This window comes from Leifsonia sp. NCR5, from assembly GCF_002105485.1.
In the GTDB taxonomy this organism is placed as follows: Bacteria; Actinomycetota; Actinomycetes; order Actinomycetales; family Microbacteriaceae; genus Leifsonia.
The window spans coordinates 111,069-225,298 of the sequence record NZ_NCSR01000003.1 but is presented as its reverse complement, the minus strand read 5'-3'; the positions used below and the strand labels follow the sequence as shown (position 1 = coordinate 225,298).

Here is a 114,230-nt window from a genome sequence, read left to right as displayed (position 1 = left end):
ACGAGCTCGTCGGCGTTCGCGTGCGAGAGCGTGCGCGGGGCGCCGGGAGGCAGCGGCCAGCGGACGATGTCATCGAGACCGGAGTGCTCGTAGCCGATGGCGCGCGTGTGCTCCTGCACGGTGGGGAGGCCGATCACCCGGCAGAGCGTGTTCGTCGCCGCGTTGTCGCTGACGGCCCCGATCAGCGCGGCCACGTCGTAGAGGGACAGCGTGTCGGCCTGCAGCAGATACCAGAGCCCGGAGTTGTCCATCCACTCGGATGGACGCCGGGTGACGCGCTCGTCGAGCGAGCGGGTGCCCGCATCCACTTCGGTGAGCAGTCGGTGCAGCAGGAACACCTTCCCGACGCTGGCGGTGTCGAGCACGACGTCCGGCCGGTGACGGAACAGCGTCTCGCCCGAGTCGATGTCGACGGCGAGCGCGGAGAACCGGAGGCCGGGCAGCTCCTGCTCCAGCTCGGCGAACGGCACGCTCACGAGGCAGGGATCCCGGTGACGTGTGCGCGCAGCTGCTCGCCGATGGCGTGCATGGCCGCGAGGACGGGCGCGCGTAGATCGTCTGCCGCGTCCTTCCAGTTCGCCGCGACCGCGTAGGCGACGGTGGCGGCCGGGCCGGAGAGGTGTCCGATGTCGATGCGGGCGAACGACGTGCTCCCCGTCTTGTGGCGCAGGATCATGCCCTGATACTCGTCATCGACGTGTGCGAGAGGGTCGAGGAGGAGCGCATCGGCGACCATGGATGTGTCGACGTCGGCGGCCAGCCAGTCCAGCACGCGCGCACTCACGGCGGGCGAGACGACGTCGCCGGAGCCGAGGCGGCGCATGAGCTCCGCGAGCTCTGCCCCCGTGCCGTACGACGGTGTCCACGGCAGGTCGGGCGTTCGCTCGTTGCGGATGAAGTCGTGCAGCGACGTGTCGGTGAAGCCGAGCGACGGCGCGACCGCGCGCACGGTGTCCAGGCCGCACAGCCACAGGAGCGCGTTGGTGGCGAGGTTGTCGCTGACCGCGCCGACGAGCAGCGCGGCGTCCTCCACGGTCACACGCTGGTCGCGCATCCGGTACAGCAGTCCGGAGTCGGCGACGCGATGCTCCTCGGGGATCTGGACGCGCTGACCGGGGTCGACCTCCCCGGCTTCCAGCCTGCGCGCCACCTCGATCAGCAGGAACACCTTGCCGACGCTCGCCGTCTCGCAGACGATGTGCGGCTCGTGCGCCGCGAGGACGCTGCCGCTGCCGCTGTCGCCCCCGGCATCGACGACGCAGATCGACCACCGCACCCGCGGGTCGAGCTCGGGCAGCGCAACCGCCGTCACAGCGACGCCCCCACCGTCAGCCGGATCGCGTCCGGCTGTGCGATCAGCGCACCGTCCACGTTGAGCGGGATGCTGAGCGCGTTGGGGTCGTGCCCGAAGCCCTGCTCCCACAGCACGGGCACGCCGAGGCCGGGCAGCAGCTCGTCCACGAGCTCCCGGATGGCGTCCAGGTCGCCGCAGTTGTCCCACGATCCGAGCACGATCCCGGATGCGTCCGCCAGTCGTCCCGCGCGACCGAGCTGCACGAGGAATCCGTCGATCCGGTACTTCTGCTCGTCCACATCTTCGAGGAACAGGATGCCGCCCGGCCGGTCGAGCGACTCCCGCGCTCCCATCGCACCGGCCAGCAGACTCAGGTTGCCTCCCGTGAACCGCCCTTCGGCGACACCGGGCACGAGCACCGACGTCTTCGGCCCGACGATCTCGCGTCCCCGCCACGACTCGAACAACCAGCTGCGCACGTCGTCGCGCACGAACTCGGAGTCGCGGAACACGTCGTTCCCGACCATCGGGCAGAACAGCGTCGGCACATCCAGGTTCACCCGGAACGCTTCGTGCAGGGCGGTGATGTCGGAGGAGCCCGTGAGGAGCTTCGGCCGTCCGTCGCGCCGCAGCGCCGCATCCCGCAGCTGCTCCCAGTCGAGCCCGTCGAGCAGCCTCATCGCCCCGTAGCCGCCCCGGATGCACACCACGGCGTCCGCGTCGGGGTCCATCCACGCTTCCACCAGGTCTTGGCGGCGCCCGTCGTCCGGCCCGGCGAGGTAGCTCGCGTGGGGATGCGGGTCGAGCACGTGCTCGCCGACCACCACGTCGAGCCCCCAGTCGCGGTAGTAACCGACCGCGCGCTCGAGGCTCTCTGCACTTCCCAGTCCGGACGGCGACACGAACCGCACGCGGTCGCCCGGCTTCAGCGGCGCCGTGTCGAGGTACGCGGACCTGTCCACCGCGAGGGCCGACGTGCTCATGCGAGCCTCCGCTCGATGCTCGGCGCGGCAGCGAGCAGCCTGCGCGTGTACGGGTGTTGCGGATCGAGGAGCACCTGCTCCGTCGGTCCGTACTCCACGAGGGCGCCCTCGTACATGACGGCGACAGTGTCGGCGATGTTCCACGCCAGCCCGAGGTCGTGCGTGATGACCAGTGCGCTCAGGTCCAGCCTGTCGCGCAGCGAAAGCAGCAGCGCCAGGATCTCGCCACGCACCGAGGCGTCCAGCGACGCGACCGGTTCGTCGGCGACCAGCAGCTGCGGACCGACCGCCAGCGCACCGGCGATCACCGCGCGCTGGCGCTGACCACCGGACAGCTCCTGCGGAATGGCGCGGAAGAAACGCTCCGGCGGGAGCAGTTCGGCATCGGCGAGGCTCTGCGCGACGCGCTCCTGCTCGTCGCCCTGGAAGCGCTGCACGCGCAGGCCCTCGGCGACGGACTCGTAGACGCTGATCTTGGGGTTCAGTGCTGCCGACGGGTCTTGCAGGACCATCTGCACCTCGCTGCGGAACTCGCGCAGCGCGCGTCCCCGGTGCGGGATGTCTTTGCCACGGAACCGGATGGTCGAGCCGTCGTCCGCCCGCTGCAACCCGACGATCGTGCGGGCCAGGGTGGTCTTGCCCGACCCCGACTGCCCGACCAGCGCGAGGATCTCGCCGCGCCGGAGGCTCAGGCTCACGTCTTTGACGGCCGCGAGTGGCTTGCCGCGCCCGTGATACGTGACGGTGACCCCGCGCGCTTCCAGCACCACCTCGTCCGAGAGGACGCGCGATCTGTCGGTGACCGTGACCGCGTCCGCGCGGCGGGTCACCGGGTTGAGCCTGGACGCGGGGTCGCCGATGGTCGGGAACGCCTCGGCCAGCTGACGCGTGTACGGGTGCTGCGGATTCGTGCACACCTCGTATCCGTCGCCCACTTCGACGAGCTCGCCGTCGCGCATGATCGCGATCCGCTCGCAGGCGGTGGCGAGCACGGAGAGGTCGTGGCTGATCATCAGCATCGAGATGCCGCGCTCGGAGACCAGGGTGCTGATCATGTCCAGGATCTGCTTCTGCACGATCACATCGAGGGCCGTCGTCGGTTCGTCGGCGATGATGATGTCCGGCTCGCAGGCGAGCGCCATCGCGATCATGACGCGCTGCTTCTGGCCGCCGGACAATTCGTGCGGGTAGGCCTCCGCCTTCGCGGGTGCCAGGTCGACCGCGTACAGCAGTTCGAGCGCGCGCGCCTTGCGGGCCTTGTCGGTGCGCCAGGCCTCGGAGACGTGCAGTTCGAGCGCCTCGACGATCTGCTGCCCGACCGTGCGCACGGGGTTGAGGGAGTGCATCGCGCCCTGGAAGACGATGGATGCTTCCGCCCAGCGCAGGGCCCTCAGCTCGCCGAACCGCAGGTCGGCGATGTCGGTGTCGCCGATCAGCACGCGGCCGTCCAGCCTGGCGTTTGCGGGCAGGAGCCGCAGCACACTCATGGCGAGGGTCGACTTGCCCGATCCAGACTCGCCGGCGATCCCGAGGGTGCCGCCGGTGGGCAGCTGCAGGGACACGCTCTTGACCGCGGCGATCTCGCCCTCGTCGTTGCGTCCCGCCGTGCGGTAGGTGATGCTGACGTCGTCGAAGGTCAGGTCGGGCATCAGCGGCTCCTCAGCGTCGGGTTCACGATGGTCTCGACGGCGCGGCCGATGAGGGTGAAGGCGAGGACGACCAGGACGATCGCGATGCCGGGCACGAGGATGTACCACCAGTAGCCCGCCGTCGCGGCCGACACATCCATCGAGTTCTTCAGGACCGAGCCCCACGACTGGAGAGTGGTGTCGCCGAGCCCGAGGAACGACAGGGTGGACTCCGCGATGATCGCCGACCCGACGGTGAGGGTCGTGTTCGCCAGCACGAGCGGCAGCACGGCGGGGAGCAGATGCTTCACGATGATGTGCCAGTGCCCGGCGCCGAGCACCCTGGCCCGCTCGATGTAGTCGCGCGACTCCACGGAGAGGGTCTGCGCCCTCACCACGCGCGCGGTCCCCGCCCAGGAGGTGAGCCCGATGGCGATCACGATCGTCCAGACGCCGCGCGAGAGCACGGACGAGAGGACGATCGCGAGGATGAGCGACGGCAGCACGAGGAAGAAGTCGATGATGCGCATCAGCAGGCCGCCGGTCCAGCCGGTGAAGTGGCCGGCCGCGATGCCGACGATGGTGCCGATGATCATCGACACGGCGGTGGCGGCGAAGCCGACGAGCAGCGAGACCCGCGCGCCCCAGATCATCCGCACCCACAGTTCGCGCCCCTGGTCGTCGGTGCCCAGTGGATGCGCGATCGACGGCGGCGCGAACCGCGGTTGGTCGAGGAGCTTGGTGACGTCGAGCATCCACGACGGCGCGAGCACCGGGGCGAGGAGCGCGAGCAGGATCACGACGACGAGGAAGATCAGCCCGGCCATTCCGGCGCGGCTGTGCGAGAACTCCCGGCAGAAGCTGCCGAACGCATCCCTTCGCCTGGCCCACGCCATGCTGCGGGGCGAACGCCGTGCGGTTGCGGTGGTGGTGCCGCTCATCCGCGCCTCACTCTCGGGTCGAGCCGACGGTACACGAAGTCCGCGACGAGGTTCATGACGATGATGATGGCCGAGAAGACCACGAACGTTCCCTGCAGCAGCGGAAGATCCGGTCCCTGGATCGCCTGGTAGGTGAGCTTGCCGAGTCCGGGCCAGGAGAAGACGGTCTCGACGGTGACGGCGCCGGCGATCAGCCCGCCGATGTGCATGAAGACCAGCGTCACGGTGGGCAGCAGCGCGTTCGGGACGGCGTGGCGACGGCGGAGGTCGTCGTCCTTCAGCCCTTTGGCACGAGCGGTGACGAGGTAGTCCGCGCTCTTCTCTTCCATCACGGATGCGCGCATCACCATCACGTACTGGGCGTAGACGACGGCGACCATCGTGATCACCGGCAGCACCATGTGCGAGGCCACGTCGAGAACCATGCCGAGCGGATCGTCCGGAGGGTTCGGCGACGTCATGCCGCCGGTCGGGAACCAGTGCAGGGTTCCGCCGAACACCATGAGCAGGATCAGTGCGAGCCAGAAGGTCGGCACCGACCACAGCACCAGCGAGGTGCCGGTGGTGACCTTGTCGAACATCGAACCAGGTCGCCAGCCCGCCTTCTGGCCGAGCCAGAGACCGAGGGCGATGGCCAGGATGGCCGAGGTTCCGGTGAGCAGGATGGTGTTCCAGAAGTATTCGCCGATGAGCGATGCGACGCTCTGCTTGTAGACGTAGCTCTGGCCGAAGTTGAGAGTGACGACGTTGCCGATGTACTCGCCGAACTGCTGCCAGAGCGGCTTGTCGAGGCCGAGCTGCTCGCGCAGCTGCGCCATCTGCTCGGACGTCATCGGGTGCTCGCGCGCCATCGCGGCGACCGGGTCGCCCGGCAGGATCTTGAAGGCGAAGAACCCGAGGATGATCACCATCACGAGGCTGATCGCCGCTCCGCCGATCTTGTTCAGCGCGTATTTCAGCGCTGGGGCGCTGCGGACGGTCGCCTCGCCTTTTTCCTCGAGGATCACCGCCTCTGTGACGGGGGTTGCGTTGCTCATATGCCTTCTCTTCTGACGCGACGGGAGAGCGGTGGCCGCGACGGGAGTCCGCCGCGGCCACCCGGTCGACTATTCGACGTCGGCGCTCGAGCGTCGGCGCACCACGAAGAAGATGATCGCACCGATCACGATGAGGACGATCACCCCACCCGTGACGAGGAGGCCGACGTTGGGGCCGGAGTCGCTGCTCGCGCCGTCTCCGACGGGTGCGACGTCCATGAAGCCCCAGTAGCCGGACTGATTGGCGATGATCCCGCCCTTCGCCGGCATCATCCGGAAGTCGGTGAACCGGTCGGAGCGGTAGGCCTCGAGCCCGTTGGCATACCAGTACACGATCTGCGCGGTGTCCGTGAAGTTGAGCTGCAGCATCTTCTGGACGATGGCCTCACGCTTCTTGGCGTCCGTCTCGGTCTGCTGCTCCTTGTAGAGCTTGTCGTACTCCGGGTTGCACCAGCCGTCCTGCGAGGTCGCGCCGGTGCCGTCCGTCTTGGTCGGCAGGCTCGAGCAGGTGTTGATGCTGAGCTGGTAGTCCGGGTCGGGTCCGACGCTCCAGCCGCTGAAGTAGATGTCGTAGTTGCCCTTCAGCGTGTCGGCGTTGATCGTGTCGGAGTCCGTCGAGATCGGCTGGATGTCGATGCCGATCGTCTTCATCCACGGCTGGAAGTACTGCGCGACCGTCTGCTCCTGCGGGTCCGTCGAGTCCACGAAGAGGCGGAGCGAGAGGCGCTGGCCGTCCTTGACTCGGATGCCGTCCGCTCCGACCTTCCAGCCGGCGGCGTCGAGCTTGGCCTTGGCCTTGTCCGGGCTGTATGCGAGTGCCTTCACGGCCGAGTCGTCCGTGGGCAGCGTCCACTGCGGGTACGACGACGGGATGAAGCTCGTGCCGGGGTTGCCGAGGCCGTTGAGCACCTTCGACAGCAGGGTCTTGGTGTCGGTGCCCATCCGGATGGCCTGACGCACGTTCACGTCCTGCAGGGCCGGGTTCCCGTTTCCGAACGGCTGGCCGTCGACGGTCTTGACGCCGGAGTTGAAGCTGAACGACGAGAACCGGCGGCCGATCCCCGAGTGCTCGGTGATCCCCTCCGCGCCCTTCAGCGCCTGGTACTGGGTGGGGGTGAGGCCGGTCACGAAGTCGACGTCGCCGGAGCGGAGGGCCTGAACCTGCGCGTCCGAGTTCGTGTAGTACACGTACTGGATGGTGTCGATCTTCGGGGCGCCCTTCCAGAACTTCGGGTTGGCCTTCATGGTGATGAACTGGTTGGCCTTGTAGCTCTCCAGCAGGAACGGTCCGGAGCCGACGACGTCCTTGTCGTTCGCGTACGTGGCGGGGTCGGAGATCTTCTCCCAGACGTGCTTGGGGAGGATCGGGACCTCGATGCCGGGGTTCGGAGCCTGTGGTGCCTTGAGGTCGATGACGACGGTCTTGGCGTCCGGCGCCTTCACATCGGAGAAGTTGGCGAGGAAGTTGCCGTTGGCGACGGCGAGGTCGGGGTTGGTCATCATCTGGTCGAAGGTGTACTTCACGTCGGCCGAGGTGATGGCCTTCCCGTCGGACCAGGTGAGACCGTCCTGCAGGGTGTACACCCACTTCTTGCCGCCCTCTTCGACCTTCCAGTGGTCGGCGAGGCCCTTCGTCGGCGAGCCGTCGACGTCGCTGTTCTGCACCAGGTTCTCGTACATGTAGCGGAAGAGGTTGGTCGGGAGCAGATAGATCGAGGTCCAGGGGTTGAAGCTGTCGACGAACCCGGAGGTCGCGATCCTCATCGTCTTGGCATCTTTGCCGGACGTCGGGGACGAGGTGGGGTCGGCGGCCTGGACGCTGTGCGGCTCCGCCGCGTTCGCTGCGCCGGCGGGCGCGGCGATGATCGCTGCTGCTGCAACGAATGACAGCGCTCGGATCAGATGTTTGCGGTGCCTGGTGCGCATGGGAGTCCTTCCATCGGCCGAGGTCCAGAGCAGGACCACGAGGGTTGCAGCAATGGAACAGCATGGAGCACGTCCTGGTCAACGTATTCGTGACAGATGTTAATGAATTCGTAACGCCATGCGGGTGGCGCGGTGAAGGGTGGGTTTGCCGATAATGTGCACAATCGCATTCCCGAGCACCGCAAAGTGCCCATCAAGGTGCCTATCAGCGCGCAAATCGTGTGCAAATTGCCCATTCACGCTGAAACCGATATTCGTCCATATCGGTTGCTGGTGGAGGATGATGCGTACCGGATAATCCATTCGGGCGAGGAGGAGCGATGCTAGGAACACCGGAGGCCGACGCATCGGAGTGGCGCACCAGCCTGGTGCGCGCCGAAACGGACGAGGGATGGACGGGCCGTCAATGGACGTCGAACGTGCTCGCACCGGCTTGGGCGGGCGACGCGGGCGCCGACCAGGCCGTCGCCTCGTGGAACCTCGACCCGGACGCGACCGCTGTCGTCGAGCTCCGTGCGCGCACGGCCGGCGAACGCTGGCATCCCTGGCAGACCGTCGCACTGTGGGGCGACATCGGCCGGCGCAGTAGTGCGGCGCCGGGAGGCGCAGCCGGCGCTGCGTCCGGGGCGCCGACGATGGAGACCGACGTTCTGACGGCACGGAGCGCAGGCTCGTTCGACGCGGTGCAGCTGCGCATCACGCTCGGCCACGAAGGCCAGGGTGAAGGCCGGGAGGGCGAGCGCGCCGCATCCAGGGATGCGTTGCGCCTGGCCGCGGTGAGCTTCAGCGCACCGGATGATGAGGGGTCAGCGTCGGCTCCGGATGCGGTCGTCGGCCCGACCGAGGAAGGGACGTTCGGTGCCGCTTCGGCCGTGCGGCCTCTGTCCCAGCGGGCGTACCCCGCCCGCGCCGACCTCGGCGGCGGCGGTCCGGCGTGGTGTTCGCCGACCTCGCTCACCATGGTCGCAGCCGCCTGGGGCGCTCGGATTCCGGCCGCTGGATCGGCCGACGTCCCGGTCGGAGCCGACCCGCGCGTCCCGTGGGTGGCGCGGGCCGTGTACGACACGGCATACGACGGGACGGGCAACTGGTCGTTCAACGTCGCTGCCGCCGGAGCGCTCGGCTTCGATGCCCTGGTGACGAGGCTGTCGTCCCTGCGCTCGGCTCGCACGCTGACGGATGCGGGGATTCCGCTCGTGGCGTCGATTTCGTTCGCGCCCGGCGAGCTGCCCGGAGCCGACTACGACACCCCGGGTCACCTGCTCGTGATCCGCGGCTTCGACGCTGGCGGGGATGTGCTGGTGGCCGACCCGTCGAACCCCGGCGGTGATGCCGGGCTGCGCACCTATCCCCGCCGTGCGTTCGACGATGCCTGGTCGCACAGTCGCCGCACCGTCTACCTGATCGTGCCGCGTGGCCACGCCCTCCCTCCGAGCGCGGAGGGAGAGTGGTGACGGGGCGCGGTGGTCAGTCCGCGGCGCGGGGCGCGCGAGGCGCGATGGCCGCGAGCTCCGGGCCGCCGAGCACCGCCGTGAGGAGGTCGATCCGTTCTCCGAGCGAACGGAGCGACACTCGCTCTGTGACCGCGTGAGCGCCGCCGCCCCGGGGGCCGAAGCCGTCGACCGTCGGGATGCCCAGGCTCCCGAGCAGATTCGTGTCACCTGCTCCGCTCGCAGGCCTGCCGGTGACCGTCTGGCCGACCCGCGCTCCCGCGGCAGCGATCGCCGACAGCAGGTCGCCGTCCGCGGCAGACGGACTCCACGCAGGGCGGTGGCTGCGCACCGCCGTCTCGACCACCGCACCGCTCCGCACCGGGGAGAGATCGCGCAGTGCGTCGAGGACGGCGTGTTCCGTCTGTCCGTCCAGGAACCGCAGGCCGATCTCCGCCTCGGCTTCCGCGGGGACGACGTTCGCCCGCCCGCCGCCCGCGATCGTCCCGACGTTGCAGAGCACCTCCGAGTGCTGAGACGCGTCGGCGACGATGCCCCTGACCGCCACCAGCTGGTCGACGAGTTCGTCGATGGCCGAGATGCCCCCGTCCGGGTCTAGCGCGGCATGGGAAGCGCGTCCGTGAACCGTCAGGCCCACCCGGGTGCTGCCGCGCCGCCCGACCTTCAGCGCCCCATCCGGATGCGGGGACTCGAAGCCGATGGCGCCGGACACGCCTTCGGCGCACGACAGGAGCAGCGCCCGCGTGGTGGGGGAGCCGACCTCCTCGTCGCACACGATCACGACGCGCACGCTCCGGTGGGGGCGTCCGCGCAGGCGCTCGGCGGCCGCGAGCATCACGAGCAGCCCGCTCTTCATGTCGTAGACGCCTGGGCCGCGCACGGTGTCGCCGTCCACGGACCACGGCACCTGATCCTCGATCGCGCCGTGCGGCCAGACCGTGTCCGAGTGGCCGACGAGCAGAAGGGGCTCGCCGACGCCCTCGAGGTCGGCGACGAAGTTGGCGCCGGCCCCCGTCGTCTCGATGCGCACGACGGCGCCCGCTGCACCCCACCATTCGGCGAGGAGGCTCGCCATGCGCTCGCTCGCGCCCGCGTCGAAGGAGGGCGATTCGATCCGCGCGAGGCGCTCCAACCGGGCGAGGGTTTCAGCCGCTTCGTCGTTCACCTCGTGCGTCACGCCGACTCCTGTCGCTTGTTTTACGAATCATATCGTTTGCTTGATCGGGCGCTATGAGAGCGATAACCTGGCGGTCCACGCCTCGTGCGACCAAACATAGGAAACGTATCGTGCCCCAGGCTTCCCTTTCCTCGCTTCGCGCGGAGACACTGAGATCCGGCGAGGAGTTCCGCGCGGCCGCGGCTCTGTACACTCGCGTTTTCGGCTACGAGCGTCCCGAGTTCTCGCTCAACCCCAATCTTCTCAGCGCCCTCGCGCGCAACGGAGGGTCCGCGGTCGGCGTGCGCACGGCCGACGACGAGCTGATCGGATTCGCATACGGTTTCGCCGGGCGCGACGCTCTGGGCCGTGACTTCCACTATTCGCAGGCGGCCGTGGTGGATGCGTCACACCAGGGCGAAGGCGTCGGCCGGATGCTCAAAGAGCGTCAGCGCGATGTAGCGCTCGGGTGGGGGCACCGCACGATGCGCTGGACGTTCGATCCCGTGCTCTCGAGGAACGCCCACTTCAACTTCACCTCGCTCGGTGCGGAGGGTGTCGGGTTCGTGCCCGACTACTACGGCAGGGCGGGCACGGATCGCGTGGTGGTCGAGTGGCAGCTGACGCGTGACGACGACCCGTTCGACGACCTGCGCCGTGTCGAGCCGCCCGCTCTCGGCCGCGCCGACTGGGGCCGCGTCGTCCACGGGCCGCTCTCCCGCCGGGACGGCTCCGTCCAGGAGGCCGCCTGGCTCGCCGTGCCTGCGCAGGCGCCCGCCGTCTCCGACGACGGAGAGGAGCGTGCGTCGCACGACCTGCTGCGCGCGAACGTGCGTCAGTCGCTCGCTACTCTGATCGGCAGCGGAGCCGTCCTCGTCTCCTGCGTGCGCGTCGATCCGTCCACAGCCGTCTATCTCGCCGTCGAACGTCTGTCCCACCCCGATTCCGGCAAGGAGCCCTCCGTATGAGAATCGACCGATTGCGCCTGTTCGATGTGACCCTTCCCCTCGTCCACAGCTTCGAGACGAGCTCGCACCGCAAGACCGGGCTCAACCACCTTCTCGTCGAGGCGACGGACGCGGATGGCCGGGTCGGCTGGGGCGAGATCGCCACCCCCTCCGACCCGTACTACGGGTCGGAGACCACGCACACCGCGTGGAGCATCGCGGAGCGCTACCTCGTGCCCGCCGTGCTCGGGGCCATCTGGGAGACGCCCGAGGAACTGGAGGCGTCGTGGGGGCGCATCCGGGGTCACGAGTTCGCCAAGGCCGGCTTCTCCATCGCGGGCTGGGACCTGTACGCGCGCTCGACCGGCCGCTCGCTCTCGTCGCAACTCGGCGGGACGCGCACTGCGGTGGAGGCCGGCGTCTCGCTCGGCATCGAGCCGACGGTCGACGAACTCCTCGCGCAGGTCGCTCGCCAGGTGGATGCGGGGTACAAGCGGGTGAAGCTCAAGATCGCGCCAGGCTGGGACGTCGAGCCGGTCCGCGCGGTCCGCGCCGCGCATCCCGGGCTGGATCTGCACGTCGACGCCAACGGCGCGTACCGGGAGCCGGAGGAGTCCACTGCGGTGATGCTGGCCCTCGACGGCTACGGCCTGACGATGATCGAGCAGCCTTTCGCCCCGCGGGACTTCGTGGCGCACGCGCGCCTGCAGGCCGTTATCGACACCCCGGTCTGCCTCGACGAGTCGGTCGTCGCCATCGACGATCTGCACACCATGCTCGCGCTCGACGCGGGACGGGTGCTCAACATCAAGGTGTCCAGGATGGGCGGGCTCGCGGCGGCCAGGACCGCCCACGACGTTGCCCGGGATGCGGGCATCCCCGTCTGGTGCGGCGGGATGCACGAGTTCGGGGTGGGGCGGGCGGCGAACGTCGCCGTCTCCTCGCTGCCGAACTTCACGCTGCCCTCGGACGTGTCGGGATCCGACAAGTACTACGCGCGCGACGTGATCGTGCCGCCCGTCGTCGCCACGGCCGGAATCGTGCAGGTGCCGACCGCGTCGGGCATCGGCCACGAGGTGGACGTGGACTGGGTGATGCAGAACGCGTCTCGCACGCTCGACGTCTCGGCCGCGGCCGGCTGATCAGGAGGACACCATGATGACGCTCACTCTGCACCGCCTGGACCTCGGTTCCGACGCCCAGGCGGCGGACTGCCTGACCAGCATCGACCCGCGCTCCGCCCTCCTGACGGCCACAGACCTCTCGGCGACGCGCGGCGACGGCGTCTTCGAGACGGTGGTCGTGGTCGACGGTGTCCCGCAGGCGCTCGACGCGCACCTCGACCGCTTCGAGCGGTCGGCCGCCATGCTCGACCTTCCTGCGCCGCGCCGCGACCTGTGGAGACTCGCCGTACTGGCGGCAGCCGACGAGCTCCGCGAGCACACCGCGCGCGGAGCCGTGAAGTTCGTGATGTCGCGAGGCGACGAGGCGGGGGAGGCCGTCGTGCCGGTGCCGACCGGCTGGGCCATCGGTTTCGCCCCGGACAGCCGCCCGGGAGGAACGACTCCGGAGGTGGATGTTGTGCTGCTCGACCGCGGCTACCGACACGACGTCGCGCAGACGTCCCCGTGGCTGCTGCAGGGCGCGAAGACCCTCTCGTATGCGGTCAACATGGCTGCCCTGCGCGAGGCCAGACGCCGCGGAGCCCAGGATGTGATCTTCGTCAGCAGCGACGGCTACGTTCTCGAAGGCCCGAACTCCACGGTCATCGCCAGGATCGGAGGTGTCTACGTGACGCCGCCCGCCGAGCTGGGGGTGCTGCCGGGCACCACGCAGGCCGACGTCTTCACTGCGCTGTCGTCCGGGGGCGATCCGGTCGAGACCCGCGTCATCGACGTCGCAGAGCTCCGCGCGGCCGACGCCGTCTGGCTGTGCTCCAGCACGCGCGGCGCCGCCCCCGTGCGCTCCCTCGACGGCACTCCGGTGCCCGTCGACGCGCACGCCACCGACCGGATGAACGACGCACTGAACGAGCGGATGGCATGACAGCGAAGATCCCCGTCGTCGACGGCCACAACGACCTCGCCTGGGCTCGTCGCGAGCACCACGGATACACGGTCGCCGGGCTGGATGCGTCTTGCCCCGACCTCCACACCGACCTCCCACGCCTCGCGGCCGGCGGGGTCGGCGGCCAGTTCTGGTCGGTCTGGGTCGACCCTGTGCTGCAGGGGGCGGAGCAGGTGACCGCGACGCTGGAGCAGATCGACTTCGTCCACCGGCTGGTGCAGGCCTATCCGGAGCAGCTGCGGTTCGCGCGCACGGCGGACGACGTGCGCGCGGCGATGGCAGACGGCCGCATCGCGTCGCTGATCGGCGTGGAGGGCGGCGACCAGTTCAACGGTTCGCTGGCGGTTCTCCGGCAGTTCGCCCGCCTCGGGGCACGGTACGTCACGCTGACGTGGTCGCGCACGACGGATTGGGCGGACTCCGCCACCGACGAGGCGCGCCACGGCGGCCTGACCGATTTCGGCCGCGAGGTGGTGCGCGAGATGAACCGCATCGGTGTGGTGGTCGACCTCGCGCACGTCGCGCCATCCACCATGCGCGACGCCCTGGCGGTCTCCACGCGCCCGGTCATGGTGAGCCATTCCTGTGCGCTCGCGCTGTGCGACCATCCGCGCAACGTTCCGGACGACGTGCTGGCTGCGATCGGCGCGGGCGGCGGTGTGGTGATGGTGGCGTTCGTCCCGTCGTTCCTGTCCCCGGCACGCGCCGAGTGGGTGCGCGGCGGCGAGCGGGGGGAGGCGCCGCCGGTGGGCATCGCGGAGGTTGCCGACCACATCGAGCATGTGCGCGACATCGCGGGCGGCCACGCGGTCGGCCTCGGCGCGGACTACGACGGCACCGATTCCATGCCGGCCGGACTCGGGGACGTCTCGCACTACCAGGACCTCCTCGACGAGTTGCGCACGCGCGGCTGGTCGGAGCAGGAGCTCACGGCGCTCGCGCACGAGAACGTGCTGCGCGTGCTCGAAGCGTCCGATCCGGACCACCTCGCCTTCCTGGACGGTTCGGCGCCGCCCCCGCGGGCCGCTGCGCTGACCCCGGCAGTGGATGCGGCAGCGCGGGCTTCGCAGCAACCGGGCGAGCCGGATGTTGCCCCGCGGGTGCTCGTGGTCGTCAACGCGAAGGAGTCGGCTCCTCGCCGCCTCGGCCAGTGGCTCGAGGAGCAGGGCATCGTCGTCGAGCCGGTGCTCGGAACCGACGGTCTGCCGGAGAGCCTCGACGGGTACGCCGGGCTCGTGATGCTCGGCGGCGGACTGATGCCCGACGACGATGCGCGCGCTCCGTGGCTTGCGCAGGAGCGCGCTCTCGCGCTCGAGGCCATCGACGCCGACCTGCCGACACTGGGCATCTGTCTCGGCGGTCAGATCCTCGCCCACGTCGCCGGCGGGGAGGTGCGCGCGGCATTCGGGCCGAAGGAGCGAGGGGCGACGGTCATCTCGACCTCGGACGCCGGTCGCGCGGATCGCGTCATCGGCGGACTCGGCTCGTCGGCGCCGATGATCGAGAATCACCAGGACATGATCACGGAGCTGCCGCCCGCCGCTGTGCTGCTCGGGTCGAGCGACGCCGTGGACATTCAGGCGTTCCGGCTGGGCGAGCGCGTCTACGGGCTGCAGTTCCACCCGGAGGTCGGCGCGCACGACCTGCTGCGCTGGAAGGAGCCGACCACCCCGGCGCCGGGCGACCGCCCCGTGGCGGAGCTGATCGAGGAGGCGCGTGGCGTGGACGAGGAGAACACGCAGGCCAGTCACGCACTCGTCAGCGGCTTCGCCGACCACGTGCACAGCTTCGCGCGGGAGCGGACGGCCCGATGACCGGCGATGCCGAGGGCTCAGCGCTCGCCGACCTCGTCTCTCACGCCCGGGACGCGCTCGCCGCGCGACTCGACACGCCCACGCTGCGGCGGGCACCCGCATCCATTGCCGCTGTCGTGCACAGGGGCCGCGTCGTCGCCGTGAGCACGCACGGCCAGCCGCGCCGCGACGGGGCCGCGACGGCGGAGAGCACCGTCTTCCGGATCGCGTCGATGTCGAAGAGCTTCCTCGGGGCCACCGCCCTCGCGCTGCGCGACGACGGCCTGCTCGACCTGCACGCGCCGGCGACCGAGTACATCCCCGAACTCGCCGCTGCGCACGCAGGGGATGCGCCGGTCACGCTCGACGCTCTCCTCTCGAACCGGGCCGGCCTCGCCGAGGACAACGCGTGGGGGGACCGCCGGCTCGGCGCATCCCGAGCGGAACTGGCGGCCGTCGTCGCCGCCGGGCTGACGCCGTCCACCCAGCCGGGCACCGAGTACCAGTACTCCAACATCGGGATCTCGCTCATCGGCCGGGCGATCGAGGCCGTCACCGGGCGCGAAGTCGAGGCGGTGGTGCGCGACCGGATGCTCGACCCGCTCGGACTCACCGACACCCGCGCGGCGGCCGACCTCTATCCCGTCGGGGTCGACCTGGCCGCCGGGTTCCGCACCTTCGACGACGGAGCGACGTTCGCGCCGGAACCATACGTCGGCTCCGGCGCGCTGGCCTGCATCGGCAGCCTGTTCAGCACCGTGCGGGACGTCGCGGTGTGGGCAGACTTCCTCGGCTCGGCATTCGACGCCGATGCCGCCGACGCGGACGGCGCCACCGTGCTGAGTGCGTCCTCGCGGCGGGAGCTGCAGACGGCGCGCACCCTGATCCCCATCGGAGCGCCGTCGGGTGGTCGCGAGCTCGACGGCCTCGGGTACGGCTACGGCTTGGTGGTCGAGCACGACAGGCGCTTCGGCCGCATCGTGCAGCACGCCGGGGGACTCCCCGGGTTCTCGTCGCACATGCGCTGGCAGCCGGCCACCGGCGTCGGCGTGGTCGTCTTCGGCAACTCGGACGCCTTCGGTGCCGGCCGCATCGCCACCGACCTCCTCGCCGACGTGCTCACCCGCGTGGATGCGCCTGCCGCCGTCGTGCGCCCCTGGCCGGAGACACTGGATGCGGCCCGCCGGATCGACGAGCTCGTCGCCGCCGACCGTCCCCTCTCCGACGCGGCAGGCATCCTCGCCTCCAACGTGTTGCGGGATGTGCCGGAGAGCGTGCGCGCAGAACGGCTCGCTGCCGCGCTCGCCGAGGTCGGGCCCATCCGGGCGGACGCGGCGCCGTTCGCCGACCGCATCGTCGCCGCCGCCGATCGTTCGGCGCTTCGCTGGGTCGTCCCGTGCGAGCGCGGCGCCCTCGTGTGCGACGTACACCTCGTCGGCCTGCGTGAGCCCGTCGTGCAGGAGTTCACGATCCAGGTGGCCGGGGAGGGCGGACGCAAGCCGCGCGATGAGGCGCCGCGCGTGACCGACCACCACCGGGTCGAACGGGAGGGTGCGCGATGACGACGCAGCCCCGCCCCCGACTCGCCGATCTCGGCGTCACCCTCGGCCCCCATCCCCGCGGGCGGCACAACGCGATCACCGATGTGCCCGGCGTCCTCGTCGGCCACTCCACCGTCCACACCGACCGGCTGAACACCGGCGTGACCGCGATCGTCCCCGAGGTCATCGGCGCTGACCGGCGGTGGATCCCCGCCGGTCTGGCCGTCGGGAACGGCTACGGCAAACTCGTCGGCGCGACACAGCTCCAGGAGCTCGGCGCCATCGAGACGCCCATCCTGCTCACCAGCACGCTCTCCGCGTACCGCGTCGCCGACGCCCTCCTCGGGCACATGCTGTCGAAGCCCGGCTACGAGACGACCACGACCCTCAACCCCGTCGTCGGCGAGACGAACGACGGCTTCCTCTCCGACATCCGCTCCCGTCCCCTCGGAACGCAGCACGTCGAGGAGGCGCTCGCGTCGGCCACCTCCGGTCCCGTTGCCGAGGGCAGCGTCGGCGCCGGGTCGGGCACCGTCGCCCTCGGTTTCAAGGGCGGCATCGGCACCTCGTCCAGGACGGTGACTGTGGGAGACACCCGGCACACCGTCGGCGCGCTCGTGCAATCGAACTTCAGCGGAACACTGTCGATCGCGGGTGTCCCGATGCCGTCCGCCGAACTCGTCCCCGGCCCGACCGCGGAGACCGTCGGCAACTCGTGCATGATCGTCGTCGCGACCGACGCGCCGCTCGACGCACGGCAGCTCGCCCGCTGCGCCCGGCGCGCCGTCTTCGCGATGCGCGGTGTGGGGGCCGATTTCGCCCAGGGCAGCGGCGACTACGCCATCGCGTTCTCCGTCGGCCAGGCCACGCCACCCGACGACGCCCTGCTCTCTCCGCTGTTCCAGGCGACGATGGATGCGGTCGAGGAGGCCCTCGTGAACTCCCTCCTCACCGCGACCACGCAGTCCCACGCCGACGGCCACATCGCCCACGCCATCCCGCTGCCGGCGGTGCGCGAGCGGCTCGCCGCGGCCGGCGTCGTCCGCGTCATGGATTCGAACGTATAGAGTCTTGATAATCGGCGGGCTGCGACTGGCGACAACGGCCGGCAGCCCGCCGCTCTTCTTTCTGCCTCTGCGGCTCCCCTCCCTCTTCGGCGCTCCGCGCATCCCGTTCTTGACGTCTTCACAACTATCTTTTATGGTTTATTTAGTTCTGAAGAAAAGGATGCAATGGCGCTCACATCTCCCTCACGCACCGACGTGAACCGCACGGCGATCCTGGCCCACCTCGGCGGCCAGGGGCCGGCCTCTCGCGCCGATCTGGCGCGGATGCTCGGCGTCTCGCCCGCTCTCGTCACCCAGCTCACCCGCGACCTGCTCGCGGAGGGACTCATCGAGGAGCTCGACACCTCCACCTCGCAGGGCGGGGGACGCCCGGCCAGGATGCTCGGCGTCGTCGCCCGCACCGCCTGCGCCATCGGGGTCAAGGTGGTCGCCGATCACGTCGCGTTCGTGGAGGTGGGCATCGACGGTTCGGTGCTCCGCTCGGCCACCGAGCCGTTCGACGCGATGTCGCCGCTCGCGACCTCCGCACTGATCGAACTCGCCCGCACCTTCATCGAGGCGGGAGGGGACAACCGGCTGCTCGGCATCGGCGTCGGCATCCCCGGCACTGTGGATGAGCAGGGGATCGGCGTCGTGGACTCCACCCAGCTGCGCTGGAACCAGGTGCCGCTCGGCGCCTCCCTTCGCCGGGCGCTCGACCTGCCCGTCGTCGTCGAGAACAACGTCAACGCGCTCAGCGTCGCCGAGCGGCTGTTCGGGCAGGGGCGCGACTGCGCCGACTTCCTGGTGGTCACGATCGGCACCGGCGTCGGGGCCGGCATCGTGTCCGGCGGCTCGATCTTGCGCGGCAGGGCGGGCGGAGCAGGCGACATCGGCCACATCCCCGTCGCGGAGGGCGGCCCGCTCTGCCAGTGCGGCAACCACGGCTGCCTCGAAGCGTTCGTGGGGGAGAGTGCGCTGGTCGCCACCGCCGTGCGGGACGGCGTCGTGAACGACGGCGCGGACATCCGGGATGTGCGCGAAGCAGCAGACGCCGGGAACGCCGCGGCCGTGCGCGTGTTCGACGACGCCGGCCGGCTGCTCGGGCGCACGCTCGCCGGTGTGGTGAACATGCTCGACCCCGAGCTCGTCGTGATCCTCGGCGAGGGCGTAGAGGCGTGGGACCACTGGTCGCCGTCGTTCGAGCCCGCACTGCGCGCATCCCTCGTCCCCGGCAAGCGCGGGGTCGAGGTGGCCGTCGAGACCTGGCAGGACGACCGCTGGGCGCAGGGCGCAGCGGCGCTCGTGCTCGCGACCCCGTTCGATACCCACGGGGTGGCGGGAGAGCAGGGACGCCTGATGCGCGAGCGTCTGGTGTCGAGCGCGGGGGTGCGGCCATGACCGTCTCGGGGATCAGCCCGGTCGGGGCGCCGCCGAGCGCATCCGGTGCTGCGAGCGGAGCAGACGGCCGGCGGGCCGCGCGCACCCCGTCCGGCGGGCGCGGTAGCAGCAGCCGCCCCGGTCGCCGGCCAGGCAGGAAGCGCCTCTCCTACTTCCTCATCGTCGCGATCTTCCTGCTGCCGAGCCTCATCCCGCTGCTGGCCTTCACCATCGGCCCGATGATCGCCGCCGCGTGGACGAGCTTCCACGAGTGGAACCTGATCGGCCCGATGAAGTGGGTCGGTTTCGACAACTACGCCACCCTGGTCAGCGACCCTGGCACGCAGCAGGCCTTCCTGCACACGCTCTACTACATCGTCGGCTACCTGCCGCTGGTCTACGTCGGCGGTCTGGGCCTGGCCCTCGCGCTCAACAGCAGGATCAAGGGGCGCGCGTTCCTCCGCGGCGTCTACTTCCTGCCGGTGGTCACCAGCTGGGTGGTCGTCGCGCTGGTCTGGCGCTGGCTGCTCAACCCCAGCGTCGGCATCGTCAACTGGGCGCTGTCGCTGATCGGGATCGACGGGCCCGGCTGGTGGGCGGACCCCGCCTGGTCGATGCCGTCGATCATCCTGGCCTCGGCGTGGAAGGACCTCGGCTTCGTCATGGTCATCCTGCTGGCCGGGCTGCAGACCATCAACCCCGACCTCTACGAAGCAGCGGAGATCGACGGCGCCGGATGGTGGCGGCGGCTGTTCAGCATCACCCTTCCGATGCTCTCCCCCTCCACCTTCTTCGTCATCGTGCTCTCCCTCATCAACGGCTTCCAGGTCTTCGACCAGGTGTTCGTGATGACGGGCGGTGGCCCGAACAACTCGAGCCGCGTCGTGGTGCAGGAGGTCTACGACCTCACGTTCCGCTACGGGCAGGCCGGCATGGCGTCCGCGCTCTCCTGGCTGCTGTTCATCGTGATCCTGATCGTCACGCTCATCCAGTTCCTCGGCCAGAAGAAGTGGGTGAACTATGCGTAGTCCTGTCGCGAAAGTGTCGCTGTACACGGCCGTCATCCTGGGCGCGCTGATCATGGTGTTCCCGTTCGTCTGGACGATCGTCACGTCGATCAGCCCGGGTGCGAGCCTCACCAGCACGCCCAAGCTCATCCCGGACAACCCGTCGTTCGCGCCGTACGCTGAGCTGTTCCAGCGGGTGCCGTTCGGGCAGGTCATCGTCAACAGCCTGGTGATCGCGGTGGTGAGCACGGTGTTCCAGCTGGTCACCAGCTCGATGGCGGCGTACGTGTTCGCCCGGATGCCGTTCCGTGGCCGCGGTGCGATCTTCGTGCTCTACCTGGCGACCATGATGATCCCGTTCCAGGTGCTCATCGTGCCGCTGTTCGTGGAGATGAAGTCGCTCGGCCTGATCAACACGTATGCGGGCGCCATCCTGCCCACCGTCGCGTCGGCCTTCGGGGTGTTCCTGCTGCGGCAGGCGATCAGCACGGTCCCGTACGAGCTCGACCAGGCGGCGACACTGGATGGGGCCGGCCACTTCCGGGTGTTCTTCCAGATCGTGCTCCCCCTGGTGCGCCCGGCGCTCGCCACGCTCGCGGTGTTCGGCTTCCTGAACACCTGGAACAGCTTCCTCTGGCCGCTCATCATCCTGCGCGACCCGCTGATGCAGACGCTGCCCGTGGCGCTGTCGAGCCTGCAGGGGCAGTACTCCACCCAGTGGGACGTGCTCATGGCCGGCTCGGTCGTCAGCATCATCCCGATGTTCGCGCTCTACCTCTTCGCCCAGAAGTACATCGTCCAGGGCGTCGCCGGCACCGGCCTGAAATAGCCGCGCCATCACCTCCATCACCACAGCAGCAGCATCCGCACCATCCGTATCAAAGGAGATAGCAAACACATGAACAAGAAACTCGCCGCGACCGCAGCACTCGCGGTCGCCGCCCTCGCCACCGTCGGGATGAGTGGATGCAGCGCATCCGGCTCAGACGGAGGGAAGACGACCATCACATACTCGAACTTCATCTCGAACGGCGGCAACGAGAAGAACCTCGCCACCATCGTGAGCGCGTTCGAGAAGGCCAACCCGGACATCACCGTCAAGGTGTCGACCACCGACTACGCCAACTACTTCACCAAGCTGCAGACCGACCTCTCGGCCGGCACGCAGTCCGACGTGTTCGACGTGGACCTCGGCAGCTACGGAAACCTGCAGGCGGACGGCGTGCTCGCCCCGCTCGACGGTGTGGATGCGAAGGCGTACCGGACCTCCGTGCTCGACACCTACAAGACGGACGGCAAGCAGTACGGCCTGCCCACCTCGTTCTCCAACGTGGTGCTCTTCTACAACAAGGACCTCTTCGATAAGGCGGGCGTCTCGTACCCGACGGACTCGTGGACCTGGGCGGACGAGGAGGCTGCGGCCAAGAAGCTGACCGACAAGGCGGCCGGCGTCTGGGGCGACTACCAGCCGATCACGTACAACGAGTACTACAAGACCGTGCAGCAGGCCGGCGGCTCCTTCCTCACCAAGGACGGCAAGAAGTCGGCGTTCGACTCCGACGCCGGCACGAAGGCCGCGGACTGGCTGGCCGGCAAGAGCGGCGTGACCATGCCGTCCGCCGCCGACGGAGCAGGCACCCCGGACTTCGACTCCAACCTGTTCAAGGACGGCAAGCTCGCGATGTGGCACACCGGCATCTGGATGTTCAGCACCCTCGGGAAGCTGCCGTTCGGCTGGGACGTCGCGGTCGAGCCGGGTGACACCCAGAAGGCCAGCGCCACGTTCTCCAACGCGGTCGCCGTCTCCAACGACTCCAAGCACAAGGACGCAGCGCAGAAGTTCGCGACGTACCTGTCCAGCTCGAAGACGATGGTGGATGTGCGACTCAAGGCGGGCTGGGAACTCCCGGCCATCTCGGACGAGTCGCTGCTGAAGCCGTACCTCACCGCCGGCACCCCGGAGAACCGCAAGGCCGTGTTCGACTCGCTGGAGCACATCGCCACCGCGCCGAACCTGGGCTCCAACTCGCAGAAGATCCAGGACGACGTGACCAACGCGCTCGGCGAGATCGCGGCGGGCAGGTCCAAGACCGCCGACACCATCCCGGCGACGGCGAAGCAGGTCGACGCGCTGCTCAAGTAGCAGCGCACCGCCAGAGCGGCCCGGCCGGGCACCCCCATCCCGGCCGGGCCGCCCATCGCGGAGCCACCGACCACGAACACCGAGTCACGGACACACCAGAAAGGCCGTCGTGCCCACCACCTTCACCCCGCAGACCGCGCTCGCAGGGATCGCGGACCTCGCCGCCTCCGGCCACCGCCTGATCGCGGCGCTGCAGACGCCGGAAGGCGCATACCCGGCGAGTCCCACGTTCTCCGCATACGCCGGATACTGCTGGTTCCGCGACGGATCGTTCATCGCGGATGGCGTCTCCTCCTACGGCGACGAGGCATCGGCGACGGCCTTCTTCGACTGGTGCGCGCGGGTGCTCACGGCGCGGGCGGACCACATCCACTGGATCGTCAACGAGACCAGGGCAGGACGACCGCCGGCCGGGGAGCACATGCTTCCCGCGCGGTTCACGTACGACGGCCAGGACGGCACCGACGAGTGGTGGGACTTCCAGCTCGACGGTTACGGCACCTGGCTGTGGGCGCTCGTCGCCCACGCCGAGCGGCACGGCGTCGACCTCTCCGGCTGGCGCGAAGCGGCCGAGCTGACGGTCGACTACCTCACCAGCTCCTGGGACCGCCCGTGCTACGACTGGTGGGAGGAGCACAGCGAGTCCGTGCACGTCTCCACGCTGGCCTGCGTCTCGGCCGGGTTGGACGCCGCGGTGCGCGCCGGCCTGGTGAGCGGCACGCGCGCCGAGGAGGCGACGGCCGCATCCCGGGCCATCCGCGAGGTCGTCGCTGAGCGAGGCGTGCGCGACGGCCACCTGACCAAATGGCTCGGCGTCGCCACCATCGACGGCAGCCTTGCAGCAGCCATCGCCCCGCTCGGGATGCTGGATGCGCGCTCGGCGCTCGCCGCGGGAACCATCGACGCCCTGGAGCGGCAGCTCACGGTCGACGGCGGCGTGCACCGCTACCTCGGGGACACCTTCTACGGCGGGGGCCGCTGGCCCATTCTCAGCTGCTTCCTCGGCCTGGCGCACGCCGCGGCGGGCGAGCGGGAGCGCGCGGTGGAACTGCTCGCCTGGGCGGCATCCACGGCCACCGCCGACCTCGACCTCCCCGAGCAGGTCGACGGCCACCTGATCGCCCCCGGCATGCGCCAGGAGTGGCTCGACCGCTGGGGCGCCGTCGCCACCCCGCTGCTGTGGAGCCACGCCATGCTCATCCGTCTCGCCGTCGAACTCGACCCGACTCTCACCTCGCTCACCTCGCTCACGTCGCTCCCGGAAGGACCCACCCGATGATCCGCCACCGCCCGTCCGGCTCCGGCCACCCGTACTCGATCGACACCGAGCAGCGCTCGCCGGTCATCCCCGAGGCCGGCTCGACCGCCGTGCTCGGCGTGCGCGCCAGCGGGACGGTGGATGCGGTCGCCGTCGAGTTCGCCTGGCGGCCGGATGCTGGCGCGGATGCGGATGCTGGCACGCCCGAGTCGCTCGTGCTCCCGCTCGCCCGCGTCGCCAGCTCCTCCCGCGGACGCACCGAGGACGGCGGCCACCTCGCCTCCGCGCAGGCCAGGCTCGCCCGAGCGGTCGGTGGCTGGCAGGTCGAGACCCCGCAGCTCCGCTTCGGCGGCGCATACCGCTATCGCTTCACGGCAACGCACACCGACGGCCGCACCGAGCGCACGCGCTGGTTCTCGTTCCGCGCGGCGCAGTGGCAGCCGGTGGATGCGGGGGCGGTGGCCGGTGCATCCGGCGCATCCCGCATCGTCCCCGGCTCGGTCTCCGTGCTGCACGACGGCGAGCGGGCGACGCGCATCCGGTTCGCGCTCCCGCTGGCCGACGGCGAGCACGTCACCGGTTTCGGCGAGCGCTACGACGCGCTCGACCACCGCGGCGCCGAACTCGACTCCGTGGTGTTCGAGCAGTACAAGAACCAGGGCGCGGAGCGGAAGACCTACCTGCCCATGCCGTTCGCGCACGTCGTGGGCGGCGATGGATGGGGTTTCCATGTCCGCACGTCCCGTCGCGTCTGGTTCGACGTCGGCGCATCCACCCCCTCCGAGCTGCGGGTGGAGGCCGAGCTCGACGCCCCGGTCGACGCATCCGGTCCCTCCAGCGACCTGCTCACGGTCGCCTTCTTCAACGGATCCCCGACGGACGTGCTGCGCGGCTTCCTCGCCGAGGCAGGCTCCCCGGTCGAGCTGCCCGATTGGGTGTTCCGCCTGTGGGCGAGCGGCAACGAGTGGAACACGCAGGCCGAGGTCATGCGCCAGGTCGACCTGCACCGCGAGCACGACATCCCCGTCGGCTCCGTGGTGATCGAGGCGTGGAGCGACGAGAGCACGTTCACCGCGTTCCGGGATGCGCGCGCCGCCGTCACCGAGGACGGCGCGCCGCACCGCCTCGCCGACTTCGAGTTCCCCGAGGACGGCGCGTGGCCGGACCCGAAGGGCATGACGGACGAACTACACGCCAGGGACATCCGGCTGCACCTGTGGCAGATCCCGCTCATCAAGATGCGCCCGCACCCCCGCGACCAGGTCGCCGCGGACGCCGCAGCGGCGATCAGGGAGAACGTGCTCATCCGGGAGGAGGCGCCGGGAGGCAGCCTGCGTCCGTACCGCAACCGCGGCTGGTGGTTCCCGCTCGGCCTGATGCCCGACCTCACCGACGAGCGCGCAGCGCGCTGGTGGACGGAGAAGCGCCGCTACCTCGTCGAGGAGGTCGGCATCGACGGCTTCAAGACGGACGGTGGAGAGCATGCCTGGGGCAGCGACCTCGTCTACCTCGACGGCAGGCGCGGCGACGAGAAGAACAACACCTTCCCCGTCGCGTACGCCGCGGCGTACGGCGACCTGCTCCGCTCGGCGGGCAAGGCGCCCGTGACGTTCAGCCGCGCGGGCTTCACCGGCTCGCAGGCGCACGGCGCGTTCTGGGCGGGCGACGAGAACTCGACGTGGGAGGCGTTCCGCTGGTCGATGCTCGCCGGACTCTCCGCCGCCGCGAGCGGCATCGTCTACTGGGGCTGGGACCTGGCCGGCTTCTCCGGCGACGTGCCCTCCTCCGAGCTGTTCCTCCGCTCGGTCGCCGCGGCGACGTTCGTGCCGATCATGCAGTACCACTCCGAGTTCAACCACCACCGCACGCCGTCGCGCGACCGCACGCCGTGGAACATCCAGGAGCGTTCGGGCGACGACCGGGTCATCCCGGTGTTCCGCCGGTACGCGAAGCTGCGCGAACGTCTCGTGCCATACCTGGCGGAGCAGGCGGCGATCACGGTCGCGACCGCCCGCCCGCTGATGCGCCCGCTCTACTTCGACCACCCGGCCGACCCGGCCGTCTGGTCGACGGAGCCGCAGTGGATGCTCGGAGACGACCTCCTCGTCGCCCCCGTGCTGTCCGAGGGCGCGACCAGCTGGCCGGTCTACCTCCCTGCCGGTTCGTGGGTGGACGCCTGGACGGGCGAGCAATTCGCGGGAGGTGCGACCGTCACGGTGGACACCCCGCTCGACGCGATCCCGGTGTTCGTGCGCGCCGAGGCCGCAGGGCGGATGCTGCCGGTGTTCGCCGACGACGATGACGCCGCCGAGGACTGACCTCATGAATTCTGGCGTCGTCTCGGCGTTCGAGGACTTCATCGACCGCCTGCGCGCGTGGGCGGAGGCGGAGCCCGACGTGATCGGCTTCGTCGGCATGGGTTCAACGGCCGACCGCCGGCGGGTCGACGAGTGGTCGGATCACGACTTCGCGATCGTGACCGAGCCCGGCGCGCAGGAGCGCTTTCGCACCGACCTCACCTGGCTGCCGGATCATGGGCGCCTGGTCGCGGTCGGGCGGGAACACCACGACGGCTTCAAGGCGCTCTACGACGACGGCCACGTGCTCGAGTTCGCCGTGGTCGACGAGAGCGAGCTGCGCACGTTCTCCGCGAACGCGTCCGAGGTTTTCTGGGATGGCGGCCAGGTGAGACAGTGGATGCGTGAGGTCACCACCGCGACCGTGCCGCGCATCCACACCTCCGGTGCCGCCGCCGCTGCGGTCTTCCTGGTGCAGCTGCTGGTCGGCGTCGGCCGCACCCGCCGCGGCGAACTGCTCAGCGGGGCCCACGTCATCCGGGAGGAGGCGGTGGGGACGCTCATCGACCTGATCACCGAGCGCGTGCCCGCGAGCGCCGCCACGCGCGACAACCTGGATGCACGCCGCCGCATCGAGCAGTCGTACCCGCGCGAGGCGCACCGCATCGCCGCGGCGCTCGCCGCCGACCCGGAGACGGCGGCGCGCACCATGCTCGACCTCGCCGACGACCTGCTCGCCCCGGGCTGGCCCGACTACCCGGCCGCCGGCTCCGCCGCGGTCCGCAGGCGCCTCGGCTGGCCCGATCGCCCCTGAGCCGCGAGATGCCGGTAACTGTGGCGCATCCCGGGCGTTTCGCGACAGTTACTGGTGTTTCGCGGCCTCGACGATGCTCGCGCAGGAGTCGCTCGGGCGGCGGGAGGGGTCGATCGCGGTCACCAGGGTGGTCGAGATCGCGGCCAGCTGCTCGACCTGGTCCGCCGTCAGTGCGCCGAGCAGCGTCGAGCGGACGGTGTCGAGGTGGCCGGGGGATGCATCCCGCACGAAGTCCTCGCCGGCGGGCGTGAGGACCGCGTTCGTCGCGCGACCGTCCTCCTCGCACGGCTGGCGGCGGATCAGCCCGCGCGCTTCGAGGCGGCTGGCGACGTGGCTCAACCGCGACATGGATGCGTTGGTCGCCGTCGCGAGCGCGCTCAACCGCATCCGGTGGTTGGGTGCCTCGGCCAGGCGGGAGAGCACGAAGAACTCGTAGTGCGTCGCGGCGGAGTCTCGGCTGAGCTGCGTGTCGAGCACGCCGGGGAGGAGCTGGACGAGCGCGAGAAGGCCGAGCCACGCGTCTTTCTCGCGTCCCTCGAGTGCCTCGGCGTCTGTCATGACCACCACTCTAGCAAATTAGTTGACACTTCAACTAAATCCGAGTAATAGTTGAAGCATCAACTAAATCGGCTTCGGCCGGAAGGAGCATCATGACCTCGGTGAGCATCATCGGAAACGGCAACATGGCCAAGGCGATCGGCGGCGTTGTCGCCGACGACGGAAGCACGGTCGAGTACCTCGGCCGCACCGGCAGTGCAGTGAACGGCGACATCGTCGTCCTCGCCGTGCCGTATCCGGAGGTCGACAACGTGATCGCCCAGTACGGCGACGCCCTCGCAGGCAAGACGGTCGTCGACATCACCAACCCCCTCGACTTCGCCACCTTCGATGGCCTCGTGGTCCCCGCCGACGGCTCGGCCGCCGCGGTCATCGCCGCCAAGCTGCCCGGCTCGAAGGTCGTCAAGGCGTTCAACACGACGTTCGCGGCCACCCTCGCGAGCAAGAAGGTCGGCGACGTGCAGACCACCGTCCTCATCGCGGGAGACGACGACGCGGCCAAGGCCGAGCTCGCCGCCGCCATCACCGCCGGAGGCGTGAAGGCCGTCGACGCCGGCTCGCTCAAGCGCGCTCGCGAGCTCGAAGCCCTCGGCTTCCTGCAGCTGACGCTCGCCGTCGGCGAGCAGATCGCCTGGACGGGCGGCTTCGCCCTGCAGGCGTAACCGCCGCCGCGCCGCGCCGCGAGACACCAGTAACTGCGTCGCATCCCGGGCGTTTCGCGACAGTTACTGGTGTCTCGCCGCCGTGGCCCCGACCGCCGCGTCGACCACGCGGCCGTCGACCACGGTGACCAGCTCGTCCAGTGCGCCGCTGTGCCCCAGGTCGTGCGTCACCAGCAGGGTCGCCGTGTCTCGTTCGCGGCTGAGGCGCCCGATGAGGTCCATGATCGCCGCGCCGCGCTCCTGGTCGAGCGCGCTGGTCGGCTCGTCCACGAGCAGCACCCGCGGCTCCCGCACGAGCGCCCGCGCGATCGCGACCCGCTGTCGCTGCCCGCCGGACAGCTGCGCGGGTCGCCGGTCGGCCTGGCCGGACAGCCCCACTGCGTCGAGCAGGTCGTCCACCCGCGCCCGCACCGCACGCCGCAGCCCGCGCGACGGCCGGTCGCCGAGCTCGCCCATCACCTGCAGCTGTTCGCGGGCGGTGAGCGACGGCAGCAGGTTCGACTGCTGGAACACGATGCCGATGCTCGACCGCCGCAGCGCCGTCGCCTCCGTGCGCGACAGCCCGGCCGCATCCACCCCGTCGATCAGCACGCGACCGGAGTCCGGCCGGATGAGCGTGCCGGCGATGGCCAGGATGCTCGACTTGCCGGAGCCCGACGGGCCGGTGATCCCGGTGACGCGGCCGGCGCGGCCGTGCAGGGTGACCGCATCCACTGCCGTCACGCGGGATGCGCCGTCGGGGAAGGTGAGGGTGACGTTGTCGAGGGTGATCATCTGTTGCTCCCGAGTGCGGTGAGGGGATCCGCCGAGGTGACGGTCCGGAGGGCGACGGCCGCGCCGGCGAGACCGAGAACGGCCATCGCCCCGGCGGGCACGAGGGTGGTGAGCGGGCTGATCAGGAACGGCAGCGCCCCGCCGGCGATGGCGCCGAGCCCGACGACGGCGGCGAGTCCGATGCCGATCCCTGCCACGAGCACGACCAGCGCCTGCCCGAGCGCGTCGCGCACTAGGGAGCCGGTCGTCGCGCCGAGGGCCTTGAGCACGGCGATGTCGCCGGAGCGCTGCATCGTCCACACGGTGAAGAACGCGCCGACCACCAGGGCCGAGATGCCGAACAGCATCACCACCATGAGCGCCAGCGAGCCGATCTCGGACTTGAACGTCTCCAGCGCGGTCAGACTCGCGAGCGGCGCGAGCGCGACGGTCCCCGTCGAGCGGGCCACCGCATCCCAGTCGGGGTCGCCGGTCACCGCCAGGACCGTGGATGCGCCGCTCCCGCCCATCCGCTTCTCCGCCTCGGCCGCCGCGCTGCTCGTCAGAGCGACCACCGGGGTGTGGCTGTACCAGAGGTCGCCGCCGATCGACGCGACCCGGTATGCGGTGCCTGCGATGCTCACCCGATCGCCCACGCGGGCGGACAGGTCGGCGGCGGCTCCGGTCGACAGGCCGACCTCGTCGTCGCTCGCGGGGACCAGGCTGCGCAGTGAGGAACCGCCCGGTGAATCGCCGGCGGGCATCCCGAACAGGGCCACGCCGGTGGTTGTCCCGCCGGTCCCGCCGGCCCCGCCCGCCGTAGCCCGGCCCTGCACGATGCTCACCGGCAGCGCCTCGCGCACCCCCGGCGCGCTCCGCCATGCCTCCACTGCCCGCTCGGACAGCTCGGACTCGGAGAAGCCCGCCGTCTTCCCGTCCGTCTGCTGCAGCACCAGCCTGTTTCCCGGCAGGTCGAGCACCGCGGACACGTTCTGGAACGCGAGCCCGCCGGTCAGCCCGGCGAGGAACCCGACGAGGACGGTGATGAGCGCGACGACGGCGCCGATCAGGATGAAGCGGCCTCTGGCGAACCGCAGGTCGCGCCATGCGACGAACACGGGGTCTCCTTTCCGGCCGGGAGCGTCGTCCCGGCACGTCTTCCAGCCTCGTTTCCGCGTGCATCCCGGTCATCGTCGAGCCTGTGGATGCTGTGCTCGAACTTTCGATGGATGCCCCCGCGGCGCCGAGTCCTTACGCTGGAAGCGTCATGCCGCACAACACCCTCACCCCTGTCTTCGTCGGGCTGCGCACGGGCCTCCACCTGCTCGTCGTCGGCCTGCTCGTGCTGGTGCTGGTGCGGGTGTTCCTGGTGGGCGGCCCGTCGCTCGGTCCGTCGCTGGCGCTCACGGCGGCGTTCGCCGTCGTCTACGCACTCGTCGCGTTCATGCGATTCGTGCCTGAGCGACGCAGGAAGGCGGCTGCCGCTCTCTGGATCGTGGGGCTGTCTGTCATCTGGATCGGCCTGATCGTGCTGGTGCCGGAGGCGGCGTACCTCGTCTTCCCGATGTTCTTCCTCTACCTGCATGTGCTCCCCGGCCTGCTCGGGCCGGCAGCCGTGGTCGCCGCCACCGGCGTCGCCATCGTCGCGCTCGGGATGCACGGCGGCTTCACCGTCGGAGGCGTGATCGGCCCGGTGGTCGGTGCTGCCGTCGCCCTGCTGATCGGCCTGGGCTACCGCGCCCTCGCACGCGAGGCTGCGGAACGCGAGGCGCTGCTCGCCGAACTCGTCGCGACCAGGGACCGCCTGGCCGAGAGCGAACGGGAGCAGGGGATGCTCGCCGAGCGTTCCCGCCTCGCCCGCGAGATCCACGACACGGTCGCGCAGGGCTTGTCGAGCATCCAGTTGCTGCTGCACGCCGCCGAGCGCGCGGACGGCGACCGGCCCGGCGCCGAGCACGTCCGGCTCGCGCGGGAGACGGCGGCGGAAGGGCTCGCGGACACGCGCAGGTTCATCCGGGAGCTGGCGTCGCCGCTGCTCGACGACGGGCTCGCGCAAGCACTCGCCCGCCTCGGCGAACAGCAGCCGGGCACCGACGGCGACCTCCGCATCGAGGTCGAGACGTCGCAGACGGGACACCTCCCGATGACCGTGCAGATCGCCCTGCTGCGCATCGCCCAGGGCGCGCTCGCGAACGTGCGCCAGCACGCGCACGCCACGGTCGCCAGAGTCGTGCTCGACGCGACGGACACCGAGGTGACCCTCACGGTCTCGGACGACGGCGACGGCTTCAGTTTCGCCCCGGAACTGGTGGGCGCCCGCGCGGCCGGTTCCGACTCGTTCGGCCTGCGCGCCATCGCCGAACGGGTCGAGCAGCTGGGTGGCGACCTCAGCGTCGACAGTGCGCCCGGCCGCGGCACCACGCTGACCGTGACATTCCCGGTGGATGCGCGATGATCCGCATCGTGATCGCCGACGACCATCCCGTTGTGCGCGCCGGGATCCGGGCGCTGCTGGAAGGCGAAGACGACCTGCAGGTGATCGGCGAGGCCGCCACCCCCGACGAGGCCGTCGCCCTCGCAGAGTCGGCGGCCCCCGAGCTGGTGCTCATGGACCTGCAGTTCGCCGACGGCCAGAGCGGAGCGGACGCGACCAGGCGCATCCGGGCACTGGAAGCGCCGCCGTACGTGCTGGTGCTCACGAACTACGACACCGACGGCGACATCCTGGGCGCCGTAGAGGCCGGCGCGAGCGGCTACCTGCTGAAAGACGCGCCCCCCGGCGACCTGATCGCGGCCATCCGCAGCGCGGCGGCCGGCGAGAGCGCGCTCGCCCCCGCCATCGCCGGCCGCCTGATGGAACGACTCCGCTCACCCAGCGTGAGCCTCTCCGCCCGCGAGATCGAGGTGCTGCAACTCGTCGCCGACGGTGCATCCAACGCCGAGATCGCCCGCCGCCTCTTCGTCACCGACGCCACGGTGAAATCGCACCTGGTGCACGTGTTCTCGAAACTCGGCGTCGCGTCGCGCACGGCCGCGGTGTCGACGGCGCGCTCGCTCGGGGTGCTGCGGTAGAGGGTTGGTGGAAGACTGGCGATGCGTTTCGAGCCCGCCGTCCGGTGGTCCGAGAACAATAAGCTGATCATCACCGCCATACCGAAGACCAAGGGAAGCTGCTAACAAGCCATCGGTTCACCATGACAGGCACGCGCACGATCAGGTTCTTCTTCGACTGGGGCCACCACTGGCCGCTCTGGGAGTCCGGCACAGACAAGTACACGACGGAGCCGAGCGACTTCGGTCTCTCCGAGGAGCTCACCAGGCGTCTCCGCCGGCTCTACGACCTCTGGAGCGAGCACTTGGATCCCTTTGAAGGCTGGGACTCGGAGGAGAACTTCCAGCGTTTCGACCGCGACCGAACCGAGGTCATCCAGCTCCTCCGATCAGAGCTGCCAGACGGGATAAGCCTGAGCGTGGAGTGACGTTTCGCGGTTCGGCGCGGCCGGGGACCACTGCAAGCCGCTCCGCGTCGCGTCTACCCATCCGCGCGTGGATGCCTGACGTGCAGGATCTATGTCGTACGGCCAGTCCTCCGCCGTCGGTAACGTGGGGACTATGAACGCGGCTGACGGCGAATGGATCGTCCACCCCACCACGCAGATCGAGGTGTGGGTGGCCGCCGGAATGTCTCGAGAGCGCGCGCTCCGTCGCGCAGCGCTGCAGCACAATGGTGAGCTCAGGATAATCCGGTTCTTTCCCGATCACGGCAACCCGTGGCCGCTATGGGAGTCCGACACCGAAGACCCGACACCGACGCCAGATGTCTACGGGCTCAGCGAGCGCCTCGTCGATGACATGCGCGAATGGTACGAGACCTGGGAGTCCGGCTTCCGCTTCGATTCTGGCTGGCTGGACGCATCCACCGGACGCGAGTGGAATACTCGCGGCGACGACATCGCTGACAGACTCCAGGCCGAAGTGTGGGACTTTGCAGAAGTGTCAAGGGAGCATCGACGTGGGCACGAATGACGGGAGCCGGCCACGGCCTGGTTGACATGCGTGGTCGGCTCCCTTGGGTCGACTCGGGTCAACAGACCTGTCGGCTCGATGGGAACGTGCTGATGAGCCTGTCGCTGTCCGATGCCCAAGCGGCCTCCGCGCGGAACGAATAGACGGGCTTGCCGGTCTTCACATCCTGGAGGAAGAGCTCAGTGTTGCTGCACCACTTGTTACCGACGCTGTTGTGGGCCATGTAGTCCGGGAACCGCACTATTGCGGCGGTGGTAGCCGACATCAGATCGTCCCAACTCTGGATTCCGTAGTGCCCCGAATTCCATCCGTAGGCGCGCGCAGTGTCGAGTTTGTCTTGCCAATTCGACTCTTTGTTCCGGATGTGCTTGTACCCGTACGTCGCGTTGCCGCATTTGAGGCGAACCGGGCGCAGATCCCCATCCCAGGGGAAGGCGTACTCGCCGAAGATATCGGCCTCGTTGTTGAGAGTGAAGCAGCCGAACCACTGGTCCCAGGAAATAAGTCGTGCGTTCGCGCGGGATTGGTCATGGTCGGGGAGCGCGTTGGCGCTGACGAACTCGGGCGTGAGTTCGACGGTCTCGCTGCTCCCGCGCACGTACAGGCGAACGTCTGGGGCACCCAGATCACGCTCCGCGGCCCCCACTTGTGAACCTGGCTGCTCCGCATTTGCGGGAGCGACCGGCCCAATGGCGAGTGCTCCCGCGCCGAGAATGGCGGTGAGGATTGTTGTCAGACGTCGTTGTGCCATGTGTCCCTGCTTCGAAAGTGGGGCCCCCGCCTGCAGTCCTCGACGCGCCCCGTCACTCCAGCATTACGGGCCGCGCCTACGGGTGCCAGTCCGCAAAATTACGGACTACACATTTGCCGCTCAATACGCTAAATATGAAACTTTAAGGAGTCTCCGCCAACACCCGCTCCAGCAGCGCCGTCATGTCGATCGGTTCGGTCGGTGGCAGCTCGATGGCGGCCGGGTCGATGTAGTGAGTGGACATGTGATCTCCTCTATCTGTCTCCGGCGCCGCGCTGTGGGCATCCGGTCCGTTCCGTGTTCACGTCTGGTCGGATGGTGCCCGCCGCTGCCCACCCCCAGGCATGTGATGCGGCGGGCACCGTCCCTTTCCGCACGAACTGGTTCCCCGTGTTCATTCGTGCGGGCTTGCGAGGCCGAGTTGCGGGCAGAGCTCGCTCGCGGCCAGGTCGGAGGGGAAGACCGCCAGTCGCCCGTCGGGCAGCTGGCAGGTTTCCAGGTCGGGGACGGGGAACTCTTTCGTGCTCGTGGAGCCGCCGGGGGAGAAGGTGCCGATCCGCCAGGTCGCTGCGCACATCTCCTCGGCAAGCGAGATGCGCTCGCTGAGCGGTGTCGGCGTTTTCGCATCCTGGTCGCCCGGCGCGTAGAGGGAGGTTCCGTGGCGCGCGCCCAGGTCGGCCGCGGCGTAGCAGTCTGCGGTGTAGTTGATCTGGCCTTGGGATGCCTCCGCGATGGCGATCGCTCCTGCCGTGGTGCCGAGGGCGATCGTTCCTGCGATGCCGAGGGCGACGATCCGGTGCTTGCGGGTGCGACGCCGTTCGGCGCGGGTGATCTCGGCGAACATCGACTGCTTGAGCTCGTCGAAGCGATCGTCGGTTGGCAGGAAGGTGGGGTTGGTCATGGCATCCCCCTGAGGGTTTCGAGTTCGCTTCTGAGGCGTCCGCGCAGTCGGGACAGCCTGTTGCGGACCGCGCCGGGGGTGATGCCGACCTGCGCGGCGGCCTCGTCGTAGCTGTGGCTGCCGCGGATGCACAGCTCGAACACCGTGCGGTCCGGCTCGGGGAGCGCGGCGACGACGCTCTCGACGTATGCGAGCAGTTGCTGCTGCTCGGCGAGCACATCCGGCCCAGGGCGCGGGTCCGGCACCGACCCGTCGACAGGGTCGTCTGTGCGTCTCTTCTGGTGGACGTGGAGGGAGCGTCGACGGTTGGCGATCAGATTGCGGCTCGTCACGAGGAGCCAGGGCAGTGCAGACTCCCCGGCGAGTTCGATGGTGGCGCGCTTGCGCCAGAGCGTCACGAAGACGTCCTGGCTCACCTCTTCGACGTCTTCGCGGGCATCCAGTCGCGCGGCGGTGTACGCGTAGACCACACGGCTGTGCCGGTCGTAGAGAGCGCTGAGCGCGGTCGTGCTACCGCCGGAGAGCGCGCGCAGGAGGGCCCGGTCCGTGGACTCGGACCGTCCCGTCGCGTCCCCCGCCGGCCTCACCTCGGCCAAATCGCTCATACCTAAGAAATGTGCCTCCACGCCGAATCCTCTCAACCGGACTCGGAACTGATTTCTTGTGCCACCGGCGAGCCAGAGACAGAATGAGGCTGCCCGGTATCGGTCGGGCGTGTTTTCACTTCGGGGGAGAAGTCGCAATGGCAATCACAACCACGGCTCGATCGCGCCGTTTTCTCGCTTCGGCGCTCAGCGTCGCCGCCCTGTCGGCCGGGTTCCTGTCCGTCGGCGGCGCGGCGAACGCGGCCACCGCGGAGGCGCCCGGGGCTCCCTCGGCTCCGGCGCAGTCCTGCTCATACGACCTCGGCACCGGATCCCTGGTGTGCGTGGACGACGGAGACGACCTGAACGAGGCGGTCCTGGAGCAGCAGCACCTCCTGGTCGTCGCCCCGAGCGGAGCGCGCGGGGCCGCCGTGGATGCGCTCGCCGCCCCGGTCGGCGCGCCCAGCCCGGCAGCCCTGGCCGGCGCGAAGGCCACCTTCGTCCAAGCGCAGCTGTTCGACGACGCGGGATACGGCGGATCGTTCTTCCAGATCACCAACTCGAGCGCCTGCAACGGCAGCACCGTCTGGTACTTCGGGCCGCTCGGCAACGTCGGCTGGTCCGGCAGGGTCAGCTCGTTCAAGAGCTTCTCGAACTGCACCACGAAGCTGTGGCAGGGCACGAACTACACCGGCGCCTCGTACGGATACAGCGCCAACGCGACGAACCTCGGCTCGATGAACGACAAGGCCAACTCCGTCACCGTGAGGTAGCCGGGCGGCGGCGTCACTTCTTGCCCAGCGCCTCCCGCACGATGAGTTCGCGCACGGTGGGGGCGCCCGCCGAGGTCGACACGGCGACGATCGTGCGCACGTATTCGGGTTCCGTCACCTGGCGGAGGAGCGCATCGGCGAGGTCGGCGCGGGAGGTGAATGCGCCCGGGGTGTACCGCTCCGCGTAGTCGTATTCGCTCACCCCGGATGCGTCGAACAGGCCGGATGGCCGCACGATGGTCCAGTCGAGGTCGCTCGCGGTGACGATCGCCTCCATCCGGCGCATGTCGGCGTAGAGCTGCTTGCCGAACAGGTTGACGATCACGGGTTGCAGCACGCGCTCGAAGAAGAAGCCGCCGTGCGGTCCTGCGGCTGGGTCGATGGCGCTGGAGCTCACGCAGGCGAAGCGGCGCACGCCGGCCGCGCGCATCCCGTTCAGGATGTTGGTCGCGCCGTCGGAGTAGACCGTGATCGGCTGCCGTCCGTATGGAACGCCGAGGGCGGAGAGCACCGCGTCCGCCCCGCGGACCACGGAGGCGACCGCAGCCGGGTCGTGCACGTCGGCTTCGGCCACCCGGAGGGATGCGTCGTGCAGAGGGAAGCCGTCCGGATCGCGGGTGACGGCGGTCACGGCGTGGCCCGCCGCCAGCGCCTGACCAACCAGGAGCCGGCCGGTCGGGCCGTTGGCCCCGAATACGACGATGTCCATGCTGTCTCCGCTACTCTTGGGTTAGGAAACCATATAATACGGAAACGATACCATATGACTTCAGGATTATCTGAGCGCCCGAATCAGCGCCCGAATCAGCGCCCGAACCAGAGCCGGAACCAGCGGATGCAGCGCCGCGCCGCCGCGTCCGTCAAGCAGTCCCTCCGCGACCTCCGGGTGCAACTGTCCGTGCTCAACCACCAGGTCGGGATGGCCGCCGAACTCCGCGACATCGACCTCGACTGCCTCGACATCGTCTCCGCCAACGGCCCCATCAGTCCGAGCACCCTCGCGCGGCTGACCGGCCTCCACCCTGCCACGCTCACGGGCATCCTGGACCGGCTCGAGAAGGGCGGCTGGATCGCCCGCGACCGCGACCCCGCCGACCGTCGCTCGGTCCTCCTCCGGGCACTGCCCGAACGCAGCAGGGACATGTTCCGCCTCTACGCCGACATGAACACCCGGATGGACGACCTCTGCGCCGGGTACGACACGGAGCAGCTGGAGACCATCGCCGGGTTCCTGCAGCGGGCGACGTCCGCCGGGCGCGAAGCGACGGAGAAGTTCGGCGAGAGCGACTGACGCGCGGCGCCCGGCGCCGCTACTCGGCGTCCAGAATGCTGGTTGCGAGAGTTCTGTTGCCTTGCTAGCGCTTCGGGCCGCCGAGTCCGGGCCGGGAGGTGACCTGTCTCATCCAATCGGCAAGCTGATGATCGTCGATGTCGTCGACGGACTCGATCTCCACGCCTCGTGTTGCCTTGCCCATCCCGAGTGGTGTGACGGGCGGAACCGGGTCGAGCGTCGCGCCGTTGATGAACATGAGTTTTACGTGGCCGGCGAAGGCTCCGCAGCTGAAGCACCATCCGTCCCCGACTCCGTAGTAGGACATGCCCCACTTCACTGAACGGCGTAGCCCGGGAAGGGTTTCGGCTGCCAGCTCATCCACTCGTTCGGCGATGCGGCGTTGCGGTTGCGGAAGGCTGGCGATGTACGCGAAGACGGGCCGGTCGCCAACGGCCGCCTTCGCAGGGCTCGCCGTGCCCGTGGTCATGTCGTCCGGCGGAGTCCACGCGCTCTGGTCGCCCCGCTCGTCGCTCGTGCCGGTTGTCATGAGCGTGATTCTAGAGTCACCACGCAGCAGCGCGTCGATCGCCACATTGCTGCTCGGGGTTGGGGTTAGCATCACCGCATGGACTTTGCCGATCTGGTCTCCGTGCCGGAGCGGTTGACGACGCCGGAGTTCGTGCTCCGTCCGCTCGTCGCCGCCGATGTCGAGTTGGACTACGAGGCCGTGATGGCGAGCCGGGAACAGTTGAGGCCGTGGGAGCAGACGGGCTGGCCGGCCGACGACTTCACGCTCGAGGATGACCTCGCCGACGTCGAAGGGCTAGAGCGCGGGCACCGCGACGGGCGGCGTTTCACCTACACGGTGCTGACGCCGGACGAGTCCGAGTGTCTCGGGTGTGTCTATTTCATGCCTGGTGACGCGCGCTCGTACACGACTGCGGAGATCACGCCACTGGCCGGCAACCAATGGGACCGGGTCCGGGGCACGGTGAGCTTCTGGGTGCGCAGCTCGCGGCTGGACGACGGGCTCGACCGGCGCCTAGTCGCCGCTGTGCTCCGCTGGATCGCGGACGACTGGGGTCTCCACGACCTGGTCACCATGACGAACGAGGAGGTTCCCCAGCAGGTCGCCCTGCTCGAGCTGGTCGGCCTCCGCCCCGTGTTCCGGGTGCAGCTACCCGGGCAGTCCGGCGCCTACCTTGCCTACGCCTAGGGCGGTTCCGATGGTGGGCAGGTTTCCGTGGAACGAGAGACCGCGCGAAGCTACTGTTCGCTCCCGCCGCCACCGTCACTCACACCGCAGCTGCGCCTGAGCGCCATCCAGAGTGGGGTCATCTGGCCCTGGACTTCGCCCCGCGGCTCACGCTGATGCTTCGGGCGACCGCGTCGCGAGCAAAGGCCGATGCCGCGCACGCGCCGCCCGCGTTCCTGCCCGCCCGCCACCGCTGTGTACAGTGTCCGCATGTCTCTTGATCCGGTCGCCGTCACGCCCATCCGCGTCGCTCGTCTCCTCGTCGGGGAGGACGAGCGGCTGCCGGTCTACGTGCACCTCATCGACCATCCGGATGGACGGATCCTGGTCGACACCGGGCTGACGCAGCTGCACCCCGCGGTGGCTGACATGGACCCGCGCCTGGATGCTCTCGACCGGCACGACGAGCTGGACCTCGGAAGTATCACCGCGGTGGTCAACACCCACCTGCATTTCGACCACTGCGGAGGCAACCACCTGTTCGCCGGTCGGCCGATCTACGTGCAGCGGCAGGAGCTCGAGGATGCCCGCACGCTGGACGATTACACGATCCCGGACTGGGTGGACGCCCCCGGCGTGCAGTACACGGCCGTGGACGGCGAGTACGAGCTGGTGGCGGGAGTCCGGCTGCTGCCCGCTCCCGGCCACACCCGCGGATCCCAGATCGTCGTGATCGAGACGGGCGAGGGGCCGATCGTGATCGCCGGCGACACCGCCGTGTGGTTCGGGGAGCTCGACGAACCCAGCACCGAGGGGCAGCGGCTCATCCTGTCGCTGCACCCGCGGGAGGTGTGGTTCGCTCACGCGGACGAGCCGTGGCGACCGGCCGACTAGCCGCCCCTTAACAAACGAAAACGGGGGGAAAACTCCCTCCGCCATTTCTAATATATAGCACACCAGGGGGCTTGCCGCAAGGCCCCCTGTCGGGCGGAGAATCGTCCATCGTGACTCTCTCCCCCTCTGCCTTCGCCCTGCCCGAGCGACTCGCTGCCAAGCGGGACGCCCAGCTGATCGCGCGCGACGAGGAACAGTTCGCCGCCATCGCCACGAGCCTCGACGAGCAGATCGCCGAGCTGGAACGGCGGCTCGCCGAGGAGCGGCTGGCGCCCGTCGGCGAAGGGCAGGCCGCCCTCGACCGCGATATCGAGGTGCACCGGCTGACCGCCCGGCTGCGTGCGCTGCGCCGCTTCACCCTGGACCTGTGCCTCGGCAGGATCGTGGCCGACGACGGCTCGGAACCCGTCTACATCGGGCGCCTCAGCCTGTCCGATCGCGACGGCAAGCGGCTGCTCATCGATTGGAGGGCGCCGGCGGCCGAGCCGTTCTTCGCGGCGACGCACGCGCATCCCCAGGGGCTCGTCAGTCGTCGGCGCTACCGGTGGACGCGCGGCAGGGTGAGCGACTACTGGGACGAGGTCTTCACCGAGGACGGCCTGCAGGACGCGGCGGCGCTCGACGACCAGTCCGCCTTCATCGCCAGCCTCGGCAGCAGCCGCTCGCCCAGGATGCGCGACGTGCTGAGCACCATCCAGTCCGACCAGGATGCGATCATCCGGGCGGGCTCGCGGGGCCCGCTGGTGGTCGACGGCGGGCCGGGAACGGGCAAGACCGTCGTCGCGCTGCACCGTGCCGCCTACCTGCTCTACTCCGACCCGCGCATCTCGCGCGGCGACGACGGCGTGCTGTTCGTCGGGCCGAGCCAGGGCTATCTCGCGTACGTCGACGACGTGCTGCCCGGTCTCGGCGAGGAGAGCGTGCAGATCTGCACCCTCCGCGACCTCGTCGCCGAAGGCGCAGACGCGCAGGAGGAGGCCGACCGGCGGGTGGCTGCGCTGAAGTCGTCCGGCGCGCTGCTGGATGCGGTGGAGGCGGCCGTGCGGTACTACGAGGTCCCCCCATCTACAGCCCTCACGGTCGAGACGCCCTGGACGGACCTCCGGCTGAGCCCCGCGGAGTGGGCGGAGGCGTTCGACGCGCCCGACCCCGGCACGCCGCACAACGAGGCGCGCGACCAGGTCTGGGAGGCACTGCTCGACATCCTCACCGACGGGTTCGACGACGAGGAGGTCCCCCCGCATCAGGTGCGCAGGGCGCTGCTGCAGAACGAAGAACTGACCCGCACGTTCGCGCGCGCGTGGCCCGTGCTCGACCCGGTCGGCGTCGTCGGCGACCTCTGGTCGGTGCCCGCATACCTGCGGGTGTGCGCGCCATGGCTGACGCCGGAGCAGACGGAGCTGCTGCACCGGAGGGATGCGCGGGCCTGGACCGTCTCCGACCTCCCCTACTTGGATGCGGCCCGGAGGCGCATCGGCGACCCGGAGGCGTCCAAGCGCGACCGCCGCCGCGCCGCCACCCTCGCGGCGGAGCGGGAGCAGATGGCGAAAGTCATCGACGACCTGATCGCCGCAGACGACTCCGAGATGCTGGTGATGTCGATGCTTCGCAGACCGGATGCGCAGAACAGTCTCATCGACGAGGCGGCGCTGCCGAGCGTCGACCCCGACCTGCTGGCGGGGCCGTTCGCGCACATCATCGTCGACGAGGCGCAGGAGCTGTCCGACGCCGAATGGGGAATGCTGCTCCTCCGCTGCCCGTCCCGCAGCTTCACGATCGTCGGCGACCGCGCCCAGGCCAGGCACGGCTTCACGGAGACCTGGCAGGAACGCCTCGGCCGGATCGGCCTGCCGCACGCCGAGCTGGCCTCGCTGACCATCAACTACCGCACCCCGGAGGAGGTCATGGCGGAGGCCGAGCCGGTCATCCGGGCGGTGCTGCCTGACGCGAACGTGCCCACCTCCATCCGGAGCAGCGGCCTGCCGGTCACGCACGCGCCGGCGACAGAGCTGCAGCCGATCCTGGATGCGTGGCTCGCCGACCACGAGGAGGGCGAGGGCATCGCCTGCGTGATCGGGGCGGGCCGCGACGGCGCCGGCCTGTTCGCGGCGTCCCCGCGCATCCGGTATCTGACGCCCGAACTGTCGAAGGGCCTCGAGTTCGACCTCGTCGTGCTGCTCGATCCGGAGACGTTCGGGACGGGGATCGAGGGCGCGGTCGACCACTATGTGGCGATGACGCGCGCGACGCAGCAGTTGGTCGTGCTCACCACGCCCGAGGGGAGCGGCGCGGGGAGATGATTGACTCGTCGGGGGTCGACCTCGGGGTCAACGTGTCGGAGGAAGCAAGAGCATGGGCAATCAGCTGGAGGGCCGTCGCGTCCTGGTGACGGGTGCGGCGCGCGGACTGGGCAGGGCGATCGCCGTGGCGAGCGCTGCCGCGGGAGCGGATGTGGCGCTCGGTGTGCGCGACGAGACGGCGGTCTCCGGACTGGTCGCCGAGATCGAGGCGCTGGGCAGGCGGGCGCTTCCCGTCCGGATGGATGTGACCGACCTGCCGCAGAGTTACGCGGCGATCGACCGCGCGATCGAGGAGTTCGGCGGGCTGGATGTGCTCGTCAACAACGCGGGAGGCGGCGTGCCGGACCGTCCGATCGAGGAGTACACGGTCGACGTCTTCGACTCCCTCATCGACCTCAACGTGAAGTCGACCTTCTTCCTCAGCCAGTACGTCGGCGCCCATTTCATCGCCAACGGCGGCGGCTCGATCGTGAACATCGGCTCGCAGGCCGGCTCGGTCGCCCTGCCGGGCGAGGCGGTCTACTGCCTCAGCAAGTCGGCCGTCGCGCACCTGACGAAGAGCTTCGCCGTGGAGTGGGGCGTGCACGGGGTGCGGGTGAACTGCGTCGCGCCCACCTTCGTGCGCACGGACGGCACGGAGGAGATGCTGGCCGATCCCGCGTTCGAGGCCGACGTGATCGACCGGATCGCGGCACTGCACCGCATCGGAGAGCCGCGCGAGGTCGCGGACGCCGTGGTGTTCCTGGCCTCGGACGGCGCATCGCTGATCAGCGGGGAGACCCTGCACGTGGACGGCGGCTGGACCGCGCGCTGAGGATCGCGGAGACGGAGGATCATGGGCACGGAACGATCGAGGAAGGGACGCCGATGAGCACAGACAGGCGCAGCGCCGAACTCACCACGCTGCTCGGGATCGACACCCCGATCCTGCTCGGGCCGTTCGGCGGACTCTCCTCGGTGGAGCTGACCGCCACCGTCAGCGACCTCGGCGGGCTCGGCGGCTACGGCCTCTACGGCTATGACGCGGCGCGCATCGAGCAGACCGCCGCCGAACTCCGCGCCGGCACCGAGCGCCCGTTCGCGTTCAACCTGTGGCTTCCGCACGTTGAGCAGGGCGAGGCTGACGTGACCGACGCCGAGTTCGCCGCGGCAGTGGATGCGCTCCGCCCGATCTTCGACGAGCTCGGCCTCGAACTCCCCACCCGCCCCGACCGCTACCTTCCGACGTTCGAAGAGCAGTACGAGGCGACGCTCGCCGCATCCCCTGCCGCCATCAGTTTCGTGTTCGGCGTGCCCTCGCCCGAGGCGGTCGAGGCCGCTCACGCCCGCGGGATCGCGGTTGTCGGCACCGCCACGACCGTCGCGGAGGCCGTCGCGCTGCGGGACGGCGGCGTCGACGCCATCGTCGCCACCGGGATGGAGGCGGCCGGGCACCGCGTCTCGTTCCTGCGGCCGGCCGAGGAGTCGCTGATCGGCACGTTCGCGCTCATCCCGCAGGTGGTGGATGCGGTGGACGTGCCCGTCATCGCGGCTGGCGGCATCGCGGACCGGCGGGGCGTGCGTGCTGCGCTCGCGCTCGGCGCATCCGGGGTCCAGGTGGGCACGGCGTTCCTGGCCACGAACCAGTCGGCGGCGACGGATGCGCACCGCAGGGCCATCAGGGAGACACCGGCCGACCGCACGGTGCTGACCCGCTCGATGAGCGGACGGCTGGCACGCGGCGCGGCGAACAGGGCGGTGCGCACCATCGAAGCGGCGGGAGCGGTGGCCCCGTTCCCCGTGCAGAACTGGCTCACCGGACGCTTCCGCGCCGAGGCATCGCGCCGCGGCATCGGCGACCTGCAGTCGCTGTGGCTCGGGCAGGCGGCACCGCTGGTGCGGTCCGCCGACGCCGCTGACGTGTTCGCCGAGCTGGCCGCGGGGCTGGCCGCGTCGGCGTAGTGGTCGCGCGCCGCTAGACGAGGCGCTCGCGGGACTGCGTCGCCCAGAGCGTGCGGAGCGCTTCGGCGAGGCTGGGGAAGGTGCCGAGCTGGCGGTCCGCCCAGTCCCAGAGCAGGAAACCGGCGGCCGTGCGCCACACCTGCCCTGCGACGAGCAGGGTCTCGCGGAGTTGGATGTCCCAGCGCCCTTCGCCGGCATCCACCACGTCGAAAGCTTCGGTATATGTCATGTCCACCTCCTGGTCGGTGGACCGCACGCTACGCGCGGAGTGTGACCAACAGGCAAAGAACCGGCGACATTTCGTCGACGGCGCGACCGGATGGTGCAAAACTGGCCCTGCCGCGCAGGAAATCCGCCGAGGAGGCCCGCAATGCCGAAACAGTCCAAGCTCCAGAAGTCCGCCGCAGACGCGCTCGCGAAGGCGGAAGAGGCGCTCGCCGACGCGAAGCGCGCGGCGAAGAAGGTCGACAAAAAGGCCAGGAAGAAGGTCGAGGAGCTCGCAAGCGAGTTCGACCGACTGCGGAAGAAGTCGGCGGGGAAGCCCGCCGCGAAGAAGCCCGCGGAGAAGACGAGCGGGAAGAAGGACGCGGGGAAGGCGGCGAAGCCAGCCGCGACCAAGGCGGCAACCAAAGCCACCGCGCCAAAAGCCACCGGGCGGACGGTCGCCGCCCCGAAGGTCACAGCGCCGAAAGCCAGCGCTCCCAAAGCCACTCCCGCGAAAGCCACTGCCCCGAAGTCTCCCGCCAAGCGCCCCACCCCCGCGAAGCGCACCACCTCTTCCTCTTCCTCCTCCACCGCCGTCACCCCAGTCCCCGCCAGCGAGGTGCTGGCCGAACTCACCGTCGTCGAACTCCGACGCAGAGCGCGCAGCCGCAGTGTCGTCGGCTATTCGTCGATGACCAAGGCGCGTCTCGTGGAGGCTCTGTCCGCCACAAGTTGAGCGCAGCGCGCCACCGCACCCACGCGTCGGGCGGGTCGCAGTAGCCGGTCGTTCACCTGCTGGCTACTGTGGCCCCATAGGTTCGTTTCCTCGCCGTTCGGATGGAGTGACACGTGACCGAAGCTCGCACGGGCATCCTGGACCGCGGCGCGTTCGCCGCTGAGCCACGCACGCTGCTGGATGTGCTGCGCGCCACAGCGGCCGCACATCCGGATGCGTCCGCCCTGGAGGACGGGCGTGGCGCGCTCAGCTACCGCGAGTTGATGGCGGCGGTCGTGCGGGTGGCCGCTCGGCTGACGCTGGCGGGGGTGCGGCGCGGTGACAGGGTGGGCATCCGTCTCGCCTCCGGAACGCGCGAGCTGTACATCTCGATCCTCGCCGTGATCGCCGCGGGGGCCGCGTACGTTCCCGTGGATGCGGACGACCCGGAGGAGCGGGCGGACCTGGTCTTCGGCGAGGCGGCCGTGCGCGGCATCATCACCGGTGACGCCGAGTACCTGCCCACCGACCCGGCCGACGCGCTCGACGCCGCGCCGGTGGATGCGTCGTCGCAGCTCTTCGAGGGCGCCCCGGCGCATCCCAGCACCGCCACCACCCCGATCATCTCCGCGCCGACGCCGGACGACGACGCCTGGATCATCTTCACGTCCGGCTCCACCGGCACGCCGAAGGGCGTCGCCGTCAGTCACCGGTCCGCCGCGGCGTTCGTGGATGCGGAGGCCAGGCTGTTCCTGCAGGACGAGCCGATCGGTCAGAGCGACCGGGTGCTCGCCGGGCTGTCCGTCGCGTTCGACGCGTCGTGCGAGGAGATGTGGCTGGCCTGGCGGCACGGTGCGTGCCTCGTGCCCGCTCCGCGGTCGCTGGTGCGCAGCGGGATGGATCTCGGTCCGTGGCTGACCACGCGCGGCATCACCATCGTGTCGACGGTCCCGACGCTCGCCGCGCTGTGGCCCGCCGAGTCGCTGGAGAACGTGCGACTGCTGATCTTCGGCGGGGAGGCGTGCCCGCCGGAGCTGGTGGACAGGCTCGCCGTCGACGGGCGGGAGGTCTGGAACACCTACGGCCCGACCGAGGCGACCGTGGTGGCCTGCGGTTCCCTCCTGCGGCCGGGTGAGCCGGTGCGGATCGGTCTGCCGCTCGACGGCTGGGACCTGGCGGTGGTCGACGCCGACGGGCAGCCGGTGGGCGACGGCGAGGTGGGCGAGCTGATCATCGGCGGCGTCGGGCTGGCCCGCTATCTCGACCCGGCGAAGGATGCGGAGAAGTACGCTCCGCTGCCGACGCTCGGCTGGGAGCGGGCGTACCGCAGCGGCGACCTCGTGCGCTTCGACCCGGCCGGCCTGCTGTTCCAGGGCAGGGCGGACGACCAGGTGAAGGTCGGCGGCCGGCGCATCGAGCTGGGGGAGATCGAGTCCGCACTGCAGCAGTTGCCCGGCGTCTCCGCCGCCGCGGTCGCCGTGCGGACGACGGAGTCGGGCAACCAGGTGCTCGTCGGCTACCTGTCCGCCGTGGATCCCGGCGCGTTCGACAGGGCGGCCGCCCTTGCCCGGCTGCGCGAGGAGCTTCCCGCCGCGCTCGTCCCCCTGCTCGCGGTGCTCGGCGAGCTGCCGACCCGCACCTCCGGCAAGGTGGACAAGGCCGCGTTGCCGTGGCCGCTTCCGGCCGGTCAGGCACGCAGCGCTTCCGGCAGCGGCGCAGGGGGTAGCACTGGCGACGGCCTCGACGCCGACACCGGCCTCGACGCCGACCCGGTGCTCAGCGCCCTCGCCGCTGACTGGCAGGCGGTGCTCGGCCTCCCCGTCTCCGGCGACGGAGACAACTTCTTCGACCTCGGCGGCGGCTCGCTCTCCGCCGCGCAGCTGGTCACGCGCATCCGGCAGCGCGATCCGGAATTCACGGTGGCCGACATCTACGCGCATCCCCGGCTCGGGGCGATGGCGGCCGAGCTCGCCTCCCGCGCATCCGGTGCACGCGAGGCGACGGCATCCACCCACGCCGTGCCGCCCACCCCGGCCAGGATGCAGTGGTTGCAGACCGTGCTCGGGGTGCCGCTGTTCGTCCTCAGCGGTGTGCGCTGGCTGCTCTACGCCCTCACGGCGTCCGCGATCCTGCGGCTCTTCGACGGCTTCGGCTTCCTGCCGGCGACGCCGGCCTGGCTGCTGATCGTCGGTCTGCTCGTGTTCGCGACGCCGTTCGGCCGGATGGCCATCTCGGTCGTCTGCGCCAGGCTGCTGCTCTCCGGGGTGCGCGCCGGCGACTACCCGCGCGGCGGCGGCGTCCACCTGCGGCTGTGGCTCGCCGAACAGGTGGCCCACCAGGTCGGCGCGGTCAGCCTCGCCGGAGCGCCCTGGATCTCCTACTACGCCAGAGCGCTCGGCGCGCGCATCGGCCCGAACGTCGACCTGCACGCACTGCCGCCGGTCACCGGGATGCTCCGGATCGGCGACGGCGCGGCCATCGAACCGGAGGTGGACCTCTCCGGATACTGGATCGACGGCGACCTGCTGCGCATCGGCGCGGTGCGGATCGGCGCGAACAGCACGGTCGGCGCGCGGAGCACCCTGCTGCCGGGAACGCGCATCGGCAAGAACGCGCAGATCGATCCGGGCTCGTCGGTCTTCGGGCGCGTCCGGTCAGGCGAGCGCTGGGCCGGATCGCCCGCCGTGCGGGTGGGCCCGAGCGAACCGTGGTGGGATGAGGAGCGGCCCCCGCTGCGCAAACGCTGGCTGGCCGCATACGCCGTCGGTGGCGTGGTGGTGGCGTTGCTGCCGATCGTCGCGTTCGCGGCCGGCGGCGTGATCGTCGCGTTCGGGATGGCGGGGTCGGCGTCTATCGGCGAGGCTGCGCTGCGCGCCGCAGCGGCCCTGATTCCCGCCACTCTGGTCTCCGGATTCGTGCTCGCCGGGCTCGTGGTCGTGATCGTGCGGCTGCTCGGCCTCGGGCTCCGCGAGGGCATCTACCCGGTGCGCAGCTCGGTCGGCTGGGGGGTCTGGGCGACCGAGCGCGTGCTCGACCTCGCCCGCACCCTGCTGTTCCCGCTCTACGCCTCGCTGTTCACCCCCGTCTGGCTCCGGATGCTCGGGGCGGACATCGGCAGGGACGTCGAGGCGTCCACGGTGCTCCTCATCCCGGCGATGACACGGGTGAGGGACGGCGCCTTCCTCGCGGACGACACCCTGGTCGCGTCGTACGAACTGGGCGGCGGTCGGGTCAGGGTGGCGCGCTCCGACATCGGAGCGCGTGCCTTCCTCGGCAACTCCGGCATGGCGGCGCCCGGGCACCGCGTGCCGAAGGACGGGCTCGTCGCCGTGCTGTCCGCCGCACCACGCAAGTCCAAGCCGGGATCGTCGTGGCTCGGCTCGCCCCCTGTGCGACTCCGGCGCACCGCGGCGAGCGGCGACCTCAGCCGCACGTACAGCCCATCGGCGGGGCTCCGCTTGGCCCGCGCGCTCTGGGAGCTGTGCCGGATCGTGCCCGTGTTCGTCACCTGCGCCATCGGGCTCGGGGTGCTGTTCACGCTGACGGCGCTCGCCGAAGCCTGGGGGCCGTGGGCGGCCGTGCTGCTCAGCGGCGTGGTGATGCTCGCGTTCGGGGCGGTCGCCGCGGCCGTGAGCACGGTGGCGAAATGGGCGCTGGTGCAGCGCATCCGGGTGGCGGAGCATCCACTGTGGTCGTCGTTCGTGTGGCGCAGCGAGGTGTCCGACGCGTTCGTCGAGATGGTGGCGGCGCCGTGGTTCGCCCAGGCCGCCTCCGGCACGCCTGCCCTGGTGTGGTGGCTGCGCAGCCTCGGCGCGCGGATCGGGCGCGGGGTGTGGTGCGAGAGCTACTGGCTGCCGGAGGCCGACCTGGTGAGGCTGGGCGACGCATCCACTGTGAATCGCGGCTGCGTCGTGCAAACGCACCTGTTCCATGATCGAATCATGAGCATGGACACGGTGACTTTGGAGACCGGCGGCACCCTCGGGCCGCACAGCGTCATCCTCCCCGCCGCCAGGATCGGGGCGCACGCGACGGTCGGACCGGCGTCGCTCGTGATGCGCGGGGAGCTCGTCCCCGACCGCAGCAGGTGGAGCGGCAACCCGATCGGGCCGTGGCGCGAGGTCAAGGTCGCCGACTACCACGCGACGGTCTCATGACCTCGGCGTCCGCGGGTTCCCGCGGCGTCGGCGACGACTACCTCCCGCACTCCGGCAACGGTGGATACGGCGTCGACGCGTACGATCTCGACCTGCGCTACCGCGTGGCCACCAACCGGCTGGATGCGCGGGCCGTCATCACCGCGACGGCCACCCAGGAGCTCTCGTCGTTCAGTCTCGACCTGGTGCGGCTGAAGGTGGGAAAGGTGTCCGTGGACGGCGGCCGCCGCACCCGTTTCCGGCAGGCGGCCTCGAAGCTCGTGGTCACGCCGGAGCAGCCGATCCCGGCCGGCGCGACGTTCACGGTCGCCGTGGACTATGCGGGCTCGCCCGCTCCGCGGCGCAGTGCCTGGGGGCTGGTCGGCTGGGAGGAGCTGACCGACGGCGTGATCGTGGCGGCGCAGCCGTCCGGGGCGCCCACCTGGTTCCCCTGCAACGATCACCCGTCCGACCGGGCGAGGTACCGCATCCGGGTCTCGGCCGAGCAGCCGTACACGGTGGTGGCGACGGGTGAGCTGGTCGACCGGACCGTGTCGGCCGGGCGCGCAACGTGGACGTACGAGTGCGACGTGCCCACCGCCAGCTACCTCGCGACCGTGCAGATCGGCCGGTATGCGCTGGCCGAGCAGCAGGCCGCCGATGCCGCGATCGGGTTCGCGTACCCGGCCGAGCTGGAGCAGCGGCTCTCCGCCGACTTCGCGCGGCTGCCCGACATGGTCGGATACTTCTCCGAGGCGTTCGGGCCGTACCCGTTCGACCGGTACACGGTGGTCGTCACCGCCGACGACCTCGAGATCCCGCTCGAAGCGCAGGCGTCGGCGATCTTCGGCGCGAACCACGTCGACGGGGAGGGCGGCTCCGAGCGCCTGATCGCGCACGAGCTCGCCCACCAGTGGTTCGGCAACAGTGTCGGCCTGGCGGCGTGGAAGCACATCTGGCTCAACGAGGGCTTCGCCTGTTACGCGGAGTGGCTGTGGTCGGAGGCGGCGGGCAAGGAGCACGCGGACACCCTCGCCAGGAGGTATCACGCCGCGCTGGCGAGATTGCCCCAGGACATCCTGCTCAGCGATCCGGGCGCGGCGAGCATGTTCGATGACCGCGTGTACAAGCGGGGAGCGCTCGCCCTGCACGCGCTGCGCCTCACGGTCGGCGACGAGCGCTTCTTCGCGCTGCTGCGCGCCTGGACGGCGTCGTACCGCTTCGCGACCGTCACCACCGACGACTTCCGCTCGTTCGCCGCCGAGACGACGGGCGCCGACCTGGATGCGCTCTTCGACGCCTGGCTGGACGACCTGCCGCTCCCCGCGTTGCCCGCGACGGGCGTCACCCTTCGATCGCGACGGTGACGTACAGGTCGTCGCCGAGGTGCGCATCCCGCACCTCGTAGCGGCGCGGATCGCCGGGGACCGACGCGATGAGCAGGTCTCCGGTGTGCTCGAAGGCCACGGCGGCCGGGTCGACCCGCAGCCCGCGGCCGTCGGCCTTGAGGACGGCCTCGATCCTCGTCCACTGGCGCAGGTCGGTGGCTCCGGCCGCGGCCGTGGTCGCGGTCTCGGGCGCGGTGCTGGGCTCCGCATCCACTCCGACCGAGCCGCCCGCCAGCGCCGCCGCCACCGTGACATCGCCCGCGTGCGCGAGGGACACGCGAACCCCTGTGGCCGCATCCGGTGCCATCACCACGGGACGCCCGTGCTCGCCGCCGCAGTCGGGGCAGCGCGCCGCGATGCGCACGTCGTCGGCCGGCACGGCGGCCAGCTCGGCCACGAGCTCGCGCAGCATGGCACGGCCGTCGACCGCTGTGCCGCGTCGGAGGAGGAGGTCGCCGGTGCGCACGCGCTCAGTGTGCCACGGGATTCACAGGTTTTCGTCACCTGGCCACGGCACGCTTCGAGCATGGCGGAGAAGAAGAGCGAGCGGGCAGCGATCGACGACGTGATCACGCGTCTGAAGAAGAAGTATCCGGAAGCCTCCGGCAAGCACATCGAGAAGCTCGTCGAGGAGAACTACGACTCCTTCAAGAACGCCAGGCTGCGCGACTACATCGCCGTGCTCGTGGAGCACGGGGCGAAGTCGGCGCTCCAGAACGAGAAGCGCAAGAAGAAGTAGTTCCGGCCCTATCCGGCGGCGTCCCCGGCTCGCTACGCTCAGACCAGTCCGCGCCGTCGGGCGCTGACCCGAGAGCAGGGGTGTGGCGATGGGCACTTTGACGCAATGGGAACAGGACGAAGTCGCGAAAGCGAATGAGAGCGGCAGGCGACCGGTGGTGTTCGTCCACGGGCTGTGGCTGCTGTCGAGCAGCTGGGACAAATGGCGGGCGCTCTTCGAAGACCAGGGCTATGCCACTATCGCGCCGGGCTGGCCGGACGACCCGGGCAGCGTCGAGGAGGCGCGGCGTGATCCGGAGGTCTTCGCCAAGAAGATGGTCAAGCAGGTCACAGAGCACTACCTCGAAGCGATCGACGCTCTCGAGCACGAGCCGGTGGTGATCGGCCACTCGTTCGGCGGGCTGATCGCGCAGAAGATCGCGGGTGAGGGCGTCGCGGCGGCCACGGTGTCGATCGACAACGCGCCGTTCCAGGGCGTGCTCCAGCTCCCCGCCTCGTCGCTGAAGTCGGCGGCGCCGGTGCTCACCAACCCGACCAACATCGGCAAGGCAGTGTCGCTCACGTTCGAGCAGTTCCGCTACGGCTGGGCCAACCACGTCGACGAGGCGGAAGCGCGTGAGCTGTACGAGACGTACCACGTGCCCACGTCCGGAGTGCCGCTGTTCCAGGCAGCGACGGCCAACTTCAACCCGTTCGCCGAGACCAAGGTCGACACGAAGAACCCGGAGCGCGGGCCGCTGCTGCTCATCTCGGGCGAGGGTGACAACACGGTGCCAGCGTCGATCGTCGAGGCCAGCTACAAGATCCAGTCCCGCAACGAGGGAGTGACCAGGCTGGCCACGGTGCCGAACCGCGGCCACTCGCTCACGATCGACAGCGGCTGGCGCGAGGTCGCGGACATCGCGCTCGAGTTCGTCCAGGAGTTCGCGCCGGTCGAGTCATGACCGGCGCCGACGTGGCCGGGCCGCGCATCCGGAGCAGGAAGGGCTGACATGGACCTCGGACTCGACGGAAAGCGGGTGCTCGTCACCGGCGCAGGGCGGGGGATCGGGCTGGCGATCGTGCGTGCGTTCCTCGCGGAGGGCGCGACGGTGGTCGGCGCCTCCCGCCGCGCGACAGACGAGACGACGGCGCTGGTGGACGCCGACGACCGGTTCTCGTTCTTCGGCGTCGACCTCTCCGACCCGGCAGGGCCGGCGGCGATGGTGGATGCGTTCCCGGGCCAGATCGACGTGCTCGTGAACAACGTCGGGTCGGCTCCCGTGCGGCCGGGCGGCTTCGCGTCGATCGACGACGAGACGTGGGCGCAGACCATCGGGCTCAATCTGCTCGCGGCGGTGCGCGCCTGCCGGTCGGCACTCCCGCGGCTGGCCGAGCGGGGGAGCATCCTGAACATCGTGTCGGAGAACGCGATCCTCGCCGACCCGCAGGTGCTCGACTACAGCGCGGCGAAGGCCGCCCTGCTGAGCGTGACGAAGTCGCTGTCGAAGGAGCTCGGGCCGCGAGGGTTCCGGGTGAACTCGATCAGTCCGGGACCGGTCGAGACGGCGCTCTGGCTCGGTGACAGCGGGGTGGCGGCGACGGTCTCGAAGGCGCAGAACATCGACCCGGCCGCGGTGCGGGCGGGGGCGGAGAGCCAGATGGCGACCGGGAGGTTCACCCGGCCGGAGGAGGTCGCGGACTTGGCCGTCATGCTGTCCAGCCCCCGGCTCGGCAACCTGACCGGGGCCGACGTGGTCATCGACGGCGGGATGCGTCCGACGATGTAGCGGCGGTGTCTGCGGTGGCGGTGAGGGCTTTGAGGTCGGCGAGGGCGGCGCGCACGTAGTCGTCGATGGTGGTGCCGGGCTCTGCCGCGATCCAGCGCGCGAACGCGGCGCGGAACACCGTCACCGCAGACTCGGCGGCCAGGTTCGCCTCCGCGGCCGGCACCCCGCGGGCGCGGAGCGCGTCCGCCGCGGCGGCCCCGAGCGCCCACATCTTGAGCAGCTCGCGCTCCAGCAGGCTCGTGTTAGCGGCGATGACCTGCGCGCGCAACAGCGCGAACGGCCGGCGATCCTCCAGGATGCGCGAGGCCAGTGCGAGCGCTTCGCCCGCGATCTCGAGCGGGGCGGCGTCGGCGGGTGCGTCCGCGATTCCAGCGACCGTGGCGTTCTGGAGCGCGTTGGAGCCGTCGAACAGCACCTCGCGCTTGTCGGCGAAGTGGCGGAAGAAGGTGCGCTCCGTCACGCCGGCGCGCTCGGCGATGTCGGCGACTGTCGTTCGGTCGTAGCCGCGCTCCGCGTACAGCTCGAGCGCGGCGACGGCGAGGCGGCCGCGCGCATCCGGTTCCCATCGTGCCACAGGATGATTCTACTGATGACAGTCACTGTCATGTGGTGCTAGCCTGATGACAGTTACTGACATCAAAGGAAGTAGGCGTCACATGCGCGTATTCGTCACGGGAGCATCCGGCTGGATCGGCTCCGCCGTCGTCCCAGAACTCCTCTCCGCCGGCCACACGGTCGTCGGCCTCGCCCGGTCCGACGCATCGGCCGCCGCGCTCGAAGCGGTCGGCGCCCGGGGCCACCGCGGCAGCCTCGACGACCTGGATTCGCTGAAGGCGGGCGCAGCGGAGTCGGAGGGGGTCATCCACCTGGCGTTCAAGCACGACTTCTCCGACTACCAGGGCGCTGGGCGCACGGAGCGCGCCGCCATCGAGACCCTCGCCGGCGAGCTCGAAGGCTCTGGCCGCCCGTTCCTGTTCGCCTCCGGCGTCGCCCTGCTCGCACCCGGCCGCTTGGCGACCGAGCGCGACGTGTCGCCGTACAGCGGGCCGGACGCCCCGCGCGGCGGAGCAGAGCCGCTCGCCTTCGGCTACGCGGAGCGGGGCGTGCGCCCGGTCAGCCTGCGCTTCGCGCCGACCGTCCACGGCGACGGCGACCACGGCTTCACGGCCGCGCTCGTCGACATCGCCCGCCGCACCGGCGTGGCCGCCTACATCGGCGACGGCGCCAACCGCTGGCCCGCCGTCCACCGGCTCGACGCCGCCCATCTGGTGCGCCTCGCGCTCGACGGCGCCCCGGCGGGCAGCGTCGTGCACGCGGTCGCCGAGGAGGGCGTGCCGACCCGTGACATCGCGACGGCCATCGGGCAGGGACTCGGCCTGCCCGTCGTCTCCATCCCGGCGGAGGACGCGCCGGAGCACTTCGGCTGGCTCGGACAGTTCTTCGGCGCCGACGTCCCCGCGTCGAGCGCGCTGACGCGGGAACTCCTCGGCTGGACGCCGACGCATCCTGGACTGCTGGACGATCTCGCCGCCGGGTACTACTTCCGTGCGGCCGCCTGAGCTGATCGAGGGCGTCGGCGTGCCACTGTAGGGGGATGCCGTACACCGTCGTCGTCGCGCCGGACTCGTTCAAGGGCTCGGCGACCGCCACCGCGGTCGCCGAGGCCCTCGCATCCGGCTGGTCGTCGGTGCGCTCCGACGACAGGCTCGTCCTCGCCCCGATGGCCGACGGCGGCGAGGGCACCCTCGACGCGTTCGAGGTCGCCGTCCCCGGCTCGGTCAGGCACGCCATCACGGTGCTCGGTCCGGCGGGCGCCGACCTGGATGCGTCCTGGCTGTCCCTCCCGGACGGCACGGCGGTCGTCGAACTCGCCGAGACGAGCGGCCTCGCCCACCTGCCGACGCTCGCCCCGCTCGACGCGCACACCTACGGTTTCGGACAGGCGATCGCGGCAGCCCTCGCCTCCGGCGCGACCGGACTCCTCCTGGCGATCGGCGGCAGCTCCTCCACGGACGGCGGCGTCGGAGCCCTCGCCGCCCTCGGCGCACACTTCACCGACCCGACGGGCCGCCCCATCCGCCTGGGCAACCGCGGCCTCGGCACGCTCGCCAAGGCCGACCTCAGCGGACTTCCGCCGCTACCGCCCGGCGGGGTGCGCATCCTGAGCGACGTCACCAACCCGCTGCTCGGCCCGACGGGCGCAGCGGCCGTGTTCGGCCCGCAGAAAGGCGCGACCCCGGAGCAGGCGGCCGGGATGGAGTCGGGGCTCGCGCGGCTGGCGCGCGTGCTCGGCGGCGGCCGGGTGCGGGCGGCGGCGCCCGATGCGGGTGCTGAGCGTGGCGGCAGGCAACTCCGGGCCACCACCCCGGGCGCGGGCGCGGCGGGCGGCACCGGCTACGGCCTACTGGCCTGGGGCGCCTCACTCGCTCCCGGATCCGCGGCGGTGGGCGACGCCCTCGGGCTCCCCGCCCTGGTGGCGACCGCCGACGTCGTGATCACCGGCGAGGGCCGCTTCGACAGCCAGTCGGCGGCGGGCAAGGTTCCCGCCTACGTGTCGCACCTGGCACGGGATGCGGGTGTCCCGGCCCTGCTCGCCGCGGGCGCGATCCAGGCGCCCACCGACGCCTTCGCGGCCGCCGTGTCGCTCACCGAACTCGCGGGAAGCGCAGACGCCGCCATCGCCGACCCGCAGCGCTGGGCGCGAGAAGCGGGTGCTGTGCTGGCCCGTCAGATCGGGTAGCGCGGCTCACCTCACCTCACCCCGCCTCACCCCAGCGACGCCGCGCACCGCCGAGGCCCACCACCGCTACCGCCGCGCGGCCCTCCGCCGCCACCGCACCGCCAGCAGCACCGCACCGGCCGCCACCAGCAGCGCCCCGATCACGATCCCCGCGATCGGCAGGACGGACCCTGTCCCCGCCAGCGGGCTCGACCCTCCACCCGACGGCCCGGGCCCCGGGCCAGGCGGCGTCGGCGTCGGAGTCGGCGTCGGCGTCGTGGGGACCACCGTATCCACCGACGCACTCGACGGCGGCGTGGTCACGCTCTGTCCGCCCGGCGGGTCGGCGGTGGCCGTCGCGGTGTTGACGATCGGCTGTCCGGTGAGGTCTGCCGCATCCACCTCGTACGTCGCCGTGCAGACGACGCTCTGCCCCGGTGCCAGGCTGGCGGGGTCGGCCGGGCAGGTCGGCGCGGGAGGCGTTCCGACCCCGGTGAAGATCGTCTCGGTCACCGTGAAGGCGGTGAGGGTGACGTTGCCGGCGTTGGTCAGTGTGTACGTGTAGTTCACGGTCTGGCCGGCGTCCGTCACCTCCGTCAGGTCCGCTGCCTTGACGAGCGTGAGGGCGGGCGCCGGGTCGGCCGGGATGATCGTGCCGGACTCGTTGGAGGTCACCGTGCTCGCGTCCGGCGCGGATCCCGAGGCCGTCGCCGTGTTGGTCACCTCGCCCGCGTCGATGTCTGCCTGGGTGAGCGTGTACGTCGTGGTGCAGACGAGCTGGCTCCCCGGGGCGAGCACCGTCGGCGGGCAGACCGCGGGCGGCAGAGTGCCGCTCCCCGAGAAGGCGGTCTCCGTAATGGTGACAGCGCCAACCGGAACGTTGCCGGTGTTTGTCACCACGAACGTGTACGTGACGACCTGGCCGACCACGAATTCGGCCGGACCGTTCGGCGCCACCGATTTCACGAGCGAGAGGGCGGCGACGGCGCCGAGCGGGGTGGTCGTGCCCGCCGGTGGCGAGTCGACTGTGCTGCTGTCCGGTGCCGTCCCGGATGCGACGGCGCTGTTCACGACCTGCCCGGCGGCGATGTCGGCACTGGTCACCGCATACGTCGCGATGGCGGTGGCCTGCTGCCCGGGGGCGAGTTCGCCGTCAGCGCCAGGCCAGGTGAAGGTGAAAGGTCCGAGGCCCGCGAGCTGGTCGGCGATCGTGACGCCTGTGAGCGTCGTGTTGCCCGTGTTGGTCACCACGAACGTGTAGACGATGGGGTCGCCCGGTTGCGTCGGGTTCTGAATACCGGATGCGTCAGCCGACTTCGTCAGGCCGAGTTGCGACACGTTCGGGATGGGCGTCACGGTGTCGGCCGGATCGGACGGCGTCTCCGCTCCCGCCGGTGTCGTGCCTGTGGCGATGGCGGAGTTGAGCACCTGTCCGGCGTCGATGTCCGCCTGCGTGATCGGGTATGTCGCCGTCGCGGTGGCGACGCCGCCGGGGGCGAGCTCACCGGCTGGACCGGGCCAGGTGTATGTCGGCACCGACAGGCCAGGCAGGCGGTCGGTGAACGAGACGGCGTGCAGGGTGAGGTTGCCGTCGTTCGTGATCGTGAAACTGTAGGTGATCAGGTCTCCGACGGCCGCCGGCGTGGAGAGGGCCGCCGATGCGCTCTTCTGCAGCGTCAGGTGCGGGCCGGGTGGCAGAGGGGTGACCGTGCTCTGCGGTCCGGCGGTGACGTCGGTGCCCCCTGCCGTCGACCCGGCAGCCGTCGCCGTGTTGTCGACGTGGCCGACGTCGATCTCGGCCTGCGTCACCGCGTGCGTGCCCGTGCCGACGACCGATTCGCCGGGCGCGAGGGTGCCGGGCGTGCCCGGCCACGCCAGGGCGAGGCCGGCGCCGAGAAGCGTGTCGGTGACGGTGACGCCGAGCAGCGTCACGTTGCCGGTGTTCGTGACGGTGACCGTGTACGAGACGGAGTCGCCCACCGCGGCGGGGGAGCTCACCCCGCTCGCGTTCGCGGTCTTGACGAGGTCGAGCGACGGCGCCTCGCTTCCCGAGATGAGGGCGTCGGAGGTGGCGGTCACCGGTGGCCCGGTGGGCGGCGTCCCCGTCGCGACGGCCGTGTTCGTGACGCTCCCCGCATTCACGTCCGCCTGGGTGATCGTGTACGTGCCCGTGCAGGTGACGGAGTCCCCGGCCGCGAGCGTGGTGGCCGGACACGAGGCGACGGGCGGCGTCCCAGACCCGCTGAAGGCGGTCTCCGCCACCGAGACGGCGGTCAGCGGGACATTGCCCGTGTTCGTCACGAGGAACGAATACGTGACGACGCGTCCGACGACGTACTGCGTCGGGGCGGTGAGGTCGGTGGACTTGATGAGCGAGATGGCCGGCTGATCGGGCTCGGTGAACACGACCGTGCTGGTCCCGGGCTCGAGGAGGCCGTCGAGCGGCCCGATGTTGCTCGGCCCGTTGGTGAAGGTGCCCGTCGTGTCCGACGTGACGGGAACGGTGACGGTGCAGGACGCCATCCCGGCGTCGAGGTTCCCGCTTCCGCTGACCGACGTGCCCGTCACGGTCGCCACCCCGGCGGGGCAGTCGGTCGCCGGCGCCCCGGAGAACCGGAGCCCGGCGGGCAGCGTGTCCGTGAACGACCAGCCGTTCTTCGCGGAGAGCTCGTCGGTGTTCGTGATCGTGAACGTCAGCGTGGTGCTCTGCCCGGCCGGCAGTGTCGACGGTGAGAAGACCTTGTCCAGCTGCGGGGTCGCATCCACGATCGTCGGATCGTCGAACCCGGAGTCGTTGCCGCGGAACGCGCCTGCGGCGTTGTAGAGCTGGACGCCGAGCGACGTGACACCAGCAGGCATCCGGAAGCCCGCCGAGTTCAGCTGCGCGACGTGGAAGGTGCGGCCGCCGGTCGTGATGACGCGCGTGTGGGCGTCGGTGCACGGGTTCAGGCCGGACGCGAGAGTGGTCACCGTGCCGGTGCCTGTCCCCGGCGGCGGCCCGCTCCCCGTCTGATTCCGGATGAGGTTGAAGCTGAGGCTCGGATCCTGCCGGTTCAGGGTGGGGCCCTCCGACACGCAGTTCGCCGCACCGTAGATCGCGCTGATCAGGTAGAAGTGCCCGGGAACGATGGTCCCGGTGATCGGCTTCGCCGTCTGCACCTGGACGCCCGGCCCGGGATTCGACCCGCCGTTCGTGTACGCGGACAGGATCTGGTTGGTCTGTGCTGTCGCGAGAGGCTCACCCCGGTAGAGGCCGATCGCGGTCGCCATGCCCTGCAGGTACCCCCAGGCAGTGACGTCGCATCCGGAGTCGATGCCCGTCACAGTGGCGTTGCGTGGCGTGCTCGACCGCAGCACCCAGCCGTTGCACTGGTCGCCGGCCGGCGCCCAGTTCGGGCTCGCCACGTAGGTGGAGGTGTTCGCCGCCGCCCCGCCGGTGTACTGCCCGATCCGGATGCCGTTCGTGGCGACCTGGTTCTGGAAGTTCTCGAAGAACACATTGGTCGCGGGCGCCCGCGGCACACCGGGACTGCCCGGCGCAGCCAGTGCTGGACCGGTGCCCAGGACGCCCAGCCCGAGCAGAGCGACCCCGGCGATGGCGACGGAACGCACCAGTGAGAGCGCGCCGCGTGAGCGGCGTGGCGAGTCGAGCTTCCCCGTGCTCCGACTCATGACCGGACTACCTGGTGTCGCCTCTCATGGCATCCCCTCTTCGCAACTGAGGATAGACTCGCGGCCCTACCCGTGGCAAGAGGGCTCCTTCATCCGGCATCCGCCTGTTCCCGTCGCGCATCCCGAGGAGGATGATCGGTGACGGAAGGGAACGATCATGGACGACCTCACCGGTTCATCGGTCGAGCGCGCACGCCGCCTCGCCGCCCTCGACGCGGAGGGCCCGCTGCCACCGGACTGGCTGCGGCGGCAACTCGACCTCGCGCTCGCCGCCTGGGCGGAGGACGAGAAGACACTGGATGTGGATGCGGAAGGCCGCGAAGACTTCTAGGCTCGCGCTCCTACTCCCGCAGCAGCCCCCTCAGCGTCTGGATCGTGTCGGCCTCCGCCGCGTCCTTGTCGTCGCGGTACCGCTTCACGCGCGCGAACCGCAGAGCGATCCCGCCCGGGTAGCGGCTCGAACGCTGCACGCCGTCGATCGCGATCTCGACCACCGTCGTCGGCGTCACCCACACTGTGCCCGCCGTGCGGCGCGTCTCGATCTGCTGGAAGTGCTCCGTCTGCCAGCGCAGAAGTTCGTCGGTGAGGCCCTTGAAGGTCTTGCCCACCATCACGAACCCGCCCGGCTCGCCGAACTCCCCGGTCGGGTCGAGCGCGCCGAGGTGGAGGTTCGAGAGCCAGCCCTGTCTGCGTCCCGAGCCCCACTCGCAGGCCAGCACCACCAGGTCGTAGGTGTGCACCGGCTTGACCTTGATCCAGGACGACCCGCGCCGCCCCGCCGCGTACGGGGAGTCGATCGCCTTCACGACGACGCCTTCCTGCCCGGCGGCCAGCGCATCCTGAGCCACGCGCTCCGCGACAGCCGGATCGTCCGTCACCTCGCCCGGGATGCGGTGCTCGCCCGCGATCCGCTGCAGTTCGGCCAGGCGTGTCGAGAGCGGTTCGTCGAGCAGGTCGCGGCCGTCGACGTGGAGGACGTCGAAGAACCAGGGGTGCAGCACCGTCTCCCTCGCCGTTTCCGCCCCGAAACGCGACATCGTTTCCTGGAACGGCCGTGGCGCTCCGTCCTCGTCGAGCGACAGCGTCTCACCGTCGAGGATGACGTCGTGCACCGGCATCCCGCGCACCACCTCGACGACCTCGGGCACGCGGCGGGTGATGTCGGCGAGGTTCCTGGTGAACACGCGCACGTCGTCGCCCACCCGGTGCACCTGGATGCGCGCACCGTCCAGCTTGAACTCCACCGACGCCTCGCCCGTCGTCGCCAGCGCGGCCGACGCGCTCGCGGCCGTCGCGGCGAGCATCGGCTGCACCGGACGCCCCGGCACCAGCCCGACCTCGTCGAGCTCGGCCGCCGTGCCGGTGATGGCGAGCCTGGCGGTCTCGCCGAGATCGCCGGTGAGCATCGCGGCGCGCCGCACAGCGTCGCCCGGCCGGTCTGCCGCCCGAGCGATGGCGTCGGTGAGCACGCCCTCCAGCGCGCCCGTGCGCATCTCGCCGAGCAGCGCCCTGGCGATGAAGTCCTGTTCTTCCGCCGTCGCGCGCTCGGTGAACTCGCGCAGTTCGCGGGTGCGGTCGCCCGCCGACCCTGCACCGGACAGCGCGGCCAGCCGGTCGAGCAGCGCATCCAGGTCGTCGACGGTGAGGCTGGGCTGTGCGGCCGGGGAGCCCATCGCGGCCGAGAGCCCGCGCCAGCCGACGCCGACCCTGCCCTGGCGCGGCTTGCCGACGAGCAGCCCGACGGCCGGGGCGATCTCCTCCGGCGCGAGCTGCGCGAGCAGAGCGGCCAGCGCATCCACTTTCGCCAGCCGCGACCGCGTTCCCGCGACCGCACTCGACGTCTTCACCAGCTCATCAACCAGCACGCCCACATCCTCCCACCGACCCCCGACACCACCCCGCGAAAATCGAGCCGGGACTTATGCACGCTCCCGCCCGGCGTGTCGCGTGCATAAGTCCCGGCTCGATTGCTTGGGGAGAGGCGGCAGGGAACGGTAGCGTCGGGGTGTGAGCCGGCGAGTGTTGCGCTTGGGGGCCGTCGCCGTGGTGGTGGCGGCGGTGGCCGTGCTGGCCGGATGCTCGTCCAGCCAGCCCGTGCGCATCGAGGAGGATCTGGGCGCGAGGCCCTATGTCGGCGACTTCTACACGGTTCCGTCCCCGCTGCCGAGCGGCGCGCCCGGCACCCTGATCGCCACCGAGCAGGCGCCCGGCCAGCCGGACGGTGCAGCGGCCTGGCGTATCCTGTTCCGCTCCACCGACCTCACCGGCAAGCCGGTCGTGAACAGCGGCCTCCTCGTCGTTCCCGATACGCCTGCTCCGGCGGGCGGCCGAACCATCGTCTCCTGGGGCCACCCGACCACGGGCAGCGCGGAGAAGTGCGCGCCGTCCCGCTTCTTCGACCCGTACGTCTTCGTCGAGGGCCTCGCCGACCTCCTCGACCGCGGCTACGCCGTGGTCTACACCGACTACACCGGGATGGGCGTGCCGGGCCCGGACTCCTACTTAGTGGGCGACACTGAGGGAAGGAACGTGCTCGACGCCGCCCGCGCGGCTCGGACCGTGCTCGGCCCCGAGGCGAGCGACCGCGTCGTGCTCTGGGGCCATTCGCAGGGCGGCCAGGCCGTGCTCTTCGCTGCGCAGTTGGCCGCTTCATACGCGCCGGACCTCGACGTGCGCGCCGCCGCGGTCGCCGCCCCGGCCACCGATCTGGCCAGCCTCATGCGCGCAGACATCGGCGACGTCTCCGGGGTGAGCATCGCGTCGTACGCCTTCGCGGCATACGCGGCGGTGTACGACCAGCCCCTGCAGAGCATCCTGACCCCGGCGGCAGTGGATGCGCTGCCCACCATGAACACCTTCTGCCTCCTCACCCAGAACTCAGCCCTCCACACGGTCGCGAAGCCGCTGATCGGCGCGTTCCTCTCGGCGGATCCGGAGACGACGGAACCGTGGTCCGGCCTCCTCGCCGCGAATACGCCGGGCGCATCCCGGATCGCGGTTCCGCTGTTCGTCGCGCAGGGTCTCTCCGACAAGCTGGTGCGCCCGTCGGCCACGGATGCGTTCGTCGCGCGCGAGAAGGCGGAGGGCACCGCGGTCTCGTACGACAGGATCCCCGGCGCGACGCACGGGACGGTGGCGGACAAGGCGATTCCGCGCGTGCTGGAGTGGCTGGATGCGAACGGGGGCGGGGCGGCGGGGTGAGGTCGCCAGCGCGATAAAGCACAGTAACGACACCGTTACTGTGCTTTAGCGGTCATAAACCACAGTAACGCGAGCGCTACTTCGACGTATGACCTCCTGGCAACCTCCTACATCGAGGGATGGGGTCTTGACGCGCGACCTCATCGCGGTCTGTGGGCGCCGAGTGGACCGCGTTGGAATTGGCGGCCGCTGCGGTAACGTGCCGACATGCGCCAAAGCGACGTGAACCACATCCGGGAAGTTGTCGCGCGGGTGTCCGGCGGGGATGACACGCTAACCAGATCTGATTACGTAGCGTTGCTCATCCTCGTGAGAGAAATCGCACCGAATGAGTCGATGTTGAAGGATCTGTCCCACAGCATCGCCCATGACTCTCGCGATCGCGGCTATGCCTTCGAGTACCTCACGGGCTTGATCAAGCAGATCCGCATGGCGATCTCGTTCAACAAGCCCTTTGAGGTAAAGGTGCTGTTCCCCATCGACGACCTCGCAAACGAGATCAATGGCGTGCTGCATCAACTCGGAATTGTCGAGAGCCTCGACATGGAGGACGCCGCAGTCCGAGCGCGCTTAGCCGCGGGCATTGCGTCCGCGGTCGCCGCAACCACGTTTCGCATCAAGCATGCAAGTGGACTTCTGGGGATCACACCGGACGGCGAGTATCTGGTGATCCTCAACATCGAAGGTCTACCGACTGACGTTTCGAACCTGGAAGGTATCGCGGTGCCGTGGCTCATCTCGCGAAATGAGAAGTGACTTGTCCACAGAGGAAACTCTCCGACCGACATCATCCGGCTCATCGCGACGGCGACGCGGGTCGCCGCAGTGGAGGCGCGCGTGTCCATCGGGCAGCTCTCGCTGCTGCCGGACGAGTGGCATGCCGAGATGGACACCCGCAGAGGTTCGGCCATCTTCAACCTCATCCCGGCGTTCTTCGACCATCCGGTGATGACGTCGGAGGATGCGGAGCGGCTGTCCGGCTCCGGGGAATCGCAGACGTTCAAGGCGCTCGACCGTCTCGCCGGTGCCGGGATCATCCGCGAGATCACCGGCAGGAAGCGCGGCAGGGTCTGGGTCGCAGCCGACCTGATCGCGGAGCTCGACGACCTGGACCGCCGCATCCAGGCGGCGATGCGGCGCACCCGCGTCGCGTGAGCCCGCGCGCGCCGAGCCTGGCCAGCGCGCCCTCGGCTGTCACCGGCCCGTGAGAGGCTGAGGGCATGCCCGACACCCCCGCCTCCTCCGGGTGGAAGGCGAGCGTCTCCGGGCTCACCCGCTCGGCCCCGCGACCCGCCACCGGCGCGACGCGCATGGGGCTGCAGTTCGAGCTGCGGGAGCGGACCCGCGCATCCACCGGCCGATGGGACGCGCCCAAGTCGCGCCCCGCGACGGCGGCCGCGGCCGCGACAGCCACTACCGGCACAACCACCCCCCGCCTCCTCCGCCTCGGCGTGCGCCCGGTCATGCTCAGCGCCACCGGCAACTGGGTGCGCGGGTCGCTCACCTGGTCTGCCCTGCCGCACCTGCTCAACCGGCTAGCGCTCGATCCTGCGCAGCATGCCTGGTTCGGGCAGTTCGCCGCGCTGCACCGTGCCGGGCGCGACGTGTACGTGCCGGGGGAGGCCGACTGGTTGTTCGTCGACGAGTTCGCCAGTCCGCTGCTCTGGCCGCTGCTCGACGAGGCGGAGCGTGTCGGTGTCGCCCTGGTCACCGGCAAGCGGGAGACCGACGTGCTCGTGACCGACGGCGCGCGCGTGGCCGTCGACGCCACCAAGCTTCCGGATGGCGGGCTGCGGTTGCGAACGGTCGCCGTGGTGGACGGCGCCGCGCATCCCGGATCGACGGTCGGTGCCATCGGGGATCACGGCGTGTACCTGTGGGCGCTGAAGCCGGAACCGCGGTTCACCTTGGCGCGCGCTGCCGCCCCGCTCACCGCCGAGCAGCGGCGCCTGCTCGCCGCCGGGGACACCATCGACGTGCCCGCGGAGGAGACCGACGAGTTCCTCGGGCAGTACTACCCGCGGTTGCAGAGCCTGGTCAGCGTGACCAGCACGGACGCCTCCGTCGTGTTCCCCGAGGTCCTGCCGCCCGTGCTCGTGCTCACGGCCACGTTCGGCGCGAACGACAGGCTGGAACTCGACTGGGGCTGGGTGTCCGCGACCGGCGCGGAGCCGCTCGGCGCGCATCCCGTGCCGGATGCGGTCACCGAGATGCTCGGCTGGCGGCCGCATCCGGCAGAGCTGTCCGGCCTGGATGCCGCCGAGTTCACCGCCACCACCCTTCCGGCCCTCGAACGGCGCAGGGATGTGCGCGTCGACATCGTCGGCGAGCGCCCGGACTACCGCGAGCTGGTGGATACGCCGAAGCTCGTGGTGACCACCGTGGAGACCGACAAGCGCGACTGGTTCGACCTCGGCGTGCTCGTCACGGTGGAGGGGCGCACCATCCCGTTCACTCCGCTCTTCACGGCCCTCTCGCAGGGGCGACCGAAGCTGCTGCTGGTCGACAAGTCCTATCTGTCGCTGCAGCAGCCCGTGTTCGACAGGCTCCGGGCGCTCATCGACGAGGCGAAGTCGCTGGACGAGTGGGAGCCGGGCTCACTCAGGATCAGCCGGTATCAGGCGAGCCTCTGGTCGGAGTTCGTGGAGCTCGCCGACGAGGCGCACCAGGCCGAGTCGTGGCGCCGAACGGCCGACGGGCTGCGCGCCATCCGCGACGGGGAGTCGCCCGGCGACCTGGCTGTCCCGGATGCGGTCACCGCCACCCTGCGGCCGTATCAGGTCGACGGGTTCCGCTGGCTGGCGTTCCTCTGGGAGCACGGGCTCGGCGGCGTCCTCGCCGACGACATGGGGCTCGGCAAGACCCTGCAGACGCTCGCCATGATCGCGCACGCCCGCAGCAGGCGCCCGGATGCTCCACCCTTCCTCGTGGTCGCGCCCACCTCCGTCGTGCCCAACTGGGTGAGCGAGGCCGCCCGGTTCACGCCAGGGCTCACCGTGCGCGCCGTCACCGCCACCCAGGCGAAGAGCCGCCGCCCGCTCAGCGACATCGCAGACAGGGCGGACGTGGTCGTCACCTCGTACGCGCTGTTCCGGCTCGACATCGCCCGCTATCACGCCACCGGATGGGCGGGGCTCGTGCTCGACGAGGCGCAGCTCATCAAGAACCGAACCTCCAAGGCGCACGACGCCGCGAAAGACCTGCGGGTGCCCTTCAAGCTGGCGATCACCGGCACCCCGATGGAGAACGACCTGCTCGACGTGTGGTCGATCTTCCGGGTGGTCTCGCCCGGCCTGCTGCCTCCCCGCTCGGCGTTCACCGACCGGTACCTCAAGCCGCTCGCCGCCGGAGACCGGCCGGACCTGCTGCTGCGGCTGCGGCAACGGGTGCGCCCGCTCATGCTGCGCCGCACCAAGGAGGCGGTCGCGTCCGAGCTGCCGCCCAAGCAGGAGCAGGTGCTGCGCGTCGAGCTGGCGCCTCGCCACCGCAAGCTCTACGACCTCGTGCTGCAGCGCGAGCGCCAGAAGATCCTCGGCCTGGTCGACGACCTCGACCGCAACCGGTTCATCGTGTTCCGCTCGCTGACGCTGCTGCGGATGCTGGCGCTCGACGCCTCCATCGTCGACGAACAGTATGCGAGCATCCCGTCGGCGAAGATCGACGTGCTGCTGGAGGAGCTGGACGACGTGGTGGCCGGTGGGCACCGCGCGCTGATCTTCAGCCAGTTCACCAGCCTGCTGCGGAAGGTGGCGCAACGGCTCGACGAGCGCGGCATCGGGTACAGCTACCTCGACGGGTCGACGCGCCGTCGCGCCGAGGTGATCGACGGCTTCCGCGACGGCGACGCCCCCGCCTTCCTGATCAGCCTGAAAGCGGGCGGCTTCGGCCTCAACCTGACGGAGGCCGACTACGTCTTCCTTCTCGACCCGTGGTGGAACCCGGCCGCGGAGTCGCAGGCGATCGACCGCACCCACCGCATCGGCCAGCGCTCGAACGTGATGGTCTACCGGATGATCGCGGACGAGACGATCGAAGACAAGGTGATGGCGCTGAAAGAGCGCAAGGCGCGCCTCTTCGAGGCACTGATGGACGACCCCGGCGGCGCGTTCGATGCGAGCTTCAGTGCCGACGACATCCGGGGGCTGCTGGACGGGTGAGCGGTGAAGTGCCGATGTGTCACTTATGTCACTTGTGTTGCTTATGTCGTTTACACCCGATAGGCTGACGAAGACAAGGAGGAGACGATGACACTACTGAGTCCGCACGCAGTGGATGCGGTCGAGGACACGACCGTGCGTTCCCAACTGCGCGATGCGATCGCGTTGTTCGCGGAACCATCCTCGGCGCCCCGCCTCGTCGCCGGAGGTCAGTCCGTCTCGCTCCCGGCCGAAGTGATGGATGCGTTCCGTGACGTCCTCGCGCGCTTCGCCAACGGCGAGAGCGTCGTGATCGGATCGGTCGGCACACTCCTCACGACATCGCAGGTCGCAGACTTCCTCGGTGTGTCACGCACCTTCGTGATCCAGCTGATCGACGCAGGCAAGCTCGGCGTCGAATACCGCGGAACACATCGCCGCGTGCCGCTCGTGGATGCTGCCCGCTACGCAGACGATGCCAAGCGAGAGCGGGAGGCGAAGCTGGACGCGATCGCTGCGCTCACTGCCCGCACGGGCGGATACGACGGCGACCCGTTCTAGCGTGCCGTTCCGCGTCTTCGTCGACGCCAACATCCTGATTCCCGGGCGTTGGCGCGATATCGTTCTCACTCTTGCGTCCGCCGGCCTGTACGACGTTCTCTGGAGCCCACTTGTGCTCGAAGAGGTGGGACGCCATCTCCCGGAGACGATGAGCGCGACAGATCGCGAGCATCTTTTTGAGACGATGGACGCCGCGTTTCCGGAGGCGTCCGTCAGCTGGCCGGGCGCAGTCGACCTCGACGTTCGACTGCAGGTGAACGAAAAAGATCGGCACGTCGTCGCGGCGGCCCTGTGGGGACGCGCCGATGTGATCCTCACCGATGACGTCGTTCTCCGCGACGAAGTCCTCGCGAGTGGACTGCTGGATGCGCAGGCCTTGCCGGTGTTCCTCGCCTATGCGATCGACTCGTTCCGGCCTGTTGCTGTTGCCGCATTGATCGCGATGGCGCGGCAACGATGGCTGAACGACACGGATGTGACCGACGAAGACATCCGCACCCGGCTGTGCGCATACTTCGCGGGCAACGGCTGGCCTGACGACCTCCTGAGAGTGGCAGAGTAGGCGGCCCCGCCCCTCACCCTTCCCGCCGCGACCGCCACAGCAGCCACAGGAAGTACGGCGCCCCGATCACGGCCGTCACCAGCCCCACCGGGATCTGCGCGGGCGCGATCAGCGTGCGGCCGACCGTGTCGGCCACGCACACCAGCAGCGCCCCGAGGATCGCGGCGACCGGGATCACCCGCGCGTGCCGCTGTCCGACCAGGGCGCGGGCGGCGTGCGGCGCGACCAGCCCGACGAAACTGATCACGCCGACCGCGGCGACGGAGGCGGCCGTCAGCACGACCGCGATGCTCAGCAGGGCGAGCCGGGTGGAGCCGAGGCGCACGCCGAGCAGGCGCGGGGTGTCCGCATCCAGCCCGATCAGGTCGAGTCTGCGGCTCATCGCGGCGAGGATCGGCAGCGCGCAGACCAGGGCGATCAGCACCGGGAGCACCTGCGGGAACGTGCGCCCGTATGTCGAGCCGGACAGCCAGACCAGCGCCTTCGCCGCGTTGTACGGATCGGTGAGCACGATGAGCAGGCTCACGATCGAGGTTGTCCCCGCCGAGACGCCGATGCCGATCAGCACCAGCCTGTTCTGTTCGAGGCCGCGCCGGGCCGCGAGGCCGAACACGACGGCCGCCGCGGCGACCGCGCCGGCCAGCGCCGCCGAGCCGATCAGCCAGAAACTCGCCAGCGGGATCGCGGTCACCACCGCCACGGCGCCGACACCCGCCCCGCCGACCACGCCCAGGATGCCCGGCTCGGCCAGCGGGTTCCGCGACACCGCCTGCACCACGGCGCCGGCGACCGCGAGCGCCGCCCCTGCCAGGAGTGCTGCGGCCACGCGCGGCAGGCGGGTGTCGAGCACGAACGTCACCACGCGTCCGGCCTGACCCGTCGCCCAGTTGGCGATGTCGCCGAGCAGCAGCCGAGCATCCCCCAGCAGGGTCGCCGCGACGATGGCGGCCAGCAGCGCGGCCGACGAGATCACCAGCGTCAGGATGAACGCCCTGCGGCTGCGCAGCCGGGTGAAGGCGGTGGATGCGGTGTTCTGGCTGGCGTCCCGCGACCGGTACGCCAGCCACACCAGCACACCGGCGCCGAGGATCGTGGTGACGATGCCCGTCGGCACGGCCACGCTCGCCTGCGCCCCGAACACCGCGCGCAACAGCACGTCGGAGCCGAGCACCACGATCACACCGGCCACCGCGGAGGCCGGGATGAACGCGTAGTGCTTCATCAGGCCGGGCACGCGGGTGGCGACCAGCCGCACGATCGCGGGAGCGCACAGCCCCACGAACCCGATCGGACCGGCGAGGGTTACGGCGACCGCGGCGAGCAGCACCGACAGGACGACGGCGACGCTGCGCGTGAGACGCGGATTGATGCCCACTGCGGCAGCGCCGTCGTCCCCGATGGAGAGGATGTCGAGCCGGCGCCCGAGCACCAGGAGCCCGGCCAGTGCGACCAGCGCGACCGGCGCCAGCTGCTGCACGCCCTGCATCCCGATCTGGGCGAGCGAGCCGTTGCCCCAGGCGAACAGTCCGGTGGTCTGCTGCTGGCGCAGGAGCAACAGCATCCCGCTCACCCCGCTGAACGCCAGCGTCAGCGCCGACCCGGCGAGCACCAGCCGGATCGGTCCCGCCCCTGCGCGCGACAGGCCGAGTACGATCCCGGCGGCGATCAGGCCGCCGAGGAACGCCGCCCCGCCGGCGGGGAGGGCGGGCAGCGCGATGCCGAACGCCGCGACGGAGACCACCGCCAGGTACGCTCCCGCGTTCACCGCCAGCGTGTCCGGCGATGCGAGCACGTTGCGCGAGACCGACTGCAGGGCGGCACCCGATGCGCCGAGCGCGCAGCCGACGACCAGGCCCACCACGAGCCGGGGCAGCCGCGAGCTGAGGAGCACGGCGTCGGCCTGCGCATCCACTGTGCCTGCGCCCGAACCCGTCAGCGCCCTCCAGAGCGCCGACGGGTCGATGGATGCGGTGCCCTGGCCCAGGTGGATCACGGCGAGGACGCCGATCGCCAGCACGGCGACGCCCGCGAGGACGGGGAGGCGGCCGCTTCGTTGGGAGCGGACGTTCACGGTCAGTTCGTCAGAGCCTTCACGATGGCGTCGACGTACTGCTGCGCGGAGGCCGTGCCGCCGAACATCCAGATGCCGTCCGGCAGACGGTAGACGGTGCCCTTCTGCACGAACGGCAGGGACTTCCAGACGGCGTTGTCCTTGAGGCCGTCCGCGAACGGGTCTCCTCCGTCGGAGTCGTTGGCGATGTATGCGAAGCGCACGTCGCCGAGCTTCGTGAGGCCCTCGACGTCGGTGGCAGCGAGGCCGTACGCCTTGTCGCCTTCGAGCTTCCACGGGTCGGTGAGGCCGAGCTCGGTGTTGATGTCGGCGATCAGCGAACCGGTGACGTACGGGCGCACCGAGACCTGGTTGCCCTCCTGCCAGCCGTCGGCGAACGCGAGCGGCGTCCCGCCGAGACCGGCCGCCTCCAGCTTCGCCTTGCCGTCGCTCACCGTCTTCTTGAACGCCTCGATCTCGGTCTTCGCCTGGGACTCGGTGCCCGTCGCCTCGGCGATCAGCTCGGTGTTCTCGATCATCTGGTCGATCTGCTTCGACGCGTCCGCCGACCGCACGACGATCACCGGGCCCACCTTCTCGAGCTGCGCGATGGCCGAGTCGGTGAGGTCGGTGGTGGCGACGATCAGGTCCGGCTTGAGCGCGGCGACCGTGTCGAGGCTGGGCTCTCCGCGGGTGCCGATGTCCTTCACGTCCTTGGGGAGCGGCGCGGCCGTGTCGTACGCGGTGTACCCCTTCACGTCGGCGACGCCGACCGGGTCGACGCCCAGGCTCACCAGCGTCTCGACGACACCCCACTCGGTCCCGACGACGCGCTTGGCCGGGCCGTCGAGCTTCACCTTCTCGCCGCGCGCATCGGTGATGGTGAGCGCGCTCGCTGCTGAGCCGTTCGCCGCCGGTGCCTCCGTGGTGCCGCATCCAGTGAGGGCGAGCACGGTGGCGACGGCGAGCGCTGCTGCGATCCGGTGTCTGATCATGAGGGGGTGGGGGTCCTTTCGGTTCTCAGGTGATGGCTGCCCATCGGGTGTGTTCGTGGCATGCCGGTCGACGGGTTCACATCCACGTCGATCCGGATGCCGTACGTCTCGGTGAGGAGCGCGGGGTCGTAGACCTCCTCGGCGGTGCCGGATGCGACGACGCGACCGGCCGAGAGCAGCACGACCTGATCGGCGACGGCCGCCGCCTGGTCGAGGTCGTGCAGGACGACGCCGATGGTCACGCCGTGCACGTCGGCGAGCTCCCGGATGAGGTCGAGGATCTCCACCTGGTAGCGCAGATCGAGGTAGGTGGTGGGCTCGTCGAGCAGCAGCACATCGGTGTCCTGCGCGAGACAGCACGCCAGCCATACCCGCTGCAGCTGCCCGCCGGACAGGACCTCCACGCCGCGCTCGGCGAACTCGGAGACGCCGGTCAGCGACATGGCGCGCTCGACGGTCGCCGGACCGTCCTGGTCGGTGCCGCGGAACCGCTGCCGGTGCGGGTGGCGGCCGAAACCGACGACGTCGCGCACGCTCAGGCCGGCGGGGGTGGGGCGGCTCTGGGCGAGGAGGGTGATGCGGCGGGCGAAGGCGGTGCGAGAGAGGGTGAGGGCGTCGGTCGGGTCGCCGTCGCCGTGCAGCGTCACACGTCCGGCGCGGGCGGCGTGCAGCCGGGCGATGGCGCGCAGCAGGGTGGATTTCCCGCTCCCGTTCGGGCCGATCAGCGCCGTGACGCGCCCGGCCGGGAGGTCGAGGTCGGCGCCGTGGACCACATCCACACCGTCGTACGCGACCGTGACGGCGGCGGCCCGAAGCCCGGCGTGATGCTCGGGATGCGTCGGGCGGCGGGAGGTCACGATGCAAGAGCTTAGGGCAGCCTTACCTAACTCGGCAACCGGGAATTGTTCCGCCGCGCGTGTCACACGTCCGCATCCACCGGTGTCTCAAGGGGCAGAGAGTCGAACGAAGGAGATCTCATGACCACCCCGATCCAGGTCGTCGTCATCGGCGGAGGATACGCAGGAGTGACAGCAGCAAACCGCCTCACCACGCGCGGCGACATCGCCGTGACCCTTGTCAACGCGCGGCCCGTCTTCGTCGAGCGCATCCGGCTGCACCAGCTGGCCGGTGGCTCGGACGACGCCGTGGTCGAATACGCGAAAGTGCTCGCCGACGGCATCCGGCTCGTGGTCGACACCGCCGACCGCATCGACCGGGATGCGCGGACCGTGAAGCTCGCATCCGGTGCCGTGCTCGGCTACGACTACCTCGTCTACGCCCTCGGCAGCGGGCGCGCGGTGCTGGAGGTGCCCGGTGCGGCCGAGCACGCGCATCCGATCGCCGACCTCGCCGACGCCGAACGGCTGCGGGATGCGCTCGCGGCGGCAGGCCAGGCGGCTCCCGTCGCCGTCGTGGGCGGTGGTCCGGCGGGCATCGAGACCGCGGCGGAGCTCGCCGAGCAGGGCCGCGACGTCGTGCTGTTCTGCGCCGGTCCGCTCGGTCCGACGCTGCACCAGCGCGCCCGGCGGACGGTCGAGCGACGGCTCGCGGCGCTCGGCGTCCGCATCGAGGACGGCCAGGGCTCGCGGGTGACCGCTGTGACACCGGATGCGGTCCAGCTGGCGGACGGACGCAGCATCCCGAGCGTGGTGACCGTGTGGGCGACCGGTTTCGGCGTGCCGCAACTGGCGCGGAGCAGCGGGCTGACCACGGACGCCATCGGCCGCCTGGTCACCGACGAGACGCTGACCAGCGTGGACGACGACCGCATCGTGGCGGCGGGAGACTCGGCCGCCCCGTCGGGGCTCGCGGTGCGGATGAGCTGCCAGGCAGCCGGCCCGCTCGGCGGTTCGGCGGCGGACACGGTACTGCGCCGCATCGCCGGAGGGCAGCCGGCGCCGTTCGTGCTCGGCTTCGTCGGACTGTGCATCAGCCTCGGACGGCGCAGCGGCATCTTCCAGTTCGAGCACAGGAACGACACCGCGACGGGGGTGTACATCTCCGGGCGCGCGGGAGCGAAAGTGAAAGAGGTGGTGTGCTGGGGAACGGTCGAGTCGCTGGTCATCGAGGCGCGCCATCCCGGGGCGACGCGACTCCCGGCGGCCTTCGGAGATCGGGAGCGCCGCCGTATGCTCGCAGAAGCGGGTGCGGATGCGGGAGCCGCGTCGGGTGTGGGTGCTGGTGCTGGTGCGGTTTCGGGTGGAGGGGAGCTGGCGTGAGCGACGACGAGGCGGAGGACGCGGACCGGCAGGACGGCCCGGCGGCCGACGCATCCGGTGACGCCACCGAGTTCTTCGTCGCCCACCGGAACCTGCTGTTCACCGTCGCGTACGAGATGCTCGGCTCGGCCGCCGACGCGGAGGACGTGCTGCAGGAGACCTGGCTGCGCTGGGTGAGGGTCGACAGGGCGGAGGTGCGCAACGAGCGTGCGTACCTGGTCAGGATCGCGACCAGGCTCGCCCTCAACCGCCTGCGTTCCGTGCAGCGCCGCCGCGAGGCGTACGTGGGCCCGTGGCTGCCCGAGCCACTGCTGACCGCCCCGGATGTGGCCGACGACGCCGAACTCGCCGAGTCCGTCTCGATTGCGCTCATGGTGGTGCTGGAAACCCTCGGCCCCACCGAGCGGGTCGTGTTCGTGCTGCGCGAGGTGTTCGGTTTCGGCTTCGACGAGATCGCCGCCGCCGTCGACAGGACCCCGGCCGCCGTGCGCCAGATCGCCCACCGCGCCCGCGGGCACGTGGAGGCGCGGCGCCCCCGCGTCACCGTCACGGCCGGCGAGGCGCGAGCGGCCCTCGAAGCCTTCCGGGTCGCGGTGGAGACCGGGGACACGCAGGGCGTCCTCGCCGTGCTGGCCCCGGATGTGGTGCTCGTCAGCGACGGCGGCGGCGTCAAGCAGGCAGCCCTCCGCCCGATCGTCGGCGCCGACAAGGTCGCCCGCTTCATCGCAGGAGGCATCCGCAAGACGGGCGCATCCGTCACCGGGGCGGCGACGACCGTCAACGGCAACCCGGCTCTGGTCCTCAGCGTCGACGGCGAGATGGACGGCGTCCTCGCCGCCCAAGTCGCCGACGGCCGTATCGTCGGCCTCTACTTCGTCCGCAACCCGCAGAAACTGACCCGCGTGGGAGAGGAGACGATGCTGTCGCGGCGGTGAGGGAGAATTTCTTTCGGCTGTTGTCGGATCCGAGCGGACTCGTTCGTTGTCTGGGTAGAAGGTGCCGCACGAGCGGGCACCCAGACTCAGGGAGACGAACGGAAGAATGAAGCTCACGACGATCACACAGCTCACACTCGACGGAGTGACTCAGGGGAACGGCGGCTCGACCGAGGAGGACCGCGCCAGCGGTTTCGAGCGCGGCGGCTGGGCGCGGGGAGCGGGCGACGACACGACCCGCGATCACATCGCCGCGACGTTCCAGCGCGCCGACGCGTTTCTGTTCGGCCGCCGAACGTACGACGTCTTCCTCGAATTCTGGGGGACGATGGAGGACCTGAAACGGCATCCCATCGGAGTTGCCCTGAACGCGAAGCCGAAGTACGTGGCATCCAGGACGCTGACGGAGCCGGACTGGGCGAACACGGCGGTCCTCGGGGACGATCTGTTCGCCGCCGTCACGGAATTGAAGGCCAGCAGGGACGGCGAGCTGCAGGTGCACGGAAGCAGCCGTCTCATCCAGTGGCTGCTGGAGCACGACCTCGTCGACGAGATGGAACTCATCACCGTCCCTGTGGTCCTCGGTCAGGGTGACCGGCTCTTCGCTCGGCCGGGCCCCGACATCGCGTTCGACCTCGTGGATGCGCGTTCCGATTCGAAGGGGGTCATGATTCAGACCTTCCGCCCCGTCGGCCGCCCCAGCTACGCGACCTTCTGATCGAATAGAGGAACCAAGGAGAGGATCGGCAGATGCAGTACCTCGTATCCGTGATCGACGACAAGAACGATCCCGGCAGCACGGACAGGCGGCCTGAAATCAGCGCGTTCAACGAACGGCTGATCAGCCAGGGCTATTGGGTCTTCGCGGGGGGACTCGCGGACACCGAGACGGCCACGGTCATCGACAACCGGGGCGAGCAGCCGATCTTCAGCGATGGGCCGTTCGTCGAGTCGAAGGAATACCTCGCCGGTGTCTGGGTGTGGGAGGCGCCCGATCTGGATGTGGCACTCGCCCTCGCCGCGGAGGCGTCGAAGGTCTGCGACCGGAAGATCGAGGTGCGGCCGTTCGCGTGAACGACGTCGAGCGAGCGATCACTCGGGCACACCAGGACGAGTGGGCCAGGGTGGTGGCCGGCCTGACCAGGCGCTTCGGCAACCTCGACATCGCCGAAGAAGCCACGGCCGAAGCATTCGCGATCGCCGTCGAGCGGTGGTCGCGCGACGGCGTGCCGCCCAATCCCGGTGCCTGGATCCACCTCACCGCCAGCCGCAAGGCCGTCGACCGGATGCGACGCGAGAACAAACGAGACGATAAGCACAAGCACGCTCAGCTGGTGTACGAGAACGTACCAGCCGAGCCGGTCGGCGCCATCGCTGACGACCGGCTCCGGCTGATCTTCGTCTGCTGTCATCCGGCGTTGGCGATGGACGCACGGGTGGCACTGACCCTGCGCATGGTCGGCGGTCTGACCGTGGCAGAGATCGCTCGCGCCTTCCTGGTGACCGAGAGCACGATGGGGCAGAGGATCACCCGCGCGAAAGCGAAGATCAAGGCGGCCCGCATCCCCTATCGGGTGCCCTCTGACGCGGACCTCCCCGACCGGGTGTCCGGTGTCCTCGCCGTGCTTTTCCTGGTCTTCAACGAGGGCTACCTGGCGACCGGCCCCCACGCCGACCCGGTGCGCGCCGACCTGACCGCCGAGGCGATCCGGCTCACGCGCCTGCTCCGTGACCTCATGCCGGACAATGGCGAAGTGGCCGGGCTGCTGGCGCTGATGCTCCTCACGGAGGCCCGCCGCGCCTCCCGGATCTCGGTGGACGGCGAACTGGTTCCCCTCGCTGAGCAGGACCGGGGAGCGTGGGACGCCGTGCTCATCGCCGAGGGTCACCGGATCGTGCGCGAGCGTCTTGCTGCGGCCGCGGCGGGGGTGGCCCCGGGGCGGTACCAGATCCTTGCGGCGATCGGCGCCGTTCACACCTCTGCGCGCGACATGCGCGACACCGATTGGTCACAGGTCCTCGCCCTCTACGACCAGCTCGTCACGCTCGACCCGTCGCCCATCGTCGAGCTGAACAGGTCCGTCGCAGTCGCGGAACTCGACGGGCCGGAAGCAGCTCTCGCGACCGTCGACCGGCTCGAGAAGAGCCTGAGCGACTATCACGCGTTCCACGCAACCCGCGCGGACGTGCTGCGCAGGCTGGGCCGCACTCAGGATGCCCGCGCAGCGTACGACAGGGCGATCGACCTGGCGGGCAACACCGCCGAGATCGCCAGCCTGCGACGCCTCCGCGATCGGCTGCGGTAGCGCTCCCTACCGCCCCAGCGCCCGCACCGCCACCTTCGCCGCCTCTGCCACCAGCGCGTTGTCCGGCGTGGCATCCGGCGTGTCCTTCCGCGTCAGCACCACCACGATCACCGGCGCCCTGCCCGCCGGGTACACCACCGCGATGTCGTCCCGCACGCCGTATTCGCCCGTGCCCGTCTTGTCGGCGACCGGCCACGCGGGGTCCACCCCGGCGCGGATCGTCTCGTCGCCTGTCGTGTTGTCGAGCATCGTGTTGCGGAGCAGCGTCCGGTCGGCCGTCTCCAGCGTCTTCCCGAGCACCACCGTGCGCAGGTCGGCGGCGAACTGGGCGGGGGTGGTCGTGTCGCGGGGGTCGCCGGGTAGGGCCTCGTTGAGGTCGGGCTCGACGCGGTCGACGTTGGTGACTCGGTCGCCGATGCCGCGCATCCACTGTTCGACCGCATCCGGGCCGCCGAGTCGGGCGACCAGCAGGTTGGCCGCGGTGTTGTCGCTGAAGCGGAGCATCGCGTCGAGGAGCTCGCGCACCGTCATGCCGGTGTCGACGAAACGGCTCGTGATCGGCGCGTAGTCGAGCAGGTCCGCGCGCGTGTAGTGGATAACCGTGCCGAGGTCGGCGGTGGTCGTGCGCTGCAGGGTGGCGGCGGCGATGAACGTCTTGTTGGACGACGCGAACGGGAACCGCTCACCCGACCGGTAGCCCACCGCACGCCCGTTGCCGGTGTCGACGGCGGTCACTCCGAGGGTGGCGCCGTGCGTGCGTTCGAGGGCCGCGAAAGCGCGGCTGGTGGCGGTGGATGCGCCGGGGGCGGCGGGCACCGCGGATGCAGCGAGGGCGCCGGATGCGGCAGGCGCCCCGGCCGTGCCGTGCACCCCGGACACCGCCCCGGACGCCGCCGCGGACACCCCCACCCCTGTCGCGGCGAGCGCCGCCTGGCACCCGGACAGCAGCACGGTGGCGGCGACGGTGGCGGCGGCCGCGCGGAGGACGATTCGTGTTCGAGCGTTCATGCCTCCAGCCTCACCCGCCGCCACCCATCCCGTCCAAGACCGGATCGCGCCGACTCATGTGCAAACAGCATGACGTTAGGCTGCTGGCGTGGACCTGATCGCGGCGTACCGGGTGCTCGTCGAGATCGACGAACGCGGGTCGGTGACGCGTGCCGCCGCGGCCCTGGATGTTGCCCAGTCGGTCGCGAGCCGCCGCATCCTGGCCCTCGAACGGCAGCTCGGCGCTCCCTTGCTCGAACGCAACGCCCGCCACGCCGTGCTCACCGCGTTCGGGCGCGACCTCGTGCCGTCTGCCCGTCGCCTGGTGCGGCTCGCCGACGAGGTCGAACTGGATGCCGAGCGCGCCAGACTGCGGCCGGTGACGGTCGCCGTACCCACCGGGTGCTCGACACGCGATCTCGCCGTCACCGTCGCGGCCGGGAGCGCGGCCGGCCTGCGCCTCGAGTTCCGCGCCGCGCCGCCGCCGCGCAGAGCAGAGCTCGCCAGCACGCTCGCGGTCCGCGTCGCCGTGCTCGCCGTCCCCGTCGACGAGGCGGAGTGGGTCGCCGAACTCGGAGCAGCCGGACGTCGCCCCTCCGACCGCGCCCTCCGCCTCGAAGCGCTCCGGCCGAGCCGCCGCGGGCGCAGCACCAGAGATGCGGACGCCGGCGCCCGCATCCGGATCGCCCCCGAGGACGACCTGCCGCACCTCCGCGACCCCCTCACCAGGGCGGCGTACGCGGCGGGCCTGCTCCCCGGGCAGCTGCCGGTGGATGCGTCGGTCACGTCCGCGCTCGCCGCGGTGCTCGCCGACGGCGACCTGCTGCTGTGCACCAGCGCGGAAGCCCACGACCTCGGCCTGCACTGGCGGCCGTTCACCGGCCTGCCGCTCGCGCGCGGTTTCGCGCTTGCCGGCGACAGCGCCCACGACGTGGATGCGGTGCGCGCGGCGGTCGCCGACGAGCTGGCGGCAGCGCTCGGGGCGGAGGCACCCCATGCCTGACCAGCGCGTGCTCTCCACGGTCCGTGCCGATCTCGCTGCGGCGGGCCTGCGCGCATCCATCGTCGTCCGGGACATCGATGCCGGCCGCGAGGTCGCCATCGACGCCGACGTCCCCACCCCGGCCGCCTCGCTCGCGAAGGTGCCGATCGCGCTGTCCGTCCTCCTCCGCATCGCCGACGGCCGGATCGACGGCGCTGCGCCCGTGACCGTCCCGCCCGGCGACCCGGCGGAGGGCACCCCGGGCACCGGCCGGTTCCGTCACCCGTCGACCATCGCCGTCGACGACCTCGTCTCGCTCGCTCTCACCATCAGCGACAACGGAGCAGCCGACGCCCTCCTCGCCCTGGTGCCCGCCGCCGACGTCATGGCCGACCTGGATGCGCTGGGCATCCGCGGCATCGCCGTCCGCCACCCGTTCGCCGACCTGTCCGACACCCCGCTCGAACGGTTCGCGCCCGACGACGCGCACCTCGCCCACACCCTCGCCATCCGGGGCAGCACCCCCGCCCACGGCCATCCCGTGCGGCAGCTCGACGTCGCGCGCACCAACACGGTCACCGCCGCCGGTTTCGCCGACCTGCTCGAAGCGATCTGGCGCGAGCGCGGCATCCCGCCCGTGGCCGCGTCACGGCTGCGCGAGCACCTGCACGGCAACGCGATCCGCCACCGCCTCGCCCCCGACCTGGCCGCCGACGACGCCCGCTGGGCGTCCAAGACCGGCACACTCCTCAACCTGCGGCACGAGGCCGGTGTGCTCGAGAGCGCGGACGGCTCCCGCTTCGCGATCGTCGCGCTGAGCGCATCCACGGTCCCCGCATCGGTGCAGCCGGCCGCCGAGGCCGCCCTCGGCGCCGCTGCCCGCGCCCTCTACGAGCACCTGCGCGGCTGACGCCCTTCAGCGCCGCCGCACCTTACGACGCGTGCGGGCCGCGGGCGTTGCGGGCTGTCGCTACGGCGGCGTCGCGGGAGTTGACGCCGAGTTTGCGGTAGAGGTTTCGGACGGTGCCTTTGAGGGTGTTCGGACTGACATAGAGTTCCGCGGCGATCTGGCCCATCGTGTGGCCGGCCTCGAGCAGGTGGAGGACGTCTTGTTCCCCCTTGCTGAGCTTGGGGAGGGCGGGATCGTCGTGTGTCGGGTGGCGGGGGTCGAGGATCGGTTCGCCGGAGATGCGGGCGAGCTTGGTCGCATCCGCGGGGCGGAGGAAGCTGTATGCGGAGAACATGCGTTCGCGTTCGATGATGGCGTTCGCGTGCCGGAACGCTTCCGCTGCAGCGGTCGGGTGCCCGACAGCCAGATGGGCGGCCGCGGTGATGAGCTGGGTCGAGGCTTCCACGCGCGGCGCGCTGCTGTGTGCAGTGGCTCGGTGGGTCAGGTCGAGGGCAGCAGCGTATTCGCCTTTCCCGTATGCGTCGGACGCGGCAAGGACGAGATCCAGTCCGGTCGGCGAGCTCGGCAGCGTCCGCTCGATGCGCAGTCCGGGCCGGACCCGGGCCAGACGGTTCTGCGCAGCGAGGAGGTAGCGTCCGTTCGCCCCGCGCCGATCGGCGATTTCCGGATGGCGGTGGACTTCGTTCTCCAGCCGGGCGCCAACCGCTGCGGCCGCTGCGGCCGTGCGGGCCAGGATGGCGGACACCCAGAGGGCGGCAGCCCACTGCTCGCCCAAGGGGAGCGCGAGCGCGCGAGCCAGGTCGTTTCCCGCGGCCGGGTCGGCACGGTCGTGACGGAGAAGAGCGGAAGCAAGGAAGACGATGACCTCGTAGCGTCCGTCTGTGGATGGTTCGGCGTGCGCGCGCGCAAGCCACAACTCGGCGAGTTGCAGGCGGCCCTTTTCGGCGTGATGCCAGGCGATGTGTCCGGCCGCTCGGCGGGTGATGACCGACTGCTTGGTGAACAGGGCCAGGTCGTACGCCTCTTCGTACTCGGAAAGGGCGCCAGGAGCATCCGCTGCATCGAGCGAGCGGCCCCACTGGAAACGCAGATGCGGGAGGGAGTGGGTCATGGGGCTGCGCGCCGCGTCCGAGAGGCTGCGCAGTTTCGCCTGTGCTGCTTCGGCCGCCTCGCGGGCCTCGTCGAGCCGGCCGTTGGTCCGGGCGCCGGCGGCCTGCCCGGTGAGGAGGATCAGTGTTGCGAGGTCCGGGTCGTCTTCCCGTTCGACCGACGGGATCAGCCTGCCTTCGTAGAAGAACCGCCGTGGATCCCCGCCGATGCTGACGTTCTGCAGATAGTTCGCGGCCACCAGGAGCCCGGGATTCTCGACGAACGCTTCGCCGGGAAGCCGCTTGATCGCGGTCAACAACTGTTCCGGCGCAATGCTGGCGAACTGATCCCAGTTCTTCTCGATGACCGCCGCCGCCTTCTGCCACCCTTCACGAGCGGCGACCTCGCGGACCAGCGCTTCCAGGCGACGGGGTTTCTTTCTGGCATCCACTATCAACGGATCGGTTTCGACGTTTTCGTCGGTCATTCGGCATTCACCCGATCAGAATCTCACCATTGCCAGTATTGCCATCACCGAGGGACCGGTGGCCCGGGGATGCGCTGCCCCAGCGTGCACCGGACGGCCCTCCACACCTCGAAGGCGACGGCACTCCGCACTATTCCTGTGCCCCATTCGGGGGTCACAAGGGAGTGAGTTTCGGGCGCTCGGGGTGGGATTCGTTCACGGCGGCAGACAACGGCGTGTCGGCACCGATTAGCTGTGAGCTGGCCGAATGGTCTCATGCCGCTGATCGATAGGGGAACAAGCGTGCGCTGGTTGAAGAAAGCCTTCCGAGGTGGAGGCGGTAACACGCTGACGATGAAGTGGCCGGGGCGCACAGCAGCGACCACTGTCGTGCTCGCTGTCGTGGCGGCGACGATCAGCGCGGGCTGGGTGTCCGTCGGCTCTGCCGAAACCGCACAGGCCGTACCCGGCACACCAGGCACCGCGCAGGCGCCGACGGTCGCGTTCCAGGAGAACTTCGAGAACGGCGTCGGCAACACGCCTGTCGGCCTGGCCGCGTACACCGGGGCGACCGGGCAGAAGTACACCGCCGACGCCGTGTGGCTGGCGAACTGCAACGGTCAGGTCCGCAACTACAACACGCCCTCGACGACCCTGGGCAACTGTCAGATCGAGAACGACTCCGCCAACCTCAACCAGCTGGCATACGCCCTGGGCGTCCACGGCGGCTCCGCGACTCCGGGCGCAAACCACGCCGTCACCGCGTACACCGAGAACACCCCGGGAGCGAACGCCACCGAGTTCCAGACCGCGACGAACATCCCCCTTGCTTCGTCCTCGGGCCGGTTCCTCACCTTCAGCGTCGACACCGCCGCCGTGAACTGCCCGCCGGTCGCGTCCGCGCCGCTCTACCAGTTCGCCTTCCTCAACCAGGCAGGCGCCGCCACCAACGTCGGCGGCCAGCTCAACGCATGCTCGTCCGGCACGACCGTCGCGGTCCCCGCGAGTGGCTCTGTCGCCGCGAAGTCGGTCAACGTCGGCACGTACACCTCGAACGGGTCGCTGCTGTTCACCGGCTCCAGCCTCGGCATCCGCATGCAGAACGCCAACGGCTCCGGCGCCGGCAATGACGCCGCGTTCGACAACATCCGCATCCTCGATGTCACCCCGCAGCTGGACAAGGCGTTCAGCCCCACCAATATCGAGATCGGTCAGTCGAGCACGCTGACCTTCACCGTCACTAACACCTCCGAACTCGCGGCGAAGAACGGCTGGTCGTTCACGGACAGCCTGCCGTCCGGCCTGACCGTCGCGAACCCGGCAGGCACCACGACCACTTGCGCCGCCGGCACGATCACGGCAGCGGCGGGCGGCACCGCCATCACCGCCGGAGGCAACCTCAATGCAGGCCAGACCTCGTGCACGTTCACGGTGAAGGTCACGGGCGTCGACGCGGGCAGCTACACCAACGGCCCGGGAAACGTCACCGAGACCGGGCTGAACCCGCCCGGAGACACGACGCTGACGATCACCGCGCCGACGGTCGGATGTACGACCGACCCCGTCATCTTCAACACCGGGTACAACGCAGCGACCGGCAGCCAGATGGCGGACGGCGCCGCGGACCAGCGATGGACCGTCGCGGGTGGCTTCGACGGCCTGAATCACGTGACCACGACGACCGCCCCGACCGGTCCGTCGGCTGCGGCTCTTCCCCCAGCGGGCACGACCTTCGCTCCGGCGTATGCGGGCAAGGTCAACAATCTGTGGGCGTCGAGCCAATCCGGAAAGTCGCAGTGGATCACCGCTGACTACGTTCCCCCGGCGAACGGCGTCAACCAGTCGACCGGATACGGCGACTGGTACTACCGGTACCAGTTCAATCTCGATCCCGCAGTCGACCCCTCCTCGTTCCAGCTCGACATGTCCTGGCTGGCCGACAACAGTGTCGCCGGCGTCTGGGTGAACAATGTCGCGCAGACCGGCGCGAACCTGCCGCAGAGCCCGAACAACCCGTACACGGGGGGCGGCTTCCTTGCCGGTGCTGCCGCGACCACGTCCCTGCAGGGCAACTGGCAGACGGGGCTGAACACGATCCTGGTGCAGATCAAGAGCTACTACGTCGCCGAGGGCTTCAACGCTGAGGTGCGCTCGACCGCGCTCTGCCCTGACCCGTCGTACACGGTGTCGAAGTCCGCTTCGGCCACGTCCGTGCAGCCGGGTGGGACCATCACGTACACCGTGAACGTCACGAACACCGGAAACGTCGCATACACGGCGGCGAATCCGGCGTCCTTCACCGACAACCTCTCCGGCGTGCTCGATGACGCCGCATACAACGGTGATGCGACCGCAGGCGCCACGGTCACCGGGAACACCCTGTCCTGGTCCGGTCCGCTCGCCGTCGGGGCCACCCAGACGATCACCTATTCGGTGACAGTCCGCAACCCCGACAACGGCAACCACATCCTGAGCAACGCGGTGGTCCCCGGCACGGGCGGCAGCTGTGTCACTCCGGGTGACTGTGCGACGACGACCCCGGTCCAGTCCTTCAGCGTGACCAAGACGGCCGACACCAACCAGGTCATCCCCGGTGACGCCATCACGTACACGATCACGGTCACCAACACCGGACAGGCCGACTACACCGCCGCCAACCCGGCGTCGTGGTCCGACGATCTGACCGCGGTGCTCGACGACGCGACCTACAACGGTGACGTCACGGGCGGTGCGACGTACGCAGCTCCCACCCTGTCGTGGTCTGGACCGCTGGCGATCGGCGCGACGGCGACGTTCACGTACTCCGTCACCGTGAACTCGCCGGACACGGGCGACCAGAAGCTGCACAACGCGGTGGTCACCACCAACGGGGGCACCTGCCCGGCCGGTTCCACCGACCCGGCCTGTTTCGTCGACATCCCTTCCGGCTCGTACACCGTCGCCAAGTCGGCCAGCACCACCTCGGTGCTGCCCGGCGACACGATCACGTACACGGTGACGGTCACCAACACCGGCGACAGCGACTACACCGCAGCCGAGCCGGCCTCGTTCACCGATGACCTCTCGGGTGTGCTCGACGATGCCGCGTACAACGGCGACGCCAGCAACGGCGCCACCGTGACCGGCACGGACCTGACCTGGTCGGGCCCCCTCGCCATCGGGCAGACGATCACCGTCACGTACTCCGTCACCATCGACGACCCGGACACGGGCGACAAGTCGGTGAAGAACACCGTGCGTCCCACCACCGGCGGCGGCAGCTGCGATCCGGCTGGAGAGTGCACCACGACCACACCGGTCCGCACCTTCACGGTCGCCAAGTCCTCGAGCCCGGCCGGGAACGTGCATCCGGGCGACACGGTCACCTACACGGTGACGGTCACGAACACGGGCACCGGCGACTTCACCGCCGCGGACCCGGCCTCGTTCACCGACGACCTGTCGAAGGTCCTCGATGACGCCGCGTACAACGGCGACGCCAGCAACGGTGCCACCGTGACCGGCAGCACACTCACCTGGTCGGGCGCATTGGCGGCCGGTGCAACGGCGACGATCACATACTCGGTGACCGTGAAGGACCCGGACACCGGCAACAAGGTGCTGACCAACGCGGTCGTGCCCGGCGACGGCGGCAGCTGTGCCACGACCGGCAGCTGCGCGACCACGAACGACGTTGCGTCGTTCACGGTCTCGAAGACCGCCAGTCCGACGGGATCCGTCTCCCCGGCTGGCAAGGTCACATACACGGTGACGGTGACCAACACGGGTGCTGTCGCATACACCGCCGCGGCCCCGGCGTCGTTCACCGACGACCTGTCGGCGGTGCTGGATGACGCGACGTACAACAACGACGCGAACAACGGGGCGACATACGCCGCTCCGATCCTGAGCTGGTCCGGCCCCCTCGGTGTCGGTGCGACGACCACCGTCACGTACTCGGTGACCGTGGGAGCCGCAGGATCCGGTGACGGCAGGCTGACGAATGCCGTCACCCCCACCCCGGGCACCGGCGGCGGGTGCGACCCAGCGAGCGAGTGCACGACGACGACCCTGCTGAAGGCGTTCAGCCTGTCCAAGGCGGCCAGCTCCACGACCGTCCACCCCGGCGACGTGGTCAGCTACACGATCACGGTCACCAACACCGGTCAGACGGCGTACACGGCGGCGGCTCCTGCGAGCTTCACCGACAACCTGACGGCCGTGCTGGATGACGCCACGTACAACGGCGACGCCACCAACGGCGCCACATACACGGCGCCGACCCTGGCCTGGGCTCTCGCGATCCCCGTCGGCGGAAGCGTCACGGTCACATACTCGGTGACGGTGAACGACCCGGACACCGGTGACCACACGCTCAGCAACGCTGTCGTGCCCACCGGGCCGGACGGCAGCTGCGCCCCGGGCGACTGCACCACGGAAACTCCGGTGCAGTCCTACAGCGTGACCAAGTCCGCGAACACCAGCACGGTGGTCCCGGGTGGCGTGATCACGTACACGATCACCGTGACCAACACCGGCAAGGCCGACTACACGGCCACCGGGCCGGCCTCGTGGACGGATGACCTGACCCAGGTGCTGGATGACGCCACATACAACGGCGACGCCACCAACGGCGCCACGTACGCGGCCCCGACGCTGTCTTGGTCGGGCCCCCTTGCGGTCGGGGCGTCGGAGACGTTCACGTACAGCGTGACGGTGAACGACCCGGTGACCGGTGACCAGAAGCTGCACAACGCAGTGGTCACCCCGCCGGACGGCGGCTGTGCCGTCGGTTCCACCGACCCGGCGTGCTCGGTCGACATCCCGTCAGGCTCGTACACGGTGGCCAAGACGGCCAGCTCCACCACGGCCGCGCCCGGTGGCGTCGTGACGTACACGGTCACTGTGAAGAACACCGGAAGCGTCGCATACACCGCGGCGAAGCCGGCCTCCTTCACTGACGACCTGTCCTCGGTGCTCGATGACGCCACCTACAACGGTGATGCCAGCAGCGGAGCCGTGTTCGCAACGCCGAACCTGACCTGGTCGGGTCCGCTCGCGGTCGGCCAGACGGTCACAGTCACGTATTCGGTGACCGTCAACAACCCGGATGCCGGCGACAAGACGCTCACCAACGCGGTGCGACCCACCGGCGGTGGAGGCGCCTGCGATCCGGCAGGAGAGTGCACCACGACGACGAACGTCCAGTCCTTCACCGTGGCCAAGGCGTCGAGTTCGACCAGCGCTGCCCCTGGTGACGTGATCACGTACACGATCACCGTCACCAACACCGGAAGCGCGGCCTTCACCGCCGCGAAGCCGGCCGTCTTCACCGACGACCTGTCCTCGGTGCTGGATGACGCCGCATACAACGGCGACGCCAGCAACGGTGCCACCTACAGCGCACCGACGCTGGCCTGGGCGGTTGCGATCCCCGTCGGTGGCACGGTCACGGCGACATACTCGGTCACCGTGAACAGCCCAGACACGGGCGACCACGAGCTGAAGAACACGGTCGTCCCGGGGACGGGTGGCGAATGCGACCCGGCCGCGTCCTGCACCACCAACGATCCGGTCGCCGGATTCACCGTGAAGAAGACGGTCGACAAGGCCAACGCCATGCCCGGCGCGACCGTGACGTACACGATCACGGTGAGCAACACCGGCAAGGTCGACTACACGACCGCCAACCCGGCCTCCTTCACCGACGACCTGTCCAAGGTGCTGGACGACGCCACATACAACGGCGACGCAACCGGTGGCGCGACCTACGTCAAGCCGGTGCTCTCCTGGTCCGGAGCGCTCACGGTCGGATCGACGACCGCGGTCACATACTCGGTGAAGGTCAACACGCCGGATACGGGTGACAAGGTGCTCGCCAACGCGGTCGTCACACCGAACGGCGGCAACTGCATCACCGAATCGGACGGAACGGGATGCTCGGTGAAGACCACGATCGGCGACCCGCCGGTCGCGGGCCTCGCGCACACCGGTTCGACGCTCGCCGTCCCGGCGATCATCGTCGGCGCGTTCCTGGCGCTCGGTGGAGCTGCGCTGGTGTTCTTCAGCCGCCGCCGCCGTACTGCTTCCACCAAGCAGTAGCCGAAACACAGTCCTGGGTGGGCCCCTCGGGCGGGGCTCACCCAGGACCATGCGCCCTCCTCCGCGCATGCCAGGAGGACCCGACCCGTCTGTCGCATGCAAAGGAAACCCGATGCGCACCATCTCCCGAACTCTTCTCGCAACTGCGATCGCGGTCGCGCTGCTCCCCACAGCCGTCATACCCACCTCGCCCGCGCGCGCGGAGGAGCCCGCCGCGCAGCTCTCCGTCACGCTGACGAACAGTGAGAAGACGGTCACGACGGGCGACAAGGTCACATACACGGGGCACGTGAAGAACCTGGGCGCCGCCGAAGCAGCCGTCACGATCGCCCTCGAGGCGCCCGGCTACCTCGAGCTCGGCGCGACCACCGGCGCGACTGTGGACAAGAACACGGCGACCTGGACGCCGACCATCGCACCAGGAGCGGACAACTCCTTTACCATCAGCGCCACGATCGGAAAGATCCCATCGACCGAGCGGCGCGTCACCGCGGTGGCCAGCGTCTACGTCGGAGACGGCAAGAAGCCCGTCGTCCGCACGGCCAACGCCAGCTTCATCCAGGGCGTGAAGGACACGCCCAACCAGAAGCCGGCCCGAGCAGCCGCCACCCGCAGCGCCCCGACCGTGCTCCCGTGGATCATCGGCGGCGGCATCCTCCTGGTCATCATCGCCGCTGCCGCGATCGTTCTCACCGTGCGCAACCGCACGCGCCCGCGACGCGGGACGCAGAACTAGACATGAGCGTGGGGGTACGCTCCCTGGCCGAAAACCTCGAGCTGATCGTCGAGCTGCTCCACGCTGCCGCCACTGCGGAGAACCTCGCGCAGGGTCCGGGGCGACGGGTGGCGTATCGAACCACCAGGCACCTGCTCGGCGGAGCGGTGCAGCTCGGGCACACGAACGCGGCGATCGCCGCCTCCCTCGGCGCCAGCTCCAACTCGATTCGTCTCCGAAGCACCGTCGACGGCCTCATAACCGCCGAAGACTTCGCCGCGGTCGCAGGCATCCCCGAGGCTCACATCCTCCGCTGGGACCAAGCCGGCCTCATCCGGCAGGAGGGCCCGGACATCGGCGGAACCTACGGATACCGCGCCTCCGCCCTCCTCGCAGCCTTCCTAACTCCTCCCCACGCGAGACACCAGTAACTGTCGCGAAACGCCCGGGATGCGCGACAGATGCTGGCATCTCGCGGCCAGCTACATGGCGTGGCAGACGATCTCGTCGATGTGCGCGTACTGGTGCACGGACGCGCCGTCGGGTGCGGTGTAGGTGTACGCGATGCCGGCCTGCAGGGGCGCGGTGTCGGTGAGCTGGTCGATCGTGTCCTGGCCGGATGCGTCAGCGAAGCCGACGACCACCTTCGCCGCCGGGCAGTCGCGGGGGGAGGTGAGGATGAAGGACCACCCGTCGCCCGCATACTGCACGCTGACACCGTCGTAGGCGGAGCTGTTGAGCGGGGCGGGCTCCCCGCTGCGCTGCGGGGCCGCCGCACCACCCGGCCCCAGCCCGAATACCGAGGTCGTGACGACAGCCACGACGGCGAGGAGCGCCATCACCCCCAGCACGCCGCCGAGCGACCACGCGACGATCGCGCCCGTCCGCTGCCGCGACGGCCCCCTCAGCAGCACCGCCCTGGCCTGCGTCAGTGCTTCGCGCCGCGCCGTGTCGCCCGGCCCGAGGGAGCCGACGCGCCACGTGTACACCCGATCGACGTCGTCGGCCGTCGCCGTGAGCGGCACCCCGAGCACGGATGCTGCCTCCTCCGGCGTCACCGCGTCACCCCGTCCACAACACCGTTGTCTACAGTCCCGTAGTCCGCCACCAGCGTCCGCGCCGCACCGTCCAGCTCCACCACGCCGCCGTACGGCAGTATCCACTGCGGCCGCGTGTGCCCGAAGGGCACGCCCGCGCAAACCACCGCATCTGGGTTGTACCGCGCGACCTCGTCGATGACGGTCGCGCTCTGCTCGGCCCGGTATGCGGCCCGGTCCGCCGCGGGCGGAACGTCGCCGAACTCACTTGCGGCCGGCCGCGCGACGATCACGCCCGCCACCGCGCCGAGGATGCCGCGCTCGCCGAGGGCGCGCATCCATCGCCGGATCAGTCGCGCGGGCGGCACCTCTTCGCTCGTCTCGAGGATGAGCACCGCGCCGCGCAGCGCGTCGAGTGCGGGGAGCCGGTCGGCGACCGCCAGCTGGTCGACCACCTCGATGCATCCGCCCCAGGTGCGTCCGGTGACGCGCGCGGCGGGTCCGGCCCACACCCACGGTTCGGTCGTCTCGCGGTCGCCGTGGTCGGTCAGCGCGCGCGGCGAACGCCAGTCGATCCCGAAGTCTTCGGAGTCGCCGGGATCGGTCACCTCGAGGCGGCCTCCGTCGAGCAGTGCCGCCCGCAGGGACGCCAGGTGGATGGGGTCGATGCCGGGTCCTGGGCCGAGGTGCACCTGGGTGGAACCGCCGTAGTACGCCTCGATCCCGAGGTGCCACATCCAGTTCAGGATGTTCGTGTTGTCGCTGTAGCCGAGGAAGATCGTGGGGTTCGCGGTGGCGAGGGCGGCGTCGAGATGCGGGACGACCGTGATCTGGTCGTCGCCGCCGATCGTCGCGATGATCGCCCGGATGTCCGGGTCGCCGAACGCGGCGTTCAGGTCGGCGGCGCGCGCCTCCGGTGTCGCGCCGAGCATCCGGGTGGTCGGGTATTCGACCGGCACCAGTCCGGTCGCCTCCGCGAGCCGTCGCATGGCCTGCTCGTGCACCTCCGGCGCAAACCCCGGCGCGGCGAACGACGGAGACAGCACCGCGATCCTGTCGCCGGGCCGCAGCTTCCCGGGCGAGAGGAGCGGGCGGATGACGTGTTCAGCCACGGCCCACCCAATCCACTTCGTCCATCAGCAGGTCGATCCCGCGCCCGACCGGCGTGTAGCCGAGCGACGTGGATGCGGTGGTGTCGAGCACGATCGGGTGCACCGTGCGCCACGGGTGGTGTCCGCGCTCGCCGTCGTCCGGCGCATCCACGAGGTCGAGCGCTCCCTGCCAGCCCACCCGGTCGCCGATCGCCCGCGCGATCTCTTCCGCCGTCGGCGTGTCCGGGTCGGCACTGTTCAGGATGCGCGTCCCCGGCGTGCCCGCGATGGCCTCGATGAGCGCGGCCGTGTTCGCCGCAGCGGTCAGATGGTCGACGGACCGCCCACCCTCGGCCAGCTCGATCCGTTCGTCTCCGCGCAGCATCCGCTCGACGAAGTGCCGGCTGCGTGCATTGCGCGCCCAGCGACCGTGCACCTTCGACGGCCGGATCACCGTGACGGGCAGTCCGCTGCTGAGCGCCGCCAACTCCACCGCGACCTTCGACGGCGCGTACCCGTCGCGCGTGTACGGGTCGACGTCGTCGCCGGCAGGGGGAAGCGTCGGATTGTCTTCGCGCAGCGGAACGGCGAACCGCGGAGGCTCGTCGCCGTTGATGTGTCGCCCGTCCGCGTCGACGTAGACGGCCCTGGTCGAGATGACGACCGTGTGCGCGACCGAGCCCATCACGGGGAGCAGGCTGCGCACATCCCGTGCCGAGTAGGCCACCAGGTCGACCAGCAGGTCGGTGTCGTCGCCGACCAGCCGCCCGATCACGGATGCGTCGGTCCGCGGCAGCGCATGGAACCGCACCCCAGCCTCGGCGAGTTCGGCCGGCATCGCCGCAGCGTCGCGACCGGTGACGTCGACCGTCCAGCCGCTCAGCGCGAGCCTCTCCGCCGTCGCCCCTCCGATGGCCCCCGTCCCGCCCAGCACGACCGCGCGCATCCACGTCCCCCGTTCGTCTCTGCACTGCAATCTACCGGTGCCCCGCGGGAGTCGGTTGCACGCCGCATTGGATAAGTGAAAACGGCCCCGCTTCTCACACAAAACGTTGCATTCTTATAGATAAATTTTAGATGCGTGCGACCCGCATATACCGTGTTGGTATCGCGATGAAGCGCCCAGGCGGTCGATGGCGATGTATCGAGATTGGAGTCAATTCATGAAAAAGATGGCAAAGACAGCTATGGTCGCGGTCCTCTCGATGGGCTCGCCAGGGCCGCGGGGCTCGTGTGCTCCCATCTCCGGACGATCTGCCCGCGGATGTCGTCGCCGCCATTGATGCCCTCGTCAGGGGTGCAGCAAGGCGGGGCGTCTCGCTCCCGCAGCTGGTCAGGTATCTGGAGGAAACGTCGACATGAGTGTTAGCCCCGTGGTTCGGTTCGATGGTGCACGAAGAGGTTTCGCGGCGATGTTGGTCACGGCCACATCCGTCGCGATCGTGTGGTCGCTCGTTGTCTGGGGCGATTCTCTGCCCGCTGAGCTGCCTTCACAGTGGTCGGGAGCAGAGGTGGTCTCGCGACTTCCCACGTGGGTGTTCGCTGGGATGGCAGTCGTGATTTCCGCTGTAGCCTCGGCCTTTGCCTGGCACGCTGCAGTCCGGCCCGAACACTACGACCGCCCCCGGCGGGCCTTCCTCATCGCGGGGTCGGTCGGGGCAGTCACCGCCGCGGCGTGGCTGATCAGCGCAAGCGCCGCTCGTACGTCCGGCCAGGAGATCGGTGCCGCCGGGCTCGTGGCGGTGGCTGCAGTGTTCTACGGCTTCATCCCTTTCGCTTTCGCACCGTCTCGCGCTCGGGCGGACTCCACCGGTGAACCTGCTGAGATCGTGCTGAAAGCCAACGAGACCCTTGCGTGGTCGCGAGCGCAGTTTGTACCGCTTTTTGCCTGGGCGACCGCGATCAGCGGTCTGGTGGCGATCGCGCTCGGCTACCTGCCGATGGTGATGACAGGAATCGTGGCGTCCAATCTCAGCGTCGCGATCGTGGCGTCGAGCCTCGCCGCAATGTTCTGCGTATGTGCTCGAGTTCGCGTATCGGTGGACATTCGAGGGCTTCGTGCACGGTCCGCAACGCTAGGAATTCGGCTCATGTCGGTTCGATTGAACGAGATTGACAAGGCGGCTGTGACCCGACTCGAACCCTCGCGGTGGTCTGGATGGGGCTATCGCGTCGGCCCTCGAGGTATGGCTCTCGTTCTTCGGGGCGGTCCAGCTATTGTCGCGACACTTCACAGTGGGGCCGAGATCGCTGTCACCACCCCGGGTGCGGATGAAGCTGTCGGTGTGCTTCTTGCTCTGAAGAGCCAGGAGCTCGGCCACGCTCCGCGATAGTGATCCGCAAAGCACCCGCCCCCACCCCTCACCGCGTGAGCTCGATCACCAGCTCCCGATGCGTCGCGACCCGCAGCCCGGTCTGCACGAACCCTTCGCGCTCCAGCGGCAGCAGCCCCCAACTGTCCGGCTGCTTCGGTGTCTCGGCATCGACGTATTCGATCAGCCAGATGCGTTCGACGCCCTCCAGGCGGTCGCGCGCATCCGCCTGGTCGACCGAGTACGCGGCGTCGTGCCAGGTGTCGTTCTGCTGGTACGGGGTCTGGAGGGTCACGTCGACCAGCCCGGCGAACCCGGCCGGGTACGTGTGCATCGCCAGCCGGGGGCGGCGGGAGGGGCGGACCGATTCGTCGAAGACCACACCGTCTCCCGGATGCGCGTGGGCGCCGACCACCGCGCTCAGCTCGGCCCAGTCGCTGTCGTTCTTCGCGTATGCCGTCCGCTGGCCGACGTAGACCGGCACGATCAGGGCGAGCAGCAGCGCCCCCGCCGTGATCCCGGCCCACGCCCGCAGACGGAACAGCGAGCGCACCCCGCAGGCGATCAGGATCGCCGCCGCCGGCGCGCAGAACGAGACATACCTGGCCGTGAAGCCGGGGATCACCGCCTGCGCGGAGACGAGGATGACCGTCGGCACGACCAGCCAGGCCACGGCCAGGGCGAGCGGCGTCGGGGTGCTACGGGTGAGCATCCACGTGTTGCGGACGCCGGACCGCACGCGCAGCATCCACGGGATGCACACCGCGGCCACCATGAGCGCCCACGCCACAGTGGCCACCCACCACGACCCGAACCAGAGCGAGCGGAACATCGTCTCGAACGAGGACTGGTCGGTGGTCGCCAGGTAGGAGATCTGGTTGCGTTCCAGCAGGCCGACGACGCCGAGGGGAACGGCGGCGAGCATCGCGCAGGCGACGGCCGCCGCCCAACCGATCAGGGTCGCACGCCGGACCCGGAGGGTGGCGAGGATCACCGCGTGCACCGCGACGAAGAGCGCCACGTAGAGGAACACGTACGTGCCGACCGCCAGGAGGGCCGCGTAGCCGACCCACCAGCCCGTCCCGACCTCTCTGCGGTGCAGGATCTCCACCAGCAGCACGGTCAGCCAGGCGACGACGGCCGCGCTGAACGCGTACGACCGTGCTTCCTCTCCCATGTAGGTCACGCGCGGGAGGATCATGCACACCGCACCGGCCAGCACGGCCAGTCGGCGGCCGTCGAGGCGCCAGACGAGCACCACGACTGCGGCGGTCGTCAGCCCGACCGCGACGGCGCTCGGGAAGCGGAGGGCGAACGGCGACGTTCCGAACACGCTGATCCACCAGTGCAGGCCCAGATAGTAAGCGCCGTGCACGGCGTCCACGTGACCGAGCATCCTGGCCAGCGACGGCAGGGAGCGCTCGGCGGAGAGCAGGCTGGCCGCCTCGTCGCCCCACAGCGACGGGATCCACGACCCCGCAGCGGCGAGCAGCGTCGAAAGGAGCCCGGCGAGGGTGGCGACGAACCACAGCGAGCCGGTGAGCGGCCGCGCTCGGAGAGGCGCTTGGCGCGTCGCGACGAGTGACACGGGGCGACCTCCCCTCTCACAGGCGAACCCTCACAGGCGAACTCTTCCCCTCAGTTCATCCTGTTGAGTCCCAGAATCCTCCAAGACGGAGGAATGCGCTACGAACCTGAGCGGATCGGCAGGGTGTTCAGGGTTACAGCGTCGGCAGGGTCAGTCTGAGCACTGTTCCCGCGTCGCTGGTGGCGGCGACATCGACGCTGCCGCCGGACCGCGCCGCGATGTCGCGCACGAGGGCGAGGCCGATGCCGAAGCTGGGACGGACGGGGGTGGGGCTGGTCCCCGACGCGCCCGCGCCCGCCGCGCCCGCCGACGCCTGCGGCGCCCGCGCGAACCGGTCGAAGATCCGCCGGGGGTCGATGCCCCAGATGCCCGTCCCCTGGTCGGCCACCGTCAGCGTCACCGTCCGCCCCTGCACCCGCACGGCGACGGTGATCGTCGACCCGTCCGGCGAGTGCGCGAGCGCGTTGTCGACCAGCGCCGTCACGCAGCGTTGCAGGCTCGCGGCGGGCATCGCGACGAGCGCGTCGTGCCCGGCAGGAGCATCCAGTCGCACGTCGATGCCGCGCGGCACGGCGAGCACCCGCATCGCGTCGGCCGCGCGGTCGACGGCCGCGAGCACCGATGTGGGGTCTCCGTGCGCATCCTGGACTGGCTCTGCGGCAAGCAGCAGGTCGTCGACGATGTCGATGAGGGCGCGCGCGTCGGTGCGCAGCTCGGCGACGACCGGCGAAGACGGGTCGTCGGGCGGCAGCGTGCGCTGGAGGATCTGCAACCGTGCGTCGAGCACGGCGAGCGGAGTGCGCAGTTCGTGGCTCGCATCCTGCACGAACGTCCGCTGCATCTGCAGTGCCCGGCCGAGCGGGCGCACGGCCCGCCGGGTGATGATCAGGCTGGCCGCCCCGGCCACCGCCACAGCGAGCACACCGACCACGACGAAAGCGATCATCGCCTCCGTGGTGTCGATGTAGATCTTGTGCTCACCGGGCCGCGGTTTCTCCGCCAGCTCGGCGGGCCGCAGCTGATCGAGCACGAAGAAGAACGCCACTCCGATCGCCGCGACCACGAGCGCCCCGGATGCGATGGTCAGCTGCACCCCGACCACACGGGATGCGCGCCTTACGGCCGTCGCGTCGACATCCGTCGCATCCACCCCGGCACGCCCGCTGCGCCTCACAGCGCCCCCAGCCGGTATCCCTCGCCGCGCACCGTGCTGATGAGGTCTTTGTCGGTCTTGCGCCGCACGTAGTGCACGTAGGTGTCCACGGTCCCGGGCTGTTCGTCGTTCTCGAACACCTCGCTCAGGATCTGGCGACGGCTGAACGTGCGCAGCGGGTTCTCCGCCAGCAGGCGCAGCAGAGCGGTCTCCCGCGCGGTCAACTGGATGCGCCCGTCGTACGGCGAGTAGATGCAGCGGCTCTCCGGGTAGAACTGCCAATCGCCCACCGCGATCACCGGCCCCTCGCCCGTGAACGTGCGCGTGATGGCGCGCAGTCGCGCGAGCAGTTCGTCGAACTCGAACGGCTTCACGAGGTAGTCGTTCGCCCCGGCATCCAGCCCACCGACGCGGTCGGCGAGACCACCGAGCGCCGTCAGCATGAGAATGGGCGTGACGACGCGGCGCGCCCGCAGCGTCTCCACGATGGTCACCCCGTCCGTGCCGGGCAGTCGTCGGTCCACCACGATGGCGTCGAACGTCCCGTCGAGCCCGGCGCGCAGCCCGGCGTCGCCGTCGGCGATCAGCGTCACCTCATAGGTCTCCGCGAGCACCTGTTCGATCAGCGGGCCGAGGCGCTGGTCGTCCTCGACCAGCAGCACGCGCTGCCGTTCACGCTCCATGAGCGCTCCGCGCCCTCCTCGCGGCGAGGACGACTCCGGTCAGCAGCAGAGCGACCCCGATGACGCCGATCACGATGCCGATCCACATGCCGGAGTAGTCGGCAACGGGGATGACCGGCATCGAGGTCCCGGCTTGGGTGTACTGGGTGTACGTGTTCACGGGGAGCGTCGGGATCGGGCCCTTCGAGATCACCACGATCGTGTCCACCGGTCTCGCCACCCAGGTCACGATCAGGCCGCCGATGGTCGCCAGCGCACCCACCACCAGCAGCGCAGTGATGCCCTTGTTCCCCCGCACGGCTTCGATCATGCAGCGAATCTACATGCCCACCGTGACGGTGCGCTGCTCCGGAGTGCGCCCCCGCGTCGCGAACAGCGATCGACGGTAGCGTGATGGGATGGGCATCCACTTGGTCGGCGGCGGCAATGACCCGCGCTACGACATCGACGTGTACACAGGCTTCGTGATCGAGGCGGCGCAGCGTGCCGCGAGGCGCGAACCGGATGCGACGGCCAGAATCGCCGTGATCACGGTCCGCGAGGGCGGAGAAACCGACCACGCCGCCCGGCTCGCGGAGGCGCTGACCACCGCCGCGGCGTCGGAAGCGGCCAGTGGCGTCAGCATCGAGCCGGTGATCGCCGCCTTCGCAGAGGGCCAGCTGGTCGACCCGAGCGCGCTGGAGGGCATCGACGCCCTGGTGGTCGGCGGAGGCCTCACGCCCGCCTACCTCGACGCCCTGCTCCCCTCGGCCGAGACCATCCAGGCGGCCGTCGTCGACGGGATGCCGTACCTCGGCTTCTCCGCGGGCGCGATGATCGCGCCGGATCGCGCCCTCATCGGAGGCTGGCGCATCGGTGGCGTCGAGGTCTCCCCGGAGGACGGCTCCGAGGAGCTGGACGAGGTCACCGTCGTCCCCGGACTCGGGCTCGTGGACGTGACCGTCGACGTGCACGCGGTGCAGTGGGGCAACCTCTCGCGGCTGATCGCGGCAGTGGATGCGCAACTCGTCGACGGCGGCGTCGCCATCGACGAGCACACGGTGCTGTCTGTCGGGTCCGGTCCGCTGCGCGCGGCCGGCGCGGGAACCGTGTGGGCGGTGACGCGGGGGACGCCGCACGTGCAGGTGCAGAGCATCCAGTGATCGGGAGTGGCGCCGCGACGCGTGTGATCCCCGCCTCTTAGCGATTTCTGGGAACCGCAGCGCCAGAGTGTCCTGGTGCTGCGCAACAAAGTCCCCGAGGTGACCGCCCTGTTCTGGGTGGCCAAAGTGCTGACCACCGCAATGGGCGAGACGACCTCCGATTTCCTCGTGCACCGGATCGACCCTCCCGTGGCGGTCGCCGGGGCCGCCGTCGTGCTGGCCGTCGCCCTTGTGCTGCAGTTCGCGGTGCGCAGGTACATCTCGTGGGTGTATTGGTTCGCGGTGCTGATGGTGGCGGTATTCGGGACGATGGTCGCCGACGTCATCCACGTGCAGTTCGGGGTGCCGTACCTGGTGTCGACGACGGTGTTCCTGGTGGTCCTGGCCGCGGTGTTCGCGCTCTGGTACGCGACCCAGCGGACCCTCTCGGTGCACAGCATCAATACGCGGCCGCGGGAGTTCTTCTACTGGTGCGCCGTGCTCACGACGTTCGCGCTCGGCACCGCGGTCGGCGACCTCACCGCCGTCACCTTCGGGCTCGGCTACCTCGCATCCGGGGTCGTCTTCCTGGTGCTGTTCGCACTGCCGGGTGCCGCGTACCGGTGGTGGGGGCTCGGCGCCACGGCCGCGTTCTGGGCGTCGTATGTACTGACCAGGCCGTTCGGCGCATCCATCTCGGACTGGCTGGCGGTGTCGCACGCGCGCCACGGGCTGGGCCTCGGCACCGGCCAGGTGAGTCTGGCGCTGTTCGTCGCCATCATCGTGGTGGTCGGCATCAGCAGCGGCCGCACCCGGATGCGCGTCACTGGGCTAACCCATAGCAACCCCGCAGCCCCTCCCCAGGAGAACTAAGAATCCGGCAAGAATCAGCCGCGATCGTTAGAAGCATGGAGATCAGACCATGACCGCGATCGCGACACCGCCGGCGGCCGCTGCGGAGACGAGCCGTCCGGCCAGGCGCCACGGTTCGGTGACCGTGCGCGTCGTGCTGGCGGCGGGCCTCGTCGGCGTGCTCTGGCTGTGGTGGGTCGGCGTCCCGGCGGGCTTCACCGCAACGCCCGCCAGCCTCGCCACCACCGTCGGCGAGCTGAGCGGGCTGCTTGGCGCATACCTGGTCTGCGCCCAGGTGCTCCTGATCGCGCGAGTGCCGTGGTTCGAGCGGGCGGTCGGGCTCGACCGGCTGGTCTCGTGGCACCGGTCGCTCGGCGCATCCGTCGTCCTGCTCGTGATCACGCATGTCGTGTTCATGGTGCTCGGCACAGAGATCCTGTCGAAGACCATGCCGTGGGATGCGTTCGTCGCGATGCTGCGGGACTACCCGGACATGCTCACCGCCCTCGTCGGCACCATCGCGTTCCTCGCGGTCGGGCTGAGCAGCGCGCGGCTGGTGCGCGCGAAGCTGACGTACGAGGTCTGGTACTGGCTGCACCTGACCACCTACGTCGCGATCTTCCTCACCTTCCTGCACCAGCTGAGCGGAGGCACGCACTTCGTCGAGCAGCCGTTCGCGCGCATCCTGTGGATCGCGCTGTACCTGGGGACCGCCGCCGCCGTGCTCACCTGGCGTTTCGTCCTGCCGACAATGGATGCGTGGCGGCACAGGATGCGCGTCGCCGCCGTGGTGCCGGAGGGCGAGGGCATGTCGAGCGTCTGGCTCACCGGCAACCGGATGCACGAACTCGGCGTGCGCGGAGGCAACTTCCTGAACTTCCGCTTCCTCGCCTGGGGCCACTTGCTCACGGCGCACCCGTACTCGGTGTCGCGCCTGCCCACCGACGGGTATCTGCGGATCACGGTCGGGGCGCTCGGAGACCACTCGACGCGCCTGTCCGGGCTGAAGAAGGGCACGCTGGTGTTCGCGGAAGGCCCGTTCGGGCACTTCACCGCGGACAGGGCGACCAGGCCGCGCATCCTGCTGATCGCCGGTGGTGCGGGCATCGGGCCGATCAGGGCGCTCGCCGAAGAACTCGTGGCCCGCGGGGCGCAGCCGGTGGTGCTGTACCGGGCGCACTCGACGGCGCACCTGGCGCTGGCCGCCGAACTGCAGGCCATGCCGGGGGTCACGGTCGTGCCGGTGCCCGGCCGCCGCAGCGAACTCGGCTACGACCCGCTCGACGTCGAGCCGATGCAGCGGTTCATCCCTGCGCTGCGCGACTGGGAGGCGTTCATCTGCGGACCGCAGGGGATGGCCGACCGCGCAGAGCAGACCCTCCGAGAGCTCGGGATGCCCGGGCGCTTCATCCACCGAGAAGAACTGAGCATGTCATGAGCCAGAAGAAGTGGCGAGGAACCATCCTGTTCACGATCATCGTGGTGGTGATGGGCGGGACGATCGGCCTCAAGCTGTACGGGCTGGGGGAGACGCAGACCGCGACGACGGCGGCGGTGGCGGGGCGGACGAGCGCGGGTGCGAGCACGGGCACGGGCTCGTCGGGAACCACCGGCACCTCCACCACACCGTCCCCGTCCTCGTCCGCGACCTCCACGCCCGCGACCGCGCCCGCCTCCGCGACCAGAGTGGTCACCGGCAGCACCGTCGACACCCGCTACGGCCCCATCCAGTTGCAGGTCACCTTCTCCGGCACGACGATCACCGCGATCACCGCCCTGCAGACCCCCGATCAGGATGGCCGCAGCGTCTCCATCAACGAGCAGGCGGTGCCGATCCTCACCCAGGAGGCGCTGGCCTCGCAGTCGGCGTCCATCGACACGGTCTCCGGCGCCACGTACACGTCCGAGGGCTACATGCGGTCCCTGCAATCGGCGATCGACCAGCGGTGAGGTTCGTGGAGACGGTGATGGGCATCCCGATGTCCATCGACCTCCGGGATGCGGAGGACAACGCGGCGGCGGATGCTGCCACCGGGGCCTTCGCGGTGCTGAGGGGGGCGGACGAGCGGTTCAGCGTCTACCGTCCGGACTCCGAGGTGAGCGCGGCCAACCGTGGCGAGCATCCATCGTCCGCCTTCAGCGACGAGCTGACCGCCGTGATCGCGCTGGGCGAGAAGGCGGCGCGGGCGTCGGGCGGTGCGTTCCGCATCCGGAAGCCGGATGGGACGCTCGACCTCGACGGCGTCGTCAAGGGATGGGCGGCGGCGCGCGCGGCCGAGGCGTTGCGCAACCACGGGATGCGCCGGTTCTGTCTGAACGCGGGCGGCGACGTGGTGGTCGGCGACGCTCCGGATGCTGCGCCGGCCTGGAACGTCGGCGTGCGGGCACCGAGCGATCCCGACGCGGTCCTGGCCGTGCTCGCCGCGGAGAACGCCGCGGTTGCCACCTCCGGCGCGTACGAGCGCGGAGCCCACATCGTCGACGGTCGCACGGGCGCGCCCGCCGCGGGGTTGCTCAGCGCCACCGTCGTCGCGGGCGACCTCACCACCGCCGACATCCTCGCCACCGCGGTCTTCGCCCTGGGCCGCCCCGGCGTCGACTGGGCGATCGGGCACGGCGCCACCGGCGTGCTCGCACTCACCGACAGCGGGCAGCTCCTCGTCTCCGGCACCATCCACTTCGCGCGGCCGGCGGCATGACCGAGCCCGCGACCTATACTGCGACAGTGAGCGGGATGCCCCGGGTGCTGGTAGCCGAGGACGACGCGCGCCTTGCCGGGATGCTGACCGAACTCCTCACCTCGGAGGGCTACGAGGTCGTCGTCGCCACGGACGGCCAGCGCGCCCTCCACCTCGGCCTCACCGAGGAGGTCGACGTCGTCCTCCTCGACCGCGGGCTGCCCATCCTGGACGGACTGGATGTGCTCGGCCGCCTGCGCGACAACGGCGTCACCGTTCCCGTGCTCATCCTCTCCGCCCTCGGCAACGCCGCGCACAGGGTCGAGGGGCTGGACGGCGGAGCGGAGGACTACCTGGCCAAGCCGTTCGACATCGACGAACTGCTCGCGCGGCTGCGGGTGCTCAGGCGGAGGAGCACTTCCACCACCCCCGCTGTGCGGTTCCCGGGCGGGATGCTCGAGGCCGGCAACCGCACGGTCGTCACCCCCCAGGGTGACCGCGTCGTGCTCTCCGAACGCGAGTCCGCGCTGCTCGAACAGCTGGCGCGGCGGCCGACGCAGGTGTTCTCGCGCGCCGTGCTGCTGGACACCGTGTTCGCCGATGCGGACGACCCGGGAGTGGTCGACACCTACGTGCACCACCTGCGGAAGAAGTTCGGCCGCGACCTCATCGAGACGGTCCGCGGCCTCGGCTACCGGATGGGCTCGCTGTCGTGATGGGTGCAGCGTCGTGACCTCGCCCGAACGCACGGAGGCCCGCTCGGCGGCCACCAGGCTCGCACTCCAGTTCACAGCGACCATCCTGGTGCTGTTCGTGGTGCTCGGTGCCGTGGTCCTGCTGGTCGTGTCGGCGGGGCAGACCGAAGCGGCCAAGCGCACGCTGGCCGACGCCTCCCAAGTCGACTCGGTGCACGACGCTCCACGGAACCTCCTCGTCACGGTCATCTCGCCACAGGGCAGGGAGAGTTCGCCCGGGCTGCCGGACGGCCTGCCGGACGAAGCGGCGCTCGCGCGCGTGCAGGCAGGCGGCCCGGCAGAGACCTCCACCGTCGAGGCCGGAGGGCAGAGCTACCTCACCGTCACCGACATCCGCCGCGGGAAGGTGGTGCAGGTGTCGTACGGGCTGGGCGAGCAGGCGGAGGAGCTGGGCCGCCTCGTCGGGGCCCTCGTCATCTCGGGCGTCGTCGCCGTGGTGGCCGGCGCGTTCCTCGCCGTCTTCTTCGCGCGCCGCGCCATGCGGCCGCTCGCCGACGCCCTCGCCCTGCAACGCCGGTTCGTCGCCGACGCGAGTCACGAGCTGCGCACCCCGCTGACCCTGCTCAGCACGCGCGCCCAGCTGGTCCGCCGCCGGGCACGGGATGCGTCCCCCGCCGTCGACCAGGAGGTCAGGTCCGGCATCGACGAGATCGTCGACGACAGCAAGGCGCTCACGGAGATCGTCGAAGACCTGCTGATCGCGGCCGACCCCCGGCAGGCGGCGGAGGCGGAACGGGTGAACCTCGCGGTTGTCGCGGCCGCGGTGGCGCGGGCGGCGGAGGCGCGGGCCGCAGAACGCGACGTGGTGATCGAGGTCGGCGGCGCGGGGGAGTCCGCCGAGGTATCCGGGACCCCGGTGTCGCTGAGGAGGATGGTGGTGGCGCTGGTCGACAACGCCGTCGATCACGCCGCATCCCGAGTGGTCGTCGACGTCGGGCGCGCAGGAGGCGACGTGGTGCTCACCGTCAGCGACGACGGCCCCGGATTCGCGGACGGCGCCGACCGCCGCGTGTTCGAGCGGTTCGCGTCGACGCGCACCGCCGACAGGGCGGGCAGGCACTACGGCCTGGGTCTCGCCCTCGTCGCCGACGTCGTCTCCAGGCACGGCGGCACCGTCGCGGTGGCGAGCGACGGGAAGGACGGCGGCGCAATCGTCACCGTCCGGCTCCCGGCCGACCTCAGAACGCGAACACCTGGCCGAACACGATCACCAGGATGAGGAACACGCCCACGATCCCGCCGATCACGCCCAGGGTGCGCTTGGACAGCTTGGCGATGCCGAACCCGACGAGGAACGGCAGGGCGAGGCAGCCGAGCGCGAGGATCCACCAGAACGCCTGAAAGCCGAACTGAGACGCCGATTCGAGGCGTCCGCCGAACAGCTTCTGCGTCGCGGGATGCGTGGCGAACGCGATGCACGCGGACAGCGGGTACGCGATCAGCACGGCGACGATCAGCCCGGCGAAGGCGCCCCACGCGCCCCGACCGACACCGGCACTGATGTCGAGCGTCTCTTCCTTGTGGGGTCCCTGCCTGCTCTTGGTGCTCATGCGCACAGCATAGGGGTCGGCGTCGGCGGCCGGGAAGGGACCTCCTGGCGCAGAGCGCACGGCAGGATTAGGCTCCGAAATGTCAGCCGCTTCGTCGAAGGAGGCCGGACATGGCTCTCGGCTCACCTCTGCACCACCCGCACTGCCCGTTCACCGACGGGTTCTTCCACAACCACGACTTCGATTACGACCTCCGCGTCGTGCTCGGTCACGCGTTCTCCGGGGCGGCGGACACCGGTGAGGTGCTCGCCGCGGTGGAGTCCGTCGGGGAGCGGGACCACGAGGCCTGGTTCGCCGCGTGGCTGGCGCTCGGCTCGCGGCTGCGCGCCGCCGGGGACGATCAAGCGGCTGCCGGGAACGACATCAGCGCTTCGCGGTCGTACCTCCGCGCATCCACGTATCTGGGTGCGGCGCTGAACGCGGTCGCCTCTCTGCCGTCGTCCGATGCGCTGCTGCCGACGTTCCGCGAGCACCGTGCGGCCTGGGACCGTTTCGTCGACACGACTCCCGTCTCGATCCACCGGGTGAACATCCCGTACGAGGGCACGTCGCTTCCCGGATACTTCTTCCGGCCGTGGGGCACGGCGGGGTCGGGCCGGACGCTCATCATGAACAACGGCAGCGACGGCGCGATCAGTTCGATGTGGGCGAGCGGAGGCGCTGGAGCGTTGCAGCGCGGGTACAACGTGCTGATGTTCGACGGCCCGGGCCAGCAGTCGATGCTGTTCGAGCGCGGGATGCCGTTCCGTCACGACTGGGAGGCGGTGATCACCCCGGTGGTCGACTACCTCCTCGGCCGCGACGACGTCGACCGCGACAAGCTGGCGATCTGCGGCATCAGCCAGGGCGGTTACTGGGTGCCGAGGGCGCTCGCGTTCGAGCACCGCATCGCGGCCGCCGTCGTCGACCCCGGCGTCGTGGATGTGTCGACCTCGTGGACCGGCCACCTCCCCAAGAGCATGCTGAAGCTCCTGGCCGACGGCGAGAGCGAGAAGTTCGACCGCGACATGGAGCTCGCGATGAAGTTCTCCCCGGATCTCGCCCGCACGTGGGAGTTCCGGGCCAGACCGTACAGGAAGGACAGCTATTTCGAGACGGTCAAGGCGGTCCTCAACTACCGCCTGGACAACGTCGCGTCCTCCATCACCACGCCGCTGCTGATCACCGAACCGGAGGACGAGCAGTTCTGGCCTGGCCAGTCCCGCCGCCTCGCCGAGCTGACGCCCGGCGTCTCCACCGTCGTCCCGTTCACCGCGGACGAGGGCGCCAACTTCCACTGCGAGCCGCTCGCCCGCTCGCTGGTCGACCAGCGCATGTTCGACTGGCTGGATGCGCGACTCGGGTGACCCTGTGCCTCCCTACTCGAAGACCGGCGTCGTGAAGCGGCGCTCGTAGCGGCGGATGCATCCGGTGTCGCGCGCGTACTGGAAGGCCGCGATGCACTCGGGGTCCGACGCGGCGGCTGTGCGGTACTTCTCGTACTCGGCCAGCGAGGGGAACGTGAACAGCGCGAACGCCTCGTCGCTGTCCCCTTCGCTCGGCATGAAGTAGCCGTGGTGCTGTCCGCCCAGTTTCTCGACCAGCCGGATCCACCGCCTGCCGTACTCGGTGAACTCCTCGAGTTTGTCGGCGTCGATCTCGTAGCGCAGGTGAACGGTGATCATGCTCGGTCCTCTCGTCGGGCGTCGATGTCCAGGGTCATGAAGGCGCTGTTCGGGTCGTCCGTGTACGACCCGTACGGCCCGCACTCCACGAACCCGGCCTTGGCGTACAGCCGCCGGGCCGGCACGAAGAAGTCCATCGATCCGGTCTCCAGCGACACTCTCCGCACATCCCGTGCCCGAGCGTCGTCGAGCGCGTGGGCGAGCAGCGCTGCCGCGATCCCCTGCCCCCGCCGCTCCGGGTCGGTGCGCATGGATTTCAGTTCCTCGTGCCCCGGCTCGTCGAGCGTGGCGAGCGCGACGGTGCCCACCACGTCGTCGCCGTCGACCGCCGTCCACATCCGCACTCGCGGCAGCTGCAGCCCGGCCAGGTCGAGCGCGTGCTTGCTCTCCGGCGGCGCGGTCGGCTCGAGGTCGTCGAGGTGCGCCTGCAGGAACGCGAGCAGGGACGGTGAGGCGAAGTCGGCGCGGGTGATCGTGAGGGCGGCGGGCACGGGACGACGCTATCGCAGCGTGGCGGGGTGGATGCGCGCCGCTGCTCAGGGGCCTTGCGGCTCGGGGGCGTGGGTGTGCATCCTGACCCCGTCGTCGTTGAAGATGCTGATCACCTGCGCCGGCTTGCCGCCCGCTGCCGAGATGGCGTGCGGTGTGCGCGTGTCGAACTCGGCGGCCTCGCCGCGGGTGAGGGTGAGGTCCTGGTCCCCGAGCCGCAGTCGCAGTCGGCCGGCGAGCACGTAGATCCACTCGTATCCGTCGTGCACCCGCAGCTCGGGAAGCACGGCAACCGGCGGATACGTGATCTTGTACGTGTGCACGGGCGAGCTCTCCGGCGCGAGCGGAGCGATCACGAGCCCGTCGCGGCGGATCACCGGACGATGGATGCGCGGATCGCTCGCGTCGACACTGATCAGATCGTCGACCCGGATGCCCAGCTGCCTGGTCAGCGGCAGCAGCAGCTCGAGGCTCGCCTGCCGCTTGCCGGACTCCAGCCGGGACAGCGTGCTCGCCGACATCCCGGCGCGGGACGCGAGCTCATCCAGGGTCCAGCCGCGCGACCGCCGCACGATCCTGAGCCTCGCGCCCACCTGTGCCAGCTCGTCGCGCATCCACTGTCTCCCGTCTGTGCTGCCGTGGCCAGTCTTGCTGTTTCCGCAATCTGCCTTGCCATTCTCTCACTCGTGGTCTGGACTGTCGAGATGAACACTGCAGACACCCCCACCGTTCGGGATGCGATCATCATCGGCGGCAGCGCGGCCGGCCTCTCCGCCGCGCTCATGCTGGGCAGGGCGCGCCGCCGTGTGCTCGTCATCGACGCCGGCCTCCCGCGTAATCGTTTCGCCGATCACATGCACGGCGTCCTCGGCAACGACGGGACGCCGCCCTCGGAGTTCGTACGCACGGGCCGCGCGGAGGCCGCCGCATACGGGGTCGAATTCCTGGATGCCACCGTCGACAGCGTGACCGACAACGGCGCCACCGTCACGGTGACGCTCACCGACGGCCGCGAACTGCCGACGCGCGCCCTCGTCGTGGCGACGGGCATCACCGACGAGCTGCCCACCATCCCGGGCCTGGCGGAGCGCTGGGGCACGACCGTGCTGCACTGCCCGTACTGCCACGGCTGGGAGGTCCGCGACCGCCGCCTCGGCGTGCTGGCGACGTCGCCGATGGCCCTGCACCAAGCCAAGCTCGTGCGCCAGTGGAGCGACCACGTCACTTTCTTCTCCGCCGCCGCAGGCGAACTCGCCCCGGCCGACGAGGCCCGCCTGCGTGCGAGAGGCGTGATCGTCGTCACCTCCCCGATCGCGGAGGTGCTCGGCGACGGCCCACAGCTCACCGGTGTCCGCACCGCTGACGGAACGCTGACCCCCCTCGACGCCCTCTTCACCGCCGGAGCGCCCCGCCCGCACGACACCTTCCTGACCGGCCTCGCCCTGGCACGCACGGACTTCCCCGCCGACCTCGGCTCCTTCCTCGCCGTCGACCAGGCGGGCAAAACCAGCCACCCCCGCATCTGGGCAGCAGGCAACGTGACCAATCCGATGGCCACCGTCCCGATGGCCGTCGGCGCCGGAGCGCTAGCGGGCGGCGCGGTGAATGGCACGCTGGTGGAGGAGGACTTCGACGCGGCGGTCGGTGGATGTTGACCAAACCCACTAACGCGTGTTAGTGTCCCATCACGCCCGCAGCTAACGCGGGTTAGTTTCCGGAAAGGACCACCGCGATGACGCGCCCCGTGACCATGAGCGACCTCGCTCGAGCGTTGGGTGTCTCGCGATCCGCTGTCTCCTTTGCGTTGAACAACGAGAACCAGGTGTCCGAGGAGACTCGCCGCCGCGTCGTCGAAAAGGCGGCGGAGCTCGGCTACCGACCGAACGCCGGCGCTCGCGCCCTGGCCTCGCAGACGACCGGTCTCTACGGACTGGTCACGGACATCGTCACCACCCCGTTCGCCGGCGACTTGATCGCCGGTGCCCAGGAGACCTTCTGGCGGCACGGCAAGTCCCTGATCATCGCCGGGACGAACACGCCGGATCATCCCGACCGGCGTTCCGTCGAGATGATGCTCGAGCACCGCGTGGGCGGAGTCCTCTTCGCGACGACGTGGAACCGCACGATCAAGGTCCCCAGTGTGCTGAGCGGCGTCCCCATGGCGCTGGTGCACTGCTCGGACATCGACGGGCACTATCCCTCCGTCCTCCCCGACGAGGTCGCCGGCGGATACGAAGCCGGGTCTCTGCTTGCCGACAGTGGCCGGAAGAGGATCGCCATGATCAATCTTCCCGAGGGCCTCACGGCGGCGGAGGGCCGACGCGTCGGCTTCGAACGAGCGCTGAAAGACGCCGGCCTCGTCGTCGACCCCGCACTGATCGTCACCGGCGGCGCCGACGCGACCGACGGCTACCGGGCTGCTAAGCACCTACTGCAGCAGCCGCTCATCCCCGACGGGATCTTCTGCGCGAACGACCGCCTCGCGATGGGCGCCTACGACGCCATTCGCGAGGCCGGGCTGCGCATCCCCGAAGACATCGGGGTCGTCGGCTTCGACAACCAAGAACTCATCTCTAGCTTCCTTCGCCCCTCGCTGACCACCATCTCCCTCCCGTTCCGGGAGATGGGTCGGATCGGCGCCGAGCTCCTCATGCAGATGGAGCGCGGCGAGGAAGGCCCTCGCGAAACCGTCGTGGTCAACTGCCCGACCGTGATCCGAGAGTCCATCTAACACCGCAACACATCCCCCTTCAAAGACGAAAGGCAAGCAATGAAACCCACTCGCACGCGCCGCTTCTGGCGCGCGTTAGTTCTCGGCGTGGCCCTAGCCGTCGGAGTCTCCGGCGCACTCGCCGCGTGCTCGTCCACGGCGAACAAGGGGTCCTCGCAGACCCTCCGGATCGCGGCGATCGGCAACGCGTCGTTCGTCCGCAACTTCAATCCGTTCTCGCCCACCGCCCTCGGCATGACCACACACGCGGTCTACGAGTCGATGATCGTCACCAACCTGGCCAAGGGCAACGTCGTGCCGTGGCTGGCGAAGTCGTACGACTGGAGTTCCGACGGGCTCAGCCTGACCTTCCACCTCCAGCCGGACGCGACCTGGTCGGACGGCCAGAAGCTCACCGCGGAGGATGTCGTCTACACCTTCGGGCTGGCGCGCACGGTGCTCGGCCCGACCACGTTCGACTACGTGTCGGATGTTCAGGCCAAGGACCCCGCGACGGTCGTCTTCACTCTGAACCGGAAGTACACGCCGGGGCTCTACGAGCTCGGGCAGCAGGTGATTGTTCCCAAGCACGTCTGGGAATCGCAGAAGAACCCGTCGACCTGGCAGAACCCGGACCCGGTCGGCTCCGGCCCCTTCACCCAGGTGACGAACTTCTCGGCACAGTCGTTCGACCTGCTGCGCAACCCGCACTACTGGCAGAAGGACAAGGCGAAGTACTCCGGCATCCGGCTGATCGCATACTCGGGCAACGACGCGGCGAACATCGCCGGCATCAACGGGCAGCTCGACTGGGGCCTTGGCTACATCCAGGACGTCCAGAAGACCTACGTGGACAAGGACCCCAAGTACCGCGGCTACTGGTTCCCGCCGGTCGGCTCAACCATCGCCCTCACCCTGAACACCACCGTGGCTCCGTTCGACGATGCCAACGTGCGCAAGGCGATCAGTATGGCCATCGACCGCAACGAGGTCGTCAAGACCGGCATGAGCGGTTACGCCCACCCCGCCGACTGCACGGGCCTCAGCGATGCATACAAGTCCTGGCGCGATGCAAGCATCGCCGACAACTGCACCTGGACCAAGAAGGACGTCGCTGCCGCCAACAAGCTGCTCGACGACTCCGGCTACCCCAAGGGCTCGAACGGCATCCGCACCGACAAGGCAGGCAAGCCGATCAGCTTCACCATCGGCGTCGGTTCGGCCTCGACCGACTGGATCTCGGTCGCCCAGGTCATCTCCCGCAACCTGAAGCAGATCGGCGTGGACGCCAAGCTGAACGTCAAGGACTGGTCGCAGATCAACACCGCACTGTTCGGCGGTACGTTCACCGGCAACATCGCCTGGAGCCAGGCGGGCGTGACGCCGTTCGAGTACTACCGCAGCGCCATGTCCTGCCAGACGGTCAAGCCGGTCGGCGAGCAGACCTCGCAGAACTTCCAGCGCTACTGCAGCAAGGAAGCCGACGAGCTGCTCAACCAGTTCGCGGCCGCCACCTCGGAGAGCGAGCAGCACTCGATCATGAACAAGCTGCAGGCCCTCTACAACCAGCTGGCCCCGACCGTTCCACTGTTCCCGGGCCCCGACTGGGGGATCTACAACAGCAAGAACTTCACCGGCTGGCCCAGCGAGAAGAACCCGTACGCGACGCTCTCCCCGGGTGAGTCGAGCACCGTTCTCGTGCTGACCACCGTGAAGCCGCGCGGCTGAACACCCGGAGTGCCGCGGTCGGCCCCCCACCGGCCGCGGCACCCTCCCCCTTCGCCCATATCGAAACAGAGAGACAACGATGACCCGCTTCTACAAGCCCGTCGGCGCCCGACTCGGAGACACCATCCCCTTCTACTGGGACGGCGTGTACCACGTCTTCTTCCTCAAGCGCTTCGCCGACGACACCCACGACCGGGTAGAAACGGACTGGTGCCACATCTCCACCACCGACTTCGTCGACTTCGTCGACCACGGGGTCGCCATCCCGAAGGGCGGCGTCAGTGACCCCGACTTCTCCGCCGCCACGGGCAGCGTCATCCGCGTCGGCGACGAATTCCACGCCTACTACACCGGGTTCCGAAAGTGGGACGGCACGAGCGCTGGACGGCACCAGACGGTTCTTCGCGCCCGCAGCACCGACCTGATCACGTGGACCAAGGACCCGGAGTTCGCGTTGGTGTCAGATGAGGACCACTACAACGCTGACGAATGGCGCGACCCGTTCGTGTTCTTCAACACCGAACGGCAGCGCTACCAGATGCTGGTCGCCGGTCAGACCCTCACCGGGCCTGTCCTGCGCCGCGGCGCCACTGTGCTCGCAGAATCCGAGACCACCGACGAATGGACCATCAGCCCTGAGCCGTTCTGGGCTCCGGGCATCTACTCCATGCACGAGTGCCCCGACCTGTTCCGCATGGGCGACTGGTGGTACCTCGTCTACTCCACACTCACCGACCGCACCGTCACCCGCTACCGCATGAGCCGCACACTCGACGGCCCGTGGATCAGCCCCGCCGACGACGAGCTCGATGGGCTCGGGCTCTACGCGGCCAAGACGATCTCCGACGGAGCCAACCGCTACCTCGTCGGGTGGGCGACCAATAACACCGCCGGTCAAGACGGAGCCGGGTGGCTCTGGGGCGGCAACCTCGTCGTCCACGAACTCGTCCAGCAGGACGACGGACGGCTCCTCGTGAAGCAGCCAGAGATCAGCCGCGCCGTGCTCGAGAGCCGGGCGCAGTCACGGACCCCGCTGCCTGCGAAGCAGGTCGGTTCGGCGAACGGGTTCGCGACCAGCACGATCGCCTGGCTGCCTCACGCCGGGATGATCGACATCGCCCTCACCGCCGAGCCCGAGACGAAGGCCTTCGGCATCGAGTTGCGCACTACACCGGAACGAGACCACGGCTACTCCGTCACCTTCGAACCGCCGCTCTCCCGAATCCTGGTCGACCGCCTCGACCGTTTCGGCGCCGATCGCCCATACGACGTCCGCCCATACACCGGCGGCTCGAAAGTGCAGCTGCGCATCGAGACGCAGGGTGAGCTCTACGTCATCTACATCAACGACGAGCAGGCGATCACGCTCCGCGGCTACGACCGCACCGGAACCGAGTTCGGTGTCTTCGCCACCGAAGGCGAAGTGGCCGTTTCCGACGCGGAGCTGACCGTCATCCAGCAGGACGAGGAGGTCCAGCGATGAACAACGACTGGGTCAATGACATCCAGGAGCGGATCAAGCGTGGCGAGCAGTCCGCGTCGATCACCGCCGAGAACCCCACCGGCGCACGTGGCGCCGGTGGGCAGACATCCTCCCCGCTTGGTCCCGGTCGCAAAGGACGTCCGTGCATCACCCTTCCCGCCGGGGAGACCACCGAGCTCGCGAACATCGACGGAGCGGGCACCATCCGCCACATCTGGATGACCGTCGCCACCCACACAGAGGCCGTCGGATTCGTCCTCCGGGACCTCGTGCTGCGGATGTACTGGGACGGATCGGAGACCCCCTCCGTCGAAGTCCCGCTCGGCGACTTCTTCTGCAACGGCAACGGCGAGCGCGCCCTGGTCACGTCCGACCTGGTCGTCGTCGCACCGACCGGCGGCATGAACGCGTACTTCACCATGCCCTTCCGCGATGGCGCCAGGATCACGATCGAGAACCAGCACCCGGTGGATGTGGGCGGTCTGTTCTACCAGATCGACTACCTCAGCAGCCCGGACCCCGAAACGGTCGCCGACCTGCGCTTCCACGCCACCTGGCGCCGCGAGAACCCCACCACGATCGGGGAGGACTTCACCATCCTCGACACCGTCCACGGCCGCGGCGCCTTCCTCGGCACCTATCTGAACATCGTCGCCCTCGAGCGGTACTGGTACGGCGAGGGCGAGGTGAAGTTCTTCATCGACGGAGACGCCGAGTACCCGACCATCTGTGGCACCGGCACCGAGGACTACTTCGGCGGCGCCTGGGCGTTCCAGGACCGGCTCTCCTCAGAGTCGGAGCCCGAGGTTCTGACATTCTCGGCTCCGTACTGCGGCTACCCCACCTATTCGACCAACGACACCTCGCAGCAGGCGGTCTACTCCACCGCGATGGCGCCCGTGCACGGGATGTACCGCTGGCACGTGCAGGACCCGATCCTGTTCAGCGAGAACCTCCGTGTGACCGCCCAGCAGATCGGCCAGGTCGGCACGGACATCGTCGAGCGCTCCGACGACGTCGCGGCCGTCGCCTATTGGTATCAGACGCCGCTCGCCACCGACCGCACCCCCATCGCCTCGAGAGAACTGAGGAGGCCGCGATGATCTTCGTGCTCCGCCGATTGGGCTACTACCTGATCGCCTTCTGGGCGTCTCTGACGCTGAACTTCCTGTTGCCCCGACTGATGCCGGGCGACCCGGTCGGCAGGATGCTCTCCTCCATGAAGGGCACCCTCGACGACTCCCAGGTCGCCGGCTACCGGCACCTGTTCGGCCTCGACAACACACCGGTCTGGCAGCAGTACTTCCGCTACATCGGCGACGTCTTCACCGGCAACCTGGGCATCTCGATCTCCACGTTCCCCACCCCGGTGAGCACCGTCATCGGATCGCAGATCGGCTGGACCATCCTCCTGGGCGGCACAGCGCTGATCATCGCGGTGGTCCTCGGCAACCTGCTCGGCGTGTTCGCCGCGTGGCGACGCGGTGGCGCCCTCGACTCGCTGCTGCCGCCGATCTTGGTCTTCGTCGGCTCGTTCCCGTACTTCTTCGTCGCCATGGCGGCGCTCTACATCTTCGGCGCAGCCCTCGGCTGGTTCCCGATCGGGCAGGCGTTCACCCTCGGCACCACCCCCAGCTTCTCGTGGGACTTCATCGGAGATGTCCTCTACCATCTCGTGCTGCCGGCGGCGACCATCGTCATCGTCACCATCGGCGGGTGGATGCTCGGCATGCGCAACACCATGATCGCGACCGCCGCCGAGGACTACATCACCATGGCCCGTGCCAAGGGCCTCAAGGAAGGCCGGATCATGTTCCGGTACGCGGCCCGCAACGCGATGCTCCCCTCGGTCACCTCCTTCGGCATGTCGATCGGCTTCGTCGTCGGCGGCGCCCTTCTCACCGAGGTCGTCTTCGCCTACCCCGGCATCGGCTACCAGCTGCTCACCGCCGTCCAAGCGCTGGACTACCCGCTCATGCAAGGCATCTTCCTCAGCATCACGGCCGCCGTCCTCGTGGCCAACTTCCTAGTCGACATCGTGTACGTCCGGCTCGACCCGCGCGTGCGAGTGAGGTGAGATCATGACCATCCCTGACCAGCTCCAACCCCTCATCGACGAGGAGATCTCGGAGTCCGAGACCAGCCGGGACGCCCCGGCGGCCCAGCGTCGTCGCGGCAGCCTGGTGCACCGGCTCCTGCGGGACAAAAAGGCGATCTTCGGCGCCGTCGTCATCCTGATCTTCGTCCTCCTCGCCCTGCTCGCACCGGTGCTCTTCCCCGGCGATCCGACCAACCCTGTCGCGAGCGGGTCCAACCCGCCGTCACCCCAGTACCTGCTCGGGACCACGGCCAAAGGCGAAGACGTCCTGGCACTGACCTTGTGGGGATCTCGCAGCTCCCTGGCGATCGGATTCGCAGTCGGACTCGTGGCGACCCTGGTCGGCCTGATCGTCGGTCTCGCTTCTGCCTACTTCGGCAAGGCCGTCGACGACGTCCTCTCGGTGGTCACCAACATCTTCCTGCTGATCCCCGGCCTGCCTCTCCTGATCATCCTCGCCGCGTTCCTCCCACCCGGCCCCGGGACGATCGTCCTGGTCCTGGTCGTCACCGGCTGGGCAGGCTCCGCCCGCGTCATCCGGTCCCAGGCCTTGTCCCTCCGCGGTAAGGACTTCATCGACGCCGCCATCGTCACCGGCGAACGACCCGGCTACGTCATGTTCCGAGAGATCCTCCCCAACATGGCCTCCGTGGTGATGAGCACCTTCCTCGCCTGCGTCATCTTCGGCATCGGAGCCCAGGCCGGCCTCGAGTTCCTCGGGCTCGGCGACCTCGCCTCCGTCAGCTGGGGCACCGACCTCTACTGGGCGAACAACGAAGGCGCTCTCATCACCGGCGCCTGGTGGACCTTCGTCCCGGCCGGTACCTGCATCGCCCTCGTGGCGTTCGCGCTGGCGATGATGAACTACGCCGTCGACCAGATCACCAACCCCCGCCTCGCGCGACACAAGAAGGCGAAGAAGGCATGACCACCCAACACGACGGCGTCATCCTCGACGTCCAGAACCTCTCCATCGCCTACGACACCGACGACGGCCAATTCCTCGCTGTCGACGACGTCTCGTTCACCATCGGACGCGGTGAGACCTTCGGCCTCGCAGGCGAGTCCGGCAGCGGCAAGTCCACCATCGCCAATGCCATCCTCGGGCTGCTCGCCGGAGGCAGGGTCACCTCCGGCCGCATCCTGTTCGAGGGCACCGACGTGTCCACGCTGACCGGTGAGAACCTGCGCAACTTCCGCTGGAAGAGTGTGTCGATGGTGTTCCAGAGCGCCATGAATGCTCTCAACCCGGTCATGACCATCGGCGACCAGATCGTCGACGTGTTCACCACCCACACCGACCTCTCCCGCAGCCAGGCCAAAGCCAAAGCCCGCGAGCTGCTGACGCTGGTCGGGATCGACCAGAGCCGGATCAACGCATTCCCGCACCAGCTCTCCGGCGGCATGAGACAGCGCGCCGTCATCGCCACCGCGCTGGCGCTCAACCCAGCGCTGCTGATCATGGACGAGCCAACGACCGCGCTCGATGTCGTGGTCCAGCAGGAGATCATCCAGGAGATCCAGGATCTCCAGGCGAAGCTCGGATTCGCCATCCTGTTCATCACGCATGACCTCTCCCTCATGGTCGAAGTCACCAAGAACCTGGGCGTGATGCGCACAGGCCGACTGTTGGAGATCGGCCCATCGCGGACGGTGTACCGCGACCCGCAGCACCCGTACACGCAGCAACTCATCGCCGCCTTCCCTCCCGTCAGCCGCGGCACCGCCGAGCACAATCCGGCGCGGGGGCCCGAAAGCGGAGACGATCGCGATGTCGTGATCTCGGTGCGTGGGCTCTCCAAGAGCTTCCACCAGGGCGGCCTGTTCTCGCGCAGCGAGAACGTCGCCGTGAACGACGTCAACTTCGACCTCCATACGGGAGAGATCCTCGCCCTCGTCGGTGAATCGGGCAGCGGCAAGAGCACAGTCGCCCGAATGCTGGCACGGCTGGAATCGCCGAGTGCCGGCTCGATCCTGCTCGACGGGACCGACATCCTGCAGTCCGAGCCCAAGCGCGCATCCCGCCGCTACCGCGGCGCGGTCCAGATGGTGTTCCAGGACCCTTTCGGCTCCCTCAACCCCTCCCATCGCATCCGCCACTTCCTGGAGAGGGCCGTCCTGATCCACTCCGGACGGAAGCCGCGCAAGGACATGGACGCCGTACTGGCCGACCTGATGACCTCCGTCGAACTGGATCCCGCGTTCCTCGACCGCTACCCGCACGAACTCTCCGGTGGCCAGCGACAGCGCGTCTCGCTCGCCCGTGCCCTGGCCGCGGAACCGCAGGTGATCCTTGCCGACGAGCCCACCTCGATGCTCGATGTCTCCGTGCGGATGGGGGTGCTGCAGCTGATGAAGAAGCTCCGCGACGAGCGCGGCATC

The 114,230-nt window shown here is 69.9% G+C and carries 105 protein-coding genes (2 of these 105 cut by a window edge); 68 read left to right on the top strand and 37 right to left on the bottom strand.

Annotation, left to right across the window (positions count from 1 at the left end; translation table 11 throughout):
• From B7438_RS04560 to B7438_RS04530, 7 genes are all read right to left on the bottom strand, one after another.
• Positions 1-476, bottom strand: partial view of a serine hydrolase gene (locus B7438_RS04560; RefSeq protein WP_085368356.1) — the 5' portion only. It extends 337 nt beyond the left edge of the window; the window shows 476 of its 813 coding nt (coding positions 1-476); its start codon is at positions 474-476; its stop codon lies beyond the left edge, outside the window.
• Positions 473-1,312 carry a serine hydrolase gene (locus B7438_RS04555; protein WP_256921863.1) on the bottom strand — a complete coding sequence of 280 codons (840 nt, stop codon included), beginning with the start codon at positions 1,310-1,312 and terminating at the stop codon, positions 473-475. The genes B7438_RS04560 and B7438_RS04555 overlap by 4 nt, the downstream gene beginning before the upstream one ends.
• On the bottom strand, positions 1,309-2,277 hold the full coding sequence (locus B7438_RS04550; protein WP_085368355.1) for an LD-carboxypeptidase: 969 nt from the start codon (positions 2,275-2,277) through the stop codon (positions 1,309-1,311). Before B7438_RS04550 ends, B7438_RS04555 begins: the two co-directional genes overlap by 4 nt.
• Positions 2,274-3,926: an ABC transporter ATP-binding protein gene (locus tag B7438_RS04545; RefSeq protein WP_085368354.1), complete on the bottom strand. Its 1,653-nt coding sequence runs from the start codon at positions 3,924-3,926 to the stop codon at positions 2,274-2,276. Before B7438_RS04545 ends, B7438_RS04550 begins: the two co-directional genes overlap by 4 nt.
• Positions 3,926-4,846 (bottom strand): ABC transporter permease, encoded by a 921-nt coding sequence (locus tag B7438_RS04540; protein WP_085368353.1) that lies wholly within the window; start codon positions 4,844-4,846, stop codon positions 3,926-3,928. Before B7438_RS04540 ends, B7438_RS04545 begins: the two co-directional genes overlap by 1 nt.
• Positions 4,843-5,883: an ABC transporter permease gene (locus B7438_RS04535; protein WP_085368352.1), complete on the bottom strand. Its 1,041-nt coding sequence runs from the start codon at positions 5,881-5,883 to the stop codon at positions 4,843-4,845. The genes B7438_RS04540 and B7438_RS04535 overlap by 4 nt, the downstream gene beginning before the upstream one ends.
• Before the next feature lie 69 nt (positions 5,884-5,952).
• Positions 5,953-7,809 (bottom strand): ABC transporter substrate-binding protein, encoded by a 1,857-nt coding sequence (locus tag B7438_RS04530; protein WP_085368351.1) that lies wholly within the window; start codon positions 7,807-7,809, stop codon positions 5,953-5,955.
• 320 nt (positions 7,810-8,129) lie between these two features.
• On the opposite strand from B7438_RS04530, the gene B7438_RS04525 reads away from it, so the two are divergent.
• A complete protein-coding gene (locus B7438_RS04525; protein ID WP_085368350.1) occupies positions 8,130-9,263 on the top strand; it encodes a C39 family peptidase in 1,134 nt (377 codons plus the stop codon).
• Positions 9,264-9,276: 13 nt separating this feature from the next.
• Here B7438_RS04525 and B7438_RS04520 read toward each other — a convergent pair whose 3' ends face one another.
• A complete protein-coding gene (locus B7438_RS04520) occupies positions 9,277-10,437 on the bottom strand; it encodes a M20/M25/M40 family metallo-hydrolase (protein ID WP_256921862.1) in 1,161 nt (386 codons plus the stop codon).
• A 110-nt stretch (positions 10,438-10,547) separates the two neighbouring features.
• Between B7438_RS04520 and B7438_RS04515 the strand changes: the two genes are divergently transcribed.
• The 13 genes from B7438_RS04515 to B7438_RS04455 all read left to right on the top strand — a co-directional run bounded on the left by B7438_RS04515 (position 10,548) and on the right by B7438_RS04455 (position 26,709).
• The gene (locus B7438_RS04515; RefSeq protein ID WP_085368349.1) at positions 10,548-11,384 is read left to right on the top strand and encodes a GNAT family N-acetyltransferase; all 837 of its coding nucleotides are present in this window, start codon (positions 10,548-10,550) and stop codon (positions 11,382-11,384) included.
• Positions 11,381-12,505 carry an o-succinylbenzoate synthase gene (gene menC / locus B7438_RS04510; protein WP_085368348.1) on the top strand — a complete coding sequence of 375 codons (1,125 nt, stop codon included), beginning with the start codon at positions 11,381-11,383 and terminating at the stop codon, positions 12,503-12,505. The genes B7438_RS04515 and menC overlap by 4 nt, the downstream gene beginning before the upstream one ends.
• Before the next feature lie 13 nt (positions 12,506-12,518).
• A complete protein-coding gene (locus B7438_RS04505; RefSeq protein ID WP_085368347.1) occupies positions 12,519-13,409 on the top strand; it encodes an aminodeoxychorismate lyase in 891 nt (296 codons plus the stop codon).
• Positions 13,406-15,244: a membrane dipeptidase gene (locus B7438_RS20955; RefSeq protein ID WP_085368346.1), complete on the top strand. Its 1,839-nt coding sequence runs from the start codon at positions 13,406-13,408 to the stop codon at positions 15,242-15,244. Before B7438_RS04505 ends, B7438_RS20955 begins: the two co-directional genes overlap by 4 nt.
• On the top strand, positions 15,241-16,785 hold the full coding sequence (locus B7438_RS04495; protein ID WP_085368345.1) for a serine hydrolase: 1,545 nt from the start codon (positions 15,241-15,243) through the stop codon (positions 16,783-16,785). The genes B7438_RS20955 and B7438_RS04495 overlap by 4 nt, the downstream gene beginning before the upstream one ends.
• On the top strand, positions 16,782-17,831 hold the full coding sequence (locus B7438_RS04490; protein WP_085368344.1) for a P1 family peptidase: 1,050 nt from the start codon (positions 16,782-16,784) through the stop codon (positions 17,829-17,831). Before B7438_RS04495 ends, B7438_RS04490 begins: the two co-directional genes overlap by 4 nt.
• 165 nt (positions 17,832-17,996) lie before the next feature.
• Entirely contained in the window at positions 17,997-19,211 is a 1,215-nt protein-coding gene (locus B7438_RS04485) for an ROK family transcriptional regulator (RefSeq protein ID WP_085368343.1), read from the top strand.
• Positions 19,208-20,218 carry a carbohydrate ABC transporter permease gene (locus B7438_RS04480; protein WP_085368342.1) on the top strand — a complete coding sequence of 337 codons (1,011 nt, stop codon included), beginning with the start codon at positions 19,208-19,210 and terminating at the stop codon, positions 20,216-20,218. The genes B7438_RS04485 and B7438_RS04480 overlap by 4 nt, the downstream gene beginning before the upstream one ends.
• Positions 20,211-21,026, top strand: coding sequence for a carbohydrate ABC transporter permease (locus B7438_RS04475; protein WP_085368341.1), 816 nt, complete (start codon positions 20,211-20,213; stop codon positions 21,024-21,026). Before B7438_RS04480 ends, B7438_RS04475 begins: the two co-directional genes overlap by 8 nt.
• A 69-nt stretch (positions 21,027-21,095) precedes the next feature.
• On the top strand, positions 21,096-22,340 hold the full coding sequence (locus tag B7438_RS04470) for a sugar ABC transporter substrate-binding protein (protein ID WP_085368340.1): 1,245 nt from the start codon (positions 21,096-21,098) through the stop codon (positions 22,338-22,340).
• Positions 22,341-22,449: 109 nt separating this feature from the next.
• Entirely contained in the window at positions 22,450-23,619 is a 1,170-nt protein-coding gene (locus B7438_RS04465; protein WP_085368339.1) for a glycoside hydrolase family 15 protein, read from the top strand.
• Positions 23,616-25,916: a TIM-barrel domain-containing protein gene (locus B7438_RS04460; RefSeq protein ID WP_085368338.1), complete on the top strand. Its 2,301-nt coding sequence runs from the start codon at positions 23,616-23,618 to the stop codon at positions 25,914-25,916. The genes B7438_RS04465 and B7438_RS04460 overlap by 4 nt, the downstream gene beginning before the upstream one ends.
• Before the next feature lie 4 nt (positions 25,917-25,920).
• Complete coding sequence (locus tag B7438_RS04455; RefSeq protein WP_085368337.1) at positions 25,921-26,709, top strand: hypothetical protein; 789 nt, start codon at positions 25,921-25,923, stop codon at positions 26,707-26,709.
• A 48-nt stretch (positions 26,710-26,757) separates the two neighbouring features.
• Here the strand turns inward: B7438_RS04455 and B7438_RS04450 are convergent, their stop codons facing one another.
• Positions 26,758-27,267, bottom strand: coding sequence for a MarR family winged helix-turn-helix transcriptional regulator (locus B7438_RS04450; protein WP_085368336.1), 510 nt, complete (start codon positions 27,265-27,267; stop codon positions 26,758-26,760).
• Positions 27,268-27,359: 92 nt separating this feature from the next.
• On the opposite strand from B7438_RS04450, the gene B7438_RS04445 reads away from it, so the two are divergent.
• Positions 27,360-27,929 carry an NADPH-dependent F420 reductase gene (locus tag B7438_RS04445; protein ID WP_085368335.1) on the top strand — a complete coding sequence of 190 codons (570 nt, stop codon included), beginning with the start codon at positions 27,360-27,362 and terminating at the stop codon, positions 27,927-27,929.
• A gap of 63 nt (positions 27,930-27,992) precedes the next feature.
• On the opposite strand, the gene B7438_RS04440 is transcribed toward B7438_RS04445, so the two are convergent.
• The gene (locus tag B7438_RS04440; protein WP_085368334.1) at positions 27,993-28,703 is read right to left on the bottom strand and encodes an ABC transporter ATP-binding protein; all 711 of its coding nucleotides are present in this window, start codon (positions 28,701-28,703) and stop codon (positions 27,993-27,995) included.
• Entirely contained in the window at positions 28,700-29,800 is a 1,101-nt protein-coding gene (locus B7438_RS04435; protein ID WP_085368333.1) for an ABC transporter permease, read from the bottom strand. Before B7438_RS04435 ends, B7438_RS04440 begins: the two co-directional genes overlap by 4 nt.
• Positions 29,801-29,949: 149 nt before the next feature.
• Between B7438_RS04435 and B7438_RS04430 the strand changes: the two genes are divergently transcribed.
• From B7438_RS04430 to B7438_RS04415, 4 genes are all read left to right on the top strand, one after another.
• Positions 29,950-31,137 (top strand): sensor histidine kinase, encoded by a 1,188-nt coding sequence (locus B7438_RS04430; protein WP_085368332.1) that lies wholly within the window; start codon positions 29,950-29,952, stop codon positions 31,135-31,137.
• A complete protein-coding gene (locus tag B7438_RS04425) occupies positions 31,134-31,754 on the top strand; it encodes a response regulator transcription factor (RefSeq protein WP_085368331.1) in 621 nt (206 codons plus the stop codon). Before B7438_RS04430 ends, B7438_RS04425 begins: the two co-directional genes overlap by 4 nt.
• Before the next feature lie 122 nt (positions 31,755-31,876).
• Positions 31,877-32,161: a hypothetical protein gene (locus B7438_RS04420; protein WP_085368330.1), complete on the top strand. Its 285-nt coding sequence runs from the start codon at positions 31,877-31,879 to the stop codon at positions 32,159-32,161.
• 133 nt (positions 32,162-32,294) lie between these two features.
• Entirely contained in the window at positions 32,295-32,708 is a 414-nt protein-coding gene (locus B7438_RS04415; RefSeq protein ID WP_143465599.1) for a hypothetical protein, read from the top strand.
• Between the two features lie 58 nt (positions 32,709-32,766).
• Here the strand turns inward: B7438_RS04415 and B7438_RS04410 are convergent, their stop codons facing one another.
• The 3 genes from B7438_RS04410 to B7438_RS04400 form a co-directional block, all read right to left on the bottom strand.
• Positions 32,767-33,459, bottom strand: coding sequence for a hypothetical protein (locus B7438_RS04410; RefSeq protein WP_143465596.1), 693 nt, complete (start codon positions 33,457-33,459; stop codon positions 32,767-32,769).
• Positions 33,460-33,853: 394 nt separating this feature from the next.
• Complete coding sequence (locus tag B7438_RS04405; RefSeq protein WP_085368327.1) at positions 33,854-34,360, bottom strand: hypothetical protein; 507 nt, start codon at positions 34,358-34,360, stop codon at positions 33,854-33,856.
• On the bottom strand, positions 34,357-34,965 hold the full coding sequence (locus B7438_RS04400) for an RNA polymerase sigma factor (protein ID WP_085368326.1): 609 nt from the start codon (positions 34,963-34,965) through the stop codon (positions 34,357-34,359). Before B7438_RS04400 ends, B7438_RS04405 begins: the two co-directional genes overlap by 4 nt.
• 137 nt (positions 34,966-35,102) lie before the next feature.
• On the opposite strand from B7438_RS04400, the gene B7438_RS04395 reads away from it, so the two are divergent.
• The gene (locus tag B7438_RS04395) at positions 35,103-35,717 is read left to right on the top strand and encodes a hypothetical protein (RefSeq protein ID WP_085368325.1); all 615 of its coding nucleotides are present in this window, start codon (positions 35,103-35,105) and stop codon (positions 35,715-35,717) included.
• A gap of 13 nt (positions 35,718-35,730) precedes the next feature.
• Here B7438_RS04395 and B7438_RS04390 read toward each other — a convergent pair whose 3' ends face one another.
• Positions 35,731-36,426 carry an NAD(P)-dependent oxidoreductase gene (locus B7438_RS04390; protein ID WP_085368324.1) on the bottom strand — a complete coding sequence of 232 codons (696 nt, stop codon included), beginning with the start codon at positions 36,424-36,426 and terminating at the stop codon, positions 35,731-35,733.
• A gap of 126 nt (positions 36,427-36,552) precedes the next feature.
• Between B7438_RS04390 and B7438_RS04385 the strand changes: the two genes are divergently transcribed.
• Complete coding sequence (locus tag B7438_RS04385) at positions 36,553-37,008, top strand: MarR family transcriptional regulator (protein WP_218775134.1); 456 nt, start codon at positions 36,553-36,555, stop codon at positions 37,006-37,008.
• Positions 37,009-37,072: 64 nt separating this feature from the next.
• Here the strand turns inward: B7438_RS04385 and B7438_RS04380 are convergent, their stop codons facing one another.
• Positions 37,073-37,537 (bottom strand): DUF1801 domain-containing protein, encoded by a 465-nt coding sequence (locus tag B7438_RS04380; protein WP_218775133.1) that lies wholly within the window; start codon positions 37,535-37,537, stop codon positions 37,073-37,075.
• A gap of 78 nt (positions 37,538-37,615) precedes the next feature.
• Between B7438_RS04380 and B7438_RS04375 the strand changes: the two genes are divergently transcribed.
• The 5 genes from B7438_RS04375 to B7438_RS04355 all read left to right on the top strand — a co-directional run bounded on the left by B7438_RS04375 (position 37,616) and on the right by B7438_RS04355 (position 43,320).
• The gene (locus B7438_RS04375) at positions 37,616-38,206 is read left to right on the top strand and encodes a GNAT family N-acetyltransferase (RefSeq protein ID WP_085368321.1); all 591 of its coding nucleotides are present in this window, start codon (positions 37,616-37,618) and stop codon (positions 38,204-38,206) included.
• Between the two features lie 249 nt (positions 38,207-38,455).
• Positions 38,456-39,079, top strand: coding sequence for an MBL fold metallo-hydrolase (locus tag B7438_RS04370; protein ID WP_085368320.1), 624 nt, complete (start codon positions 38,456-38,458; stop codon positions 39,077-39,079).
• A gap of 107 nt (positions 39,080-39,186) precedes the next feature.
• On the top strand, positions 39,187-41,379 hold the full coding sequence (gene helR, locus B7438_RS04365) for an RNA polymerase recycling motor ATPase HelR (RefSeq protein ID WP_085368410.1): 2,193 nt from the start codon (positions 39,187-39,189) through the stop codon (positions 41,377-41,379).
• 52 nt (positions 41,380-41,431) lie between these two features.
• Positions 41,432-42,193 carry an SDR family NAD(P)-dependent oxidoreductase gene (locus B7438_RS04360; RefSeq protein ID WP_085368319.1) on the top strand — a complete coding sequence of 254 codons (762 nt, stop codon included), beginning with the start codon at positions 41,432-41,434 and terminating at the stop codon, positions 42,191-42,193.
• Between the two features lie 53 nt (positions 42,194-42,246).
• Complete coding sequence (locus tag B7438_RS04355) at positions 42,247-43,320, top strand: nitronate monooxygenase family protein (protein WP_085368318.1); 1,074 nt, start codon at positions 42,247-42,249, stop codon at positions 43,318-43,320.
• Positions 43,321-43,333: 13 nt separating this feature from the next.
• Here the strand turns inward: B7438_RS04355 and B7438_RS04350 are convergent, their stop codons facing one another.
• Positions 43,334-43,549, bottom strand: coding sequence for a hypothetical protein (locus B7438_RS04350; protein ID WP_085368317.1), 216 nt, complete (start codon positions 43,547-43,549; stop codon positions 43,334-43,336).
• 141 nt (positions 43,550-43,690) lie between these two features.
• Here B7438_RS04350 and B7438_RS04345 point away from each other — a divergent pair, with 141 nt between their 5' ends.
• The 3 genes from B7438_RS04345 to B7438_RS04335 all read left to right on the top strand — a co-directional run bounded on the left by B7438_RS04345 (position 43,691) and on the right by B7438_RS04335 (position 49,742).
• Complete coding sequence (locus tag B7438_RS04345; protein ID WP_085368316.1) at positions 43,691-44,260, top strand: hypothetical protein; 570 nt, start codon at positions 43,691-43,693, stop codon at positions 44,258-44,260.
• Between the two features lie 113 nt (positions 44,261-44,373).
• Entirely contained in the window at positions 44,374-48,396 is a 4,023-nt protein-coding gene (locus B7438_RS04340; protein ID WP_085368315.1) for a Pls/PosA family non-ribosomal peptide synthetase, read from the top strand.
• Positions 48,393-49,742, top strand: a complete 1,350-nt coding sequence (locus B7438_RS04335) for a M1 family metallopeptidase (RefSeq protein WP_085368314.1) — start codon at positions 48,393-48,395, stop codon at positions 49,740-49,742. Before B7438_RS04340 ends, B7438_RS04335 begins: the two co-directional genes overlap by 4 nt.
• Here B7438_RS04335 and B7438_RS04330 read toward each other — a convergent pair.
• Positions 49,720-50,229 carry a 4'-phosphopantetheinyl transferase superfamily protein gene (locus B7438_RS04330; protein ID WP_085368313.1) on the bottom strand — a complete coding sequence of 170 codons (510 nt, stop codon included), beginning with the start codon at positions 50,227-50,229 and terminating at the stop codon, positions 49,720-49,722. The two genes, B7438_RS04335 and B7438_RS04330, sit on opposite strands and share 23 nt — an antisense overlap.
• A gap of 60 nt (positions 50,230-50,289) precedes the next feature.
• Here B7438_RS04330 and B7438_RS04325 point away from each other — a divergent pair, with 60 nt between their 5' ends.
• The 3 genes from B7438_RS04325 to B7438_RS04315 all read left to right on the top strand — a co-directional run bounded on the left by B7438_RS04325 (position 50,290) and on the right by B7438_RS04315 (position 52,270).
• Positions 50,290-50,502 (top strand): three-helix bundle dimerization domain-containing protein, encoded by a 213-nt coding sequence (locus tag B7438_RS04325; protein ID WP_085368312.1) that lies wholly within the window; start codon positions 50,290-50,292, stop codon positions 50,500-50,502.
• 154 nt (positions 50,503-50,656) lie between these two features.
• Entirely contained in the window at positions 50,657-51,445 is a 789-nt protein-coding gene (locus tag B7438_RS04320) for an alpha/beta hydrolase (RefSeq protein ID WP_256921861.1), read from the top strand.
• Between the two features lie 48 nt (positions 51,446-51,493).
• Positions 51,494-52,270 (top strand): SDR family NAD(P)-dependent oxidoreductase, encoded by a 777-nt coding sequence (locus tag B7438_RS04315; RefSeq protein WP_085368310.1) that lies wholly within the window; start codon positions 51,494-51,496, stop codon positions 52,268-52,270.
• Here B7438_RS04315 and B7438_RS04310 read toward each other — a convergent pair.
• Entirely contained in the window at positions 52,239-52,844 is a 606-nt protein-coding gene (locus tag B7438_RS04310) for a TetR/AcrR family transcriptional regulator (RefSeq protein ID WP_085368309.1), read from the bottom strand. The genes B7438_RS04315 and B7438_RS04310 overlap by 32 nt on opposite strands.
• 82 nt (positions 52,845-52,926) lie before the next feature.
• Between B7438_RS04310 and B7438_RS04305 the strand changes: the two genes are divergently transcribed.
• Both B7438_RS04305 and B7438_RS04300 read left to right on the top strand, forming a co-directional pair.
• Positions 52,927-53,829: an SDR family oxidoreductase gene (locus B7438_RS04305; protein ID WP_085368308.1), complete on the top strand. Its 903-nt coding sequence runs from the start codon at positions 52,927-52,929 to the stop codon at positions 53,827-53,829.
• A 35-nt stretch (positions 53,830-53,864) separates the two neighbouring features.
• Entirely contained in the window at positions 53,865-55,010 is a 1,146-nt protein-coding gene (locus B7438_RS04300) for a glycerate kinase (protein WP_085368307.1), read from the top strand.
• A gap of 66 nt (positions 55,011-55,076) precedes the next feature.
• Here the strand turns inward: B7438_RS04300 and B7438_RS04295 are convergent, their stop codons facing one another.
• Complete coding sequence (locus B7438_RS04295) at positions 55,077-58,661, bottom strand: DUF11 domain-containing protein (protein WP_085368306.1); 3,585 nt, start codon at positions 58,659-58,661, stop codon at positions 55,077-55,079.
• Positions 58,662-58,818: 157 nt separating this feature from the next.
• Between B7438_RS04295 and B7438_RS20475 the strand changes: the two genes are divergently transcribed.
• Positions 58,819-58,992: a hypothetical protein gene (locus tag B7438_RS20475; RefSeq protein WP_168690547.1), complete on the top strand. Its 174-nt coding sequence runs from the start codon at positions 58,819-58,821 to the stop codon at positions 58,990-58,992.
• A 10-nt stretch (positions 58,993-59,002) separates the two neighbouring features.
• Here the strand turns inward: B7438_RS20475 and B7438_RS04290 are convergent, their stop codons facing one another.
• Entirely contained in the window at positions 59,003-60,526 is a 1,524-nt protein-coding gene (locus B7438_RS04290; RefSeq protein WP_085368305.1) for an ATP-dependent DNA ligase, read from the bottom strand.
• Between the two features lie 142 nt (positions 60,527-60,668).
• Between B7438_RS04290 and B7438_RS04285 the strand changes: the two genes are divergently transcribed.
• The 6 genes from B7438_RS04285 to B7438_RS04260 all read left to right on the top strand — a co-directional run bounded on the left by B7438_RS04285 (position 60,669) and on the right by B7438_RS04260 (position 67,121).
• On the top strand, positions 60,669-61,862 hold the full coding sequence (locus tag B7438_RS04285) for an alpha/beta fold hydrolase (protein WP_256921860.1): 1,194 nt from the start codon (positions 60,669-60,671) through the stop codon (positions 61,860-61,862).
• 207 nt (positions 61,863-62,069) lie between these two features.
• The gene (locus B7438_RS04280; RefSeq protein WP_085368304.1) at positions 62,070-62,618 is read left to right on the top strand and encodes a hypothetical protein; all 549 of its coding nucleotides are present in this window, start codon (positions 62,070-62,072) and stop codon (positions 62,616-62,618) included.
• An 81-nt stretch (positions 62,619-62,699) separates the two neighbouring features.
• On the top strand, positions 62,700-63,017 hold the full coding sequence (locus B7438_RS04275) for a hypothetical protein (RefSeq protein WP_085368303.1): 318 nt from the start codon (positions 62,700-62,702) through the stop codon (positions 63,015-63,017).
• 65 nt (positions 63,018-63,082) lie between these two features.
• Entirely contained in the window at positions 63,083-66,019 is a 2,937-nt protein-coding gene (locus B7438_RS04270; protein ID WP_085368302.1) for a DEAD/DEAH box helicase, read from the top strand.
• Positions 66,020-66,106: 87 nt separating this feature from the next.
• On the top strand, positions 66,107-66,559 hold the full coding sequence (locus B7438_RS04265) for a helix-turn-helix domain-containing protein (RefSeq protein WP_085368301.1): 453 nt from the start codon (positions 66,107-66,109) through the stop codon (positions 66,557-66,559).
• A 1-nt stretch (position 66,560) separates the two neighbouring features.
• Positions 66,561-67,121 (top strand): PIN domain-containing protein, encoded by a 561-nt coding sequence (locus B7438_RS04260; protein WP_179150721.1) that lies wholly within the window; start codon positions 66,561-66,563, stop codon positions 67,119-67,121.
• Positions 67,122-67,134: 13 nt separating this feature from the next.
• On the opposite strand, the gene B7438_RS04255 is transcribed toward B7438_RS04260, so the two are convergent.
• From B7438_RS04255 to B7438_RS04245, 3 genes are read right to left on the bottom strand one after another with little or no spacing between them, the layout of a single operon-like run.
• On the bottom strand, positions 67,135-69,192 hold the full coding sequence (locus B7438_RS04255) for an iron ABC transporter permease (protein WP_256921859.1): 2,058 nt from the start codon (positions 69,190-69,192) through the stop codon (positions 67,135-67,137).
• A 2-nt stretch (positions 69,193-69,194) separates the two neighbouring features.
• Positions 69,195-70,166, bottom strand: coding sequence for an iron-siderophore ABC transporter substrate-binding protein (locus B7438_RS04250; protein WP_085368299.1), 972 nt, complete (start codon positions 70,164-70,166; stop codon positions 69,195-69,197).
• Positions 70,163-71,023 carry an ABC transporter ATP-binding protein gene (locus tag B7438_RS04245; protein ID WP_085368298.1) on the bottom strand — a complete coding sequence of 287 codons (861 nt, stop codon included), beginning with the start codon at positions 71,021-71,023 and terminating at the stop codon, positions 70,163-70,165. The genes B7438_RS04250 and B7438_RS04245 overlap by 4 nt, the downstream gene beginning before the upstream one ends.
• Positions 71,024-71,143: 120 nt before the next feature.
• On the opposite strand from B7438_RS04245, the gene B7438_RS04240 reads away from it, so the two are divergent.
• The 5 genes from B7438_RS04240 (at position 71,144) to B7438_RS04220 (ending at position 75,626) form a co-directional block, all read left to right on the top strand.
• On the top strand, positions 71,144-72,385 hold the full coding sequence (locus B7438_RS04240) for an NAD(P)/FAD-dependent oxidoreductase (RefSeq protein ID WP_085368297.1): 1,242 nt from the start codon (positions 71,144-71,146) through the stop codon (positions 72,383-72,385).
• A complete protein-coding gene (locus B7438_RS04235) occupies positions 72,382-73,320 on the top strand; it encodes an RNA polymerase sigma-70 factor (protein WP_085368296.1) in 939 nt (312 codons plus the stop codon). The genes B7438_RS04240 and B7438_RS04235 overlap by 4 nt, the downstream gene beginning before the upstream one ends.
• Before the next feature lie 106 nt (positions 73,321-73,426).
• Positions 73,427-74,038 carry a dihydrofolate reductase family protein gene (locus B7438_RS04230; RefSeq protein ID WP_085368295.1) on the top strand — a complete coding sequence of 204 codons (612 nt, stop codon included), beginning with the start codon at positions 73,427-73,429 and terminating at the stop codon, positions 74,036-74,038.
• A 32-nt stretch (positions 74,039-74,070) separates the two neighbouring features.
• Positions 74,071-74,394, top strand: a complete 324-nt coding sequence (locus tag B7438_RS04225; protein WP_085368294.1) for a YciI family protein — start codon at positions 74,071-74,073, stop codon at positions 74,392-74,394.
• A complete protein-coding gene (locus B7438_RS04220; RefSeq protein WP_085368293.1) occupies positions 74,391-75,626 on the top strand; it encodes an RNA polymerase sigma factor in 1,236 nt (411 codons plus the stop codon). The genes B7438_RS04225 and B7438_RS04220 overlap by 4 nt, the downstream gene beginning before the upstream one ends.
• Before the next feature lie 6 nt (positions 75,627-75,632).
• Here B7438_RS04220 and bla read toward each other — a convergent pair whose 3' ends face one another.
• Entirely contained in the window at positions 75,633-76,634 is a 1,002-nt protein-coding gene (bla, locus tag B7438_RS04215) for a class A beta-lactamase (protein WP_143465594.1), read from the bottom strand.
• Between the two features lie 88 nt (positions 76,635-76,722).
• Here bla and B7438_RS04210 point away from each other — a divergent pair, with 88 nt between their 5' ends.
• Together B7438_RS04210 and B7438_RS04205 are read left to right on the top strand one after the other, a co-directional pair.
• Positions 76,723-77,616 carry a LysR family transcriptional regulator gene (locus B7438_RS04210; protein ID WP_085368292.1) on the top strand — a complete coding sequence of 298 codons (894 nt, stop codon included), beginning with the start codon at positions 76,723-76,725 and terminating at the stop codon, positions 77,614-77,616.
• On the top strand, positions 77,609-78,505 hold the full coding sequence (locus B7438_RS04205; RefSeq protein WP_085368291.1) for a serine hydrolase: 897 nt from the start codon (positions 77,609-77,611) through the stop codon (positions 78,503-78,505). Before B7438_RS04210 ends, B7438_RS04205 begins: the two co-directional genes overlap by 8 nt.
• A 22-nt stretch (positions 78,506-78,527) precedes the next feature.
• On the opposite strand, the gene B7438_RS04200 is transcribed toward B7438_RS04205, so the two are convergent.
• Positions 78,528-80,081 (bottom strand): LuxR C-terminal-related transcriptional regulator, encoded by a 1,554-nt coding sequence (locus tag B7438_RS04200; protein ID WP_143465593.1) that lies wholly within the window; start codon positions 80,079-80,081, stop codon positions 78,528-78,530.
• Positions 80,082-80,372: 291 nt separating this feature from the next.
• On the opposite strand from B7438_RS04200, the gene B7438_RS04195 reads away from it, so the two are divergent.
• The 3 genes from B7438_RS04195 to B7438_RS04185 all read left to right on the top strand — a co-directional run bounded on the left by B7438_RS04195 (position 80,373) and on the right by B7438_RS04185 (position 87,287).
• A complete protein-coding gene (locus B7438_RS04195) occupies positions 80,373-86,141 on the top strand; it encodes a DUF11 domain-containing protein (RefSeq protein WP_256921858.1) in 5,769 nt (1,922 codons plus the stop codon).
• Positions 86,142-86,253: 112 nt separating this feature from the next.
• On the top strand, positions 86,254-86,877 hold the full coding sequence (locus B7438_RS04190; RefSeq protein ID WP_085368288.1) for a DUF11 domain-containing protein: 624 nt from the start codon (positions 86,254-86,256) through the stop codon (positions 86,875-86,877).
• A gap of 2 nt (positions 86,878-86,879) precedes the next feature.
• Positions 86,880-87,287 (top strand): hypothetical protein, encoded by a 408-nt coding sequence (locus tag B7438_RS04185; RefSeq protein WP_085368287.1) that lies wholly within the window; start codon positions 86,880-86,882, stop codon positions 87,285-87,287.
• 51 nt (positions 87,288-87,338) lie between these two features.
• Here B7438_RS04185 and B7438_RS04180 read toward each other — a convergent pair whose 3' ends face one another.
• From B7438_RS04180 to B7438_RS04170, 3 genes are read right to left on the bottom strand one after another with little or no spacing between them, the layout of a single operon-like run.
• Positions 87,339-87,914 carry a hypothetical protein gene (locus tag B7438_RS04180; protein ID WP_085368286.1) on the bottom strand — a complete coding sequence of 192 codons (576 nt, stop codon included), beginning with the start codon at positions 87,912-87,914 and terminating at the stop codon, positions 87,339-87,341.
• Positions 87,911-89,005: a S66 peptidase family protein gene (locus tag B7438_RS04175; protein WP_179150720.1), complete on the bottom strand. Its 1,095-nt coding sequence runs from the start codon at positions 89,003-89,005 to the stop codon at positions 87,911-87,913. The genes B7438_RS04180 and B7438_RS04175 overlap by 4 nt, the downstream gene beginning before the upstream one ends.
• Complete coding sequence (locus B7438_RS04170) at positions 88,998-89,930, bottom strand: NAD-dependent epimerase/dehydratase family protein (protein ID WP_085368285.1); 933 nt, start codon at positions 89,928-89,930, stop codon at positions 88,998-89,000. The genes B7438_RS04175 and B7438_RS04170 overlap by 8 nt, the downstream gene beginning before the upstream one ends.
• A gap of 466 nt (positions 89,931-90,396) precedes the next feature.
• Here B7438_RS04170 and B7438_RS04165 point away from each other — a divergent pair, with 466 nt between their 5' ends.
• Complete coding sequence (locus tag B7438_RS04165) at positions 90,397-91,317, top strand: hypothetical protein (RefSeq protein ID WP_085368284.1); 921 nt, start codon at positions 90,397-90,399, stop codon at positions 91,315-91,317.
• 28 nt (positions 91,318-91,345) lie between these two features.
• Here B7438_RS04165 and B7438_RS04160 read toward each other — a convergent pair whose 3' ends face one another.
• From B7438_RS04160 to B7438_RS04145, 4 genes are all read right to left on the bottom strand, one after another.
• Positions 91,346-92,884 carry a glycosyltransferase family 39 protein gene (locus B7438_RS04160; RefSeq protein ID WP_085368283.1) on the bottom strand — a complete coding sequence of 513 codons (1,539 nt, stop codon included), beginning with the start codon at positions 92,882-92,884 and terminating at the stop codon, positions 91,346-91,348.
• 133 nt (positions 92,885-93,017) lie between these two features.
• Complete coding sequence (locus B7438_RS04155) at positions 93,018-94,058, bottom strand: sensor histidine kinase KdpD (protein WP_143465591.1); 1,041 nt, start codon at positions 94,056-94,058, stop codon at positions 93,018-93,020.
• The gene (locus B7438_RS04150; RefSeq protein ID WP_085368281.1) at positions 94,055-94,720 is read right to left on the bottom strand and encodes a response regulator transcription factor; all 666 of its coding nucleotides are present in this window, start codon (positions 94,718-94,720) and stop codon (positions 94,055-94,057) included. Before B7438_RS04150 ends, B7438_RS04155 begins: the two co-directional genes overlap by 4 nt.
• Complete coding sequence (locus B7438_RS04145; RefSeq protein WP_085368280.1) at positions 94,710-95,030, bottom strand: hypothetical protein; 321 nt, start codon at positions 95,028-95,030, stop codon at positions 94,710-94,712. The genes B7438_RS04150 and B7438_RS04145 overlap by 11 nt, the downstream gene beginning before the upstream one ends.
• Before the next feature lie 88 nt (positions 95,031-95,118).
• Here B7438_RS04145 and B7438_RS04140 point away from each other — a divergent pair, with 88 nt between their 5' ends.
• The 7 genes from B7438_RS04140 to B7438_RS04110 all read left to right on the top strand — a co-directional run bounded on the left by B7438_RS04140 (position 95,119) and on the right by B7438_RS04110 (position 101,345).
• Entirely contained in the window at positions 95,119-95,862 is a 744-nt protein-coding gene (locus B7438_RS04140; RefSeq protein ID WP_085368279.1) for a Type 1 glutamine amidotransferase-like domain-containing protein, read from the top strand.
• A 75-nt stretch (positions 95,863-95,937) separates the two neighbouring features.
• Entirely contained in the window at positions 95,938-96,714 is a 777-nt protein-coding gene (locus B7438_RS04135; RefSeq protein ID WP_256921857.1) for a hypothetical protein, read from the top strand.
• 49 nt (positions 96,715-96,763) lie between these two features.
• Positions 96,764-98,131, top strand: a complete 1,368-nt coding sequence (locus B7438_RS04130; protein ID WP_085368278.1) for a ferredoxin reductase family protein — start codon at positions 96,764-96,766, stop codon at positions 98,129-98,131.
• Positions 98,128-98,643 carry an FMN-binding protein gene (locus B7438_RS04125; RefSeq protein ID WP_085368277.1) on the top strand — a complete coding sequence of 172 codons (516 nt, stop codon included), beginning with the start codon at positions 98,128-98,130 and terminating at the stop codon, positions 98,641-98,643. The genes B7438_RS04130 and B7438_RS04125 overlap by 4 nt, the downstream gene beginning before the upstream one ends.
• The gene (locus B7438_RS04120) at positions 98,640-99,392 is read left to right on the top strand and encodes an FAD:protein FMN transferase (RefSeq protein WP_256921856.1); all 753 of its coding nucleotides are present in this window, start codon (positions 98,640-98,642) and stop codon (positions 99,390-99,392) included. Before B7438_RS04125 ends, B7438_RS04120 begins: the two co-directional genes overlap by 4 nt.
• 35 nt (positions 99,393-99,427) lie before the next feature.
• A complete protein-coding gene (locus B7438_RS04115; protein ID WP_179150724.1) occupies positions 99,428-100,087 on the top strand; it encodes a response regulator transcription factor in 660 nt (219 codons plus the stop codon).
• Between the two features lie 13 nt (positions 100,088-100,100).
• Complete coding sequence (locus tag B7438_RS04110) at positions 100,101-101,345, top strand: HAMP domain-containing sensor histidine kinase (RefSeq protein WP_256921855.1); 1,245 nt, start codon at positions 100,101-100,103, stop codon at positions 101,343-101,345.
• On the opposite strand, the gene B7438_RS04105 is transcribed toward B7438_RS04110, so the two are convergent.
• Positions 101,305-101,676: a hypothetical protein gene (locus B7438_RS04105; RefSeq protein ID WP_085368402.1), complete on the bottom strand. Its 372-nt coding sequence runs from the start codon at positions 101,674-101,676 to the stop codon at positions 101,305-101,307. The two genes, B7438_RS04110 and B7438_RS04105, sit on opposite strands and share 41 nt — an antisense overlap.
• Before the next feature lie 110 nt (positions 101,677-101,786).
• Between B7438_RS04105 and B7438_RS04100 the strand changes: the two genes are divergently transcribed.
• Positions 101,787-103,022, top strand: a complete 1,236-nt coding sequence (locus B7438_RS04100) for a S9 family peptidase (RefSeq protein WP_085368275.1) — start codon at positions 101,787-101,789, stop codon at positions 103,020-103,022.
• Between the two features lie 12 nt (positions 103,023-103,034).
• Here the strand turns inward: B7438_RS04100 and B7438_RS04095 are convergent, their stop codons facing one another.
• Genes B7438_RS04095 through B7438_RS04085 form a run of 3 tightly spaced genes read right to left on the bottom strand, consistent with a single transcriptional unit; the run spans position 103,035 to position 104,443 of the window.
• Positions 103,035-103,340: an NIPSNAP family protein gene (locus tag B7438_RS04095; RefSeq protein ID WP_085368274.1), complete on the bottom strand. Its 306-nt coding sequence runs from the start codon at positions 103,338-103,340 to the stop codon at positions 103,035-103,037.
• Positions 103,337-103,831 carry a GNAT family N-acetyltransferase gene (locus tag B7438_RS04090; RefSeq protein ID WP_085368273.1) on the bottom strand — a complete coding sequence of 165 codons (495 nt, stop codon included), beginning with the start codon at positions 103,829-103,831 and terminating at the stop codon, positions 103,337-103,339. The genes B7438_RS04095 and B7438_RS04090 overlap by 4 nt, the downstream gene beginning before the upstream one ends.
• 45 nt (positions 103,832-103,876) lie before the next feature.
• Entirely contained in the window at positions 103,877-104,443 is a 567-nt protein-coding gene (locus tag B7438_RS04085; RefSeq protein WP_085368272.1) for a helix-turn-helix domain-containing protein, read from the bottom strand.
• Between the two features lie 90 nt (positions 104,444-104,533).
• On the opposite strand from B7438_RS04085, the gene B7438_RS04080 reads away from it, so the two are divergent.
• The 8 genes from B7438_RS04080 to B7438_RS04045 all read left to right on the top strand — a co-directional run.
• Positions 104,534-105,484 (top strand): NAD(P)/FAD-dependent oxidoreductase, encoded by a 951-nt coding sequence (locus B7438_RS04080; protein WP_085368271.1) that lies wholly within the window; start codon positions 104,534-104,536, stop codon positions 105,482-105,484.
• A 77-nt stretch (positions 105,485-105,561) separates the two neighbouring features.
• Entirely contained in the window at positions 105,562-106,560 is a 999-nt protein-coding gene (locus tag B7438_RS04075; RefSeq protein WP_085368270.1) for a LacI family DNA-binding transcriptional regulator, read from the top strand.
• Positions 106,561-106,599: 39 nt separating this feature from the next.
• The gene (locus tag B7438_RS04070) at positions 106,600-108,267 is read left to right on the top strand and encodes an ABC transporter substrate-binding protein (RefSeq protein WP_085368269.1); all 1,668 of its coding nucleotides are present in this window, start codon (positions 106,600-106,602) and stop codon (positions 108,265-108,267) included.
• 79 nt (positions 108,268-108,346) lie between these two features.
• Positions 108,347-109,750 carry a hypothetical protein gene (locus B7438_RS04065; protein WP_085368268.1) on the top strand — a complete coding sequence of 468 codons (1,404 nt, stop codon included), beginning with the start codon at positions 108,347-108,349 and terminating at the stop codon, positions 109,748-109,750.
• Entirely contained in the window at positions 109,747-110,853 is a 1,107-nt protein-coding gene (locus B7438_RS04060) for a glycoside hydrolase family 172 protein (RefSeq protein ID WP_085368267.1), read from the top strand. The genes B7438_RS04065 and B7438_RS04060 overlap by 4 nt, the downstream gene beginning before the upstream one ends.
• Positions 110,850-111,827, top strand: coding sequence for an ABC transporter permease (locus B7438_RS04055; RefSeq protein WP_085368266.1), 978 nt, complete (start codon positions 110,850-110,852; stop codon positions 111,825-111,827). The genes B7438_RS04060 and B7438_RS04055 overlap by 4 nt, the downstream gene beginning before the upstream one ends.
• 4 nt (positions 111,828-111,831) lie before the next feature.
• Positions 111,832-112,776, top strand: a complete 945-nt coding sequence (locus B7438_RS04050; protein ID WP_085368265.1) for an ABC transporter permease — start codon at positions 111,832-111,834, stop codon at positions 112,774-112,776.
• A protein-coding gene (locus B7438_RS04045; RefSeq protein WP_085368264.1) for an ABC transporter ATP-binding protein crosses the window boundary here: on the top strand, positions 112,773-114,230 show its 5' portion. The gene runs 369 nt beyond the window's last position; 1,458 of the gene's 1,827 nt are visible here — the first part of the coding sequence; the start codon lies at positions 112,773-112,775; its stop codon lies beyond the right edge, outside the window. The genes B7438_RS04050 and B7438_RS04045 overlap by 4 nt, the downstream gene beginning before the upstream one ends.

What these genes read in the sequence shown, in the direction of transcription:
- B7438_RS04550 (WP_085368355.1), bottom strand. Translation starts at nt 2,277, where the DNA reads ATGAGCACGTCGGCCCTCGCGGTGGACAGGTCCGCGTACCTCGACACG.
- B7438_RS04545 (WP_085368354.1), bottom strand. Translation starts at nt 3,926, where the DNA reads ATGCCCGACCTGACCTTCGACGACGTCAGCATCACCTACCGCACGGCG.
- B7438_RS04540 (WP_085368353.1), bottom strand. Translation starts at nt 4,846, where the DNA reads ATGAGCGGCACCACCACCGCAACCGCACGGCGTTCGCCCCGCAGCATG.
- B7438_RS04535 (WP_085368352.1), bottom strand. Translation starts at nt 5,883, where the DNA reads ATGAGCAACGCAACCCCCGTCACAGAGGCGGTGATCCTCGAGGAAAAA.
- B7438_RS04530 (WP_085368351.1), bottom strand. Translation starts at nt 7,809, where the DNA reads ATGCGCACCAGGCACCGCAAACATCTGATCCGAGCGCTGTCATTCGTT.
- B7438_RS04525 (WP_085368350.1), top strand. Translation starts at nt 8,130, where the DNA reads ATGCTAGGAACACCGGAGGCCGACGCATCGGAGTGGCGCACCAGCCTG.
- menC (WP_085368348.1), top strand. Translation starts at nt 11,381, where the DNA reads ATGAGAATCGACCGATTGCGCCTGTTCGATGTGACCCTTCCCCTCGTC.
- B7438_RS04505 (WP_085368347.1), top strand. Translation starts at nt 12,519, where the DNA reads ATGATGACGCTCACTCTGCACCGCCTGGACCTCGGTTCCGACGCCCAG.
- B7438_RS20955 (WP_085368346.1), top strand. Translation starts at nt 13,406, where the DNA reads ATGACAGCGAAGATCCCCGTCGTCGACGGCCACAACGACCTCGCCTGG.
- B7438_RS04495 (WP_085368345.1), top strand. Translation starts at nt 15,241, where the DNA reads ATGACCGGCGATGCCGAGGGCTCAGCGCTCGCCGACCTCGTCTCTCAC.
- B7438_RS04490 (WP_085368344.1), top strand. Translation starts at nt 16,782, where the DNA reads ATGACGACGCAGCCCCGCCCCCGACTCGCCGATCTCGGCGTCACCCTC.
- B7438_RS04485 (WP_085368343.1), top strand. Translation starts at nt 17,997, where the DNA reads ATGGCGCTCACATCTCCCTCACGCACCGACGTGAACCGCACGGCGATC.
- B7438_RS04480 (WP_085368342.1), top strand. Translation starts at nt 19,208, where the DNA reads ATGACCGTCTCGGGGATCAGCCCGGTCGGGGCGCCGCCGAGCGCATCC.
- B7438_RS04475 (WP_085368341.1), top strand. Translation starts at nt 20,211, where the DNA reads ATGCGTAGTCCTGTCGCGAAAGTGTCGCTGTACACGGCCGTCATCCTG.
- B7438_RS04470 (WP_085368340.1), top strand. Translation starts at nt 21,096, where the DNA reads ATGAACAAGAAACTCGCCGCGACCGCAGCACTCGCGGTCGCCGCCCTC.
- B7438_RS04460 (WP_085368338.1), top strand. Translation starts at nt 23,616, where the DNA reads ATGATCCGCCACCGCCCGTCCGGCTCCGGCCACCCGTACTCGATCGAC.
- B7438_RS04455 (WP_085368337.1), top strand. Translation starts at nt 25,921, where the DNA reads ATGAATTCTGGCGTCGTCTCGGCGTTCGAGGACTTCATCGACCGCCTG.
- B7438_RS04450 (WP_085368336.1), bottom strand. Translation starts at nt 27,267, where the DNA reads ATGACAGACGCCGAGGCACTCGAGGGACGCGAGAAAGACGCGTGGCTC.
- B7438_RS04445 (WP_085368335.1), top strand. Translation starts at nt 27,360, where the DNA reads ATGACCTCGGTGAGCATCATCGGAAACGGCAACATGGCCAAGGCGATC.
- B7438_RS04440 (WP_085368334.1), bottom strand. Translation starts at nt 28,703, where the DNA reads ATGATCACCCTCGACAACGTCACCCTCACCTTCCCCGACGGCGCATCC.
- B7438_RS04430 (WP_085368332.1), top strand. Translation starts at nt 29,950, where the DNA reads ATGCCGCACAACACCCTCACCCCTGTCTTCGTCGGGCTGCGCACGGGC.
- B7438_RS04425 (WP_085368331.1), top strand. Translation starts at nt 31,134, where the DNA reads ATGATCCGCATCGTGATCGCCGACGACCATCCCGTTGTGCGCGCCGGG.
- B7438_RS04420 (WP_085368330.1), top strand. Translation starts at nt 31,877, where the DNA reads ATGACAGGCACGCGCACGATCAGGTTCTTCTTCGACTGGGGCCACCAC.
- B7438_RS04415 (WP_143465599.1), top strand. Translation starts at nt 32,295, where the DNA reads ATGAACGCGGCTGACGGCGAATGGATCGTCCACCCCACCACGCAGATC.
- B7438_RS04410 (WP_143465596.1), bottom strand. Translation starts at nt 33,459, where the DNA reads ATGGCACAACGACGTCTGACAACAATCCTCACCGCCATTCTCGGCGCG.
- B7438_RS04405 (WP_085368327.1), bottom strand. Translation starts at nt 34,360, where the DNA reads ATGACCAACCCCACCTTCCTGCCAACCGACGATCGCTTCGACGAGCTC.
- B7438_RS04400 (WP_085368326.1), bottom strand. Translation starts at nt 34,965, where the DNA reads ATGAGCGATTTGGCCGAGGTGAGGCCGGCGGGGGACGCGACGGGACGG.
- B7438_RS04395 (WP_085368325.1), top strand. Translation starts at nt 35,103, where the DNA reads ATGGCAATCACAACCACGGCTCGATCGCGCCGTTTTCTCGCTTCGGCG.
- B7438_RS04390 (WP_085368324.1), bottom strand. Translation starts at nt 36,426, where the DNA reads ATGGACATCGTCGTATTCGGGGCCAACGGCCCGACCGGCCGGCTCCTG.
- B7438_RS04385 (WP_218775134.1), top strand. Translation starts at nt 36,553, where the DNA reads ATGCAGCGCCGCGCCGCCGCGTCCGTCAAGCAGTCCCTCCGCGACCTC.
- B7438_RS04380 (WP_218775133.1), bottom strand. Translation starts at nt 37,537, where the DNA reads ATGACAACCGGCACGAGCGACGAGCGGGGCGACCAGAGCGCGTGGACT.
- B7438_RS04375 (WP_085368321.1), top strand. Translation starts at nt 37,616, where the DNA reads ATGGACTTTGCCGATCTGGTCTCCGTGCCGGAGCGGTTGACGACGCCG.
- B7438_RS04370 (WP_085368320.1), top strand. Translation starts at nt 38,456, where the DNA reads ATGTCTCTTGATCCGGTCGCCGTCACGCCCATCCGCGTCGCTCGTCTC.
- B7438_RS04360 (WP_085368319.1), top strand. Translation starts at nt 41,432, where the DNA reads ATGGGCAATCAGCTGGAGGGCCGTCGCGTCCTGGTGACGGGTGCGGCG.
- B7438_RS04355 (WP_085368318.1), top strand. Translation starts at nt 42,247, where the DNA reads ATGAGCACAGACAGGCGCAGCGCCGAACTCACCACGCTGCTCGGGATC.
- B7438_RS04350 (WP_085368317.1), bottom strand. Translation starts at nt 43,549, where the DNA reads ATGACATATACCGAAGCTTTCGACGTGGTGGATGCCGGCGAAGGGCGC.
- B7438_RS04345 (WP_085368316.1), top strand. Translation starts at nt 43,691, where the DNA reads ATGCCGAAACAGTCCAAGCTCCAGAAGTCCGCCGCAGACGCGCTCGCG.
- B7438_RS04335 (WP_085368314.1), top strand. Translation starts at nt 48,393, where the DNA reads ATGACCTCGGCGTCCGCGGGTTCCCGCGGCGTCGGCGACGACTACCTC.
- B7438_RS04325 (WP_085368312.1), top strand. Translation starts at nt 50,290, where the DNA reads ATGGCGGAGAAGAAGAGCGAGCGGGCAGCGATCGACGACGTGATCACG.
- B7438_RS04315 (WP_085368310.1), top strand. Translation starts at nt 51,494, where the DNA reads ATGGACCTCGGACTCGACGGAAAGCGGGTGCTCGTCACCGGCGCAGGG.
- B7438_RS04305 (WP_085368308.1), top strand. Translation starts at nt 52,927, where the DNA reads ATGCGCGTATTCGTCACGGGAGCATCCGGCTGGATCGGCTCCGCCGTC.
- B7438_RS04300 (WP_085368307.1), top strand. Translation starts at nt 53,865, where the DNA reads ATGCCGTACACCGTCGTCGTCGCGCCGGACTCGTTCAAGGGCTCGGCG.
- B7438_RS04295 (WP_085368306.1), bottom strand. Translation starts at nt 58,661, where the DNA reads ATGAGTCGGAGCACGGGGAAGCTCGACTCGCCACGCCGCTCACGCGGC.
- B7438_RS20475 (WP_168690547.1), top strand. Translation starts at nt 58,819, where the DNA reads ATGGACGACCTCACCGGTTCATCGGTCGAGCGCGCACGCCGCCTCGCC.
- B7438_RS04280 (WP_085368304.1), top strand. Translation starts at nt 62,070, where the DNA reads ATGCGCCAAAGCGACGTGAACCACATCCGGGAAGTTGTCGCGCGGGTG.
- B7438_RS04270 (WP_085368302.1), top strand. Translation starts at nt 63,083, where the DNA reads ATGCCCGACACCCCCGCCTCCTCCGGGTGGAAGGCGAGCGTCTCCGGG.
- B7438_RS04265 (WP_085368301.1), top strand. Translation starts at nt 66,107, where the DNA reads ATGACACTACTGAGTCCGCACGCAGTGGATGCGGTCGAGGACACGACC.
- B7438_RS04250 (WP_085368299.1), bottom strand. Translation starts at nt 70,166, where the DNA reads ATGATCAGACACCGGATCGCAGCAGCGCTCGCCGTCGCCACCGTGCTC.
- B7438_RS04240 (WP_085368297.1), top strand. Translation starts at nt 71,144, where the DNA reads ATGACCACCCCGATCCAGGTCGTCGTCATCGGCGGAGGATACGCAGGA.
- B7438_RS04230 (WP_085368295.1), top strand. Translation starts at nt 73,427, where the DNA reads ATGAAGCTCACGACGATCACACAGCTCACACTCGACGGAGTGACTCAG.
- B7438_RS04225 (WP_085368294.1), top strand. Translation starts at nt 74,071, where the DNA reads ATGCAGTACCTCGTATCCGTGATCGACGACAAGAACGATCCCGGCAGC.
- bla (WP_143465594.1), bottom strand. Translation starts at nt 76,634, where the DNA reads ATGAACGCTCGAACACGAATCGTCCTCCGCGCGGCCGCCGCCACCGTC.
- B7438_RS04205 (WP_085368291.1), top strand. Translation starts at nt 77,609, where the DNA reads ATGCCTGACCAGCGCGTGCTCTCCACGGTCCGTGCCGATCTCGCTGCG.
- B7438_RS04200 (WP_143465593.1), bottom strand. Translation starts at nt 80,081, where the DNA reads ATGACCGACGAAAACGTCGAAACCGATCCGTTGATAGTGGATGCCAGA.
- B7438_RS04190 (WP_085368288.1), top strand. Translation starts at nt 86,254, where the DNA reads ATGCGCACCATCTCCCGAACTCTTCTCGCAACTGCGATCGCGGTCGCG.
- B7438_RS04185 (WP_085368287.1), top strand. Translation starts at nt 86,880, where the DNA reads ATGAGCGTGGGGGTACGCTCCCTGGCCGAAAACCTCGAGCTGATCGTC.
- B7438_RS04170 (WP_085368285.1), bottom strand. Translation starts at nt 89,930, where the DNA reads ATGCGCGCGGTCGTGCTGGGCGGGACGGGGGCCATCGGAGGGGCGACG.
- B7438_RS04165 (WP_085368284.1), top strand. Translation starts at nt 90,397, where the DNA reads ATGTTGGTCACGGCCACATCCGTCGCGATCGTGTGGTCGCTCGTTGTC.
- B7438_RS04150 (WP_085368281.1), bottom strand. Translation starts at nt 94,720, where the DNA reads ATGGAGCGTGAACGGCAGCGCGTGCTGCTGGTCGAGGACGACCAGCGC.
- B7438_RS04145 (WP_085368280.1), bottom strand. Translation starts at nt 95,030, where the DNA reads ATGATCGAAGCCGTGCGGGGGAACAAGGGCATCACTGCGCTGCTGGTG.
- B7438_RS04140 (WP_085368279.1), top strand. Translation starts at nt 95,119, where the DNA reads ATGGGCATCCACTTGGTCGGCGGCGGCAATGACCCGCGCTACGACATC.
- B7438_RS04130 (WP_085368278.1), top strand. Translation starts at nt 96,764, where the DNA reads ATGACCGCGATCGCGACACCGCCGGCGGCCGCTGCGGAGACGAGCCGT.
- B7438_RS04125 (WP_085368277.1), top strand. Translation starts at nt 98,128, where the DNA reads ATGAGCCAGAAGAAGTGGCGAGGAACCATCCTGTTCACGATCATCGTG.
- B7438_RS04115 (WP_179150724.1), top strand. Translation starts at nt 99,428, where the DNA reads ATGCCCCGGGTGCTGGTAGCCGAGGACGACGCGCGCCTTGCCGGGATG.
- B7438_RS04105 (WP_085368402.1), bottom strand. Translation starts at nt 101,676, where the DNA reads ATGAGCACCAAGAGCAGGCAGGGACCCCACAAGGAAGAGACGCTCGAC.
- B7438_RS04100 (WP_085368275.1), top strand. Translation starts at nt 101,787, where the DNA reads ATGGCTCTCGGCTCACCTCTGCACCACCCGCACTGCCCGTTCACCGAC.
- B7438_RS04095 (WP_085368274.1), bottom strand. Translation starts at nt 103,340, where the DNA reads ATGATCACCGTTCACCTGCGCTACGAGATCGACGCCGACAAACTCGAG.
- B7438_RS04085 (WP_085368272.1), bottom strand. Translation starts at nt 104,443, where the DNA reads ATGCGCGACGAGCTGGCACAGGTGGGCGCGAGGCTCAGGATCGTGCGG.
- B7438_RS04080 (WP_085368271.1), top strand. Translation starts at nt 104,534, where the DNA reads ATGAACACTGCAGACACCCCCACCGTTCGGGATGCGATCATCATCGGC.
- B7438_RS04075 (WP_085368270.1), top strand. Translation starts at nt 105,562, where the DNA reads ATGACGCGCCCCGTGACCATGAGCGACCTCGCTCGAGCGTTGGGTGTC.
- B7438_RS04070 (WP_085368269.1), top strand. Translation starts at nt 106,600, where the DNA reads ATGAAACCCACTCGCACGCGCCGCTTCTGGCGCGCGTTAGTTCTCGGC.
- B7438_RS04065 (WP_085368268.1), top strand. Translation starts at nt 108,347, where the DNA reads ATGACCCGCTTCTACAAGCCCGTCGGCGCCCGACTCGGAGACACCATC.
- B7438_RS04060 (WP_085368267.1), top strand. Translation starts at nt 109,747, where the DNA reads ATGAACAACGACTGGGTCAATGACATCCAGGAGCGGATCAAGCGTGGC.
- B7438_RS04055 (WP_085368266.1), top strand. Translation starts at nt 110,850, where the DNA reads ATGATCTTCGTGCTCCGCCGATTGGGCTACTACCTGATCGCCTTCTGG.
- B7438_RS04050 (WP_085368265.1), top strand. Translation starts at nt 111,832, where the DNA reads ATGACCATCCCTGACCAGCTCCAACCCCTCATCGACGAGGAGATCTCG.